Origin of the sequence: Cellvibrio polysaccharolyticus, from assembly GCF_015182315.1 — a bacterium.
GTDB classification, from domain to species: Bacteria; Pseudomonadota; Gammaproteobacteria; order Pseudomonadales; family Cellvibrionaceae; genus Cellvibrio; species Cellvibrio polysaccharolyticus.
On record NZ_PRDL01000001.1, the window covers coordinates 747118 to 862460 of the forward strand.

At 52.4% G+C, this 115343-nt stretch carries 88 protein-coding genes (2 of these 88 only partly in view); 60 read left to right on the forward strand and 28 right to left on the reverse strand.

All coding sequences use genetic code 11. The annotated features are described in order from the left end of the window. The 10 genes from C4F51_RS03335 to hldE form a co-directional block, all read left to right on the forward strand. Window positions 1-1022, forward strand: partial view of a GspE/PulE family protein gene (locus C4F51_RS03335; protein WP_193907144.1) — the 3' portion only. It extends 754 nt beyond the left edge of the window; 1022 of the gene's 1776 nt are visible here — the last part of the coding sequence; its start codon lies off the left edge, out of view; its stop codon occupies window positions 1020-1022. A 114-nt stretch (window positions 1023-1136) separates the two neighbouring features. Continuing rightward, window positions 1137-4073 (forward strand): bifunctional [glutamate--ammonia ligase]-adenylyl-L-tyrosine phosphorylase/[glutamate--ammonia-ligase] adenylyltransferase, encoded by a 2937-nt coding sequence (gene glnE / locus C4F51_RS03340; RefSeq protein ID WP_193907146.1) that lies wholly within the window; start codon window positions 1137-1139, stop codon window positions 4071-4073. Between the two features lie 80 nt (window positions 4074-4153). Continuing rightward, window positions 4154-5599 carry a hypothetical protein gene (locus tag C4F51_RS03345; RefSeq protein ID WP_193907147.1) on the forward strand — a complete coding sequence of 482 codons (1446 nt, stop codon included), beginning with the start codon at window positions 4154-4156 and terminating at the stop codon, window positions 5597-5599. 438 nt (window positions 5600-6037) lie between these two features. Continuing rightward, window positions 6038-6964 carry a branched-chain amino acid transaminase gene (locus C4F51_RS03350; protein ID WP_193907148.1) on the forward strand — a complete coding sequence of 309 codons (927 nt, stop codon included), beginning with the start codon at window positions 6038-6040 and terminating at the stop codon, window positions 6962-6964. An 84-nt stretch (window positions 6965-7048) separates the two neighbouring features. Beyond that, a complete protein-coding gene (waaF, locus tag C4F51_RS03355; RefSeq protein ID WP_193907149.1) occupies window positions 7049-8110 on the forward strand; it encodes a lipopolysaccharide heptosyltransferase II in 1062 nt (353 codons plus the stop codon). Window positions 8111-8171: 61 nt separating this feature from the next. Then, window positions 8172-9011, forward strand: coding sequence for a lipopolysaccharide core heptose(I) kinase RfaP (rfaP, locus tag C4F51_RS03360; protein WP_193907150.1), 840 nt, complete (start codon window positions 8172-8174; stop codon window positions 9009-9011). Window positions 9012-9015: 4 nt separating this feature from the next. Next, window positions 9016-10176, forward strand: a complete 1161-nt coding sequence (locus C4F51_RS03365) for a glycosyltransferase family 4 protein (protein ID WP_193907151.1) — start codon at window positions 9016-9018, stop codon at window positions 10174-10176. A gap of 5 nt (window positions 10177-10181) precedes the next feature. Then, window positions 10182-11357 carry an O-antigen ligase family protein gene (locus C4F51_RS03370; RefSeq protein WP_193907152.1) on the forward strand — a complete coding sequence of 392 codons (1176 nt, stop codon included), beginning with the start codon at window positions 10182-10184 and terminating at the stop codon, window positions 11355-11357. 90 nt (window positions 11358-11447) lie between these two features. Further along, complete coding sequence (gene msbA, locus C4F51_RS03375) at window positions 11448-13229, forward strand: lipid A export permease/ATP-binding protein MsbA (RefSeq protein WP_193907154.1); 1782 nt, start codon at window positions 11448-11450, stop codon at window positions 13227-13229. A gap of 38 nt (window positions 13230-13267) precedes the next feature. Continuing rightward, window positions 13268-14692, forward strand: coding sequence for a bifunctional D-glycero-beta-D-manno-heptose-7-phosphate kinase/D-glycero-beta-D-manno-heptose 1-phosphate adenylyltransferase HldE (gene hldE, locus C4F51_RS03380; RefSeq protein WP_193907156.1), 1425 nt, complete (start codon window positions 13268-13270; stop codon window positions 14690-14692). Between the two features lie 89 nt (window positions 14693-14781). Here hldE and C4F51_RS03385 read toward each other — a convergent pair whose 3' ends face one another. Continuing rightward, window positions 14782-15330 carry a DUF4136 domain-containing protein gene (locus C4F51_RS03385; protein WP_193907158.1) on the reverse strand — a complete coding sequence of 183 codons (549 nt, stop codon included), beginning with the start codon at window positions 15328-15330 and terminating at the stop codon, window positions 14782-14784. A gap of 116 nt (window positions 15331-15446) precedes the next feature. On the opposite strand from C4F51_RS03385, the gene C4F51_RS03390 reads away from it, so the two are divergent. Continuing rightward, entirely contained in the window at window positions 15447-16244 is a 798-nt protein-coding gene (locus tag C4F51_RS03390; protein WP_193907160.1) for an undecaprenyl-diphosphate phosphatase, read from the forward strand. Window positions 16245-16247: 3 nt separating this feature from the next. Here the strand turns inward: C4F51_RS03390 and C4F51_RS03395 are convergent, their stop codons facing one another. The 5 genes from C4F51_RS03395 to C4F51_RS03415 form a co-directional block, all read right to left on the reverse strand. Then, complete coding sequence (locus tag C4F51_RS03395; protein WP_193907161.1) at window positions 16248-16631, reverse strand: gamma-butyrobetaine hydroxylase-like domain-containing protein; 384 nt, start codon at window positions 16629-16631, stop codon at window positions 16248-16250. Window positions 16632-16723: 92 nt separating this feature from the next. Next, entirely contained in the window at window positions 16724-18043 is a 1320-nt protein-coding gene (gene hslU, locus C4F51_RS03400; protein ID WP_193907163.1) for an ATP-dependent protease ATPase subunit HslU, read from the reverse strand. Between the two features lie 29 nt (window positions 18044-18072). After that, on the reverse strand, window positions 18073-18603 hold the full coding sequence (gene hslV / locus C4F51_RS03405) for an ATP-dependent protease subunit HslV (protein ID WP_328701301.1): 531 nt from the start codon (window positions 18601-18603) through the stop codon (window positions 18073-18075). 127 nt (window positions 18604-18730) lie between these two features. Further along, window positions 18731-19315: an SPOR domain-containing protein gene (locus C4F51_RS03410; RefSeq protein WP_193907167.1), complete on the reverse strand. Its 585-nt coding sequence runs from the start codon at window positions 19313-19315 to the stop codon at window positions 18731-18733. An 89-nt stretch (window positions 19316-19404) separates the two neighbouring features. Next, window positions 19405-21624, reverse strand: coding sequence for a primosomal protein N' (locus C4F51_RS03415; RefSeq protein ID WP_193907168.1), 2220 nt, complete (start codon window positions 21622-21624; stop codon window positions 19405-19407). Window positions 21625-21845: 221 nt separating this feature from the next. Between C4F51_RS03415 and rpmE the strand changes: the two genes are divergently transcribed. Continuing rightward, complete coding sequence (rpmE, locus tag C4F51_RS03420) at window positions 21846-22061, forward strand: 50S ribosomal protein L31 (protein WP_193907169.1); 216 nt, start codon at window positions 21846-21848, stop codon at window positions 22059-22061. 163 nt (window positions 22062-22224) lie between these two features. Then, complete coding sequence (locus tag C4F51_RS03425; protein WP_193907170.1) at window positions 22225-22896, forward strand: thermonuclease family protein; 672 nt, start codon at window positions 22225-22227, stop codon at window positions 22894-22896. Between the two features lie 4 nt (window positions 22897-22900). Here the strand turns inward: C4F51_RS03425 and C4F51_RS03430 are convergent, their stop codons facing one another. Continuing rightward, a complete protein-coding gene (locus C4F51_RS03430; protein WP_235992267.1) occupies window positions 22901-25366 on the reverse strand; it encodes a penicillin-binding protein 1A in 2466 nt (821 codons plus the stop codon). 175 nt (window positions 25367-25541) lie between these two features. Here C4F51_RS03430 and C4F51_RS03435 point away from each other — a divergent pair, with 175 nt between their 5' ends. The 8 genes from C4F51_RS03435 to C4F51_RS03470 all read left to right on the forward strand — a co-directional run bounded on the left by C4F51_RS03435 (window position 25542) and on the right by C4F51_RS03470 (window position 33781). Beyond that, window positions 25542-26609, forward strand: coding sequence for a pilus assembly protein PilM (locus tag C4F51_RS03435; protein ID WP_193907172.1), 1068 nt, complete (start codon window positions 25542-25544; stop codon window positions 26607-26609). Further along, window positions 26609-27181: a PilN domain-containing protein gene (locus C4F51_RS03440; protein WP_193907173.1), complete on the forward strand. Its 573-nt coding sequence runs from the start codon at window positions 26609-26611 to the stop codon at window positions 27179-27181. The genes C4F51_RS03435 and C4F51_RS03440 overlap by 1 nt, the downstream gene beginning before the upstream one ends. Before the next feature lies 1 nt (window position 27182). After that, window positions 27183-27794 carry a type IV pilus inner membrane component PilO gene (locus C4F51_RS03445; protein ID WP_193907175.1) on the forward strand — a complete coding sequence of 204 codons (612 nt, stop codon included), beginning with the start codon at window positions 27183-27185 and terminating at the stop codon, window positions 27792-27794. Between the two features lie 2 nt (window positions 27795-27796). Then, on the forward strand, window positions 27797-28327 hold the full coding sequence (locus tag C4F51_RS03450; RefSeq protein ID WP_193907177.1) for a pilus assembly protein PilP: 531 nt from the start codon (window positions 27797-27799) through the stop codon (window positions 28325-28327). Window positions 28328-28333: 6 nt separating this feature from the next. Beyond that, window positions 28334-30520, forward strand: a complete 2187-nt coding sequence (locus C4F51_RS03455; RefSeq protein ID WP_235992268.1) for a type IV pilus secretin PilQ — start codon at window positions 28334-28336, stop codon at window positions 30518-30520. A gap of 2 nt (window positions 30521-30522) precedes the next feature. Continuing rightward, entirely contained in the window at window positions 30523-31044 is a 522-nt protein-coding gene (aroK, locus tag C4F51_RS03460; protein WP_193907179.1) for a shikimate kinase AroK, read from the forward strand. A gap of 67 nt (window positions 31045-31111) precedes the next feature. Beyond that, a complete protein-coding gene (aroB, locus tag C4F51_RS03465) occupies window positions 31112-32188 on the forward strand; it encodes a 3-dehydroquinate synthase (protein WP_193907181.1) in 1077 nt (358 codons plus the stop codon). 57 nt (window positions 32189-32245) lie between these two features. Next, on the forward strand, window positions 32246-33781 hold the full coding sequence (locus tag C4F51_RS03470; protein WP_193907183.1) for an AAA family ATPase: 1536 nt from the start codon (window positions 32246-32248) through the stop codon (window positions 33779-33781). Window positions 33782-33855: 74 nt separating this feature from the next. Here the strand turns inward: C4F51_RS03470 and C4F51_RS03475 are convergent, their stop codons facing one another. Then, window positions 33856-35715 (reverse strand): hypothetical protein, encoded by a 1860-nt coding sequence (locus C4F51_RS03475; protein ID WP_193907185.1) that lies wholly within the window; start codon window positions 35713-35715, stop codon window positions 33856-33858. Window positions 35716-36245: 530 nt separating this feature from the next. Here C4F51_RS03475 and gltB point away from each other — a divergent pair. The 6 genes from gltB (at window position 36246) to C4F51_RS03505 (ending at window position 47430) form a co-directional block, all read left to right on the forward strand. Further along, window positions 36246-40694, forward strand: a complete 4449-nt coding sequence (gene gltB / locus C4F51_RS03480; protein ID WP_193907187.1) for a glutamate synthase large subunit — start codon at window positions 36246-36248, stop codon at window positions 40692-40694. Between the two features lie 27 nt (window positions 40695-40721). After that, the gene (locus C4F51_RS03485) at window positions 40722-42140 is read left to right on the forward strand and encodes an FAD-dependent oxidoreductase (protein WP_193907189.1); all 1419 of its coding nucleotides are present in this window, start codon (window positions 40722-40724) and stop codon (window positions 42138-42140) included. Between the two features lie 117 nt (window positions 42141-42257). Continuing rightward, entirely contained in the window at window positions 42258-43844 is a 1587-nt protein-coding gene (locus C4F51_RS03490; protein ID WP_193907191.1) for a Na/Pi cotransporter family protein, read from the forward strand. A gap of 58 nt (window positions 43845-43902) precedes the next feature. Further along, window positions 43903-44967, forward strand: coding sequence for a uroporphyrinogen decarboxylase (hemE, locus tag C4F51_RS03495; protein WP_193907193.1), 1065 nt, complete (start codon window positions 43903-43905; stop codon window positions 44965-44967). Window positions 44968-45079: 112 nt separating this feature from the next. Beyond that, the gene (locus tag C4F51_RS03500) at window positions 45080-46462 is read left to right on the forward strand and encodes an HD-GYP domain-containing protein (RefSeq protein WP_193907195.1); all 1383 of its coding nucleotides are present in this window, start codon (window positions 45080-45082) and stop codon (window positions 46460-46462) included. Window positions 46463-46674: 212 nt separating this feature from the next. Continuing rightward, window positions 46675-47430: a TerC family protein gene (locus C4F51_RS03505; protein WP_202987602.1), complete on the forward strand. Its 756-nt coding sequence runs from the start codon at window positions 46675-46677 to the stop codon at window positions 47428-47430. A gap of 60 nt (window positions 47431-47490) precedes the next feature. Here the strand turns inward: C4F51_RS03505 and asd are convergent, their stop codons facing one another. Beyond that, window positions 47491-48351 carry an archaetidylserine decarboxylase gene (gene asd / locus C4F51_RS03510; protein ID WP_193907198.1) on the reverse strand — a complete coding sequence of 287 codons (861 nt, stop codon included), beginning with the start codon at window positions 48349-48351 and terminating at the stop codon, window positions 47491-47493. Window positions 48352-48492: 141 nt separating this feature from the next. Here asd and C4F51_RS03515 point away from each other — a divergent pair, with 141 nt between their 5' ends. From C4F51_RS03515 to C4F51_RS03525, 3 genes are read left to right on the forward strand one after another with little or no spacing between them, the layout of a single operon-like run. Then, window positions 48493-49215 carry a M48 family metallopeptidase gene (locus tag C4F51_RS03515; RefSeq protein WP_235992269.1) on the forward strand — a complete coding sequence of 241 codons (723 nt, stop codon included), beginning with the start codon at window positions 48493-48495 and terminating at the stop codon, window positions 49213-49215. A 60-nt stretch (window positions 49216-49275) separates the two neighbouring features. After that, window positions 49276-49647 (forward strand): DUF2750 domain-containing protein, encoded by a 372-nt coding sequence (locus tag C4F51_RS03520; RefSeq protein WP_193907200.1) that lies wholly within the window; start codon window positions 49276-49278, stop codon window positions 49645-49647. Window positions 49648-49688: 41 nt separating this feature from the next. Then, the gene (locus C4F51_RS03525) at window positions 49689-50519 is read left to right on the forward strand and encodes a lipoprotein N-acyltransferase Lnb domain-containing protein (protein WP_193907202.1); all 831 of its coding nucleotides are present in this window, start codon (window positions 49689-49691) and stop codon (window positions 50517-50519) included. A gap of 33 nt (window positions 50520-50552) precedes the next feature. On the opposite strand, the gene C4F51_RS03530 is transcribed toward C4F51_RS03525, so the two are convergent. Then, entirely contained in the window at window positions 50553-50888 is a 336-nt protein-coding gene (locus tag C4F51_RS03530; RefSeq protein WP_193907204.1) for a hypothetical protein, read from the reverse strand. 257 nt (window positions 50889-51145) lie between these two features. Here C4F51_RS03530 and C4F51_RS03535 point away from each other — a divergent pair, with 257 nt between their 5' ends. The 5 genes from C4F51_RS03535 (at window position 51146) to C4F51_RS03555 (ending at window position 57228) form a co-directional block, all read left to right on the forward strand. After that, the gene (locus tag C4F51_RS03535) at window positions 51146-51622 is read left to right on the forward strand and encodes an LEA type 2 family protein (RefSeq protein WP_193907206.1); all 477 of its coding nucleotides are present in this window, start codon (window positions 51146-51148) and stop codon (window positions 51620-51622) included. A 71-nt stretch (window positions 51623-51693) separates the two neighbouring features. Continuing rightward, complete coding sequence (gene parC, locus C4F51_RS03540; protein ID WP_193907208.1) at window positions 51694-53952, forward strand: DNA topoisomerase IV subunit A; 2259 nt, start codon at window positions 51694-51696, stop codon at window positions 53950-53952. A gap of 26 nt (window positions 53953-53978) precedes the next feature. Then, window positions 53979-54248: a PilZ domain-containing protein gene (locus C4F51_RS03545; protein ID WP_193907210.1), complete on the forward strand. Its 270-nt coding sequence runs from the start codon at window positions 53979-53981 to the stop codon at window positions 54246-54248. Between the two features lie 284 nt (window positions 54249-54532). After that, window positions 54533-56104: an ATP-binding cassette domain-containing protein gene (locus C4F51_RS03550; protein ID WP_193907211.1), complete on the forward strand. Its 1572-nt coding sequence runs from the start codon at window positions 54533-54535 to the stop codon at window positions 56102-56104. A 56-nt stretch (window positions 56105-56160) separates the two neighbouring features. Beyond that, window positions 56161-57228, forward strand: a complete 1068-nt coding sequence (locus tag C4F51_RS03555; protein WP_193907213.1) for a polysaccharide deacetylase family protein — start codon at window positions 56161-56163, stop codon at window positions 57226-57228. Here the strand turns inward: C4F51_RS03555 and C4F51_RS03560 are convergent. From C4F51_RS03560 to rsgA, 10 genes are all read right to left on the reverse strand, one after another. Then, window positions 57191-58063 carry a glucosaminidase domain-containing protein gene (locus C4F51_RS03560; RefSeq protein WP_193907215.1) on the reverse strand — a complete coding sequence of 291 codons (873 nt, stop codon included), beginning with the start codon at window positions 58061-58063 and terminating at the stop codon, window positions 57191-57193. The two genes, C4F51_RS03555 and C4F51_RS03560, sit on opposite strands and share 38 nt — an antisense overlap. 163 nt (window positions 58064-58226) lie before the next feature. After that, the gene (locus C4F51_RS03565) at window positions 58227-59561 is read right to left on the reverse strand and encodes a hypothetical protein (protein ID WP_193907217.1); all 1335 of its coding nucleotides are present in this window, start codon (window positions 59559-59561) and stop codon (window positions 58227-58229) included. After that, window positions 59551-60099: an outer membrane beta-barrel protein gene (locus C4F51_RS03570; RefSeq protein WP_193907219.1), complete on the reverse strand. Its 549-nt coding sequence runs from the start codon at window positions 60097-60099 to the stop codon at window positions 59551-59553. Before C4F51_RS03570 ends, C4F51_RS03565 begins: the two co-directional genes overlap by 11 nt. Before the next feature lie 25 nt (window positions 60100-60124). Continuing rightward, window positions 60125-60814, reverse strand: coding sequence for a replication protein P (locus C4F51_RS03575; RefSeq protein ID WP_193907221.1), 690 nt, complete (start codon window positions 60812-60814; stop codon window positions 60125-60127). After that, window positions 60726-61886 (reverse strand): DnaT-like ssDNA-binding domain-containing protein, encoded by a 1161-nt coding sequence (locus C4F51_RS03580; RefSeq protein WP_193907223.1) that lies wholly within the window; start codon window positions 61884-61886, stop codon window positions 60726-60728. Before C4F51_RS03580 ends, C4F51_RS03575 begins: the two co-directional genes overlap by 89 nt. A gap of 94 nt (window positions 61887-61980) precedes the next feature. Then, complete coding sequence (locus tag C4F51_RS03585) at window positions 61981-64329, reverse strand: fatty acid cis/trans isomerase (RefSeq protein WP_193907225.1); 2349 nt, start codon at window positions 64327-64329, stop codon at window positions 61981-61983. Window positions 64330-64540: 211 nt separating this feature from the next. Then, window positions 64541-65914 carry a sensor histidine kinase gene (locus C4F51_RS03590; RefSeq protein ID WP_193907227.1) on the reverse strand — a complete coding sequence of 458 codons (1374 nt, stop codon included), beginning with the start codon at window positions 65912-65914 and terminating at the stop codon, window positions 64541-64543. Further along, complete coding sequence (locus C4F51_RS03595) at window positions 65911-67494, reverse strand: DUF3369 domain-containing protein (RefSeq protein WP_193907229.1); 1584 nt, start codon at window positions 67492-67494, stop codon at window positions 65911-65913. The genes C4F51_RS03590 and C4F51_RS03595 overlap by 4 nt, the downstream gene beginning before the upstream one ends. Window positions 67495-67689: 195 nt before the next feature. Beyond that, window positions 67690-68514: a sulfurtransferase gene (locus tag C4F51_RS03600; protein ID WP_193907231.1), complete on the reverse strand. Its 825-nt coding sequence runs from the start codon at window positions 68512-68514 to the stop codon at window positions 67690-67692. A gap of 82 nt (window positions 68515-68596) precedes the next feature. Beyond that, window positions 68597-69607, reverse strand: coding sequence for a small ribosomal subunit biogenesis GTPase RsgA (gene rsgA, locus C4F51_RS03605; RefSeq protein ID WP_193907232.1), 1011 nt, complete (start codon window positions 69605-69607; stop codon window positions 68597-68599). 229 nt (window positions 69608-69836) lie between these two features. Here rsgA and orn point away from each other — a divergent pair, with 229 nt between their 5' ends. Beyond that, a complete protein-coding gene (orn, locus tag C4F51_RS03610; RefSeq protein WP_193907234.1) occupies window positions 69837-70382 on the forward strand; it encodes an oligoribonuclease in 546 nt (181 codons plus the stop codon). Between the two features lie 152 nt (window positions 70383-70534). Here the strand turns inward: orn and C4F51_RS03615 are convergent, their stop codons facing one another. From C4F51_RS03615 to queG, 6 genes are all read right to left on the reverse strand, one after another. Then, window positions 70535-71386, reverse strand: a complete 852-nt coding sequence (locus tag C4F51_RS03615) for a sugar phosphate isomerase/epimerase family protein (RefSeq protein WP_193907236.1) — start codon at window positions 71384-71386, stop codon at window positions 70535-70537. Between the two features lie 167 nt (window positions 71387-71553). Next, the gene (locus C4F51_RS03620) at window positions 71554-73278 is read right to left on the reverse strand and encodes a GMC oxidoreductase (protein WP_193907238.1); all 1725 of its coding nucleotides are present in this window, start codon (window positions 73276-73278) and stop codon (window positions 71554-71556) included. Window positions 73279-73324: 46 nt separating this feature from the next. Beyond that, a complete protein-coding gene (locus C4F51_RS03625) occupies window positions 73325-73933 on the reverse strand; it encodes a gluconate 2-dehydrogenase subunit 3 family protein (RefSeq protein ID WP_193907240.1) in 609 nt (202 codons plus the stop codon). A 327-nt stretch (window positions 73934-74260) separates the two neighbouring features. Further along, window positions 74261-75106: a putative porin gene (locus C4F51_RS03630; RefSeq protein WP_193907242.1), complete on the reverse strand. Its 846-nt coding sequence runs from the start codon at window positions 75104-75106 to the stop codon at window positions 74261-74263. An 888-nt stretch (window positions 75107-75994) separates the two neighbouring features. Next, on the reverse strand, window positions 75995-77446 hold the full coding sequence (gene gnd / locus C4F51_RS03635; protein WP_193907244.1) for a decarboxylating NADP(+)-dependent phosphogluconate dehydrogenase: 1452 nt from the start codon (window positions 77444-77446) through the stop codon (window positions 75995-75997). A gap of 178 nt (window positions 77447-77624) precedes the next feature. Continuing rightward, window positions 77625-78743 carry a tRNA epoxyqueuosine(34) reductase QueG gene (gene queG, locus C4F51_RS03640; RefSeq protein ID WP_193907246.1) on the reverse strand — a complete coding sequence of 373 codons (1119 nt, stop codon included), beginning with the start codon at window positions 78741-78743 and terminating at the stop codon, window positions 77625-77627. Between the two features lie 220 nt (window positions 78744-78963). On the opposite strand from queG, the gene C4F51_RS03645 reads away from it, so the two are divergent. The 7 genes from C4F51_RS03645 to hflX all read left to right on the forward strand — a co-directional run bounded on the left by C4F51_RS03645 (window position 78964) and on the right by hflX (window position 87115). Then, window positions 78964-80484, forward strand: coding sequence for an NAD(P)H-hydrate dehydratase (locus C4F51_RS03645; protein ID WP_193907248.1), 1521 nt, complete (start codon window positions 78964-78966; stop codon window positions 80482-80484). A 37-nt stretch (window positions 80485-80521) separates the two neighbouring features. Then, a complete protein-coding gene (gene tsaE / locus C4F51_RS03650; protein ID WP_193907250.1) occupies window positions 80522-81013 on the forward strand; it encodes a tRNA (adenosine(37)-N6)-threonylcarbamoyltransferase complex ATPase subunit type 1 TsaE in 492 nt (163 codons plus the stop codon). A 29-nt stretch (window positions 81014-81042) separates the two neighbouring features. Beyond that, entirely contained in the window at window positions 81043-82515 is a 1473-nt protein-coding gene (locus C4F51_RS03655; RefSeq protein ID WP_193907251.1) for an N-acetylmuramoyl-L-alanine amidase, read from the forward strand. Between the two features lie 29 nt (window positions 82516-82544). Continuing rightward, window positions 82545-84419, forward strand: coding sequence for a DNA mismatch repair endonuclease MutL (gene mutL / locus C4F51_RS03660; RefSeq protein ID WP_193907253.1), 1875 nt, complete (start codon window positions 82545-82547; stop codon window positions 84417-84419). 48 nt (window positions 84420-84467) lie between these two features. After that, window positions 84468-85412: a tRNA (adenosine(37)-N6)-dimethylallyltransferase MiaA gene (miaA, locus tag C4F51_RS03665; RefSeq protein ID WP_202987748.1), complete on the forward strand. Its 945-nt coding sequence runs from the start codon at window positions 84468-84470 to the stop codon at window positions 85410-85412. 108 nt (window positions 85413-85520) lie between these two features. Then, a complete protein-coding gene (gene hfq, locus C4F51_RS03670) occupies window positions 85521-85790 on the forward strand; it encodes an RNA chaperone Hfq (protein WP_193907264.1) in 270 nt (89 codons plus the stop codon). 17 nt (window positions 85791-85807) lie between these two features. After that, window positions 85808-87115, forward strand: coding sequence for a ribosome rescue GTPase HflX (hflX, locus tag C4F51_RS03675; protein ID WP_193907266.1), 1308 nt, complete (start codon window positions 85808-85810; stop codon window positions 87113-87115). On the opposite strand, the gene C4F51_RS03680 is transcribed toward hflX, so the two are convergent. After that, the gene (locus tag C4F51_RS03680; RefSeq protein ID WP_193907268.1) at window positions 87112-87252 is read right to left on the reverse strand and encodes a hypothetical protein; all 141 of its coding nucleotides are present in this window, start codon (window positions 87250-87252) and stop codon (window positions 87112-87114) included. The two genes, hflX and C4F51_RS03680, sit on opposite strands and share 4 nt — an antisense overlap. A gap of 57 nt (window positions 87253-87309) precedes the next feature. Here C4F51_RS03680 and hflK point away from each other — a divergent pair, with 57 nt between their 5' ends. The 5 genes from hflK (at window position 87310) to C4F51_RS03705 (ending at window position 95858) form a co-directional block, all read left to right on the forward strand. After that, window positions 87310-88458 (forward strand): FtsH protease activity modulator HflK, encoded by a 1149-nt coding sequence (hflK, locus tag C4F51_RS03685; RefSeq protein WP_193907270.1) that lies wholly within the window; start codon window positions 87310-87312, stop codon window positions 88456-88458. Then, window positions 88458-89333 carry a protease modulator HflC gene (hflC, locus tag C4F51_RS03690; protein ID WP_193907273.1) on the forward strand — a complete coding sequence of 292 codons (876 nt, stop codon included), beginning with the start codon at window positions 88458-88460 and terminating at the stop codon, window positions 89331-89333. Before hflK ends, hflC begins: the two co-directional genes overlap by 1 nt. A gap of 185 nt (window positions 89334-89518) precedes the next feature. Beyond that, on the forward strand, window positions 89519-90694 hold the full coding sequence (locus tag C4F51_RS03695) for an ATP phosphoribosyltransferase regulatory subunit (protein ID WP_193907275.1): 1176 nt from the start codon (window positions 89519-89521) through the stop codon (window positions 90692-90694). Between the two features lie 81 nt (window positions 90695-90775). Next, window positions 90776-92071 (forward strand): adenylosuccinate synthase, encoded by a 1296-nt coding sequence (locus C4F51_RS03700; protein WP_193907277.1) that lies wholly within the window; start codon window positions 90776-90778, stop codon window positions 92069-92071. Window positions 92072-92489: 418 nt separating this feature from the next. Further along, the gene (locus tag C4F51_RS03705; protein WP_193907278.1) at window positions 92490-95858 is read left to right on the forward strand and encodes a TonB-dependent receptor; all 3369 of its coding nucleotides are present in this window, start codon (window positions 92490-92492) and stop codon (window positions 95856-95858) included. An 88-nt stretch (window positions 95859-95946) separates the two neighbouring features. Here the strand turns inward: C4F51_RS03705 and C4F51_RS03710 are convergent, their stop codons facing one another. Beyond that, window positions 95947-97578, reverse strand: a complete 1632-nt coding sequence (locus tag C4F51_RS03710; protein WP_193907280.1) for a methyl-accepting chemotaxis protein — start codon at window positions 97576-97578, stop codon at window positions 95947-95949. A gap of 533 nt (window positions 97579-98111) precedes the next feature. Here C4F51_RS03710 and C4F51_RS03715 point away from each other — a divergent pair. From C4F51_RS03715 to C4F51_RS03770, 12 genes are all read left to right on the forward strand, one after another. Beyond that, on the forward strand, window positions 98112-102269 hold the full coding sequence (locus tag C4F51_RS03715) for a DUF7933 domain-containing protein (RefSeq protein WP_193907283.1): 4158 nt from the start codon (window positions 98112-98114) through the stop codon (window positions 102267-102269). Between the two features lie 25 nt (window positions 102270-102294). Further along, window positions 102295-103320 carry an IS110 family RNA-guided transposase gene (locus C4F51_RS03720; RefSeq protein WP_193906647.1) on the forward strand — a complete coding sequence of 342 codons (1026 nt, stop codon included), beginning with the start codon at window positions 102295-102297 and terminating at the stop codon, window positions 103318-103320. A 241-nt stretch (window positions 103321-103561) separates the two neighbouring features. Beyond that, the gene (locus C4F51_RS03725) at window positions 103562-105091 is read left to right on the forward strand and encodes an SdrD B-like domain-containing protein (protein WP_193907285.1); all 1530 of its coding nucleotides are present in this window, start codon (window positions 103562-103564) and stop codon (window positions 105089-105091) included. Between the two features lie 18 nt (window positions 105092-105109). Then, window positions 105110-105676, forward strand: a complete 567-nt coding sequence (gene xrtH / locus C4F51_RS03730) for an exosortase H (RefSeq protein WP_202987603.1) — start codon at window positions 105110-105112, stop codon at window positions 105674-105676. After that, window positions 105655-106269 (forward strand): exosortase H-associated membrane protein, encoded by a 615-nt coding sequence (locus C4F51_RS03735; RefSeq protein ID WP_193907287.1) that lies wholly within the window; start codon window positions 105655-105657, stop codon window positions 106267-106269. Before xrtH ends, C4F51_RS03735 begins: the two co-directional genes overlap by 22 nt. A 407-nt stretch (window positions 106270-106676) precedes the next feature. Next, on the forward strand, window positions 106677-107702 hold the full coding sequence (locus tag C4F51_RS03740; protein WP_193907289.1) for a substrate-binding domain-containing protein: 1026 nt from the start codon (window positions 106677-106679) through the stop codon (window positions 107700-107702). A 135-nt stretch (window positions 107703-107837) separates the two neighbouring features. Continuing rightward, window positions 107838-109217 (forward strand): phosphate ABC transporter permease subunit PstC, encoded by a 1380-nt coding sequence (gene pstC, locus C4F51_RS03745; RefSeq protein WP_193907291.1) that lies wholly within the window; start codon window positions 107838-107840, stop codon window positions 109215-109217. 3 nt (window positions 109218-109220) lie between these two features. Next, on the forward strand, window positions 109221-110582 hold the full coding sequence (pstA, locus tag C4F51_RS03750; protein ID WP_193907293.1) for a phosphate ABC transporter permease PstA: 1362 nt from the start codon (window positions 109221-109223) through the stop codon (window positions 110580-110582). Between the two features lie 65 nt (window positions 110583-110647). Then, window positions 110648-111430 carry a phosphate ABC transporter ATP-binding protein PstB gene (gene pstB, locus C4F51_RS03755; RefSeq protein ID WP_235992271.1) on the forward strand — a complete coding sequence of 261 codons (783 nt, stop codon included), beginning with the start codon at window positions 110648-110650 and terminating at the stop codon, window positions 111428-111430. Window positions 111431-111487: 57 nt separating this feature from the next. Continuing rightward, the gene (phoU, locus tag C4F51_RS03760) at window positions 111488-112207 is read left to right on the forward strand and encodes a phosphate signaling complex protein PhoU (RefSeq protein ID WP_193907295.1); all 720 of its coding nucleotides are present in this window, start codon (window positions 111488-111490) and stop codon (window positions 112205-112207) included. Between the two features lie 200 nt (window positions 112208-112407). After that, a complete protein-coding gene (locus C4F51_RS03765) occupies window positions 112408-113445 on the forward strand; it encodes a porin (RefSeq protein WP_193907296.1) in 1038 nt (345 codons plus the stop codon). A 359-nt stretch (window positions 113446-113804) separates the two neighbouring features. Further along, window positions 113805-115343, forward strand: the 5' portion of a protein-coding gene (locus C4F51_RS03770) for a bifunctional metallophosphatase/5'-nucleotidase (protein ID WP_193907297.1). It continues 468 nt past the right edge of the window; only the first 1539 of its 2007 coding nucleotides appear in the window; its start codon is at window positions 113805-113807; its stop codon lies beyond the right edge, outside the window.

The window sequence follows — 115343 nt, forward strand, 5'->3', positions numbered from 1 at the left end:
CCATGGCGGTAACCAACCGTTTCAAGGTGCTATCGCGCATGAATATCGCCGAAAAGCGCAAACCCCAGGATGGTCGCATCAAAACCCGCCGCGCTGACGACAGCGAAGTGGAGTTGCGTATCTCCACCTTGCCCACCGCCTTTGGTGAAAAGCTGGTCATGCGTATTTTCGACCCGGACGTGCTGCTGCGCAGCTTTGCTGACCTTGGTCTGATCGGTGAGGATTACCAGCGCTGGCGCAGTATGCTGGATCGCCCCAACGGCATCGTGCTGGTCACCGGCCCCACCGGTTCCGGTAAAACCACCACCCTTTATTCCTCGCTGCGGCAAATCTCCACGCCGGAGGTGAATGTCAGCACCATTGAAGATCCCATCGAAATGGTGGAAGAGTCCTTTAACCAGACCCAGGTGCATCACAAAATCGGCCTGGATTTCGCCGCCGGTATCCGCAGCCTGATGCGTCAGGACCCGGACATTATTATGGTGGGCGAGATTCGCGACCTGGAAACGGCGCAGATGGCGGTGCAGGCGGCGCTGACCGGTCACCTGGTGTTGTCCACGGTTCACACCAACGATGCGCCAGCCACCGTGGCGCGATTGCTGGACCTCGGTATTCCTTCCTATTTAATCAATGCCACGCTGCTGGGGGTGATGGCGCAGCGTCTGGTGCGCACCTTGTGCCCGCATTGCAAAACGGAAGATCAGATGCCGGTGGATGACTGGCAACAACTGGTGTCGCCGTGGAAAGTTAATCCTCCGGCAAAAATCTATCGCCCGGTCGGCTGCCTTGAATGCCGCAATACCGGCTATCTTGGGCGTCAGGGGTTGTATGAAATTCTGGTGTTGTCCGAGACCATCAAGGAAAACGTGACCGCACAATGCAACTTGCAAAATCTCCGGCGTCAGGCCATGAAAGAGGGCATGCGTACCTTGCGCCTGTCCGGCGCGCAAAAAATTGCCGCCGGTTTGACTACCCTGGAGGAGGTCTTGCGAGTGGCGCCGCCGCTGGAAAAAAACAGTTAATTGACATTGTCGCGGTGCCGCCCGGGTTCGAAAGCGGCATCATAAGCGTGTAGTTGAGCCTTCTCGTGGCTAAAGCCACCAGTGGTCGAATTTATATATAAAGGTGCGTTGTTGATGTTACTTCCCGAATCTGTGCCTGAGTTTTTACGTGAGCCGGTCAGCAGTGTGTTGCTGCGCTTGCAGTCCACCGCAGACGAAGCGCTGCTGCAATCCTTCAGAGAGCAGCCTGGGCTGGAAGAGCAGTTGGCTCGAGCGCTTATTGGTAGCGATTATCTTGCTCAATTGCTGATGCGCCAGCCGACATTGCTGCAAACCCTGGTGGTGCAGGGAGAAACCGCGCAGCGCCCCGGTGATGCCGTTTATGAAGCATTTATTCAAGCTGCACGGGACGCGGTTAGCGATGCCGAGCTGGATGTTTTGTTGCGCCGGTTTCGCCAGCGCATTATGGCCGGGGTCATCTGGCGGGATTTGAATCGCCTGTTGCCGATGACCGAAACCACCGCCGAACTGTCGCGTCTGGCAGATACCACCATTCAAGTGGGTGCCGATTGGCACTACCGTCAATTGGTAGCCAGTTACGGCACGCCGATTGGTAAATACAGTGGCACGCCGCAATCTTTTGTGGTGTTGGGGATGGGCAAGCTGGGTGCACATGAGCTCAATTTGTCATCCGATATTGATTTGATCTTTACCTTTCCGGAAACCGGTGAAACCCGCGATGGCCCGAAAAGTATCGACAACCAGGCCTTCTTTATTCGCCTCGGCCAGCGGGTTATTAAAAGCCTGGATGCCCGCACCGCCGATGATTTTGTTTTCCGGGTAGATATGCGCTTGCGCCCGCACGGGCAAAGCGGCGCGCTGGTGCTGAACTACGACGCCATGGAAGATTACTACCAGACGCAAGGGCGTGACTGGGAGCGCTACGCCATGATCAAGGCGCGGGTAGTCGCGGTGTCCGGTGGGCAGGAACCGCAGCAGGACGCCGAGCGTTTGATGGCGCTGCTCTTTCCATTCACCTACCGCCAATATATTGATTTCAGCGTCATTGAAGCGTTGCGCTCGATGAAAAGCCTTATCGCCCGCCAAGTGCAACGCAAAGGTATGAACCTCGATGTGAAGCTGGGCGAAGGCGGCATTCGTGAAATTGAATTTGTGGTACAGGCATTCCAGCTGATTCGTGGCGGGCGTGAGCCACGCTTGCGCGAGCGGCAGGTAGGCAAGATGCTGGCGATTCTGGCGGATGAAAATTATCTGCCGGCAGCGGCGACCAGTGCGTTGCAAGCCGCTTATACCTTTCTGCGTAACACCGAACACGCGTTGCAGGCCTGGCAGGATCAGCAAACCCAGGCGCTGCCGGAAGACGAGCTCGCCCAGGCGCGCCTCGCCTGGGTGATGGGCTTTAATGCCTGGCCGGATTTCCTGCACGCGCTGAATCAACACCGGGCCCGCGTCACCGTAGAGTTTCGCGCAGTCATTGCCGCACCGGCGGATGACAGCGCCGATGAGCGGGATGAAAGCGAGGCTTTCGTCGGCTTGTGGGACGGCAGCGTTCAGGAAGAAGAGGCGCGCGAGCTGATTGAAAAATTCGCCCCTGGCGACAGCGATGCCTTATTGCAGTGGTTACAGCAAACCCGCGACAGCCGTGCGGTCAGCAATATGCAAGCCAGCAGCCGCACTCGGCTGGATGCCTTTGTGCCGCGCTTGCTGGCGATGCTGGCCCGATTGGCGGGCACCGCGGAGCTGCCCTCCGGTGTGGCCGAGACCTTTCATCGGGTCATTCCATTAATGGAAGCGATTGCCCGACGCAGCGCCTACTTTGTTTTATTGATTGAAAACCCCACGGCCTTGCATCAACTGGTGAAGTTATGTTCTGCCAGCCCCTGGATTGCCGATCAGCTCAGTCATCACCCGGCGCTGCTGGACGAATTGTTAACGCCGGAAAGCCTCTACGCGCCGCCCGACAAAAACGCCTTGCGGGATGATCTGCGCCGCGAAACCCTGCGCTTGTCATGGGATGATCTTGAAGGCCACATGGAAACCTTGCGCTACTTCCGTTCCGCTCACGCCTTGCGCGTTGCCGCGACCGAAGTCACCGGTGCGCTGCCGCTGATGAAGGTCAGCGATTACCTCACCTACATTGCCGAAGTGATTCTGGAGCATGTGCTGCAATTGTCGTGGCAGCAAATGGTGTTGCGCCATGGCGCTCCCGGACAGGCAGGCGGCGGTGCAGAAACGTTGCCCAATATGGTTATTATCGGCTACGGCAAGCTGGGTGGTATCGAGCTGGGGCACGGCTCGGATCTGGATCTGGTGTTTTTACACAATGCCTCGCCCACCTTGTCCACCGATGGCGAAAAGCCGGTGGATAACCTCACCTTTTATACCCGACTAGGGCAGCGCATTATTCATGTGCTGAATACCTCTACGGTATCCGGCAAATTGTATGAAGTGGATATGCGGCTGCGCCCCTCGGGTAACTCCGGCATGCTGGTGGCCAGTCTGGTCGGTTTTGAAAAATACCAGCTGACCGAAGCCTGGACCTGGGAGCATCAGGCGCTGGTGCGCGCCAGGGTGGTTGCCGGTGATGAAAAATTGGCTGGCGCCTTTGAGCAGGTTCGTCATCAGGTGTTATCAAAAGCCCGCGACCTGACTGCATTGCAGCAGGACGTAAAAGATATGCGTGAAAAAATGCGCGGTCAGCTGGGGTCGTCGGAAACCGGTAGCGCGCTGCATCTTTTCAATATCAAGCAGGATGCCGGCGGCATCGTCGATATCGAATTTATGGTGCAGTTCGCGGTGCTCGCCTGGGCACATGAATTCCCGGCGCTGACCCGTTACACCGACAATATCCGCATTCTGGAAACCCTGGCCGACGTGGGCAAACTGACCCATGAGCAGGCGCAAGCCTTGATCGGCTTTTACAAAATCTACCGCTCGATCGGCCATCAGCGCGCCCTGCAACAAGAGTCCGGCGTACTCTCCGCAGAGCAGCCATTGTTCGCCAGCGAACGTCAGCATGTTCGCGCCCTCTGGGCTGCGTTGCTGGAATAGGCCGTTTAATTATCGTTAAATAGGCGCCGCAAAATAGGAAAGGGGCAGGTTTGCTGCCCGGGTTTGAATTGGGAGTGTTTATGAATAGCAGTTTGCGTGTGCCGGAGTGCGCACGGTTTCTTGGGGTTTTGTTTCTTTTCTGTGTTTTTACACATCTTATGGTAATCGCCAACCCCGGCTTTTTCAGTCATGACGAGTGGCAAAAATATGACCATGTGTCTACCGCTGGTCTTGGCGATTTCGTTGCAAGGTATGGAGAGTTTAAAGCCGGTCCCGATTTTGGTTATCCCGTGCGTCCGCTGGGATTTATCCAGCAAGGCTTTGCATCTATCTTTATGGTCGACGCGCCCTGGATAAGCCACTTCATTGAGGTCATGGTTCATTTTGCCAATGTAATGGTATTTATGTTGCTGCTGGGGCAAATGCAGGTGAGCCGGCGCACGATTAACATTGCGGCTCTGCTCTTCGTGATATCTCCGCTGTCTATCACCTCTACCGGTTGGTCAGCGGCATCATTTGACCGTATCTATCCCTTCTTCGCTATGTGGGCAATTCTGTTTGCATGGCGTATTCACCAGGCTCCAGGGGCTGGAGGTTGGGTCAACTATGTCGGTTTATTGATTGCAGGATTGTGTGCTTCCTTATCCAAAGAAACCGCCTTTATGTTGCCGGTGCTGATTGCTGTCGGTTTTCTTGCTATGGAACTGCACCGCACCTCTTTGAGAGACATCTTCTATTCTCCTCGTATTTACGGGGTTTGTTTGGCGATTGGTTTGCCTTTCCTTATGTATTTGCTGGTGCGGCTGCCGGCGCTATTGGTGTCATTTGGGGGCGATATTGATTCGGTCTATGAGCCGGAGTCTACCAATATTGTGCAGCATCTATTTTTTTACTGGGCCTATCCCTTTGTGAATAAAGCCTTGGAAATGTCTTCCATGCAATATATGTCCTCGCTTCGTATCAGCACGGGCGCCCTGATTCATTTGGCTCTGTTGGGGTTGGTGGCATTCCATTTTGGCTGGAAGCGGGCGGTTGCTTATGTGCTGCTCTATTTTGTGTTTTTGGTGCCGGTGATTTCTATTACCAATAACGGTGCTCATTACCTCTATGCCGCAACACCAGTGCTGTCGGCGGCTCTTGCCGGCTTGCTTGCTTTGTCTTTGCGCTCCGGTAAGCGGCTGCTGTTGGCTTTCATGGTTCTTCTGGTAGTTTTTTCCACGGTTCGTTTTGTGCAGATACAATCATCTCTCTATCAGCAGGGGTTGTGTCAAATGCGGTTAATACACTCGCTTGAAGCGCAGCTGCCTTCAGTTGGGGGTGGTGAAGCATCTTCTTTCCCGGTTCTTATTGATACCAGTGAGGCATCGCGAGGCTACGTGGCAGTTCGTACTTTCCTTGGTCGAAGTTATCCGGGCTCGCCTTTCGGGCATGTAAATTTCCTGTGGAATGCATCCGATTTTACAGAGGAAATGAGCGCGGGGTTGTCGTTAAAAATGACAAGTGCCTGTTATCTAAAACCGAATTGATGCTGGATTGTTTTGGATTGTTAACGTGACGGAGAGAACCCGGAAATATATATCGTCGTTATTGAATTTATGTTTCAATAGGCGGCTTTTACGGAGGCTTTTAAATAGCCTTCGCATGCCGGTACACGGATAACCTTCGCATACTCGGAGTAGGGGAGCAGGCAGATCATCAGCGCCGCATCCTTTGTCTGTCAGATTGGGCCTACAAGACTCAATCTCCCGTACGCCGCCTCACGTTACCACGTCTGCAGGCGGTTATTGCGCAACAAATCAAACCCCGGTTGGATTTGTCGCCGAGCGCCAGTTGGCGGGTCCCGGTTTGCCCGGATGACCAACGACCAATGAATCGCAAGGTTCTACAGAATATGAAAAGCGGCTGTCCTGTTGAGGCGCAGCGGCTTTTCTTCACTTGATCTGATTGATATTTAGGAGTTGGCTATGTCATTTGCCGATCGCGACGGCGTTATTTGGCTGGACGGCGAGCTGGTACCCTGGCGCGATGCCAAGGTTCACGTTTTGACGCATACCCTGCATTACGGCATGGGCGTATTTGAAGGCGTTCGTGCATACAACAGCCCTTCCCGTGGTACCAGTATTTTCCGCCTGCATGAACATACAGACCGGTTGTTCCGCTCTGCTCACATCATGCGCATGAAAATGACGATGAGCAAAGAGCAAATCAACGACGCACACAAGCTGGTGGTGCGTGAAAATGGTTTGGAAGAAGCCTATCTTCGCCCGATGGCCTTTTATGGTTCAGAAGGGATGGGATTGCGTGCTGACAACCTGAAGGTTCATGTCATCGTTGCTGCCTGGCATTGGCCTTCCTATATGTCACCGGAAGCGCGTGATGTAGGTATCAAGGTTCGCACCTCCAGCTACACCCGTCACCATGTCAACATTTCCATGTGTAAAGCCAAAGCCAACGGCCACTACATCAACTCCCTGCTGGCTCTGCAGGAAGCGTTGGACAGCGGTTCGGAAGAGGCATTGTTGCTGGACAACGAAGGCTATGTAGCAGAAGGCAGTGGTGAAAACTTCTTCCTGGTGCGCGATGGCATTATTTATACCCCGGAGCTGACTTCCTGTCTGGATGGTATTACCCGTAATACCATCTTCGCCCTGGCAGCTGATTGCGGTTATGAGATCCGTGAAAAACGCATCACCCGCGATGAAGTGTACATCGCCGACGAAGCTTTCTTCACCGGCACGGCGGCTGAAGTATTGCCGATTCGCGAGCTGGATGGCCGTCAAATTGGCGAAGGTCGTCGCGGTCCGGTAACAACCCGTTTGCAGGATTTGTACTTCAAAGCTGTGCGTGGCGAGTTGTCTACCCATGGTGAGTGGTTGTCGCCGGTCAAGTAATTGACCGCGCTTGAGGGAGATCCCCGGATCTCCCTTTTTATTGATTTATCCAATTGATGTACCTGTTTTTTTCCGAGTTCGGTTATGGCTTCATCTGACCCCGCCAGTATCCTTATTGTTGGGCCCGCATGGATTGGCGATATGGTGATGGCCCAGTCCCTTTTCAAAGTGCTCAAGCAGCGCAATCCGCACGTGCGGCTGGATGTGCTCGCCTCCCCATGGACGCTACCGCTGCTGTCGCGTATGCCGGAAGTGGATAACACCATCGAAATGCCGCTCGGCCACGGTGCGCTGGATTTTGGCACGCGCCGGAAACTCGGTGAATTTCTCTCCGGTATCGGTTACGAGCAAGCCATTGTGTTGCCCAACTCGTTCAAGTCTGCGCTGGTTCCCGCTTTTGCCGGGATTCCCGAGCGGACCGGTTGGCGCGGTGAAATGCGCTATTTCCTGATCAATGATATCCGGCTGTTAAGTAAGCGACGCTATCCGAAAATGGTGCAGCGCTACCTGGCGCTTGCCTACCCGCCGGATGCGGCCCTGCCGGAAAAATACCCTTGGCCTGCACTGCGGGTTGATCCGCTGGCGATACCACAATTACTCACAAAATTTGCATTGTCCGACGAGCGGCCGGTCCTGATACTGTGCCCCGGTGCAGAATTTGGCCCTGCCAAACGCTGGCCCGAAGCTTATTTTGCCCAGGTTGCGGCGCAGAAAATTGCCGAGGGCTGGCAAGTCTGGTTGCTGGGGTCTGCCAAAGATCAGCCGGTCGCGCAAAGTATTTGTGATCTGGTGCCCTCTGCTTCGCGCGCGCACTGCCTCAACCTTGCCGGTGTCACCCGTCTTGATGAAGCCATTGACCTGATGTCGATGGCTTCCGCCGTGGTCAGTAATGACTCCGGTTTGATGCATGTTGCCGCCGCCCTGGCGCGTCCAATGGTGGTGGTATACGGCTCAACATCGCCGGACTTCACACCGCCGTTGGCAGATGCCGTAAAAGTACTGTCCGTGCCGGTCGATTGCGGGCCCTGTTTTAAACGTGAATGTCCGAAAGGACATTTGCGATGTCTGAATGATTTATTACCGGAACGGGTTCTGCGCGCGCTGGATGAACTCGTGGTACAGTCGCCCGCAACCCTATTGGGCTGACAGCACACGTATTTCTTTAATTGGCCCTTACGGACTGAGTCGGCCCCACAGGAACCTGACCTTGACAGAAAAAGCTATCAGAGCGCTTGTTTTGCATGATGAGTTGCAGGCTTATTGGCAAGGAAAAGACGTTTTTGCACTGGTGCAACACCTCGAAGGCGATGTTGCTCGCAAGGTAGACGGGCGTGAAACGCGTCGGTTTCTGCTGGGAAATACCGCTTATTATCGCAAGTTGCACACCGGTGTGGGCTGGTTGGAAATTCTGAAAAATTTAATACGGTTTCGTTTGCCGGTGATCGGCGCTCGCAATGAATGGCAGGCTTTGAATCGGATGCCCGCTATCGGGATTGCCAGCCTGGAACCGGTGGGGTTTGGTGAAAAATATACCAATCCTGCCCGGCGATTATCCTTTTTGATAACCCGCGAACTGCAAGGAACGCTGCAGCTTGATCATTATCTTGCCGCTCGTACCGAGCCGCTCCGATTCGATCAGAAACTGCGGTTGATAGAGAAAATCGCCGAAATTTCCCGAAAACTGCACGGTGATGGTATTAATCATCGGGATTTCTATCTCTGTCATTTTATGTTGGAGATGGCCTCTGTTGAAGCCTGGTTACAGGGCAGCGAGCCGCTGTTATACCTCGTGGATTTGCACCGGGCTCAAGTGCGTCGATGTGTTCCCGAGCGCTGGTTGGTCAAGGATATTGCCAGTTTGCTGTTCTCTGCCAACGGCTTTTCGCTAACCCGCCGGGATTGCTACCGTTTTCTTCGTCATTATTTCAGCGCGCCCCTCAGCCAAATTATGCAGCAACATTCTTCTCTGTTAAAAAAAATCAGTCAGCGTTCAGCGCAGCTTGAGCGACGTGAACAACGTCTGATTGCTCGCGGGCTGAGAGGTTAATCGAATGAAGCTGGCCTTTGCATTATTTCAGTATTTTCCTTACGGCGGTCTTGAACGCGACATGTTGGCCATTGCCAGCTTATGTCATCAGCGAGGCCATGAGGTTACGATTTACACCCGCTCCTGGCAGGGCATAAAACCCGATGCCATTCCTGTGGTTGAGTTACCGGTGCGAGGCTGGAGTAATCACCAGCGAGCGGTGCAATTTGCTCGCCAGTTGCAGCAACGCGCTGAATACAAAACTTTCGACGCTGTCGTAGGTTTTAATAAAATGCCCGGGCTGGATGTGTACTACGCCGCTGATGTGTGCTTCGCGCAAAAAGCCTGGGAAGAGCGCAGTGGATGGTATCGTTTAAGCAGTCGTAGTCGCACCTATCTGAAATTGGAAGCCGCCGTTTTTGGTGCGCAGCAAGCGACCAGAGTCATGATGATATCGCAGGCGCAAATCGCTATTTTTCAAAAATATTATCAAACCCCGGCAGAACGGTTTCATCTCTTGCCGCCCGGCATACGAAGAGAGCGGATAATGCCGGAGAATTATCCGGCATTGCGTTTGCAAAAACGCCAGGACTACGGTCTGCGCGAGGACACTCTGCTTTTATTAATGGTGGGGTCTGACTTCAAACGCAAAGGGCTGGGGCGAGCGATAAAAAGCCTTGCTCTATTGCCCGATACGCTGCGTGAACGTGTTCAGTTATGGGTGGCGGGACAGGATGATGGTGAGGCTTTTGAGCGCCAGGCTGAAAAACTCGGTGTCAGTCATCTTCTTAAAATACTTGGTGCGCGCGATGATGTTTCCGAGCTGATGTGGTCGGCAGACATGCTATTGCATCCTGCGCATAGCGAAAATACCGGAACCGTACTGTTGGAAGCGATGGTTGCCGGGCTGCCGGTTATCGCAACAGAAGTTTGCGGTTACGCCAATTACATCAGTGATCATCATCTGGGGCAGGTGCTGCCAGGTAATAATGATGCGGTTTCCCGACAATTGGCTCAGGCAATTGCCGATATCGCTTCTACAGAAAGACAGCAGTGGATTGATCAGGCTCGTCTTTTTGCGCAACAGCAAGACATTTTTTCTTTAACAGAACATGCCGCTGACTATATTGAGTCGGTTGCATTATCCAAACAATCAGGCGACAGCAAGTCGAATCAGGCAGGTTAGGTGTCATGGTGCTAATGAGTCGGGCTCGTCGGGAGCAAATAGCTTTATCCTGGGCGGGGTGGGGAGTTTTACTGTTTGTAACCAGCTTTATCTGGTCACCATCACGCGATGGTCTGGATGTTGTTTTTGTACTCTTCCTTTTTTTACCTTTATTGTTGGTGTTGCCCTGGCAGAAACCGTCGTTTAATGAATATGGTGGCTGGATCAATCTGGCCGCGCTGGGTTACGCCGGGTTTGCGACCCTCGCCGTTTCCTGGGGATCACAATCCGGCGAATGGGGATACTTCGTTCTGCACTGGTTTGTGCTGTTTTTCTGGTTATGCGGCGTTTGCTGGGTATTTTCACGGCAACAGCCGGATATGCCGCGATTTTTTAATATCACCGTCATCATCGGTGTAGTAGTCGCGATTTCTGCGCTGATTTATTGTTATTCTGAAAATCCTCTTGATTACCGCATGATAGGTTGGAGTGTTGCTCGTTACCCGATTGTGGTTGCGCAAATTTTTGGCAGCGTGGCGGTTATTGCTTACGTGCTCTCTCTACAGCAGGATCAGATCAAACGCTCGCTGGTGTATTTTTTAGCAACACTGATCTTATTGCTCCCCTTATTTTTCTCGCAAAGCCGTGGGCCGGCTCTCGCGTTTATTGTGGTTATATTGGCTGCATTAGTCTTCATTCGCCCCTCATTGAAAATATTACTCATCCATGCATTGATAGGGGTGGTACTGCTGTTGCCGGTGTTGCTGTTTACCGATCTCGCTCAGGTGCTGACGCAGCGTGGCTTTTCGTGGTCGGAGCGGGACAATATTTGGCATGATGTCTGGCATCTCGCCTGGCAAACACCCTGGGTGGGAAGTGGTTCCCTGGCGGATGACCACATGACGATTCCCTCAGGATTTTTTCATCATCCTCACAATGCCTGGCTTGATATTTTTTACCGTAATGGTTTGGTTGGGCTGGCTCTGGCGGTTACCCATCTTGCTCTGTTGTTGCGGTGGTTTTCCCGTGACAAGATTCTGCTGCCCTTGTACCTCTGGTTGTGCTTCGGGTGTCTGTGTCTCTTTACCGATTCACGGGTGCTGTTCTGGGAACTGAATGCAAAATGGTTTCTGTACTGGATTCCAGCGGGTCTGATCACCGCTATGCTGGTATCCCGCAACCGGCAAACGCAACGCTCTTAAGCAGGTTTTACATACCGGTTATGAATACAATCTTTAACAACCAACACTCACGCTATCGATTAGCATTTTATCCTGCAGGTAAGTAATGTAATGACTTCCGCGCCTAAAAAAGAGCTTGCCCCAGAGTCATCAGCATTGTCGGTTTATATGCGACTGCTGGCATATCTCAAGCCCTATCGTTTGTTGTTCTTTTTCTGTGTATTGGGTTTTGCGTTGTATGCGGCATCTACAACCATGTTTATCAAAATTCTTGAAAACCTGATTCACATTATTGAGGAGAATAACCCGCAGGATCGTTTTCTGGTGCCGTTACAGGTTATCGGGGTGACAATTTTGCGTGGCATTGGCGCGTTCGTCGGGGTGTATTTGTTATCCCGAATTGCCTACAACATTATCCATACATTGCGTGTAGAAGTATTTGACCATATGACCCGGTTGCCTGGCATTACCTATGACGAGCAAAACTCCAGTCATCTGGTTTCCATCATCACCTACAACATCAATGGTGTGACCGGCGCAGCAACCGATGCGTTAAGAATTGGTTTGCGGGAAGGTTTTACGGTGATCAGTCTGTTTGCTTTTCTGCTGTATATGGACTGGAAGCTGACGATGATTTTTATTGTGATTGCGCCAGTGATTGGTTACCTGGTAACCACGGTAGGCAAGCGTCTGCGCCGGCTGAGCAATAAAGTGCAAAACACAGTGGGTGATATCACTCAGGTATCCAGTGAAATGATCAACGGCTATCGGGTCATGCGTGGTTTTGGTGGTGAGGCTTATGAGCGGCAACGCTTTTTTGACGCAAGCCGTCGTAACTACCAGCAGAACATGAAAATTGTCGTGACGGCTGCGGCTAACAGCCCGCTGATTTTATTAATTGTTGCATTTGCCATGGCAAGTTTGATTTTTCTTGCGTTGAATGTGATGACTATTGATAATCCTGCCTCTTTCGTGGCTTACATGACCGCCGTCGGTGCCATTTTGCATCCCATGCGCCGTCTGGGCGAAATTACGCCAATTATTCTTAAAGGTGTTGCTGCTGCAGACAGTGTATTCGAGCTGCTGGACCGCCCGATTGAAGAAGATAAAGGCACATTGCGCGTTGAGCGCGCGAAGGGTGCGGTCAGCTTTAATGGACTGGGGTTTCATTATCCCGGTGCTGCCAAACCCGCCTTGAAAAATATTACTCTGGATGTAGCTCCTGGTGAGGTCGTTGCGCTGGTGGGGCCGTCCGGTAGCGGCAAGTCCACGCTGGTGAACTTGATTGCCCGTTTTTACGATTATCAGGAAGGTGAGATTACCCTGGATGGTGTCCCTCTGAAAGATTACCAATTGGACTGCTTGCGACAACAAATCGCTCTGGTGACCCAGCAAGTAACACTGTTTGATAACACAGTGGCTGGCAATATTGCCTATGGCAGCCTCAAAGATACGCCTCGCGAAGCCGTGGTACACGCTGCCGAGCTGGCTTATGCCCGCAGTTTTATCGATGCCTTGCCGGATGGTTTTGACACCATGATTGGTGAAGGTGGCGCTCGCCTGTCCGGTGGCCAGCGTCAGCGTCTGGCAATTGCACGCGCTATTTTAAAAGACGCTCCTATCCTCATTCTCGATGAAGCCACCTCGGCGCTGGATAATGAGTCGGAGCGTTATATTCAGGCTGCTTTGGAAAAGGTGATAGAGGGGCGCACCACGTTTGTGGTCGCACACCGCCTATCAACGATCGAGCGCGCCGACAGAATCGTAGTACTGGTCGACGGTGAAATTGTCGAACAGGGCAAACATCAGGAATTATTGGCGCGTAACTCACATTATGCGCGATTGCACGCGCTACAATTTCGTAGTGATTCAAACGCCGCCGGACAACCCTAATTGATTGACCGGTAATTTGAAGTAACCAGGGACCTTCTATGCAGTTAACCATGCCTTCTTTTGATCGTGCGCATATTCTCGTCATTGGCGATGTAATGCTGGATCGCTATTGGCATGGTGGCACTACGCGAATCTCCCCGGAAGCGCCGGTACCTGTTGTAAAAGTAGGGCAGGTTGAAGACCGTCCCGGTGGTGCCGCCAACGTAGCATTGAACATTGCTGCCCTGGGTGCCGGCGCCTCATTGATTGGTGTCGTCGGCGAAGACGAAGCCGGTATGGTATTGCAAAGCCGCCTTAAAGCAGCCGGTATTCGCACCGATTTTCAGATTTCCGCACTCCGGCCAACCATCACCAAATTGCGCGTCGTCAGCCGGCACCAGCAGTTACTGCGAATGGATTTTGAGGAGCAATTCCAGGCCGATGATTGCGATCAGTTCCTGCAAAAAGCGCGGGTTCTGATGCCTTATATGGATGCAATGGTGTTGTCTGATTATGCCAAAGGCAGCTTGCAAATTGCGCCGGAATTAATCGCTCTGGCGAAGCAGTTTTCCGTGCCGGTGCTGGTGGATCCCAAAGGACATGATTTTTCCCGCTATCGCGGTGCCACGCTACTGACTCCCAATTTTGTTGAGTTTGAGTCGATCGTCGGGCGTTGTCGTACCGAGCAGGATATTGTGGAACGTGGTGCTGCTCTGGTTCGCGATCTGGATCTGCAAGGTATTCTGGTAACGCGTGGCGAACAGGGTATGACCCTTTTGCGTGCCGGGCAGCCAGAACTGCATTTGCCGGCGCGAGCGCGCGAAGTATTTGATGTCACGGGTGCTGGCGATACGGTTATCTCTGTATTGGCTGCCGCTATTGCATCCGGACAAAGCATTCCGGAAGCGATGGCGCTGGCCAATCTTGCGGCAGGCATTGTCGTTGCCAAGCAGGGTACTGCAACGGTCAATTCACCGGAGTTGCGTCGGGCGGTACAAAGCGAGCAAGGTTCCGAGCGTGGGGTCGTTACCGAAGAGCAGCTGTTGATTGCCATTGAAGACGCGCGCGCGAGTGGTGAGCGTATTGTATTTACCAACGGTTGTTTCGATATTATTCACGCCGGACATGTGGGCTACCTTGAAGAAGCCAGAATGCAAGGTGATCGGCTGATCGTTGCGGTCAATGGCGATGCCTCTATTCGACGTCTTAAAGGTGAAGGGCGTCCGATTAATCCGGTTGACCGGCGGATGGCGGTACTGGCAGCACTGGAGTCGGTGGATTGGGTATTATTTTTTGATGACGATACGCCAGAGCGTTTGCTCGAAACCATTAAACCGGATGTACTGGTAAAAGGTGGTGATTACCGTGAAGATCAGGTGGTGGGTGGCGAGATCGTTAAAAGTAACGGTGGCCACGTCAAGGTGCTCGGTTTTGTTGAAAGTTGTTCAACGACTGCCATCGTTAACAAAATACGCGAACAATAATTTCGGCATTTCCATTTTGTAAAAAAAACCGACAAAGTCTGTCGGTTTTTTTGTTTATAGCGGTTGAGTATTATTGAGCATGAAAAATATTATTGCGGCGGATACTGTTGCAGCAATTTTTCAATAACAACTGCCAGTTGCTGCTGGTTTTCTACGGCCAGATTTTTTACCGCCACATTGTTGGCCGAGCCGCGCCATAACAAGGCATTACTTTTTTGATCGGTAAAGTCCACCACGATGGTGCCTGCCAGTTTACTGCGGTTCAACAGTTGGCCACTGCCGAGGCCAATGCTGCCATGTCGCCCCACTGGCAAGCCTATGCCAATACCAATGCCGGTTGAAGGGGCAGATGAAGTCTGTAAAAAGAGATGAAGATCGACAAGAATATCAGCGTCTTCACCGACTTTGCGCAGCCCCTGACGCGACAGTTGATTATCCACCAGGGATTGCACCCGCTCCTGATTTACACCGGTAACTTCGGATGATACCTGTCGCCATTGGTAGGTTCGGTATTCCTGAAAAGTGGCGTCGGGTTTGAAGTCGCGGGTGTATTGCGGCCCGCTGCTACAGCCTGCCAGAAGCACCAGTAATCCGGTAAAAAAAGCAGAGATAGATCCACGTAATACAGCACTATTCATGATATTTTCTCCGGGTTATGTCTTACTATCCTGGCACGAGTTGACCAATTGTAAATGGTTCGATTTTAACTCAAACTGTCGACCCTTCATCATCCCATCCCTTACGGATAAACAGTATGGATTTATTGCAGATTATCGTTCTGGCTTTGGTGCAGGGAATCACTGAATTTATACCCGTATCCAGCTCTGCACACCTTCTACTGGTTCCCGTATTTGCCAATTGGCCCGATCAGGGGCTGGCTTATGACGTGGCTCTGCATGTAGGCAGTCTGGTCGCGGTGTTGATTTATTTCCGTAAGGAAATCGGGCGCATGATTATCGCCTGGTATCGTTCCATTCTTTACCGCGAATTCAACGAAGACAGCAAGTTGGCCTGGGCGGTTATTCTTGGCACCATTCCGGTCGGGCTGGCCGGGCTGTTATTCAAAGACTGGGCGCATACCGCCATGCGCTCACCGCTGGTTACCGCTTTTGGTTTGATTGTTTTTGGCTTTGCATTGGCATGGGCCGGTTGGCGCAGCCGTGGTGAGCGCACCGAATACCAGATGTCCTGGAAAGATATTTTGTACATTGGTGGTGCCCAGGCGCTGGCATTGATTCCCGGTACGTCCCGCTCCGGTATTACGCTGACCGCAGCCTTGCTGTTGGGGTTGAGTCGTGAAGCCGCTGCCCGTTTTTCTTTCCTGCTATCCATTCCTGTGATCGTTCTTGCCGGAATGGTTGAAACCCGTGAGCTGGTGTTAGCGGGCGAAAGTGTTGACTGGAGTGCAGTTGCGCTGGGCACCCTTATTTCCGGTGTCAGTGCTTTGTTTTGTATTCACTATTTCCTGGTGTTTATCAGAAAAATCGGTGTTCAACCTTTTGTGGTTTACCGTATTGCGCTGGGTATTTTGTTGCTGGTGTTGTTCTGGTAATAACTAGTCCGGCTGGATAAATCGAATGGCGCTGGTGTGAGCTTCGCGGCTTGAACCGGCGTTATCCAGTTTTAGCAAATATGCATCCCATAAGGTTTGTTGATGGGTGCAAAGTCCTTCCAGGTAATCCCAGGTATAAATGCCTGAATCGTGTCCATCATCAAATATCAGCCTGATTGCATAATTGCCGGAGGCTTCAATGCCGGTGATCAGCACATTTTTTTTCCCGTATTGAAGCACTTCCTGACCTTTGCCGTGGCCTTTTACTTCAGCGCTGGGTGAATGCACGCGGAGAAACTCAGCGGTTAGCTGCGAGGTTTTTTCGCCAAACTGAAGTTCCAGCAAGCCGGATTGTTTGTGCAGTTGAATGCGGGTTGGGGTGGCCATCGTTTTATGCTGCCTGTATCCGGGTAAACGCTGAAAAATGACAGGCAAACAATATCGGCAAGCACAGCGCGTGCTTGCCGATGGTATTGCCGTTACAAAATAAACCGACTCAGATCTTCGTTTTTCGCCAGCTCGCCCAAATGGGCTTCTACATAGGCGGCATTGATTTCCAGTGACTTCTGTTCATTGCCTGAATCAAAAGAAATATCTTCCAGCAGGCGTTCCAGAATGGTGTGCAACCGACGAGCGCCAATATTTTCAGTGCGCTCGTTTACTTCCCAGGCGGTTTCCGCAATGCGACGAATGCCGTCTTTGGTGAAATGCAGCTCTACCCCTTCCGTAGCCAGCAGCGCCTGCTGTTGTTCGGTCAGGGAGGCGCGCGGCTCGGTAAGAATACGCTCGAAGTCATCCGGTGTCAGTGCCGTCAATTCTACGCGTATTGGCAAACGACCTTGCAATTCCGGAATCAAATCAGACGGTTTGCTCAGATGGAATGCGCCGGAGGTGATAAACAAAATATGGTCGGTTTTAATCAGCCCGTGTTTGGTCGTCACCGTGCAGCCCTCAATAAGCGGCAGCAGATCACGCTGCACACCTTCGCGGGATACATCAGCGCCTGTGGTTTGACCCCGGCGCGTTACCTTGTCGATTTCGTCAATAAACACAATGCCGTTTTGCTCTGCTGCTTCAATAGCACGGGTTTTAACATCTTCTTCGTTAACCAGCTTGGCCGCTTCTTCGTCTTGCAGTTGTTTGAATGCCTGCTTGACGGTCAGCTTGGTATTACGGGTTTTGCCATTGGATAACGATGAAAACATATTTTGCAGCTGGCTGGTCATGTCTTCCATGCCCGGCGGTGCCATTATTTCTACACCGACCGGCGTTGCCGCCAGATCAATTTCAATTTCTTTGTCATCAAGATCGCCTTCGCGCAGTTTCTTGCGGAAAATCTGGCGGGTTCCGTTTTCGGTGGCGCTAGAGGTTTCAGCGCCGCGTGCGGGTGGTAAAAGTGCATCCAGAATACGCTCTTCAGCCGCTTCCATCGCCCGGTGCTTGACGCCCTTCATGGCTTGCTCGCGATGCAGTTTGATAGAGACATCGACCAGGTCGCGAATAATGGATTCTACGTCGCGCCCCACGTAACCCACTTCGGTGAACTTGGTGGCTTCCACTTTAATAAACGGCGCGTTGGCCAGTTTGGCCAGGCGGCGGGCAATTTCGGTTTTACCCACGCCGGTTGGACCAATCATCAGAATATTTTTTGGCGTAATTTCGCCGCGCATATCCGCGGCGACTTGCATACGGCGCCAGCGGTTACGCAGCGCAATAGCCACCGCGCGCTTGGCGTTTTGTTGTCCGACAATGTGCTTATCCAGTTCGTGAACAATTTCACGGGGAGTCATAATCGACATGATGTATTTATCCGGTAGTAGCGAGGGAATTACTTGCGGTAATCCAGTAACTCGATGGTTTGATTCTGGTTGGTGTAGACGCAAATGTCGCCTGCAATGGTGAGGCCTTTTTCAACAATCGTGCGTGCATCCAGCTCGGTGTTTTCCAGCAACGCTCGCGCCGATGCCTGTGCATAAGGGCCGCCGGAACCGATCGCAATAAGATCATTCTCCGGTTGGATTACATCGCCGTTGCCGGTAATGATCAAAGACGCTTCGTGGTCGGCCACCGCCAGCAGGGCTTCGAGGCGTCGTAAGGCGCGATCGGTGCGCCACTCTTTGGCAAGCTCTACGGCGGCGCGAGTCAGTTGACCGTTATGCGCCTCCAGTTTGGCTTCAAAGCGTTCAAACAACGTAAAGGCATCAGCGGTGCCTCCGGCAAAGCCGGCCAATACCTGATTTTTGTAGAGGCGGCGCACTTTACGGGCGTTGCCTTTCATCACGGTATTGCCCAGCGAAACCTGGCCGTCGCCACCTATAACAACCTGGCCATCACGGCGAACAGAAAGAATTGTAGTCACGAAAAAATCCTTACGATCAACAGGCTCCGACGGTTTCGGAGCCATGCATTGAAAAAGAATTTGGGGGCGGGCGGCAGGAATTCAACCCGGAAACTGGCAATTGTTTGTTTCCGGGAGGTGTGGCGGATTATTGCTTGTTTCGTTTCAGCATCAGCGCGTTGTACTGGTTATTAACCAGCGTGGAGCGTGCACTGTTCAGCCGTGCCTGGTCGGTAAACGGACCGACCACCACGCGGTGCCAGATCTCGCCGTTGCGGATGGTAACTTTCTCCAGCCGCGCTTCCAGATTCAGCATCAGCAGTTGTGCGCGCAGCCGGTCTGCATCAGCCTCACTGGCAAATGAGCCTACCTGCAAAATAAATTCATCAGCCGGCGTTTGTGTCTCTACTTTTGCCGGTGGTGTTTCGGCGGTTGGCTGCACCGGTTCGGTAGCCGGAACAATCACTTCACTTTCCTGCAGAAGTTTGTAGAAATCAAAACGCGGCTTTGGTGTTTTGTTATCGACATCCGCAGTGGGCGGTGCTTCTGTCGCAGCCGGTGGTTTTACCACCTGTGATGGCGGCGGGGCGATATCCCATAAATACACCAGAAAGGTAATAAAGCCTCCCAGTATGCCGCCAATAAACAACCACAGCCAGCCGGGCAACTGGCGCTTGGGTGGCGCTTTGCGACGGGGAGCGGGGCGAGTTTTCCGGGCGTAATCTCGAGGCATTGTTCTTCCTGACTATCAAACAGGGCGCAATTGTACTCAGCTGTTCTGCTTACGTCACTAAGGCAAAAAAACCGCTGTGATGCGGGGCGTCAATTCATCTCGCAAGGATCGACATCCAGCGACCAGCGGACGCGTTTACCCAGCGCGTGTTGTTCAAGCTGCAGCGCCAGTGTGGCGAGCAGATGCTGCAAAGGTTTGCGCTGTTGGCTACTGAATTGCAACAGGTAACGATAACGGTCACCGCGTTTTTCCATCAGTGCTGGCAAGGGGCCGAGAAACTCAATCGCTGGCGACATGCCGGTGTGGTTTTCTGCCATCTCCCGCGCCAGTTGCAGGAAGGCGCTCGCCAGCTCGGGGCGTTTGCTTTCTGCACGCAGCAGCGCAAGGTGGCGAAAGGGCGGCATCTGCGTTATCTGCCGCTCCTGTAAAATCAGTGTCGCCAACGCATGATAGCCCTCATACATCAAGGTTTGTACCAACGGATGGTCGGTGTGATGGCTTTGCATGATGACCTGACCGGGCTTTTCTGCCCGACCGGCGCGCCCTGCTACCTGTAATAGCAGTTGTCCCATGCGCTCCGGGCCGCGAAAGTCGGTACTGAAAAGCCCGGCATCGGCATCCAGAATGACCACCAGCGTGACATTTGGGAAATGATGGCCTTTGGCCAGCATCTGGGTACCGATCAGGATACAGGGGTCGCCGCGCTGAATTTCATCCAGCAAATTCTCCATGGCGCCTTTGCGGCGGGTGGAGTCGCGGTCGATACGGATTACCCGCGTATCGGGAAAACAGCTTTGCAGGGCAATTTCGCTGCGTTCCGTGCCCTGGCCGAGCGGTTGCAGTTGTTGGCCCTGGCATTGCGGGCAGCGCCGGAGCACGGCGCGTTGATGGCCACAGTGATGACAATGTAAATGTTTGGGATGGTGATGCAGGGTCATGCGGGCATCGCAGTGGTTGCAATTGGCCAGCCAGCCGCAATCGTGGCATTGCAATGCCGGCGCGAAGCCGCGGCGATTGAGAAAAACCAGTACCTGATTTCCGCTGTGGATTTGCTCCTGAATAGCATCCAGCGTTTCCCGGGCAAAACCTTCGTGCAGAGTTTTTCCACACAAATCCACCAGATGAATGGTCGGCGCCTGTGCATTGCCCGCCCGCTGTGTCAGGCGAAGATGCTGGTAGCGTCCGTTCATGGCATTGCCGAGTGTTTCCAGCGACGGGGTAGCGGAGCCCAGCAACAAAGGTATTTGCAATTTGCTGGCGCGCATCACAGCGATATCCCGTGCCGAGTAACGAAAGCCGTCCTGTTGTTTAAAGGAGGCGTCGTGTTCTTCATCGATAATAATGATGCCCGGCGTGGCGAGAGGCGTGAATACTGCGGAACGGGTGCCAATAACAATGCGGGCTTTACCTGACCTTGCGTCAAGCCAGGCATCCAGCCGTTCCCGATCAGACAGGCCGGAATGTAGCGCCACCACAGGCACCGCAAAACGGCGGGTGAAGCGCGAAATGGTTTGCGGCGTCAGGCCTATTTCGGGTACCAGCACCAGCGCTTGCAGGCCTTTTTCCAGTACTTTTTCGATGGTTTGCAGATAAATTTCGGTCTTGCCGCTGCCGGTCGTGCCGTCCAGCAGGCTGACCTGAAAGCCTTCGGTCGCTATTTGATCGAGTGCCTGCTGTTGCTCAGCGGTGGCGACCATTGGCTGTTCGCGCAGTATCGGGCGGGCTTTATCTTCCGGTTGCGGAGCGGGCGTGCCTTGCCGGATCAGGCCTTTTTCCTGCAAGCTTTTTAAAATTGCCGGCGTAACAGCGTTCAGGCGCATCTCACTTTGAGAAAGGCTCGAGCACTGTTGCAGCAGGGTGATAACGGCGGCCTGTTTCGGCGCGCGACGCAGCGCACCTTCCGGCAGGCCCTTTCCTTCATGGGTTAACTGGTAGTGCGGTTCGGCGGGTTGCACGAGTGGCGCCCCCTGGCGTAACAGTGCTGGCAGGGCGGTAGAGAGCGCTTCACCCATCGCACATTGGTAGTAATTGGCTGCCCAGACTACCAGCTCCTGCACTTCAGCCGAAAAAGCCGGTGAGGGGTCAACCAGCCGTGTGGCGGCCTTCAATTTGGTGCTGACGATTTCACTGTCACTGACGACGGCCAGCAGTACGCCGATCAATTGACGATTGCCAAAAGGAATTTCCACCAGTGTGCCGGGTTGCAGGCAAGTAATCTCTGCAGGCGGCAAATCCACCGGAGGCAGATAGTCAAAGCTGCGTCGTAAAGGCACAGGAACGGCAATACGCAGAAGAAGTGGAGCACTCATTACCACTGACCGATTGAAAACAGGGGGCATTATGATGGCATATTCGCGCTTGCCGATGCAGGGATGGTTTGGTCAGCGTCACCAGGCAGTCCCTGGAGTGTTAAATAGCTTGTGCCTGCCGGCAAATCTGGTAGTATCCCCGCTCCATTTTACCCAACCGTTGTGCGGTGCCTGACAATAAACGCTCGGGTGGCGGCACATAAAACGCAAAGGCCTTTACCATGCAAGCAGAAATTCATCCGGAATATACCGCCATCGCTGTTAACTGCAGCTGTGGTAACAAATTTACTACTCGCTCTACCCTGGCGAAAGACTTCCACGTAGACGTGTGCAGCGAATGTCACCCGTTCTACACTGGCAAGCAAAAAATGGTAGACACCGGTGGCCGTATCGATCGCTTCACCAAGCGTTTCGGCAGCCGTATCGCCAAGAAATAAGGACTGTCTTGCGGTGTTACTACCGAAGCATCCTCAAAAAACGCCGGCAGGTTTATCCTCCGGCGTTTTTTTTCGTCTGTTATTTTGTTTTGCGTTGCCGGTTTTTCTTGCGCCCCCGGTCGCGGCTGACTGTCAGGTAGATGGGCGGCGCGAAGTCGTCGCTGTGGCGACAGTGCACGATGGCGATACGCTCAGGTTAAAAGATGGTCGACGGGTGCGCGTTATTGGTATCAACGCGCCCGAGACGGCTGCGCGAGGGCGACCGGCAGAGGCGTTGGCGGCTCCGGCGACACAATTCGCCCGTCGCTTCGTAGGCCGCGAAATAACCTTGGTGTATGACCGTGAAAGCCAGGACCGCTATGGCCGTACGCTTGCACATGTTTTTAGCAAGGAGGGGCGCAGTCTGGCCGCCGCTGTATTGCAGGAGGGATTGGCCTTCCCGGTGGCAGTGCCGCCCAATCTGGCCGCAGCCGATTGCTTTGCTGGCCGTGCTGACAAGGCGCGAAAGTCGGGTAAAGGCGTTTGGAGTCACCGCAGCTGGCTGGCTAGCGAGGTTAAAAGCCTCAGCGCTGATGTGGCAGGTTTTCAAAGAGTTCGCGGCAAAGTTACCAAAATTTCCGGGAGTCGGGATATCTGGCTGGAAATGGACGGCGCGGTAGTATTAAAAATTGCCGCGGCGGATCGTCGCTATTTTGCGGATAAGCAATGGCTGGCCTGGAAAGGTCGCACTATTGAGGTGCAGGGATGGCTTGTTAGTCGGCCGGACGCTGCACGTAAAGGATTCAAGCCTCTGCAGTTGCAGGTTCGAACCCCTTACGCGGTGACGGTATTGTAGTTCGTCAGAACAATTCTTCGGGTAAAACTTCTTCGCGGTTGGACGCATCAAAACCGGACGCCGGTGCTGACGAAGGGGCGTCTTCTGCCAAAAACAATTCAAAAATCGCATCCGGATCGCCAGGTGCTGCACGGTGCCCGGTTTCAGGATCAATGCGTACGGTCACTACGCCATCCGGCTGGGGTGGCAGGTTCATCGGCTTGCCTGCCAGCGCCTTGCGCATAAATTCAACCCAGATTGGCAAGGCCGCCGAGCCGCCGAATTCGCGTTTGCCGAGCAGGGTGTTCTGGTCAAAGCCAACCCAGGTGACGGTTACCATATCCGGGCTGTACCCGGCAAACCAGGTATCTCTGGGGCCGTTGGTTGTTCCTGTTTTGCCCGCAATATCGCTACGTTCAAGCTGCCGGGCGTTGCGGCCGGTACCGCGATTGATCACGTCCTTCAGCATCGAGTCAAGAATGTAAACCACCCGTTCATCCACAATGCGCGGCGCGTAATCCTGCTCGGCTGATGTTGCTGGTGATACGGGTTGTTCTTCCGTCAGTGCCAGTGAGTCTTCAAAAGAGGTATAGGCGGGCAACGAAGGTTCTGCCGCTGCGGGTGTATAGGCTTTTCGTGCTACATCTGCCCGTTCACACTCGCGGCAAACCCGTTTGGTCTTGTGTTGATAAACCACATCGCCCTGATCATTTTCAATACGGGTGATCAGGTGGGCATCGACCTTGTAACCTCCATTGGCAAAGGTTGAATAACCGGTGGCCATTTGCAATGGTGTCAGGGCGTGTGTGCCCAGCGCTAAGGTAAGGTCGCGGGGGAATTTGGCCGGATCAAAGCCGAAGCGACCCATGCCGTCCAGTGCGGTTTGAATGCCCAGCGTACGCAACAAACGGATGGAAACCAGATTGCGCGAGCGGTAGAGCGCCTGGCGCAACCGCATCGGGCCGGAAAAGGTGCCGCCGTCATTCTCCGGGCGCCAGGCTACGCCGGTGGCAGTATTTTCAATAACGATAGGCGCGTCGTTGATAATCGACGCTGGCGTGAATCCGTTTTCCAGTGCAATGGCGTATAGAAAGGGTTTAAAACTGGAGCCTGGCTGGCGAGTGCCCTGAACCGCACGGTTAAAGTGGCTTTGTCGGAAATCAAAGCCGCCAATCAAGGCTCTGATGCCGCCATCTTGCGGATCCATTGCCACCAGTGTCGCCTGAACCGCCGGCGTTTGGGTCAGCTGCCAGCGGTCTTCCTGATCCTTGCGCACCCGAATCAGGTCGCCAGCGTGCAGAAAGTCAGCCGCTTTGGTCGGCGCGGGACCGCGACTGTCTTCGTTGATGTAGGGGCGGGCACTGGAAAGGCCCTGTTCCCAGCCCAGCTCCAGGAGGGTGCCGTTTGCCAGAATGGCTTTGACAGACTTCTCCTGAACCTCGGTGACAACCGCCGCTTGCATGCCACCCAGCGCGGGGTAATGGCGAAGCTTGTCTTGCCAGTCGCGAAAGCCGGGTTCTTTGGAGGGCTCCAGCCGTTGTTCCGGGCCGCGGTAACCGTGGCGGCGATCATAATCCATCAGACCATTGATGACGGCTGTTTGGGCGCCGGATTGCAGCTTGCTGTCAACCGTGGTGAAGATTTTGTAGCCATCGTTATAAGCCGCCTGACCAAAGCGATTCACCGCTTCCTGTCTGGCTACTTCGGCTACGTAGGGCGCATATAAATCCAGTGCCAGCCCGTGGTAGCTGGTCTCAATCGGTTCTTTCACTGCTTCATCGTGGGTTGCCCGGTCAATAAAGCCCAGCTCCAGCATACGAGCCAGAATCCAGTCCCGGCGAATCAGGGCGCGGCTCGGATTGGCGATAGGGTTATAGGCAGAAGGCGCTTTCAGTGATCCTACAATCGCCGCGTGCTGTGCCACATTCAAGTCTTTGGCATCTTTGCCGTAATAGATCTGAGCGGCAGCTTGCAATCCGTAGGCGTGGTTGCCAAAAAACATCTTGTTGGTAAAGAGCGCCAGAATCTCTTCTTTTGTGAGTTCGCGCTCAATTTGAAAAGAAAGCAGAATTTCGTTGAACTTTCGGGTAAAAACCTGTCGCCTTGTCAAAAAGAAGTCACGAGCGAGCTGCATCGTAATGGTACTTCCGCCCGATTGTATCTGTCCGGTTTTTAAAATTTGTGAACCGGCTCGCAACAGTCCTTTGATAGACACGCCATGATGGTCGTAGAATTCCGCGTCTTCTGCGGCAAGTAACGCTTTGATAAATAAGGGTGGGATTTCCTCATAGGCAAGTGGATTGCGGCGTTGCTCGCCAAACTCGCCAATAAGTTGATTGTCGCTTGAATAAACTCGCAAAGGAGATTGTAATCGGATCTGTTTGAGGCTTTCGACGTCGGGTAAATTGGGGCTTAGATAGAGGTACATACCCCCCGACGCTACCAGTGCAGCACTCAGGCCGGACAGTAGTAACCAAAAAACGGTACGCAAAAAGGTATTTTTAGGCGGCATTTTTTCTATGAGAATTAACAGGTTAGCAATTGTGCTGCGTTTTGCCAGCATTATACGGTCTTTTTAACTGTTTACATATGGATCGGTTTGTTGCACGCTTGAGTTAAAGTGCTATAACATGAACAGCGTCTAAGTTACGGAAATAGATAGAAAAATGGGTATTTTAGACTTCCTGGAAAAGAAAGCGAAACCGGTGCTTGGACTCGACATCAGTTCGTCTTCGGTAAAGTTACTTGAACTCAGTCGTCACGGTGATCGTTATCGGGTGGAAACCTACGCGGTCCGACCTCTGCCACCGAACGCCGTCGTAGAAAAAAACATAAACGACCAGGAAGAAGTGGCCACTGTCGTCAAGGCAATGGTCAAACAATCCAAAACCCGTCTCAAACATGCCGCGGTTGCCGTCGCCGGCTCCTCTGTTATTACCAAAATTATTGATATGCCTGCAGGTCTCAGTGACGATTCGATGGAGATGCAAATTTCCCTTGAGGCAGATCAGTACATTCCTTTCCCGCTGGAAGAGGTGGCGCTGGACTTTGAAGTTCAGGGAGCTTCTCCGCGCAATCCCGAGCAGGTCGAAGTACTTTTGGCCGCTTGCCGACGTGAAAATGTCGATGCCCGGGTCAACGTCTTGCAGCAAGCCGGGCTTGCCACAGAAAAAGTGGATGTTGAAGCCTATAGTATGGAGCGTGCTTTCGAGCTGGTTTCCGAGCAGCTGGAAGACCGTGAAGGTCAGGTTGTCGCCATCATTGATATCGGCGCTACCATGACCACGCTCAGCGTGCTGGTCGATGGCAAAACGGTATATTCCCGCGAACAATTATTCGGTGGCAAGCAACTCACCGAAGAAATCCAGAGGCGTTATGGCCTTTCCATGGAGGAGGCCGGTCTTGCCAAAAAGCAGGGCGGGCTGCCGGACGACTATGAAGCAGAAGTGCTCACCCCTTTCAAAGAAGCGGTCGTACAGCAGGTGACACGCTCGCTGCAGTTCTTTTTTTCTGCCAGTCAATACAACGATGTTGATTATATTGTGCTCGCCGGTGGTGTGGCCTCAATGGATGACCTGAGCGCGTTGATCGAGGAAAAGTTGGGCACCCAAACGCTGGTTGCCAATCCTTTTGCCGGCATGTCGGTGTCCTCGCGGGTTAACGCTGTAGCGCTGGCAAATGATGCTCCTTCTCTGATGATTGTGACAGGACTCGCGATGAGGAGTTTTGACTGATGGCAAGAATTAACCTGCTGCCCTGGCGGGAAACCTACCGTAAAGAAAAGAAAGACCAATTTATTGCCATCCTGATCGGCGTAGCTATGTTGTGCGCGGTGATTTGCTGGTTGTGGATTTCGAGTGTGCAATCGGCCACTGAAAATCAACAAGCGCGGAATCAGCTGCTTGAAAAACATATTGCCGAATTGCAAAAGCAGGTTGATGAGATCAAAGAGTTGAAAAAGATCCGCGAAGATTTGCTGACGCGCATCAAAATTATTCAGGATCTTGAAGGTACCCGGCCAGTCATCGTGCGTTTTTTCGATGAGTTTGTGCGTGCCGTGCCTGATGGTGTTTATCTGAGCCTTTTATCCCGCACCGGTGAAGTGATTTCTATTGAAGGCGTTGCCGAGTCCACCAATCGCGTGTCCAGCTTTATGCGTAACCTTGAGCAATCCGATTGGTTTACATCGCCCAATCTGACGTCTGTGGTGGCTGAGCCCAAAGCCGGTGAGCAAGCCAGCGCATTCAAAATGACGGTCAGAACTTCAGCACCGGTCGATACAACAGCGGAAGGAGCGGCGAAATAAAATGGCCCTGGCAGATACCATGGAACAACTGCGAGAATTCGATATTAACAATATCGACTGGCAAAAAATGGGCATATGGCCCTGGCCGGCAAAGGTATTTTTGTGTGCCTTGCTGGGCGGATTGATCTTTGGCGGTGTTTACTATTTCAAAGTCAGTGATATGAATTTGAATTTGCAAACGATAACCGCTAAAGAAAACACCCTGCGCGAATCTTATAAAGCCAAAAGTTTTGAAGCTGCCAATCTTGATGCCTACCGCGCACAAATGGTGGAGATGAATAATACCTTTGAATCTTTATTATCCCGTTTGCCTACCGATACCGAAGTGCCAGGTCTGTTGGAAGATATTGACCGGCAAGGCGCGGAAAGTGGTCTGGCGATCAACGAAATCAAGTTGGAAACAGAAAAGGCTGCAGAGTATTACATTGAGCTGCCCATCAGCATCAATGTTGAAGGTGGCTACCATGATCTTGGCAGTTTCGTGAGCGGTGTGGCAGGTATGCCGCGTATCGTTACTTTGCACGATTACACGATTTCGCTGAAAAAAGATTCTCCTATCCTGACGATGAAAATTGCAGCAAAAACCTATCGCTATAAAGCGCAGGAGCAATAGTCATGATAAAAAAATACATTGCACTGCCAGTAGTTATTTTTACGGGTTTGCTCGCCGGTTGCGACAGCGCGCGTCATCACCAGGATCTGGTTGATTTCATGGAAGAAACAAAACGGCGGCCACAAGGGCAGATAGAACCGCTGCCGTCATTCAAGCCCTACCGTCCCTTTGCGTATGGTGCAATGACTTTGCGCAGCCCCTTTGATAAACCGGTGACAGAGGAAACTGCTTCGGTAAAAGGCGGGCGTACCGTTGAGCCGGATATGAACCGTGAGCGTGAATATCTGGAAAGTTTCAATATTGCCAGTCTTACCATGGTTGGATCGTTGACCAAAGCGGGGCAGCTGCAAATCCTGATTAATGATGGACAGGGTGGTGTGCATCTGGTGTCAAAAGGCAATTACCTGGGAAGAAATCACGGGAAAATTATTGTTGCCGATACCAGTTTGATAGAAGTATTGGAAATTGTCTCTGACGGCGCGAGTGGTTGGGTTGAGCGCCCCAGAATCATTAAATTAGAAGAAAAGGAATAAGCGGCCATGCAAGCTTTGTTCTTATTGGGGTTAAAAATGCGAAATATCTGCCTGTTAATTGCTTGCCTGCTGTGCTCAACGGTCTCGGCTGCCACACTGAATGATATTCGTTTTGCCGAATTGCCGGGAGAGCGCTTTGAAGTAAGAATGATATTCTCGGAAGCCCCGCCAGAACCCGCCGGATACACCTTGGAAAAGCCCGCCAGAATCGTGCTGGATTTTCCTCAGGTAGTCAGTGAATTAAAAGCGCGTCGTTTTCCGCTCTCCTTTGAAAATGGCCAAAGTGCCATGGTGTTAACTACCGAAGGTCGCACCCGCCTGATTCTCAACTTGCGCGACCTTGCTACTCATACCACGCGTGCTGAAGGCAATATGTATATTGTTGAAGTTGGCGCGAGTGATGGAGGTTATGCTTTAGCCAGAACAGAAAGTGTTGTGGATATTCAGCAGCCGGCGTCCCGTCAGTCTGCTGCAGTAAGCGGCCCTTCGATCACCAGTATTGATTTTCGTCGTGGCACTGAAGGTGAGGGGCGAGTGATTATTGGTCTTTCCGATAGCACCATCAGTGCAGATATGGCAGAAACATCTGCTGGTGTCCGGTTGACGTTTAACAATGTGCATTTGCCAGCCGAGCTTCGCCGCCGCCTTGATGTTATAGATTTTGCTACGCCGGTTTCTGTTGTGCATGCCACAGAGGACGGCGGTGGCTCAGTGCTGAATATCTCAGCGTTGGGTGAATATGATTATCTGGCGTATCAGGCAGATAAAGAATATGTGTTGAGTGTCAAACCCCTTACCGCCCGCGAAAAAGCCGAACGTGCCCGCGAGTTCCAATTTACCGGTGAAAAATTATCCCTCAATTTCCAGGATATTGAGGTGCGAGCGGTACTGCAAATTATTGCCGATGTTACCGATTTGAACCTGGTGGCCAGTGATACTGTGCAGGGGCGCATCACTCTGCGTTTGTCCGGCGTGCCATGGGATCAGGCGCTGGATCTGGTGTTGAAAACCAAAGGTTTGGATAAGCGCCAGGAAGGTAATGTATTGATGGTTGCGCCTGCGGCGGAAATTGCCGAGCGTGAGCGTCAGGAGCTGGCCACCCGTCGTCAACTGGAAGAGCTTGCACCGCTGCGTACCGAGTACGTACGTGTTCGTTATGCCAACGCCAAGGATTTGTTCGAGTTATTCCGCGGTGATCGTGGCGAGAATGGCAGTAATCGTGGGCGTCAGGAAGGCGGTGCGGCTGGCCGTGGCAGCAATCAGACTACCGGCAGCGTGTTGTCCGAACGGGGGCATGCCATTGTAGATGAGCGCACCAACTCCATTATTGTTACCGATACATCCGATCGCCTTGAGGCATTCCGCCGTCTGGTCGAGCAAATTGATATTCCTATCCGTCAGGTAATGATTGAGGCGCGGATCGTGGTGGCCAACACCGATTTCCGTCGTGAGCTCGGTGTGCGCTGGGGCGGTGCCGGATATGGCATGGTCAATGGCAACCGTGGTGTAGTGAGTGTTTCCGGTTCTACCGAAGGGCTGGATGATGTTGACGGCACCAACCCTGCGTCATGGTTTACCGGCTCAAGTGGCAGTTTGAACCTGCAAGAGGGCAAGATGGTTGACCTGGGTGTTGATAATGCGGCTGGCAGTTTTGCTTTCAGTATTCTGACCGATAACGCCTTTCTGGATATGGAGCTGTCAGCGCTGGAAAACACCGGCTATGCCGAGATTGTCTCCCAGCCAAAAGTTATCACTGGCGACAAGCAGCGCGCTACTATTGAAAACGGTACTGAAATTCCTTACCAGGAAGCCTCTGCCAGTGGTGCCACCACGACCCAGTTTAAAGAAGCGGTATTGAAGCTGGACGTAACGCCACAAATTACCCCGGATAACCGTATTATTATGGATCTGGTCATCAATCAGGACTCGGTCGGTGCTATTAACCAGGCAACCGGTATCCCAACCATTGATGTTACCCAGTTGAACACCAAGGTGCTGGTAGCCAATGGCCAAACCGTGGTGCTGGGTGGTGTTTTCCAGGTTGAGCAGGTGCGTGGTGAAGACAAGGTGCCGTTGCTCGGTGACATTCCGGTAGTAGGACGTCTGTTCAAACGTACCGTGAACGAGCAAAATAAGCGTGAGTTGCTGATTTTTATCACCCCCCGCATTATGTCGGACAGTTTGACGCATTGATTATGTTGGAAAAAAATATCTACCTTGTCGGCCCCATGGGGGTCGGCAAATCTACCATCGGTCGCCTTTTGGCGACCGAGTTGTCTCTGTCTTTCCATGATAGTGATCGCGTTATCGAGGAGCGAACCGGTGCCGACATTCCATGGATTTTTGACATGGAAGGTGAGTCCGGCTTTCGCGATCGTGAAACCGCGGTATTGATTGAGTTGGCTGCCGGGAAAAATCTGGTCGTAGCCACCGGCGGAGGGATTATCACGCGTCCGGAAAACAGCGGCATTATGCAATCGTCGGGATACGTCTGTTATCTCACTGCCTCCATTGATCAATTGGTGGAGCGTACCGCACGCGATAAGAAGCGCCCGCTGCTACAAGTTGAGAATCCGCGTCAGAAAATCATTGATCTTCTGGAGCATCGGCACCCTTTGTACAGCCAGGCCGCCGATTTTGTTATCAACACCGATCGCCGCTCGCCCAAATCTGTCGCGATGGAAATTGCCTCTCTGGTTCTCTCTGCCAACCGCTAACAGGCTGTGCCTATGGTAAAGTGCGGGAGAATTTCATTTTTTATTGTTCAAGTCCCGGGTGGTTGTCATGCATGAATTAACCGTCGATCTTGGTGATCGCAGTTACCCTATTTATATCGGTGAGCATTTGCTGGGCGAGTCCCGTTGGCTGCAGCCCCATATTCCTGGCAAACAGGTTTGCATTGTTACCAATGAGACTATCGCCCCGCTGTACCTTTCCCGGCTAAAAGCCTCTTTGGATGGTTATCAGATCCACACGGTCATTCTGCCCGATGGGGAAAGCTTCAAAACGCTGGAAGTGGTAAACCGTATTTTTGATGGTCTGCTTGAATCACGGCACAACCGCACCACCACGCTGATAGCGCTGGGTGGTGGGGTTGTTGGTGATATGACCGGTTTTGCTGCTGCCTGTTATCAGCGTGGCGTTGGTTTTATTCAGGTGCCGACTACTCTGCTGGCGATGGTCGACTCATCGGTCGGCGGTAAAACCGGCGTAAATCATCCGCTGGGTAAAAACATGATCGGGGCTTTTTATCAGCCTTATTGTGTATTGGCCGATATGACCTTGCTCGGCAGTTTGCCACCGCGCGAGCTGTCGGCGGGTATTGCAGAAATTATCAAATATGGGCTGATTTCCGATTATCCATTTTTTGAATGGCTGGAACAGAATGTTGACCGCTTGCTGGTTGGCGATCAGGAAGCCCTTGCTTATGCCGTGGAACGATCATGCCGGAATAAGGCCGAAGTGGTTGCGGCGGACGAGCATGAAGGCGGTATTCGGGCCATTCTTAACTTTGGCCACACCTTTGGCCACGCGATTGAAACGGCGCAGGGCTATGGCAATTGGTTGCATGGTGAAGCAGTCGCTGCCGGCATGGTAATGGCTGCAGATCTTTCCTGGCGGCGCGGCGATATCAGTGCTGACGAGTTGGCGAGAGTCAGGGATTTGCTGGTTCGTGCACGATTGCCGGTTACCGCACCTGACGATATGACGCCAGCGCGTTTTGTCGAACTGATGGGCGTCGATAAAAAAGTGCTGGATGGCCGCTTGCGGCTGGTGCTGCTGGAAGCCATGGGCAACGCCGTCGTCACCAGCGATATTGACACCGATCTGCTTGCAGAAACGTTTGCTGCCTGCCGTTAATGGTGAAGGCCGGCCGTCAATAAAAATGAATAGGGTTTTGAATGCAGGAGGGCGCCAATGAGTGCTGAACCACCCCGGGAGCCAAAGGAAGAATCTTTTTCAGCAAGGGATCCATCCGGCCATTCCGATATATTATCCAGTGATGAACCGATTCAGGATTATCGTCAGCGTTATGGCTTATCCATGGATCCCTTTTCCGAAGAACCCTACTATCCGTTTTTTACCGGCGGACAGCGTGGTGAGTTGCTCGAGCAGGTCATCCATCTGTGCCAGTTTGGTCAGGGCGTAACGGTTGTTGCGGGTGATCGAGGCGTTGGTAAAACCCGTTTTGCGCTGGCGCTTTATGAATCGCTGGATCAATCACAGGTTTGTTTCATCAGCGCGCTGCCAACTTTACAGGCCGATGTGCTATTGCAGCATATTGCTGCGCACGCCGGGTTTGAAACCGCGGGCGCTACCACAGGCCAGTTGATCAGCGCTCTCACCGACCCTGATAATTTTTCGGAAGAGCACGGTTTTTCGTTAATCGTCATTGACGATGCGCATCATCTTGATGACGAAACTATTGCAGCCTTGTTGAGAATTACCCGCTCTGCTGATGCTGCGCATCAAAAATTCCAGGCGGTGTTAATTGGTGATGCACTGCTGGTGGATCGCCTGAAAAACTTGCCGGTTATCCCGACGCAAGTCAATGATTACGCGCTGCCTGCTCTGACCTTATCCGAAACCGTGGATTATATTGGCTTTCGTATGGAGATGGCTGATTATCTCGGGCCGGATATTTTCAGCGAAAATCTGGTTAGCCCATGGTGGCGCTCTGCCCAGGGGCGCTTGTCGGTTATTCACAGCAAGGCGCGCGAGCACCTGCTAAGCACTACTTTGCCGGAAGCAAAAACCACCGAAACTAAAAACTTTCCGCTGGTGCATATTGTGGCAGCTGCGGCCCTGGGTTGCGCCATTCTCATGGCGTTGTTTTATCGTGGTGGGGATGACTCGACAGACATTCCGAAAACCCAGCGAATCCCGCTGAACCTGCAGGCGGTTTCTTCGTCCAGCGAGGCATCCCTTGCATCCTCTTCTGCTGCCATGTCGGTCGCGGCTCCCGCTATTAGCGATTCGGAGGTCAGCCTTACCGAGGAGCCTGCGCCAGTGTTGAGTGGAGAGCGCGATGTCGTTTCTCTGCCGCCGCCGGTGCTTGCCTCATCGGCCTTTTCTGTTGCCGTATCCTCTGCCGTCAGTAGTGCAGCTCGCAGTTCTGCGGCCGCGACGACTACTTCCCCTGCATCGGGTCTGAGCGCGGATGAGCAGGTGTTGATGTCCTGGGGCTCCGGCGAATATACCTTGCAGTTGCTTGGCGTTAGTAATCGCAAGGCTGCTGCCGATTTTGTTGCCGCTCAGCCAAATCGTGATGACCTGTTGCTGTTTCGCAGTACCCGCCAAGGCAAGGATTGGTTCGTGGTTGTTGTCGGGCGCTATCAAAATTCCGGAGAAGCCAGAGCGGCTGTTGCAGGATTACCGGACGTGCAATCCAAAGGCGGGCCATGGCCGAGAGTATTAAGAGATATTCAGCAGGAATTGCGACAAAGGAATTGATTGTATTGCAGGCAATAAAAAAGCAGCCAGTGGGCTGCTTTTTTATTGAGTTATATTTTTACGATACCAACCATTTATTCCGGATTAGGGGTTGGGGTTGGGTTTGGGGTTGGAATAGTTGGCGGTGGGCTGCTGATTCTTGTCATCATTGAGGTGACAAGTCCATCCGGTGTGGTGATGACAACTTCCAGATAGCCGCTTGGCACGTCATTTCCCGTCATGGTTGCGCCTGCGATCAATATTTGTGTGTCGTAGGTTGATGGGATGGTGATTTCATCGCGTGGAGTAACTGCCATCCCTCTTGCATTTGCAGCACTGAAAAGAACTTTGGTGCCTGCAGGGAGCGGGTTTCCGTGCTGATCGGCAAGCCATGCTTCAAAGTTACCGCCTGTGTAAGGAAGTACAGCTGGTTGGCCTTGCAGTCTGCCATTCTCGGTATAAGGAATGTTGCTGGACATAATGATCAAATAATCACGGCGGATGGTGACACCGCTGCGGGTACATTTACCATCGGTGGCATCCTGTTCCCGGCACAATACGCCGTTGTATAGTCCGTCAGCGACATCTCGGGCACCATTCTGGTTAAAGTCCATGAACCATTCGCCATTGTCGAATTTGCCGCTGTGATTGGAATCAAGGAAGGCTTCTCCGAGGTCATCGCACGCAAGCCTGCCCATTTCTGCCGATGCTGGTGGTACATTGAACTCACAGGCGGCGTTGTTGCTGGCAAAAACATCTACATCAAAGTCATACCAGCCATTACCGTTAACATCCATAAAGGATTCATTACCGGTGGTATGTGCCAACACGCGAACATGGCCTACTCGTGAGGGGGTCGCAGGGCGTGGATCAGGGCGGGGATTCTGACTGGTCCATGTGACGCTACATACGCCATTTGCTGTGGTGCAGCTCGGGGTTATAGAGCCGCCACTGGTGGTGAACGAAACGCTGGTTCCATCGGCAGGGGGGTTATTAAATGCATCAGCAAGGCGAATAGTGAAGCTAACGTTTTCGCCATCGACGTTCCAGGCGTTCGGGTTTCTTACCGATGCAGACAAAGACATACTCTTCTGGTCAGGTACGCCGGTTGATACGTATAAGTTGCGTGACTGTGTGGAAAGTCCGGTATCCAGATGTCTGGCATTCACGGTTATCGGGGTCGCCACGGAGCCAGCTTGTACAACAATGGTTGCATGGCCTTCTTCGTTGGTTTTTGCACGCTTGGCATCGGGAGCATCGCTGGAGTCGCATTTGCTATTAACGAGGTCTACTCCGCCAGCGCGGGTATTCAGATCAAACTCAACACAGGTTCCTTTGATCGGAGCACCGGTACTGCCTCTTACCAGAAAGCGCACACTGGCGGTTTCGTTGCCCCCGGTTCCTTTAAGGCTGATTTGTTGTGGTGTGGCATCCACGAACTGGATTGAACTGATGGTATCCAGCTCAACATTGATACTGCCTTTGGCGGTTAGCAGCGTGCCGTTAAGGTTGGCAGTGGCGGTGATGTCATCTCGTCCGGCGCAGCCATTAGCTGTGTAGCTGACAGAGGCCTGGCCGTTGGTGATGGTTACCGGGTTGGCTGACAAGGTTGCTTCATTAGCCGCGATACAACGAGACGTAAATGCAATCGATGTGGTATCTGTTGAGAGGGAGCGATCTGCATTAACGAGGTTAATCGTCAGGGATGTTGTTCCGCCTGCTGATAGCGTGTCACTTCCTACGCCTACGCCTATTTCGCCTGCTTTAAAGTCACCGCCTGATCCAACACCGATAATCCTTACCGTGGACACCGAGCTGGAGCTTCCCGATCCTGGCTGGTTGGTAATGCCGTCGACCCGGTTACCGCCTCCGCCGCCACATGCCAGCAGTGTTAACCCCAGCGAACCGATGGAGACGAGTTTAAGCAGAGAAAGCCTGGGAATATTTGAGTGCATGATATCTTCCTGAGTCATCAGTGTGTGCCATATATTGGTGCGATGGCTTGGTGCTCGTGTGCATTTGTGGTGCAAAAACCATGCGGCACGACCACTTTTGGCCTTATTGTTAAAACCGTGTCCAAAATGGTGCCTGGAGGCCTTTAAAACCTGTGTTTTATGCTGAAAAGCCCCGCAGGCCGGTAACTTAGCCTATTCCGAATGATTGATAAAGTGCCACCAGGGCAAAAAGCCTTTCTGCTATATGATTCTCAGTGTTTTTGTGCGTTCTTTGGCGTTTTTCCCTATTTTTCAGTGAGTAATAGCGTTTAGTTCAGGTTGCACCGAAAGTGCGCGATTTTGGTTGGTACATATATTGCTTTACTCCTCTATGCACCGTGGCATCGATCTGCCATAGCCCGCAGCCGTGAATTGCAGTTCGACGATTGCGTGAAGCCCCGAAGAGGGGCTTTTTTGTCTGCGATACAAATTATTGAATTACGACAATACTTATCGCAGTTGCCTATGAATGATTTAAGCGAGAAACGCCTATGAACACTGGCCTCTACCGGTTGGATGAGTTCAAAGACAATTGTGGCTTCGGCCTGATTGCCCACCTGAAAGGTAAAACCAGCCACCGTCTCCTTAAAACCGCTATTGAAGCCCTGGCTTGCATGACACACCGTGGCGGTATTGCTGCCGACGGCAAGACTGGCGATGGCTGTGGTTTGCTATTGCAAAAGCCGGATAGCTTTTTACGTGAAGTCGCCCGGGAAGCCGGCGTGGCCGAACTGACGGACATCTATGGTGTGGGTTGCATCATGATGAGCCGCGATGATGATCGCGCCGCCGTTGTGCGTCAGATCGTGGAAGAGGAAATCCACGCGCAAGGTCTGGAAGTTGCCGGATGGCGAACCTTGCCGGTCAACAGTGATTGCCTTGGGCCTATCGCGCTTAAATCGTTGCCGCGCTTTACCCATCTCTTTATTAACAGCCGTGATCTGGGCAAGCAGCAGCTTGATGCTGCCTTGTTTATGGCTCGCCGCAAGGCCGAATTGCGCCTCGCGGACGACAAAACCTTTTATGTGTCCAGCCTGAGCGCCACAGTGGTGTCCTACAAAGGCCTGATGATGCCGGTAGACCTGCCCAGCTTCTTCCTGGATCTGGCGGACCCGCGTCTGGAAACGGCGATCTGTGTATTCCACCAGCGCTTTTCGACCAACACCATGCCGCAGTGGCCGTTGGCCCAGCCGTTCCGCATGCTGGCTCATAACGGTGAGATCAACACCGTGGTGGGCAACCGTAACTGGTCTGTCGCGCGTACCCCCAAATTCATGACGCCGTTGCTGCCTGAGTTGCAGAGCGTAACGCCGTTGGTAAACCGCACCGGTTCAGACTCATCCAGCCTCGATAACATGCTGGAAATCCTGCTGCTGGGTGGTATGGAATTGCACCGTGCCATTCGTATGCTGGTGCCGCCGGCCTGGCAAAACGTCGAGCGCATGGACCCGAACCTGCGTGCTTTCTACGAATACAATTCCATGCACATTGAGCCGTGGGACGGCCCCGCCGGCCTGGTAATCACCGATGGTCGCTACGCCGTGTGTACGCTTGACCGTAACGGTTTGCGCCCGTCCCGCTGGGTAATCACCAAAGACGATGTTATTACGGTAGCATCGGAAGTGGGTGTTTATAACTACGATCCGGCTGACGTGGTGGCCAAAGGTCGTCTGGGGCCAGGACAAATTATGTCCATCGACACCCTGACCGGCGAGCTGCATCAAACGGCTGATATCGACAATCAGCTGAAATCTACCCAGCCATACAAGCAATGGCTGAAAAGCCGTGCGCTGCGTATTGAGTCCACACTCAATTCCGACGTCCGTGAAAACGGCATCGACAGTGCTGCGCTCAAGGCCTACATGAAAATGTACCAGGTCTCGTTTGAAGAGCGTGATCAGTTGCTGCGTCCGATTGCCGAAGGCGGTCAGGAAGCGGTGGGTTCCATGGGGGACGATACGCCGATGGCCGTGCTGTCACGCCAGCAGCGCTCGGTGTTTGATTATTTCCGTCAGCAATTTGCCCAGGTAACCAACCCGCCCATCGATCCGCTGCGCGAAGCGATTGTGATGTCGCTGGAAACCTGTCTTGGTCGTGAGCTTTCTGTTTACGAAGAAACCGAAGCTCATGCTGATCGCGTTATCTTGTCGTCGCCGGTGTTGTCGCCGGAAAAATTCCGGGCGATTAAAACCCTTGATCGCGAAGGTTATGCACACAAAGTATTCCCGCTGCACTACGATGCTGCTCGCACCAATTTGAAGCAGGCGCTCGAAGCACTCTGTGCTGACGTTGCCGACGCCGTGCGCTCCGGCACCGTTTTGGTGATTTTGAGTGATAACAAACTTTCCAAAGAATTGTTACCGATTCAGTCCTTGCTCGCTGTTGGTGCAGTGCACCAATATTTAACCGAAGTTGGCCTGCGTTGTGATGCCAATATTCTGGTTGAAACCGCAGCTGCGCGTGACCCGCACCAAATTGCAGCACTGATCTCCTATGGTGCAACAGCGGTTTATCCGTACCTCAGCTACTACGTACTGAACGATTTGATCGAAACCGGCGAGTTGCTCACCGACGTAGATACCGCTTACAAAAACTACCGTAAAGGTATTGATAAGGGCTTGCTGAAAATCCTGTCGAAGATGGGTATTTCTACCGTGACCTCTTATCGCGGTGCGCAGTTGTTTGAAGCCATCGGTTTGTCTGACGAAGTGGTTTCCATGTGCTTTGCCAGCACGCCGTCCCGTATTCAGGGTGCGCGTTTTGAAGATCTGGAAGCCGACCAGAAAATCCTCGCCAAAAGTGCCTGGGTTGAGCGCAAATCTATCGTGCAAGGTGGTTTGCTGAAGTATGTGCATGGCTCCGAATATCACGCCTACAACCCGGATGTTGTGCAAACCTTGCAGCGTGCGGTGCAGTCCGGCAACTATTCGCTGTGGCGCAGCTATTCCGACATCGTCAATCATCGCCCGGTCGCCATGCTGCGCGACTTGTTGAAGGTGCGTGAAGATATCAAACCGATTCCGCTGAACGAAGTGGAACCCATTGAAACTATCATCCGTCGCTTTGACTCGGCCGGTATGTCGCTGGGTGCCTTGTCACCGGAAGCGCACGAGGCCCTGGCAGAAGCCATGAACCGTTTGGGTGGTCGTTCCAACAGTGGTGAAGGCGGTGAAGACCCGGCGCGTTACGGCACTATCAAGTCGTCCAAAATCAAGCAGGTTGCTTCCGGCCGCTTCGGTGTTACGCCGGCTTACCTGGTAAACGCTGAAGTGCTGCAGATCAAAGTCGCCCAGGGTGCAAAACCGGGCGAAGGTGGTCAGTTGCCTGGCGGTAAAGTGAATCCGTTGATCGCCCGTCTGCGTCACTCGGTGCCAGGCGTTACTTTGATTTCACCACCGCCGCACCATGACATTTATTCGATCGAAGATCTGGCGCAGCTCATTTATGACCTGAAGCAGGTTAACCCGGGCGCACTTATTTCGGTCAAGCTGGTATCTCGCCCTGGCGTGGGCACCATTGCTGCCGGTGTGGCCAAGGCGTATGCCGACCTGATTACCATTTCCGGTTATGACGGCGGTACCGCGGCAAGCCCGCTGTCTTCTATCCGTTATGCCGGCTCGCCGTGGGAATTGGGGCTTTCTGAAACCCATCAAACCCTGCGTGCCAATGACTTGCGTGACAAAGTGCGCGTGCAGGCTGACGGCGGTTTGAAAACCGGCCTCGATGTAGTCAAAGCAGCCATGCTGGGCGCGGAGAGTTTCGGTTTTGGTACCGGCCCGATGGTATCGCTGGGTTGTAAATACCTGCGTATCTGTCACCTGAACAACTGTGCGACCGGTGTTGCTACCCAGGAAGACAAACTGCGTAAGGACCACTACATCGGCACCGTGGAAATGGCGATGAATTACTTCCGTTTTATGGCGGAAGAAACCCGCGAATGGATGGCACGCCTGGGTGTGCGTACGCTGGGTGATCTGGTGGGGCGCGTGGATTTGTTAACGGTGCTGGAAGGTCAGACCGAGAAACAAAAACAGCTGGATCTGAGTCCTATTATCTATACCGACGATTACCTGGAAACCAAGCCGCAACTCTGTGCTGTGGATAAAAACCATCCGTTTGATAAAGGCGAATTGGCCGAAGCCATGGTGCGTGAATTGCTGCCGGCTATCGAAGCGAAAAAAGGCGGTGAGTTCAGTTTCCACATCACCAACTGCGATCGCTCTGTTGGCGCCCGTATCAGTGGTGAAATTGCCAAGCGTTACGGTGATGCCGGAATGAATGACGCGCCCATCACGCTGCGCTTGCACGGCATTGCCGGTCAAAGCTTTGGCGTATGGAACGCCGGTGGTTTGAACCTCTATCTGGAAGGCGATGCCAACGACTACGTGGGCAAGGGCATGGCTGGCGGCAAGCTGGTGATTCGTCCGCCGAAGGGTTCTACTTTTGCATCCAACCACACCAGCATTATGGGTAACACCTGTTTGTACGGTGCCACCGGTGGCAAGCTGTTCGCAGCCGGTACCGCGGGTGAACGTTTCGCGGTGCGCAACTCCGGTGTTGAAGCCGTTGTCGAAGGTGCTGGCGATCACTGTTGTGAATACATGACTGGCGGGGTGGTCACCATCCTGGGTCAAACCGGCGTTAACTTCGGTGCCGGTATGACGGGCGGCTTTGCTTACGTGCTGGATGAAGCCAACGATTTCGTGGATCGCTACAACCACGAACTGGTTGATATTCACCGCATCGAGGCTGAAACATTGGAAGCGCATCGCAATCATTTGCGCAGCATCATTGCCGGATTTGTGCAGGAGACGGGAAGTCAATGGGGCGAGGAGCTGTTGTCAAACTACGACGACTACCTCGGTAAGTTCTGGCTGGTAAAACCCAAAGCTGCCAGTTTGGCAGGTTTGTTAAACAGTTTTAAACAGCGCGGCGAATAACCTGGCGAACGTTAAGAGGCAACTATCATGACTGCACGTTTGAACAACATTTTTCAATTCATTGATGTTGGTCGTCAGGACCCGGCGAAAAAAGACATTACTGTTCGTCGCCACCAATTTGTTGAAATTTATCAGCCCTTCAGCCAAAACGCGGTAGAGGGGCAGGCGCATCGCTGCCTGGAATGCGGTAATCCTTACTGTGAATGGAAATGCCCGGTTCACAACTTTATTCCCAACTGGTTAAAGTTGATTTCCGAAGGCAATATTTTTGAAGCCGCCGAGCTCAGCCACCAAACCAACTCGCTGCCGGAAGTGTGCGGCCGTGTTTGTCCGCAGGACCGTTTGTGTGAAGGTGCCTGTACGCTTAACGATGGCTTTGGTGCGGTAACCATTGGTAATGCCGAGAAATACATTACCGATACCGCCTTCGCCATGGGCTGGCGTCCGGACATGTCCAAAGTGGTGTGGACCGATAAAAAAGTCGCCATCATCGGTGCAGGCCCTGCCGGTATCGGTTGTGCCGATGTGCTGGTGCGCAGCGGTGTTCGTCCGGTAGTGTTTGATCGCTATCCGGAAATCGGCGGCCTGCTGACCTTTGGTATTCCGGAATTCAAACTGGAAAAAAGTGTGCTGTCCCGTCGCCGTGAAATCTTCACCGAAATGGGTGTGGAATTCCGTTTGAACACCGAAGTGGGCAAAGACATCACCATGGAAGAATTGCTGCGCGATTACGATGCAGTTTTCATGGGCATGGGCACTTACAATTACATGAAGGGCGGCTTCCCGGGTGAAGACCTGCCAGGCGTTCACGATGCGCTGCCGTTTTTGATTTCCAACGTCAATCGTAATCTGGGTTTTGAAAAAAATCCGGCCGATTTTGTTGGCGTGAATGGCAAGCGTGTGGTGGTGCTGGGCGGTGGTGACACCGCGATGGACTGTAACCGCACGTCCATTCGTCAAGGCGCAGCCAGCGTTAGCTGTGCTTACCGTCGTGATGAAGAAAACATGCCAGGCTCCCGCCGTGAAGTGGCCAATGCGAAAGAAGAGGGCGTGAACTTCCTTTTCAATCGTCAGCCTATTGCGATTGTGGGCGATGGCAAGGTTGAAGGCGTGAAAGTGGTAACGACACGTCTGGGAGCGCCGGATGAAAAAGGCCGTCGTCGCCCGGAAGAAGTGGAAGGCAGTGAGGAAATTCTGCCAGCCGATGTGGTGCTGATTGCCTTCGGCTTCCGTCCAAGCCCGCCGGACTGGTTGAAGGATCACCATATTGCCCTGAACGATTGGCAAGGTGTTATTGCCCCGGAGCACCAGTTGTACAAGTTCCAGACCAGCAACCCGAAAGTGTTTGCCGGCGGTGACATGGTGCGCGGTTCTGACCTGGTGGTTACGGCGATCTGGGAAGGTCGTGAAGCGGCTTCCGGCATCCTTGACTATCTCGGCGTGTAATACTGATATATAGGCGTTCAACCGGCCGACCGGTTAAACTTCTGCGGTAATGTCTCTGACTGCCGCCCACCTCCAACGGGGTGGGCGGCAGTTGTGTTTTCGCGGGAGTGAAAAGTCATGGTCAGTTTGTCTGGCGTCGCCGTGGAAGTTGCCGGCGGTATAGGTTTATTTTTACTCGGCATGAGTTTGATGACCGAGGGATTGAAAAATATGGCCGGCGAATCGGTGCGCAAGGCGCTGATGCGCTTTACCCGCAGCCCGCGTACCGGCGTATTAACCGGCCTGTTGGCCACGGTGGTTACCCAGTCTTCCAGTGCCACTATCATCATCACCGTGGGTTTTGTCGGCGCCGGTATGCTGGCTTACTCGCAAGCGTTGGGAGTGGTGCTGGGGGCCAGTGTTGGTACTACCTTTACCGGCTGGCTGGTGGCGATTGTCGGTTTCAAATTGCAGCTGGGGGCTATCGCCTCGGTGCTGATTCTGGTGGGCGCCTTGTTGCGATTATTCGGCGGCGCACGGCGCTCCGGGCTGGCTTATACGCTGGCCGGTTTTGGTCTGGTGTTTGTCGGCATCGTCAATTTGCAACAAGGCATGGCCGGTTTACAGGAGCATGTTGACCTCGGTTTTATCGCTGCCGATAACCTGGGCGGCAAGTTGATATTGATGCTGGTCGGCGTGGCCTTTACGCTGCTGACCCAATCCTCCACCGCCGGTGTGATTTCAACGCTGGCGGCGTTGCACACCGGCATTGTGAATTTCGAACAGGCGGCGGCGCTGGTGGTCGGTATGAACGTAGGCACCACCTTCACCTCGGCCATCGCCACTATCGGCGGCAATGTGCATGTTCGCCGCACCGGTTTCTCGCACGTCGTCTTCAACACGATTGTCAGCGGCTGCGCGATCTTTCTGATTACCCCTTATATTTTTCTCTGGCAAAGCTTGCTGCCGGATGTACCGCTTGCGGAAATCGCGCTGGTCAGTTTTCACACCTTGTTTAACCTGGTGGGGGTGATTTTGATTTTGCCTTTCATTGGCCAATACGCGCGTTTTATTGAGCGCTTGTTTCCCGAAAAGCCTGAGCAGCAGCAAACCTTGCTGGACAACAGCTTGCTCAAATACCCGGAGCTGGCGCTGGCCGAGGTGCAAAAATTGCTCGCCGGGCAAGCGCGTTTGCTGGCACAGCAACTGGTTTATATTCTCGGTGAGTCACCACGGGCTATATCGTTGGCCAATACCGGTGTGGCCCTGGCAGAAACCCGCCAATATCTTGATATGTTGCACCTCGACAGCAGTGCCGGAAAAGAGTGGGAGCGCTTGCTGGCGTGCATCCATTTGCTCGATCACCTGCAACGCCTCTATGACCGCTGCCAGAATCAAAACGTGGTTCTGGTGTTGCATCATGGTGAAGAATTGCACTCCGCCCGCCTGATGCTTTTGCAGCTAACCCAGGATTTGTTGCAGAAAGACAAACTTGACCCGCACCAGGCATCCTTGCTGGTGGAGCAACTTGAAAGCCAGGAAGACCACTTGCGAGAACTTACCATGCAGCAAATTGCCCGCGGCAGTATTGAGTTGAAGCAGGGCATCAGTTTGATGGAAACCGGGCGCTGGATGCACCGCGTTGGCTGGCACCTTACCCGCATCGAACATAATCTGGTGTTGCTCGACCCTATGCAAACCGCGGAATCAGCGGTTGCCAGGTAATGTCGGGTGACACCGGGTATAATGCCGAATCTTATTGAACTGTGTGCGGATGGGCCTGATGACTGAATTGAAAAATGATCGCTTTCTGAGAGCTTTGTTGAAAGAGCCGGTTGATGTAACGCCGGTGTGGATGATGCGTCAGGCCGGTCGCTACCTGCCGGAATACCGGGCCAGCCGCGCCAAAGCCGGTGACTTTATGGGCTTGTGCACCAACCCCGAGCGGGCTTGCGAGGTTACCTTACAGCCACTGGAACGCTATCCGCTGGACGCCGCCATTCTTTTCTCCGACATCCTCACCATTCCCGATGCCATGGGTTTGGGTTTGTATTTCGAAACAGGCGAAGGCCCCAAATTCAGAAAGCCGGTGCGCACCGCGGCCGATATCAACGCCTTGAAAGTGATTAATCCCGAGCAGGACCTGCCTTACGTCACCGGCGCGGTTCGCACCATTCGTCGCGAATTGAATGGCCGTGTACCGCTGATCGGTTTTTCCGGCAGCCCCTGGACGCTGGCGACTTATATGATCGAAGGCGGCTCCAGCCGCGATTTCCGCCAGGCCAAACAAATGCTCTACAACCAGCCTGAGCAAATGCATCAGCTGCTGGATATTCTCGCTGACTCGGTAATTGCCTACCTGAATGCCCAGATCCTCGCCGGTGCTCAGGCAGTGCAAATTTTTGATACCTGGGGCGGTGCCTTGTCGCATCAGGCGTATCAGGAGTTCTCTCTGCGCTACATGAAAAAAATTGTACAAGGCTTGTTACGCGAGAATGAAGGGCGTAGAGTGCCTGTTATTCTGTTTACCAAGGGCGGTGGTCAGTGGCTGGAGTTGATGGCCGACACCGGTGCCGAGGCGTTAGGTTTGGACTGGACCACGGATATTGGTCTGGCCCGTCAGCGAGTCGGTCAGCGCGTTGCGCTGCAAGGTAATATGGACCCCACTATTTTGTATGCCAGCCCATCCCGCATCCGCGAAGAAGTTGGTAATATCCTCAAGTCCTACGGGCAGGGTAGTGGCCACGTATTTAATCTTGGTCACGGTATTACACCCGAAGTTGACCCCGAACATGCGGGTGCCTTTATTCGTGCAGTCCATGATTTGTCGGCGGAATTTCATCGTTAATGTTGTGCTAATCGGTTACGCGGGAAAACTGGTGTCCTGGTCAACATTTGACTAAAATGGCGCATTACTCAATGGAACAATCCCCAACCCTGGTTGGAGATGGAGAGCAACGGTGGGAATCAAACAGGTAAAGCTCAATGTAAACGAGTTGACCATCGGCATGTATGTGTCGGGGCTGGATCGCCCATGGTCGCAAACTCCGTTTCCATTGCAAGGGTTTTACCTGCGTGATCTCGACGAGATCAATCGCATCAAGACCATCTGCAACCATGTCTACATTGATGTGGAAAAAGGCCGTGGCCCGGTCGCCGTCAATCTCAAAACTATCAATAATGCCGCACGTACCGCCGCGCGCAAGCCTCGCCTGTCGCCGGCCCATGTGGTGGAGTCGGTAGCGCCGCTGAAAATTCAGCGAGAGCTTTACCGCGAAATTCAGCCGCTCGGCAAAGAAGTAAAGCGCGCTCGCCAGTTGCATCAAAAAGTGTACGGTGCCGTGGTTGAAGTGCTCGACTTGCTCGAAAAAAATCAGCTGCACAACACCTCTCTCGATGAAACCCGTCGTGTTGCCAGCGAAATGGTCGACAGCGTATTGCGCAATCCGGATGCCTTTACCTGGTTGTCCCGGGTGCAGGAAAAAGACGAATACACCTATAGCCATGCCTTGCGCTGCTCGGTGTGGGCGATTTTGTTTGGTCGTCATATCGGCTTGTCCAAGCGCGATCTCGATGTGCTGGCGCTGGCGGTGTTGCTGAAAGATGTTGGCAAGGTTTTGCTGGACAAGTCACTGCTGGAAAAAGCCGAACGCAACGCGCAGGAAGAAATTGATTATCGCGCGTTCGTTGAGCTGGGTGCGTCCATTCTCCGACAAACGCCCGGCGTAGAGCCGCGCGTTATCAGTGTGGTGAAAACCCATTGCGAACGCCTTAACGGGTCGGGTTTTCCGGCCGGTTTGCAAGGCGATAAAATTCCTTTGCTGGGCAAAATTGCCGGCATCGTTACCTTTTACGATTTCATCACCAATCCACGTGGTTCACGCTATCCGATCGCGCCCTCACGTGCAGTTGCCCGTTTGTATGAGTTGCGCAACATCGACTATCAGGAAGAGCTGGTGGTTGAATTTATTCGCGCCATCGGTTTGTATCCCACCGGTACGTTGGTCGAGTTAAGCACCGGCGAAGTGGCGGTGGTGGTTGAACAAAACTTTGAGCGTCGTTTGAAGCCCAAGGTCATGATCGTCGCCGATGCCATGAAAAATACCTTGCTGGAACCGGTACTGCTGGATTTGTCGGAAGACGACAAGCGCAAGCAGGCGCTGATTGACTCCGGCAAGAAAACCCGCCGGGAAGTTGAAAAGGTAGAAATTGCCCGCGACCTTGAGCCGGGCACGCTGGAGATAGACATCACCGCCATTCGTGACAGCTACCTGATGCAAAGCGAGCGCAAAGGCATCCTCGCGCTGTTTAGCAAAATCCAGCGCCGCGCTCGCGCTTCCTGATAGCTGTTGGCAACAGCGCCTTTTTTATCCTTCCGGCTGCGGCCTCATCGCACTTTATCTCTTCTGAATTTATTTCTTTCCCCATGCAGCAAAGCGCTTTGGCGGGCGCTAGAATAGAAGCGGCTCGCCGATTTGCGACGCAAAAAACGGTATTCAAAAATCCGGTTAGCGCTATGTCTTCTCTACTCCTTTCATTCTGATGGTATCAGTCTATGATTTTTGATTGGCTTGCAAGTCCGGAGGCCTGGGTTGCGTTGGCAACACTGACCGCGCTGGAAATCGTTCTGGGTATCGACAACATTATTTTTATTTCCATTCTGGTGGGGCGTTTGCCTGCCCACCAGCGCGCCTTTGCCCGGCGAGTGGGTTTGTCGTTGGCAATGATTACCCGGTTGGGGTTGTTGTTTTCACTGGCGTGGATTATGGGATTAACTGAACCCTGGTTCAGCGTACTCGGCGAGGAAATATCCGGGCGCGATATTATTTTGATTGGCGGCGGGTTATTCCTGTTGATGAAGGCAACCCATGAAATTCACAACAGTGTTGAAGGTGAAGAGGAAAGCGTACAGCAGGTGGTAGCCGCGAATATGGGCATGGTGCTGGTGCAAATTGCCGTGCTGGATATTGTCTTCTCGCTGGACTCGGTGATTACTGCGGTAGGCCTTGCTGACCATGTTTCGATTATGGCCATTGCCATTATTCTTGCGGTGCTGGTGATGTTGCTTTCAGCCAAAGCCATCGGCGATTTTGTCGATGCGCATCCGTCGATCAAGATTCTCGCGCTGTCGTTCCTGGTGGTGGTTGGCGTTATGCTGATTGTTGAAGGCTTCGACGTTCACGTACCCAAAGGTTACGTCTATTTTGCCATGGCCTTCTCGCTGGGCGTTGAGATGCTCAATATCAAAATGCGGAAAAGACGCGATCCGGTGCGCTTGCGTAAAGCCTTGCATGATGAACCGGTAAAATAAAAAAACCAGGCGCCAGCCTTAAGGTGGCGCCTGGTTTTTCAAGTTTTTACTCGCTGAATTTCAGACCTGAACGGCGTTACCCATACCAACACCCATCACCGTGGGCGTGCCTGCTTCGTAGTGCGGGTCCCACTGCATGCGGTCTTTGGCGAACAGAACCACGGCGGTAGAGCCAAGTTTGAACAATCCCATCTCGTCGCCTTTGGCCAGGCTGATGTTGCGATCCAGACCGCGGTAGCGAGTGGTTTCGATGTGACGTTTGAACGGCGCTACTTCGCCTGCCCAGACGGTTTCAATACCGGCCACAATCATCGCGCCGACCAATACCACCGCCATGGGGCCAATGTCAGTATCGAAGATGGCGACTACACGCTCGTTACGTGAAAAAAGGCGAGGCACTTCCTGAGCGGTTGCGGTGTTAACGGAAAACAAATCACCGGGAATGGCCACCATGGTGCGTAATACGCCGCTGTAAGGCATGTGCACGCGGTGGTAATCCCGCGGGGACAAATAAACGGTGGCAAAGCTGCCCTGATCAAACTCGGCCGCCAGTTCGGCGTCGCCACCCAGTAATTCGGTGGTGGTGTAGCTTTGGCCTTTGGCCTGGAAAATACGGCCGTTGACGATATCGCCCAGCTGGCTGATGGCGCCGTCGGCAGGTGAAACAATGCTGCTCGGGTTGCTGTCAATCGGGCGCGCGCCGTCTTTCAGGCGCCGGGTGAAGAAGTCGTTAAAGCTGGCATACGCGAGTGGATTTTCTTCCTGCGCCAGTGACATATCCACGTTGTAGCGTTTCACAAACCAGTTGATAAAGGTGTTTTTGACCCAGGTGTTTTGTGTGCGTCCAAACCAGCCGGTCGCGCGGGACAGTGCATGCTGTGGTGTCAGGTGCTGTAACAGGCAGAAAAGCTTATCATTCATAATGTTCAGTCATTCCGGGTCAAAGTAAACGGGATTTATCCAGTAAGGCCGCATGGTAACAAAAACCGTCTGCATTCGGACCGGGATGATGTTTTTTCGCAAGTGCCGGCGACATATTGTGGCCGGGCGGGAGTCAGTTAATTGCACCTTGATAAAGAGATGGCGGATCGCCCCTTTCCGTTCGAATTCAGCATCGTTCGTTCGGCGAGGCGTCGCACCAGCAGTATTGAAATTCGTAATGCCGAGGTCATCCTCAGAGCGCCGCCGGGGATCAGCGAAAAACAGTTGCTGATCTTCGTCGCCAAAAAGCAGCGCTGGATTCTGGAAAAAATCGCCGAGCAAACCCGGCGTATCAATACCGTACCGGTGCGCGACTACCAGCAAGGCGGATGCTTTCCCTATCTGGATGGTGTTCTTACCTTGCAGATTGAGCAGGCCGCAGGGGCAGGTGTATTGCGGCAAGATAATTTTCTGCGCGTGCAGTTATCCCGCCGCAGCCGCCTGACCGACGAAGAGCAAACCCGACGGCTGGTGGCCGGTTGGTACCAGCAGCAGGCATTAACGCTGTTGACTGAACGAACCCACGCGCTGGCTGCCCGTATGGGACTGGTGGCGCGTAACGTTTCCGTTAAAGTCACGCGGTCGCGTTGGGGACAGTGCACCACCCGCGGGGATATCCAGTACAACTGGTATATTGTTCTGGCACCCGATGCGATAGTCGATTATCTTGTGGCGCACGAGGTGTGCCATTTGCGACATCACAATCACAGTGCGGCCTTCTGGTCACTGGTTGAGCAGGTTTGCCCCGAATGGCGACAGTCCCGCCAGTGGCTGCGTAATCAGGGCGCGCATCTGGTGTTGTAGTGTGTAGCGGGTGTTGTAAATAACAGCAGTATTTTTCTCTTTTCCGGTGAAGTAAATATCATGACAGACGAAGCGCTTGGCGAAGATCTCAGCGAAAACTTTGATCGCTTTATTGTCGAGGCCATTGAACATGGTTGCGTGTGGGCCTTGCAGGGCACCGATGGCTGGGCAGTATGCGAGTCGGAAACCCGCCCCAATGCCGACGTAATTCCCTTTTGGTCACGGGAGGATTTCGCCCGCCTGCACGCGCAGGATGACTGGGCTGAATACGTTCCGCTCGCTATTGATCTTGAAGAGTTTCTTGAAGATTGGCTGCCCGGCATGCATGAAGACGTAATCCTGGTGGGCATCAATTGGAACAGCCAACTGGAAGGCGAGGAGTTGGAGCCGCTGGATTTGCTGGAAGAGTTTGAACAGGAACTCGCGCCCTGAGTGGGTGAGCTATGCCTTCCCGGCGCTTCCGGCTTCGCTTGGTGTTAATTTTTTTTGCCCTGGTGCTGTTGGTTGTGGTGGCGCTGGTGTTCCGGCTCACGCCCACCCATGAAGGCGAGTGGGGCGCGCTGCAAGGGCGAATCCCCACTATTACCAGCAGTGCGGAAGGGCAATACCACATTACCGGGATACGCGACTTTCGCTATCACCCGGATGCTTCGGTGGCCGAATCCCGTTATTTTGATGAGCAAATTGACCTCGCCGGGTTGCAACGCATCTGGCTGGGCATCTCCCATTTTGCGCCCATGGGGTTGGCGCACACGTTTCTGAGCTTTGAATTCTCCGATCAGCGTTTCCTGGTGGCCTCGGTTGAGGCGCGTCTCAATGCCTCCCAATCCTACAGTCCGCTCAAAGGCCTGTTGCGGCGTTACCACAAGATGATTGTGCTGGGGACAGAGGCCGATATTATCGGGCTGCGCTCGCATATTCGGCAGGAGCGGGTTTTGCTCTACCCGCTGCAACTCACACCGGAAGAGCAGCGCTATGTCCTGCGTGGCATCCTCAATGACGCCCAGGCGATAGAGCAGCAGCCGGCCTTTTACAACACCTTGCTGGATAACTGCTTAACCAATCTGGTCAAGCATGACCCGGACTTTCGCCACTGGTGGGGCCTTACTGATTACCGTCTGGTGTTGCCGGGTTTCTTTGATGGCCTGGCGTGGCAGCGGGGCTGGATCAGTAATCAGTTGACCTTGGTCGAAGCGCGGCAACGTGCCGAAATCGACCCGGCCCACACACAACCTGCCGATAGCGCTTTTTCGGTGAAGATTCGTTCCGGTTGGAAGGTGGTGGGTGATGCTGGTTCACCCTGAACATCACGGCAGCAGCGGAGCGGGATGTCAGCCTTAAAACCCCTGGCGGGTCATTGGCGGTTCGGCGGAATCAAATAAATAATCGTGCAGAATATCAATCTGGTGTTGTTGAACATGTTGTTCGAGGCTCTTCAGCGAAGGCATCGCCGGGCAGTGCAGCTGAATGGTGGCAGAAGCGTAATCGCCATTGACCAGTGCAAATATCGGAAGGCTGGCAGTCTGGCCATCGTTGGGCATAATTTGTAAAACGCAGAGATCAAAATCCATACAAAAGCGCATCAGCGTGGGATAGTTGGACTCCTGGCGGTCGAGAAAGCGGATTTCCCGGCAGCCGGCGATGTCATCTCTCTCTAGCAATTCTGTTGGCATGATACTCCTGAATAATGTTCCCGCCGCGAGGCAAGTCGTGATGGTCCGTATTTCATCTGCCGAAGCAAAACAACATGTTGCGAATTACATCACGATTGTCGTCAAAATCTGTGTGAAACCGGTCACACCAATTCGATGCGACCGCTTTTCAACGGCAGGAAACCGACGAGCGGTATAAACTTCCTGCCATTGCGGCGATATCCCGTCCACGGGGCGGCCCGCTTCATCGGTAATCCAGACAGCGACAGGAGCTGAGTATGATCACCACAAAGCGCATCACCATCGGTTTACTGGTATTAATCGCTGCAATTTTGTCCGGTTGTGCGGCATTTCAGCCGCCGATGGAACAGCCGGTGGTCAAGGTCACCAGCCTGTCGCTGTTGCCGTCACAGGGGCTGCAACAGCGTATTGGCGTTGGGCTTAGCATCAGTAACCCGAACGGGAAAGATTTGTCGCTTAAAGGTATCTCCTATACCATCGGTATTGAAAAATTTCCGGTGCTGAGTGGCGTAACCAGCAAGGTTCCGGTATTAAAAGCCTATGAAGAAACGCCGGTATCTTTAGAGGTCACGGCCAATGTGCTGGAACTGGTGCGCCTCGCCGAATACTTTGGTCGGCGTGGCGTGGGCAATCAGGGCGTTAACTACAGTATTGATGCCAAGCTGGATTTCAGTAGCTGGCTGCCGGCCATGCGAGTGAAAGAAACCGGCGTCATTCCCTTGACCATGCCCTGACCAGAATGTGATTTCAGCCCGCCGCAGCCGTCAGCTCCGGCCGCGAAGTAATTGACCAAACAGGATTATTGATGACAGCTGTAATTGCACGTCCCGATGCGGATGAAAGCATCTCTCTGAAAGATTACACCGAAAAAGCCTATCTCGATTATTCGATGTACGTAATTCTCGACCGCGCGCTGCCACACATTGGCGACGGGTTGAAGCCGGTGCAGCGCCGCATCGTCTACGCCATGAGCGAGCTGGGGCTGAAGGCATCGGCCAAATACAAAAAGTCTGCCCGTACCGTGGGTGACGTGATTGGTAAATTCCACCCGCATGGCGACTCGGCTTCCTACGAAGCGATGGTGCTGATGGCGCAGCCATTTTCCTATCGCTATACGTTGATTGACGGCCAGGGTAACTGGGGTTCGCCGGATGATCCAAAATCCTTTGCGGCGATGCGTTACACCGAATCGCGGCTGACCCGCTACAGCGAAATTTTGCTGGAAGAGCTGGCACAGGGTACCGTTGACTGGGTGCCCAACTTTGATGGCACGCTGGACGAGCCCTCGGTGTTGCCCGCTCGTGTACCCAATGTTTTATTAAACGGCACCACCGGTATTGCTGTGGGTATGGCCACCGATATTCCGCCGCACAATTTGCGCGAAGTGGTGAGCGCCTGCTTGCATTTGCTGGATAACCCCGAGGCCAGCGTTAGCGATTTGTGCGAGTTTGTTCAGGGCCCGGACATGCCCACCGAGGCGGAAATTATTTCGCCGCGCGAAGAACTGATAAAAATGTACGAAACCGGCCGTGGCAGCGTGCGCATGCGCGCGGTCTGGCACAAGGATGAAGACAACGGCGATATCGTGGTGACGGCATTGCCGCATCAGGTCAGCGGCGCCAAAATACTGGAGCAAATCGCTGCCCAGATGCAGGCGAAAAAATTGCCGATGGTTGCCGACTTGCGCGATGAGTCGGATCACGAAAACCCCACGCGGTTGATTATTATCCCGCGCTCCAATCGTGTTGATCTGGAGCAGGTGATGCAGCATTTATTTGCTACCACCGAGCTGGAAAGAACCTACCGCGTCAACATGAATATGATTGGCATTGATGGCCGGCCGGCCGTCAAGTCACTGCAAACCATTCTCAGCGAATGGTTACGCTTTCGCACCGATACCACCCGTCGCCGTCTGGAGCACCGTCTGGAGCGCGTGGAAGAGCGCTTGCTGCGTCTTGCCGCGTTAATGATTGTGTTCCTCAATGTCGATGAAGTCATTCGTATCATCCGCGAAGAAGAACACCCCAAAGCGGTGTTGATGGAACGCTTTAACCTGGTTGAAATGCAAGCCGAATATATTCTTGAAACCAAACTGCGTCAGTTGGCGCGTTTGGAAGAGATAAAAATTCGCGAAGAGCAGGCCAACCTTGAGAAAGAGCGCGACCAGCTGCAAAAAATTCTCGACTCGGCTGCCCGTTTGAAAACGCTGGTGCGCAAAGAACTGGTACAAGTAGCGGAAGCTTTTGGCGATGATCGTCGTTCGCCGATTGTGCAACGTAACGAAGCCCAGGCGTTCAGCGAAACCGAATTACTGAGCGTTGATCCGGTAACGGTAGTGGTTTCCGATAAAGGCTGGATTCGCGCTGCCAAGGGCCATGACATTGACCCGGTATCGCTCAGTTACAAAGCGGGCGACAGTTTCAAATTTGCGGTGCACGGCAAGAGCAACCAGAATGTTATTTTGCTGGACTCTACCGGCCGCAGTTATTCATTGCCGGCGCACAACCTGCCGTCGGCTCGCGGCCAGGGTGAACCCTTGAGTGGACGTATTAATCCGCCCAGTGGTGCAACCTTTGAAGGCATGTTGATGGGGCAGGACGAACAACGTGTACTGCTGGCTTCCGATGCCGGTTACGGCTTTGTGGCCAAACTGGGCGATTTGCTCAGTAAAAACAAAGCCGGTAAAGCCCTGCTGACGCTGCCGGAAAACGCACGCGTATTACCGCCGCAATTATTGCAAGACCCAACGCAGGTATTACTGGCGGCGGTGAGCAACGATGGCCGCTTGCTGGTATTCCCGGTAACAGAGCTGCCGGAGCTGGCGCGCGGTAAAGGCAACAAGATTATGAATATTCCCTCGGCGAGGGCGTTAACCCGCGAGGAGTATGTTATTGCCGTGAGCGTGATTCATCCGGGTCAGCAGTTGACGCTGTATTCCGGTAAGCGTCACATCACCTTAAAAGCAGCTGATCTTGAGCATTATCGTGGTGAGCGTGGCAGACGTGGTAACAAACTGCCGCGTGGGTTCCAGAAAGTGGATCAGGTAGAAGTCTCCGAAAAGTAAGCAAAAAAATAACGAAGGAATCACTCATGGCAGGTCAGGAACAGCGGGGTTCGGTAAGAACGCCTTTTACATGTAACATCCGCATTACTGATGCGGTGTTGGGTGAGTTCACCGTCAAAAGCCGTGATATTTCTGATACCGGTGTATTTGTTATCGCCGCCCCGGAGGATTTTCCTCCGGTCGGTTCGGTGGTGACGGCACAGGTGCAAGGGATGATGGAAGACGCACCGGTACTCCAAATGGAAGTGGTGCGCGTTGCCAGTGAAGGTGTCGGTTTACGCTTTATGGATGTATGATCTGCCTGCCAGTGGCTATTCGGTATGGTATCGGCGAGCAGGCACCTGGAATTTTTTCTCCCGGTGCTTGTCTTACCTTCGCATCGTTTGTTACTGTTCGCGGCAAGCAAACATTTTCTTCTGATTTTATCCCCGGCGGAGTTATCGCTATCATGAACAAACACTCCTGAGATCATCGAAATCTGACTCGACGTTTTAACGTCGATTTATTTTCGCATGACAGGTGGTGTTCTTCCTGTTTCTGTTAAAGGTTTGATCGTCATCTGTTCTGTTCTGGAGCTTGTATGACGACGATTGCCTGTCAATTTTCCGATCTTTCTATTCAATTTGGTCATCGCACTTTATTCCGTGGCTTATCGGCCTCTTTGCCAGTTGCCCGTCACGGTCTGGTTGCGCCGAATGGCCAGGGTAAAACCTTACTGTTAAGCATTTTATCGCACACCCTGCAACCAACCACGGGTGCGGTTAATTGGCAGCGGCCTTTTTTTCCGCTTCGCACGGCATCAACCGCTGGTAACCGGGTGGTAGATATTTTGGGGGTGGCTGAACGCTATGATGCCTTGATGCGTTTGGAAAAAGGCGAGGCGACCGACAGCGATTTTTCGTTGTTGGAGGGCGCCTGGCACTTACCGGATCAATGGCGTGCCGCCATAAAGGATGCCGGTGTTTCTATTGATCTGGCGGATGATGCCAGTCAGTTGAGTGGTGGCCAGCTGTCGCGGTTGCGGTTATGCAGTGCCTTTATGGATGCGCAGCAATTTATCTTGCTGGATGAGCCTACCAACCATCTGGATCATAACGGACGGCGTTGGCTGCGGAAAAAATTACAGCAGCATGGCGGGGGTTGTGTTATTGCCAGCCATGACCGCGCCTTGCTGAGAGACATGGACTGCATTCTCGAATTGACTGCTGACCGGTTGCATATCTATGGTGAAAACTATGACGGCTACTACACCATAAAAAATCGCCTGCTGGCTGCTGCCACTCACGCAGTGGCGCACGCCGAACGTGAAGTTCGTAAACACAAGCATCTGCAACAGGTGGCGTTACAGCGTGCGGCGAGCAGGCGCAAGCAGGGCGAAAAATTACGCACCTCGGGATCGCAATGCCGCTTGCTGCTCGACCGACAAAAAAACCGTGCCGAGCAAAGCCTCTCCCGTTTAAAGCAACAAAACGCGCAACAACAAACGCAGTTAACGCAGCAGCTTCAGGACAGTCGCGACAAAGTATTTGAGTTGGACTCGCAAGCCATGGTGTTGCCGAATCGGCCGGGGCATGCCGGTCATGCGGTACTTTTTTCCGCATTGCAGTTGCCGTTTGTGTGCCATCAAACTTTCAGTTTGGTCGTCTCTCGCGGTGAGCGGTGGCACATCAACGGAGATAACGGCAGCGGTAAATCCACGCTGTTAAAAGTAGTGGCCGGCTTGCTGCCACCGCGAGCAGGTGACTGCCAGCTGAAAACGGCGGTGGTTTATCTGGATCAGCATTTTTCATTATTGGATAAATCGCTGTCAGCATTGCAATTTTTACAGCGCTGGAATGATACCGTGTCGGAAACTTTATGGCGCACGCGGTTGGCCAATCTCCGCCTGGATGCCGATAAAGTTCACTTGCCATTGGCGGCATTAAGTTATGGCGAGCAAATGAAAGTGGCATTGCTGGCGGTGGGCGATGCGCCGCAACAGCCGGAATTATTACTGCTGGACGAGCCGGAAAACTTTCTCGATCTCGACTCACGCATGCTGCTGGAAAAAACCTTGCAAAGCTGGCAGGGCACCTTGATGATAGTGTCGCACGATGAAGAGTTTGTCAGCCGACTTGCGGTTACCCATCAGCTGGATATGAATTTTTTATAACGTTACATAACCGGTGCCGGTTAAGAAAAGCCGGCCACCTTCAGGTTGAGAAAAACATGCGTATTTTTTATGTTCTTTTATTGATGCTGTGCATGAATGCCGGCGCCTCAGCGGCGGTGGTTTTGCAATACCACCATGTCAGCGATAAAACACCGGCATCCACCAGTATTGACCCGGCATTGTTTCTCGAACACCTGCAATACCTGGAAGATCAGAAATTTACTGTGGTGGCGCTGCCTGAACTGGTTGCCTTGTTAAAAGATAACAAGCCGCTGCCAGATCGTACGGTTGCTATTACCTTTGATGATGCCTACACCTCGGTTTATGACAATGCGTTTCCGGCTTTAAAAAAACGCGGTTGGCCGTTTACCATTTTTATAAACACCGAGCCGCACCAAAAAAAACGTCAGGGGTTTGCCTCCTGGGATCAGCTGCGGGAAATGGCAAAACACGGCGTGACCATTGCCAACCATACGGTATCCCATCCGCATCTGGTGCGCTTGCAAGCGGGCGAGACGGAAAAGGATTGGCAGCAGCGTATCGAGCGTGAAATTACCGAGGCACAAACGACTATCGAAAAAGAAATTGGCCAGCGGCACAAGCTGCTGGCCTATCCGTTTGGTGAATACGATGCGCGGGTGATCGCTCTGGTGCGCCGCCTGGGTTTCGTTGCCTTTGGCCAACAGTCCGGCCCTTTGCAAGCCAGTGAAGGGCTGTGGTCGCTGCCACGCTTCCCGTTTGGTGGCAGCTACGGTGACCTCAAGGATTTCGCCATGAAAGTAAATACCTTGCCGTTCCCCACCGTCAAATACCGCAGTTGGGCAAATCCGGATGCAAAAACTGCCTTGAAGGACGATAGGGTCGTTGCCGGTAACCGGCCGTTGCTGGAACTGGAATTTGAGAACGAAAAACTCGCCACCGCTGTACGTTGTTTTGTATCCGGGCAGGGCGCTGCTGCATTGGCGGTATCTGGCACGCGTGTGCGTGCTCATGCGAGCAATGATTTAAAGGCCGGGCGCACGCGTTATAACTGTACCGCTCCGGCCGGAGAAGGACGCTTTTACTGGTACACCCGTCAGTGGCTGGTTACTGACCGGAATGGGCAGTGGCAACACGAGGGTTAGCCGCCGCGTTGGCAGGCTGGTGAGCGTGTGTTTGTGTCAGCGCTTCCAGCCGGTTGGCTCGAATTACGGTACGCAATTCCTCAATATACGCCTGGCCTCTGGATGAATATTTGCCCAGGGTTGTTACCAGTTGCGAGCCGGACAGCGCTTTGCCTTCTTCACGCAATTGCGCCCGCAGTTTGCGGAAGGATTGATAAGCGCGGTGGGTATTCAAATTACGAAAATACGCACTGATCGCGCCTTCCACATTTTCAAATAACTGCACTTCGTGTTTGGCATTGCTGGCGCGTCGTGCCGGTACCAGACCGCAGCCGGGCGTATAACACCACTGGCCAAAAAGGTTGTGTGCTTCACCGGCAAAACGCGAGGTTCCCCAGCCGGACTCCACCGCGGCCTGTGCCAACACCATCGACTCGGGAATCACATCGGCGCGCAATAAAAGTTGCGCCACCGCTTTTTGTTGATCGGGCTCATCTTCTTCCGTTACGTGGTAGCGATCGCGCAACTTTTGCAGTAAAGATAATTGCTTCGTAGTAAGCGGCTGTTCGCTCTCAAGGGCCGTTTGCATCTTCAGCAGGGAATTTCTGCTTTTAACGATGGCGATATTTTTCGCCTCTACCAGCGGTAACATCATCTCCAGAAACGCCTGTTTGCGCTCCGGTGTTTGTTCTATGGCGGCGAAGTCGGGTAGTAGCGTTGAGGTTGTCAGGTGCTCACCAAAATGGTCGTCACCAGGCAAACGGTAGTTGGAGAGTGCGATCACTATCACCAGACAAAAGGCGGCATAGCCGGTGAAGATACCCGCTGACAAGTATTTGAATAACGATGTTTTCATGGATGCGTGATGATCAGTAATGTCGCTGCTGCGCGGCGGTGTGGAATGGCGGGCGATTATGATATGGGGTTGGCGGGGTAGATATCAAGATGATTCAGACGATAGGCATCGCCTGATAAGCGGCAGGGCAGCAAGCTTGTGAAAGCGCTGCCCCGCCGTTCTGCTAGATGCGCGGAACCACCACTACGGTTTCGGTATCTTCCAGAGCAACACCGGCGCGGTTGCGCAGTGTATTGCCAAGGTCATCCACAACGCGGGCACGAATAACCAGATTCAAGCGGCCATTCAGGTTGAGGTTACTGCTGGTTTCCACCACGCCCGCATCGGTGATGCGAATGAGGTTGGGATTGAAAGCACCGGATTGGCTGGTATCAATACTCCATTCCACATTGTGGTTGAAGTTCTGATCTGACCCGCCATTGTCTTCAAAGGTGGCCGTCAATCTCAGCGTCAGGTTGCTGCCTTCGTTGACGGTCAGGTTACCGGTGCCATTGTCTGAACCGCCGATCTCCACTTTGTTGATATCGGCTTTGTTGATTTCAATCGGCAGGGTTGCGGTCTGATCATCACACAGCGCGGTGACGTTAACCACATTGCCCTGGTAGCTGCCGGTGTTCGCGGTGAGCACGTTGGTCTGGGCATTGATGGTTGCCCATTCGGTGTTATCGACGCTCAGACGTGCATTACGGGTGATATTGCCGCTGCTGCCATCTGTCCAGTTGGCGGTGGCCGACAGCTCGGTGGTTTGACCCTCCGGCAGTACTACGCCATTGCTGGTATTGCCCCTGCTGGAGGCGAGGCTCAGCGATACCAGCGAGTCGCTGATGTTCATGGTGAAGGGCGAGGACGCGATCAGCTGGCCGGCGTTGTTACGGCCTTCAGCAATGACATTTACCGCACCGCTTTGATAGGTATGTAACACCGGTTGGTTGACGTCGGAAAACGCGGCTTTGGTGCTGTCCGCGCTATTGGCGAGGCGCCATTGCAACGGATAATCCAACGTCAGCCCGTTCGCCAGCAGTGCTTTGCCAGTAAAGCGGGTGTCCTGGCATACATTGACGGCGGTGCTGGCGTTTTCAATGGCGATGCTCACCAGGTCAGCATCGGAAATACTCACCGGCTGGGTGGCGGTAAGCCCGGCAAAGCTGGCGGTAAGGGTAAGATCACCGTTGTCGACTTTGGGCGTCAATAAGCCGCCTTTTGTAATTGTCGCCAGGTTCTGGTCGCTGAGGGTCCAGGTAGTTTTGTCGGTGATATCAAACTCGGTGCCATCGGCGTTAAAGCCCAGCAACTGGAATTGATGAGTACCTTTGGCATGCACCACGCCTTCGTTGTCGGCCAGTGCAATACGGATAATATTGTTTTTGTTGGCGGTGACCAGCTGTGAGAACTGACGGCTATCGCCTTTATCGCCGCCGCAAGCGGTCAGCGTCGTGACGGCAAAGACGGATAAACCGGCGGCCAGCAGCAGGCCGGACGTTGAGGGCTTAGAACGCATAGGTCGCTCCCAGGCCGCAGCCGTCAATTTTCATATCGGATTTTTTGTAGTAGCGGGCGCAGTCCAGCGTCAAATACACCGGTTTGTTGGCAAACATGCGCTGCTGCAGGGAAAAGCCGTAGCTGGTGCCGGCGTATTTATCTTTTACTTTGAGATCCAGCGTGCTGAGGTGGCTTTCAAGCTCGGTGGAGGCGTAACCGACAAACAGCACAAATTTCAAATCGTCCGGCTCGCTATTGGGGCTGGTAAACGTCACGTAGGCGGCGCTCTGCTGTTTGATATCGACGGTCAGGTTGTTTTCCTTGTCATCGCTGATAGGCACCCCGATTACGCCTTGCAAACCCACCCCATCAAAAAAACCTTCGGTTAATTGTGCATCGGCTTTGAACTGGAACAGCGTTGGCGAAAAGTGCTCACCGGCGGCTTTGATGCGGGTCATAACCGCCTGGCCGGACGCATGAAACTCAACCGGGCTTTGCTGTGCCAGGGCGCCTTCTGCAACCAGAAGTGCTGTTAAAAAAGCGATGTATTTTTTCATATGCTGTCCTTGATGGGGCTGGGTTTTACATATCCAGAGTTTTAAGCAGTTCGCTGAGACGCTGCTGATTTTCTTCTTTTGAAAGCGGTGTTTCGATGGTGGCTGGCAATGATGGCGCATTCGGGTGGGGCAGCTCCATGCCATTCATCACTTTTTCACAAATTCGCACATAGTGACGCTCAAAAATCGGGAAGGCGACTCTCTCGGTGTTATTGGCGAGAAAGTACCAGTCACTGGCCAGCCCGGCATGATAAACCGCCGGATGACTCCAGGATTGTGCCGCTTTGGGGCTGCGGGCGGTACAGGCTTCAATATAGGCGGTACGGGCATCCGGCAGGCCAACACTTTCCGGGTCGCCCTGGCACGCGCGAATCATGCGGTTTAGTGTAGGCAGGTATTCGGATTCTTCAATAACCTTGCGCGCGCCGCGTAACAGGGTTGCCGGTTCAAACTGTTGCAGGCTTTCAAACCAGAGTTTTTTGATTTGTGCGAGCACCTGGCTATCGCTGTAAGCCTTGTAAAACTGGTTGTGGTAATTGATACGAAACAGCGCAAACACTTCATTCAAGGCATCCACCAGCGCGGCTTTTTCAGTGCTGCTGCGGGCACGTTGTGGCCCGGCCTGATCACTGCGCCCAGCTTCGGTCGGTGAGGTCTTCGAGGAGGCTGCGATCTCTTGTGCTAGTTGCTGGATGAGTGGATTGATTTCCTGCATGGCTATCGACCTGTTGCGAGTTGAGTGTGGCCAGCGCGTGCTGTTTGGCCCAATGGTATTTTACGTGCTGCAGAAACTTGGTGTTCCAGGAGGCATACACCTGATTGCTTTCCCGCCAATAGAGTAAAAACTCGGGGATCTGGCGTTTGGCAAACTCCAGATCAATATTGGCCAGCCGTAATACATCAAAAACTTCCGCGCCTGGCGACCAGCTTTCCGGAATGCGGCGCGGCTCGGTGTCGTGCTCCAGCGCCGAGGTGTAGCGCGCCCACTGCCGCTTGACGTGCTGGATAAACTTGCTGTTCCAGGTTTTACCCACATCGCCGCGTTCTTTCCAGAAAAGAATAAATTCCGGAATGGCGTCTTCCACGAAGGCGAGGCTGATGGACGCGTGCTTCACCAGTACTTCGAGGGCATCACGGCTGGGGCGCCACTGGCTGTGCATGGCGGTTTCCTGGTCGCGGTTAAGGAAAGCGTTTTCCTGTTGGTCACGCAGTTCCCGTTGTTCACGGGCGGTCTGGCTCTGGTGATGGCGCCATTTGTAGATCACATCTTTTAAAAAGCGCGACCCCCAGGCGTGGCTGATATCGCCTTTCTCCCGCCAGTAGGTAATAAATTCCGGCAATTGCTGCATGGCAAACGCCTCGGGAATATTCAGCTCGGCAAGGCGGCGCAGTAATTCCTGATCCGGCTGCCAGCTGGGGGCAATGCGGTTGGCGCTGGCAATGGCCGGTTGTGCCGGTGCTGCCGCGCGCGGTGCGGTTGCCTGTTCATTGAACGCCAGCTGCAACTCGCCACTGCTGGTAAAGGGCGCAGAGTGCAGCAGAATGATGCCTTTGTCTTTCAGGTTACGGCTGACGCGATCAATGTCATAAGCATTCCAGAAAGGCATCAGACGGGTGATCAGCGTATTGTCGAGCGTAAACCACTGGTGGCCCTGCCAGGCGCGAGTGGGCAAATAGTGGGCAGCCTCGTTTAACACCGCCAGCATACAGGCCTCTTCAAGGCCAATGGTGACAGCCAGCGACGGGGAAATCAGCAGCGGTTTTTCAGGAATCAGGGATGAGTTCATAGGTGTGCCACTTTAGCACCGAATTATAGTGACGCAACCACCGCCGGGGCGGCGCCGGAAGGAATTGTCCCGGCGGTCACAATTTGTGCAACCGCTAGCGATTCTCCAGCCGGTTGTAATCGAGTAATCCGGCCTCGGCGGGCTGGTCGGCTTTAAAGCTGGCATGCAGGCCATCGCTGAAAGACCAGAAATCCGGATCGGAGCGGCGAATGCCGTATCTGGCGCGCAGCGCCTGATAATCGGCTTCGCTTTCCATATTGCCAATGCGCGCTACAAAGTCGGGCAATTGCTTTTCGCTCAGGTACATAAACGCATTGGGGTAGGAACCGATGATACCTTTGGCCAGCGTCACCGAGTCCTGGGCCGGCATACGTCGGCTCTCTTCATTAAATAGCGATGACAAATTGCTGAAGGCATTGTTGTGCAGCAAGGTAAATGTGCCCAACTCTTCAATGCGAATTACCGTGGTTTGCGGCAGATGGCGCAGGCTGGTGCCGCGGGTAAGGTGCAATTTTTTCAGCTCTGCCAGCGTATTGCTGTTTGCCTTGATTGCAGTGATATCGTATTGCGGGTTGAGCACCGGCTGCAAATGATTGCGCAGCATGCCGAACAGCTCCTGCTTGGGTTTGTCGGTGTGGTAAGCAATATCGTTGTTCACGTTGAGATTCTTCTGATAAATACCCAGATATTCGTGTACTTTTTTCTCGGCGTTGTGATACCAGAGCATCAACTCTGCTTCGCGTGCTTCCGGTGGCAGAAAATCGAGGAAGGTCATCTCGCCTTCCATGCGCAGAAAATCCATATACAAACGGCTCAGCAGCTGATGGGACAAATTGCCATACACATCGAAGCCGGCCACCAGTAAATAGTGGATGCGCTCCAGCAGCGGATAACCGATAACCCAGGCGGTTTTCGGATCATTACCCACCAGCCCTTTAATGACACTGGCGCTATCGCTGTGGCGGAAAATGGTCAGCGCGGCATTGTCATTATTGCCGTAGCCGTTCCAGATCATATCCAGCGTGACCGCACCCTGACGTTCCATTTTTTGCGAAATATATTGTGCTTTCGCCTCCAGATATTCTTTTTGCAGTTTTGAATAATGGTTCCAGTTGTTCAGCGGCAAGAGTGTGTTCCCCACCGATGCGGGCAGTTGCAGGTGGTTACTGTTTTCGCGAAAGAAAATGGCATCCTCTTCACTCGACATTAATTCCGGCGCGACGAACACCACCCAGAAATGATCCTGAATAACATTCAGTGCCACCTGGCCACGACAGACTGGCCCTTTAATAAAGTTCATGATGGTGAATTGGGCTTCTTCCAGCATAAAACGGTAGCGGCTGCCTACGGGTAATTCGGCAAAGGTTTTGAACGGATTCGCGGCGCTTGCCGGGTCATAGCCAGGCAGCTCAGTAACATCGTAACTGGTTTCGTAAAACAGCTGCTGCCAACGCTGGTGACGGTCAGCATCCAAACGGTAGGGCATGTAAGACTTGGCAACGATGGTGGACGGGTCGTGCCACAACCGGTAATACACCCGCTCTACGCCCGGGTCGTCAAACGGTCGTGAAGTGCTGATGCGCTGCAAGGGTTGGCCCGGAGGTGTGTTTGAGCGCACCAACCGGAAGTACACGCCTTCTGCTTCGGGGAAATATAAATTCGCTAAAAACAAATGCTCGTAAATGTAACGATTGGCTAACTGCTGCTTGATGGAATCGCCATTAAAAAATGTTTCCCAGCGGGCAATTTCCGGTTCGATGTTGGCCGGAATTTTTACCGATGGCCCCGGTGGTGCGCCTTTTTCCAGCCAGGACATCAAGGTGCTGTGTTCCTGTTCCGTCAGGCCGGGCAAGCCGTAAGGCATTCCCCATAACGGGAAGTTCTTTTCATAGCTGTCGAGGGTTTCAAGACGCGGACACTGCTGGTTGCGGTTGAGTGCAAAATCAAAGCTGGCTGGCAGAATCGCTTCTTTGGGCAGCGGGTGATTTTGTTTGAGGGTTAGCAGGCGAGCCAATACACCGGCTTCGATATTGTTTTCAGCGGTGTTGTCCCGCTCGTTCAATACCGGAAAGAATTTTTTATCCCGCCATTCACGGGTGGTGTGCGCATCTTCAAACAGGCGGGTCATGCTGGCGCCCAGCAGACGGGTGCCGTCGTAGACTTTGTCCGTATTGGCGCCGCGCAACAGCCCTTGAAAAGAATCCAGTTTTAACTGACAGGGGGCATCGTAACAGCCATGGCAAACCGTGCAGCGCATTTCAATAATGGGGCGCACGTGGCGGTCGTACTCAATGGTGCTTTGTTGCAGTACCTGGCTGTATTCCATCGCCTCGGCTTTGCCGTAGCGTTCGTTCCAGAAAGATTGAAAAAAGGTGGCGCAGCTGGTGAGTAATAACACAGCAACGAGCAGCAGGCAGCGACGAGTCCACGGGTGGGTTGGCATAAACATTCAAACCTGACTTTTTATTCAGTGGATGCAACAATCGGCAAGCGGCTTACTGCAGGAAATTTTCAAGCGGCGCACAGGTTAGCGGTTATTCGCGGTGCGTGGCTTTAAACCGGATAATACCAGCGATCTCCAGTGAAAATGGCTGATTAATGTCTCGGGATTAAACAAGTGTGGCAGATTTTTTAAAAACTGCCCGCTGACAATGTCAGGCGGGCGTTGATACGCTAAGAGGAAAGCGGATTAAAAAACCGGCACCCTGATTGGGCATCTGCTCAATACTGATAGAGCCTTTCAGTTTTTGCGTAACCAGATTATGCACGATGGATAAACCCAGCCCCGAGCCGCCGGTTTTACGAGCGGTGGTAAAGAAGGGTTCGAAAATTTTATCGTGAATCTCTTCGTTGATGCCGCTGCCGTTATCCCGATAATGCAAATGCACCTGGCCATTTTGGATGGCGATGTTTACCGTAATATCGCCCGGTGCTTTGGAGACAAAGCCGTGGTTAATACTGTTGGTAACCAGGTTGGTTAAAATTTGCGCGATTGCGCCCGGGTAGCTATTCAACCGAATCGGTTCCGGGGTAGAGAAGTGGCAAATCAGATGATGATCTTTTAACAGCGGTTGCAAACTTTTAAGAATAATTTCAATACAGTTGTGCAGCTCAAACACTTCTTCTTCTGACGAGGTTTGAATCGCTCCGCTGAGTCGGAAGTTCTGTACCAGATTGGTGGCCCGATTGAGATTATGGGAAACCAGATGCATCCCCTCGGTTAGCGATAATAAAAAATCGCGGAACTGGCTTTCGTCCAGTTCCCGCTGATTGTACAAACGATGGGTTTTTTTCAGCTCGGATTCGCAGTGGCTGGCAGAGGTTACCGCGATGCCCAGCGGGGTATTAATTTCGTGTGCCAGCCCTGCCACCATACGGCCAATGGAGGCCAGCTTTTCGCTTTCGATCAATTTGGCTTGAGTATGAGTCAGGTTGCGCAGGGCGTTTTCCAGCCACTGGGTACGCTCCAGCACTTTGCTTTCCAGTTGCTCGTTAATCAGCTCCAGTTGCCGTTCGTAATTGAGGCGTTGCTCGGAGGTGACCGCACGGCCATACAAATCGGCCAGGGTGCTTAAAAAAGCAATTTCTTCATCGCGCCACTCGCGCGTGGAGTGTTGATGCTCGCAGCAGATAACGCCAATCATCTGGCCGTAATGGCGAATGGGAGCGTCCAGCAAAGCCTGGATATCCAGCGGTCTGAGGTAAGTTTCCAGGCTGTCCCGGGTGCTTGCATCATTGGCGGTCTGGTTAACAATGATGGCCCGTTCCTTATCCAGTGCCGCGAAATAATCGGGGTAATGTTCGCGGCTGAGCGCCGGCAGCTGTTGCTGCTCGCTGGTTTCGTCCAGTAGCAGGGTGCAACGAATGTGCTGATGATCATGGTCCAGCAGCCAGATACTGCTGCGCTGAACCTTCAAACCCTCGCGGGCTGCATTGAGAATCAAGCGTGCGGCGGCCTGCAAATCGCCGGTATCAATAACCGGTGATCGGGAGACGTTGTGCAGAATATCGGAGAAGCGTGTACTCATGATGAGGATTCACTGATGTTCTGGGTATGTGGAGTGAGAATGTCGGGCAACTGCCGACGAATCTCCCGAAATTGATCAAACAGTACAATCGCTGCATCTACCAGCGCCGGATCGAACTGCAAGCCACGTCTATCAATAATGTATTGCTTGATATCTTCTTCAGCCCAGGCCTTTTTATAAGTGCGCTGTGAACCCAGGGCGTCAATCACGTCGATAATACCGACAATACGCCCTTCGAGGGGAATGCTTTCACCGGACAAACCTTGCGGGTAACCACGGCCATCCCAATGCTCGTGGTGACTGTGTGCAATGCGCGCACCCATCTTGGCGATGATGCGGTTGGAATTTTTCAGCATCTCATAGCCGATGGTGGCATGGGATTTCATGATCTCCCATTCCTCCGGGTCCAGCTTGCCGGGCTTGTGCAGAATATATTCAGGGATGCCGATTTTACCCAGGTCATGCAGCGGCGCGGCGTGGCGCAGGGTTTGTGCAAACTCGTTGGACTGGCCTATTTGCAGCGCCAGCAGCTCGCTCATCAGCGATACCCGGCGCACGTGGCTGCCGGTTTCCTTGGAGCGCAGTTCAATCGCATCACCAATAACCAGCAGCAGTTCTTTCTGCGTCTCCAGAATGATTTCCCGCGCCGACAGGTTTTGGAAAATCAGGGTAATGTTGGCCGCGAACATGCGCAGGATATCTTCCTGCAGTTCAGAGTGAGGCTGCCGGAAATTGGTGTAAAGCACGCTTTCGGTGCGCGGGTCGGTATTGTAATAACCAATAAAAATGCCGTCTTTATTACTGGAGCGTTTGCGCACCAGGGTTTCCATGATGCTGGTTTTAACATCCGGCGGCAGGATGGAGGTGTTCCAGCCGGAGCGCAGTTCTACCGCGGCGCCGGTAGCGGCCAGCAAGGTCAGCTCGGTATCCCCGTATAAATCCTCGTGCCGGGTCACCAGATACATCTCGGTGGTGTTGATACCCAGCAATTGAATGGTGTGTTCAAAAATGGCGTTACCGAACTGGTAGAGGCTGCGGCTGAGCAGCACCGAGTCTGAGGCATCAATAACGCGTCGCATGCCGCGCTGGCTGTTTTCAATGGTGAGGATGTCGCGGTAGGAGCGGATGCAGGAGAAGGTGCAGGTTTTCAGTTTGGTGTCGGTGAGTTCGATTTTGCTTTTATAGTCGTTGATGTCGTAGTCGCGGATGATGGTTTCTTCGGGAGAGGTCCCGGGCTGTCCGGTTCGTAGCACGATGCGGGTAGTGTGGTTGCCCAGTTCGTGGCGGATGCGGTGAATCAGATCAAGCCCGGCATCATCAGACTCCATAATCACGTCGATAAATGCCAGCGCGATATCAGGGTGATCCTGAAACAGGCGTAGCCCCTCGCTGCCGCTGAAGGCATCAAGAAACTCGATAGGAATATCATCAATGCGGGTGTTGGCCAATACCAGACGGGTAACGGCATGCACCTGACGGTCATCGTCAATAATGGCAACTTTCCAGGCTGGCACATTGCGCTGCAAGCGGGCAGCGGTGTCCAGCGCAGAGGTTTTGGGCGACTTCTTCAGAAATTCCATTTTGTTATTCTCATGGATAAGCGCCATCAACACCAACACAGAATCGGCGCGAAAATTTGCATTAGAGTATAGAAGAATTTGACGCCGTTGCGGCAAGGCGAAAGCAATAATTTACCGAATTTTTCAGGCGCTGGGCAGTAGTGCGAGGAAATTAATGCAGCACACCGGCAGATGCCGGTGTGAGAGGGGGAAAAATCAGGCGGAAGCTTCCGATGGCAGCTCAACCGGGGTATCCGGATGGTTGCCCCATTCGGCCCAGGAACCGTGGTAAGCGCGAATATCGAAGCCCAGCGCCTTGCCCACCAGATAGGTGAAACCGGAGCGATGGTGCCCCTGGCAGTGGGTGACTATTTTCTGTTTGTTATTCAGTCCCAGCGCCGCCAGGTACTCGCGGGCATCTTCACGGATGCGCAAACCCTGGTTGCGGTCCATCAGATTGGTCCACTCGCAGTTGATAGCGCCCGGAATATGGCCACCTTTTTGCGCCAGCACCCGCTCACCGCGGTATTCGGCCGGGCTGCGCGCATCCCAAACCACAAAGTTGACCTTGTCGAGATCGCGCAGAATATCCACCACCTCAACCACTACGGCCGGGTTAATCGTCACGTTCACTTTGGTGGGTTTAACGGTGGGAACCCGTTGCGACAGCGGCAGGCCGGAGTTGATCCAGGCATGCAAGCCGCCGTTGAGATAGGAGTAGCGGGTGTGCCCGATAGCGTCCAGGGTCCAGATAAAGCGCCCCGCCCAGCCGCCACCTTCGTCGTCATAGACAACAACATGGGTATCGGGCGTCAGGCCGAGAAAAGAAAATAACCGGTTGAGTTGATCTTCACTGGCAATTTTGCCGGGAACCGGTGGGTGGCCGCTCAATAGCCAGCGCGGCGGCACATGGATGGCACCGTCGATATGTCCCTGCTGATAATTTTCGTCACTCGATAAATCTACCAGCAGCAGATTGGTGGTCTGTACCTGCAGCGCCGCCAGTTGGGCGGGTTCAATAATGTAAGGTAGTGAGGACATAGTGGGCTCCGTTATTAAAATAATTGCAGCGGTACATTATTTGTCCATGTAACCGCCGCAAAAGTTCGATGGCTTCCTGACTTTATTGTGCCAACGTTGACAGAATATAGCGGTAGCTGTCCATACGGGTCTGGCTGATGTCGCCTTTTTCCAATGCCGCGAGAATAGCGCAGCCCGGTTCGTGACGATGGCTGCAGTCACGGAATTTACAATAACCGATAAACGGACGGAATTCAGCAAAGCCTTCCAATACCTGATCGGCATCCATGTGCCACAAGCCGAATTCGCGAATACCCGGCGAGTCAATCAACTGGCCGCCGCCCGGAAAGTGGAACAACCGCGCGTTGGTGGTGGTGTGGTTGCCCTGTTGGCGCTCGGACAGTTCACCGACGCGCAAATTGGCATCCGGCAACAAGGCGTTGATCAGCGATGACTTGCCGACGCCGGATTGGCCGACAAAGACACTGGTAAATTGCGAGAGATAACCGGTCAACACATCCAGGCCTTCGCCGGTTTGGGTAGAAATTTTCAATACCGTGTAGCCAAGCTTGCGGTAAGTGTTTTCCAGTGTGGTCATCTTGTCACGGGTGGCGTCATCAATCCGATCCACTTTATTGATCAACAGCACCGGCTCGATGCCGATTGTCCAGGCGGCAATCAGGTAGCGATCGACCAGGTTGGCATGGGCTTCCGGGTAGGGCGCAATAACAATGATCAGCCGGTCGATATTGGCGGCGATAGTTTTCATATCGCCGTGCGGATCAGGACGGGACAACTCGGTTTCGCGCGGCAGTACCGCGACGACTACGCCGTAAGGGTTGCCATCGCGCCAGACCACCCGGTCACCGGTGACCAGCGAACCCAGGTTACTACGGAAGTGGCAGCGTTTATGAGCACCAGGCGCGTCGATGGATTCCACCACCACCTGGGTGCCAAAGTGAGTGATGATAAGACCGTGCTGTTCGGGGCCAAGATCGCCCTCCTGCAGGTGCTCATCGGCAATATTATCGCGGCGCGTAGCGCGAGCGCTGCGTTCACTTTGAATTTTTTCAATACGCCAGGCCTGGCGACGGCTTAATTTTCTTTTGCTCATTTTCCGTTACAGATTGGCGGTTGTGGAAGTGGGTTTGAGGCGTTACTCTGCCGGCAATTGTGCCTGATCGTGGTTGAAAACACTCGAAAAAGTTATAAACGGTTTTTTTGCGACGGGTAGTGTTCGCAACCATTGCCCTTGAGGGCGAGTCAGGTTTTGGCGATTGGCTCTTTAACGGTAATTTGCAGGTAAACTGTATTTACCTATTTCTGTTGGTATCGAGGTTGATATGTTGAATGAAGATAACCTGATCTGGATTGATCTGGAAATGACCGGCCTGGAACCGGACAGCGATGTCATTATTGAGATTGCGACCCTGGTGACTGATGCCAATTTGAATATTCTGGCGGAAGGGCCGGTATTTGCTATTCATCAGCCGGACAGCATTCTGGATGCGATGGACGAGTGGAATACCAACCAGCACGGCAAGTCCGGTTTAACACAGCGGGTCAGGGAAAGTAACGTCAGCCTCGCGCAGGCCGAAGCGGAAACTATCGCCTTTCTGCGGCCGTGGGTGCCGGAGCGCAAGTCGCCCATTTGCGGTAATTCTATCTGCCAGGATCGCCGCTTTCTGGTGCGTGGTATGCCACAGCTGGAAGCCTATTTTCACTACCGCAATCTGGATGTGAGCACGGTAAAAGAATTGGCGCGCCGCTGGCGGCCGGATGTATTGGCTGGCGTGAAAAAATCCGGTGCGCATCTGGCGATGGATGATATTCGCGATTCCATTGCCGAGTTGCAGCATTACCGTGCCACTTTTTTCAAAGCCGATTGATACCAGGTTTGATCAACCGCCGGGGTAAAGTGATGTGATCATTTTGCGATGGCTGAACGGGTTTTCCGGTAGTTGAGTAACCATAAAAAAGTTGCAAAAAAAATCGCATCCAGGTTTTCCTGCGATGCGATTTTTTTACGTGGCGAAATTAATTACTTCATTTCGGCCAGAATTTTTTGCAGGCCTTTCATGGAGGCTTCAACCGCTTGCAGCGGAGTCAGGTTGTTTGGATACACTTCCTGCTCTACAACAAACCACTCGGTGCCGCCCACTTCACGTGCTGCTTTGATAACGGATTTCCAGTCAACAATGTCCTGACCAATAATAGACACTTTGTCTTTGGTGCCTTCCGGCAGGCCAGCTTTGAAATGGGTAGTTTTGGTACGGTTCGGGTACTTGCGAATGTACTCGGCACCGTCTTTACCCGCTACTGCAGCCCAACCTACATCCAGTTGCAGCACCACATTTTTCGGCGTGTTGGTGGCGATGTAGTCCCAGAAGGTGGAATCTTTAAAGTCAGCAAATTCCGGTGCGTGGTTGTGATAACCGGTTTGCAAACCATGCTTCTCGAGTTTCTTGGCAATTACCGCCAGCTCGGCATTCATGGCATCAACCGCTTCCGGATCGTAAGAGCGCTTGTCGTAAGGAACGATCAAAAATTTCGCGCCCAGCTTGCTGAAGAAATCGACGGTGTGGTCGAAGTTTTCTTCATTGAATTTGTCAAAACCAACGTGAGCGCCTGACGCTTGCAGACCCAGCTCGGCGAGGAATTTTTTCAAGCCTTCCGGATCATTTTCAAACTTGCCGTAGTTGCCGGCAAACTCAACACCCTGGAAACCCAGCCCGGCCAGTTTCTTCAGCGTGCCTTCAAAATCTTCTTTCAGGTCATCTTTAACCGACCAGAGTTGAACGCTGATTTTCGGATCAGTTGCCGCCTGAGTCGTCATGCCGATAAAGGCAAAACTGGCAAGAACAACCATTGTTAGTTTCTTAATTATATTCATAGTGTGGCCCTGTGTTGGTATTGAACAAGGTGAAACGGTGGTAACGCGGTTATTATCAGTCGGCAGTTGCACGGCAACAGACATGGTCCGCAAGCGTGTTTATACCGATTTTCCTGAGAAGCACGAGAGACTTAACTATCCTTTACCTTCTCCCGGCTTCCCTCAAGTCAGAGCTTGCCTTGCCGCAATTGTTCTACCGCGTAGCGGCAGGCTCTGGCTGTTAGTGCCATGTAAGTCAGTGACGGGTTCTGCCAGGCACTGGAGGTCATGCAGGCACCGTCGGTAACAAACAGGTTGGGTACATCGTGTGCCTGATTATAGCCATTCAAAATAGAAGTTTTTGGATCTTTGCCCATTCTGGCGGTGCCCATCTCATGAATGGACAAGCCTGGCGGCCATTTGCGGTCATGGGTTTTAACGTTTTTCAAGCCGATGGCTTCGAGCATTTCGCCGGCGGTTTCGGCAATGTCTTTTTGCATTTTCAAGTCGTTATCGGAGAAAGTGCAGTCGATCAGTAACTGTGGCATACCCCACTTATCTTTCAGTGTCGGGTGCAGCGTTACCTTGTTATCAAAATCAGGCAGCATCTCACCGGAGCCGTTCAGGCCAAAACTCCAATTGCCGGCATTGCGAATCGCGTGTTTGAAATCGGCACCGAAACCATCTTTGTTGGCAAAGCTTGACCAGTGTTCACGCTGGGCGCTGGCCTGGTAAGCATAGCCTCTTACAAACGGCGCATCCTGTTTGCTGACATTGCGAAAACGCGGCACGTACAGGCCGGTCGGGCGACGGCCGGAATAATATTCTTCAAGATGACCGGGTACGATACCGCTGGCACCGGCGCCGTAAAGGTGATCCATCAAATAATGGCCCAATACGCCGGACGAGTTGGCGATACCGGTAGGGAATTGTTCGCTGACCGAGTTCAACATGATCTGGGTGGTGCCCAGCGTTGAGGCGCACAGGAAAATAATTTTGGCGAAGTATTCGCGTACTTCCATCGTTTCGCTATCAATCACGCGCACGCCGCTGGCGCGACGGGTTTTCGGATCGTAGATAACGCTGTGCACAATACTGTTGGTAGCGATGGATAAATTACCGGTTTTTGCCGCCGCCGGCAGGGTAGAACTTTGCGTGGAAAAGTAAGCGCCAAAGGAACAACCTTTTTGGCATTCGTTGCGCGCCATGCACTGCACGCGGCCCTGCTCAACATGGTGCGGCGCCGGTTGCGATAGATGCGCACAGCGACCCATGATCAACTTTCTGTCGGAATATTTGGCCTCAAGCTGTTGCTTGATAACTTTTTCAACATTGTTGAATTCAAACGGGGGCAAAAATTTACTGTCCGGCAGTACCGGCATATTTTCTACCGAGCCACTGATGCCCGCATGGGTTTCTACGTGGTCGTACCAGTCGGTCAAATCGCCGTAGCGAATGGGCCAATCAACGCCATGACCATCTTTGGCATTGGCTGCAAAATCGAGATCACTCCAGCGGTAGGATTGACGGTGCCATAACAGTGACTTTCCGCCCAGTTGATTGCCGCGAATCCAGCTGAAGGGTTTTCCTTCCGGTGTGCTGTAGGGATAGTCGCGGTCGTTGCCATAAAAATGTTTGGTGGCATCGCTGAAGGCGTAGTTTTGTTTTTGCACCGCATATTGTTCATCGGCGACATTTTTTTCGATCGCGCCGCGAAATGGCATTTCCCAGGATTTTACACCTTCGCCAATATAATCCTTGCGGTGTTCAACCGGGCGGCCGCGCTCAACCATCAGCGTTTTCAGGCCTTGCTCGGTCAGCTCTTTCGCGGCCCAGCCGCCGGTAATGCCGGAGCCGACGACGATTGCATCGAAAATTTCCTGGCTTTTAATAATGTAAACAGAGTCACTCATAAGCTGCTCATCACGATGTGAATAGGTGTGGAAGAGGGCGAATTAATTAAAAATTCAATGCCCAGGCTTTGCCAACTTCGGAAAATTTGAAGTCGCCCCGGTAGCCGCCGGGAATGGCGAGATAAGCCAGCTCCTGCGTTGCACCAATTTCCGAGGTGTAATAACCGAACATCACCAGCGATTTGAACTGCTTGAAAAACTGCCGGTGGGTTTCGGTAAAGCCTTTACGTGCAGCTTCCATATCCTGTAGCAGCTGGATTTGTGCATCCGCGTCGAGAGCGACAAATACTTTTTTATGGCGTTGTTGCGCCTGCTCATCAAGCGTGGCAAGGCCATTTAAAATGGTCTGCTGCTCGCTTTGGTTAAAGCAGTAAGCCAGCTGATAATGAATAAATGTGTGCACATCGGCCGCGATAGCGCCGGGTGTATCGGTAGTGGGGATAATCAATTCTCCCAGCACTTTCACAAGCTCCAGTTGGGCTGCTTTGAGCAAACCTTGCTTCTTGCGTGATTGATCTATCGGTGAGGAAAAGCTCTGTGCCATCAAAGACAGGGATTGGCTGGATAAAGCCAGCCCGCATAGCACGGCCAGTTGTTTGATCGCCGTGCGGCGTTCAAACAGTTGCGCCGGGGTGTCGAGAATATCGTTATGCATGTAAATGCCCGATTTTTAGTAGAAGGTGTGTCGCTGAATAACTAACCAGGGTTTTGTGGGGCAAAATGTAATCGTTTACATGCGAAATTCAAGTTGATTTACAAAACCATACAGAAACCTGCGCCATTAAGGGCTGTGCTGTGGCTGGTGGGTAAAAAGGTAATAGTGGGCGCTGGCGAGGGGGCATAGTGGGAATATGAGGCATGAGCGAGCAGTCAGGCTGGCGCACCGCCATTCACCTGGTTGTTGTTATGAGGCGGGTCTGACGGATACTTCTTCCATAAAAAAACCGGAGCACAATGGCTCCGGTTTTTAACAAGCTGCCGCTTAGAAACGCAGTGCAACACCTGCGCTGTAAACGTCGTTGTCATCCCATTTGCTGTAGCCAACATCGAGGGAGAAGTGGTTGCTGAAGAACTGACGTGCTCTTACGCCCCATACGTCATCCCAGTTGGAATCTTCGTAATATTCGTAGGTGGCACCCAGGCTGAAGCTGCGGCTCAGGTAAAAGTCCACAGCCGCATTTACAACATCTTCGCCGTAAAAATATTCGTAACCGGCTTCAAAGTTAACGGCTTTACCACCGAGATCAGCAACGTATTTGGTACGCAGCGTCCAACGGTCTTTAATGTCGTCATCTTCGTAGAAATCGGTGGCGATCAACAGGCCGTCAATCGGTGTAATACCCAGGCTGGCATGCCAGTAGCTGCTTGGGTTAATGTTTTCACGGATGCGGGTTTCTTCGTTGCCCTGACGCTCCCAGCCGCGAATTCTGCTTTTGAAGTCACTCACACCACCGGCAATGTAGATCGGGGTGTTAGGAACATAAAACTCAACGTTCGCAGACGTCACACGATCTGTTGTTTTAGTGCGCAAATGAGCATCCAGTGCAGGGAAGTGCTGATCTTCTTTAAATTCATCCTGACCATAGCTCACAGAAATATTACTGGCTCTGTTCAAAAAGGCAGCTTCACCATAAACAAAGTTTTTCAGCTCTACTTCCTGAAAATACAATTTACCCGTAACAGAACCGCTATCGGAATCGTAACCACTGGTGTCGTAGTCTACGTGTCCGTAATCAACTTTCAGTTCCGTTTGATAGGTGTCTGCCATTGCAAAATTGGCGGCCATACCCAGAGCAACTGCAGTCGCGAGATGTTTTTGAATTCGCATAAAAAACTCCTAAATATGAAAATGTTGTCGACCGTTCTTTTTTTATGGTGATTTGAGTATAGCAACCGAAAAAAAAATGAAAGGAAGATTTAAAAAATATGTCATGAAAATAGTGTTTTGGCGCTAAATAGGCCGCAGGTGTTTTAAATCGCTTATTTTTGCTGGCTCGGCGTTATTTTCTTTTTAGTATTTGTGCTGTGTTTAAAAGAAATCGGCGCGATGTTTATAACCGAAAATTTATTTTGCTGGTTTTTTGTGCAAATTTTTCGCATTAAGGCGTTTTATCGCAGTGTGGCGTATGAATTAATATTCGGAGTTGTGATTATCGTCGTAAGCCGGGGTGTGTTTGTATCTCATTAAATAGGTGACGGTGTAGAGAGTTTTTTTGGCATTAGAGGCAGTTGAGCATGACGACATTTTTTAAATGTCGGCTTTTGCTGATTTGCAGTGAATAAAATGTGTTCGGCAAACGGCGGGTATCGGGTGGGGTTGGTGATGGCCTGGTGCAGAAAATATTCATCTGAATATTTATTTAAGCGCGCAAAGGGTTGAATAAATCAAGCGGTGTTTTTTTGCTTGTTTGCCGTTGGCTTGATGAAATACAGGTGCATGGCGACGCAGCGGCCGCGTTGCTTTGTGAGAGCCAATACTTGAGTGTGTCAGCTTTCTTTGCTGCTCAGGTTGAGGTTGTTATGAATTCTCACCGGCGCTTCGCTGTGTCGTGCGCGGGCTGTACGGAAAGACGTTTGTGGTGCTGATTATAAATTAGCCATCTGTTGATATTAAGCGGGGCGGCAGAGCGCCAGGTGATGCAGCCAGGCATAAATCGCAGACATAAAAAAACCGGAGCGAAAGCTCCGGTTTTTCAAGAGGCAAACTTCCGGTTACTTACACGTTGTAAGTAGAAGAAGCTGTGTTGCCGCCGCGACCGGTCCAGTTGGTGTGGAAGAACTCACCGCGTGGTTTGTCAGTGCGCTCATAAGTGTGCGCACCGAAGTAATCGCGCTGTGCTTGCAGCAGGTTGGCTGGCAAGCGGGCAGTGCGGTAGCCGTCGAAGTAGGTCAGGGCTGAGGTGATGGTCGGAGCAGGAATGCCGTTGGCAATGGCTGCTGCCGCTACACGACGCCAGCCAGCCTGGGCTGCATCAACGGTTTTCAGGAAGTACTCGTCCAGCAACAGGTTGTTGAGGTCCGGGTTCTTGTCAAACGCTTCCTTGATGTTGCCGAGGAAAGAAGAGCGAATGATACAGCCGCCGCGCCACATCAGGGCGATGCCACCGTAGTTCAGGTTCCAGCCGTATTCTTTGGCCGCCTCACGCATCAGCAGGTAGCCCTGAGCGTAAGAAACGATTTTTGAAGCGTAAAGTGCGTTGCGCAGGTCGTTGATAAAGGCTTTTTTGTCGCCTTCGAACTTCACTGCCGGGCCGCTGATCACTTTGGATGCAGCAACACGCTCGTCTTTTTGTGAAGACAGGCAGCGAGCGAATACGGCTTCGGAAATCAGGGTGAGCGGTACGCCCAGGTCCAGTGCGATAACACCGGTCCACTTGCCGGTACCTTTCTGGCCGGCGGTATCCAGAATCTTCTCAACCAGCGCTTCACCGTCTTCTTTGTAGCCGAGGATGTCGCGGGTGATTTCAACCAGGTAGCTGTCCAGTTCGCCAGTGTTCCACTCGGCGAAAACTTCGTGCATTTCGTCAGTGGTCAAACCCAGCAATTCCTTCATGATCTGGTAGGCTTCACAGATCAGCTGCATATCACCGTATTCGATACCGTTGTGCACCATTTTCACGAAATGGCCAGCACCGTTCTCGCCTACCCAATCACAGCAAGGGCTGCCATCGTCCACTTTGGCAGAAATGCCCTGGAAGATGTCTTTGACAAACGGCCAGGCTTCCGGAGAACCGCCAGGCATAATGGATGGGCCAGTCAGGGCGCCTTCTTCACCACCGGAAACACCGGTGCCGATGAAGCGCAGACCTTTGCTCGCCAGGTAAGCGGTACGACGGTCAGTATCCGGGTAATGTGTGTTACCACCGTCGATAATGATGTCGCCTGCTTCCAGGTGAGGAATCAATTGTTCGATAAAGTCATCAACTGCCTGGCCTGCTTTAACCATCAGCATAATTTTGCGTGGCTTGGCCAGTGACTGCACCAGTTCTTCAATGGAACGGGCACCGCGAATGCTCTTGCCCTGGGCGCGACCGGCCAGGAAGTTGTCGACTTTGTCGACGGAGCGGTTGTAAGCAGTAACGGTGTAGCCTTTGCTGGCCATATTAAGAATCAGGTTTTCGCCCATCACGGCGAGGCCGACCAGCCCTATATCCGAAAGTGGTTTCATAATGCAATTAGCCTATCGTCTGTGGTTGATACTTTGTCACGGAATGGCACCGCTCCCTTCTCCGGCAGCGCTCTCTTTTTAGGGCGGCTATTATTCATGTTTATATAAAAAAATAACAGCGGCAATCAGCCATATATATCGCTATATAAGCGATTGAGTGGCTCAATCGGGGCGATCTTTACACTTCTCTGCGTATTTTTCGTTTGCGGCGGTGCTGCGGATTAGCCTGTTGTGCCAGTGCCCAATCAATATGTTCCTGCACCATGGGTAAGCAATCCGGTCGTTTTTTGTGCAGTGCGGCGATGATGTCATCGGAGGAGGGGGCGTTGCCCAACCCCACGGCCAGATTGCGCAACCACTGCTGGTAGCCGATGCGACGAATCGCCGAGCCTTCGGTATGGGCCAGAAACTCGGCTTCCGTCCATTGGAAAAGTGTTAGCAGATCGCTGTTGGCGAGGCCGTGGCGAGGTTGAAATGCGCCTTCGCCGGTAAATTGGGCGTATTTATTCCAGGGACATATCGCCTGACAGTCATCGCAACCGAATATCCGGTTGCCGATCGGCTCGCGAAACTCCAGCGGGATGGCATCCTTGTTTTCGATGGTCAGGTAAGAGATGCAGCGCCTCGCATCCAGCTGGTAAGGCTCGGGAAAGGCGTCGGTGGGGCACACTTTCAGGCAGGCGGTGCAGTCGCCGCATCGGTTTACTTCTTCAGATACATCCACAGGCAAAGGCAGAAAGGTAAATATTTCGCCCAGGAAAAACCAGCTGCCCGCTTTGCTGTTAATGATCAGGGTGTGTTTGCCGGCCCAACCCAGCCCGGCTTTTTCTGCCAGAGGCCGCTCCATCACCGGTGCGCTGTCGACAAAGGCGCGGTTTTGCAAAATGCCTTTGCCGGGGTAACCGTCGGGCAGGGCATCGTCAATATTTTTGGCCAGTTGGGCAAGGCGTTTGCGAATCAGCTTGTGGTAATCGCGGCCCAGCGTATAGCGCGAGATATAGGCCTTATTGCTGTCTTTGAGGATGCGGATTTGTTCGGTGTCCGCCGGTAAATAATCCAGCCGTACCGAAATAACCCGTAAGGTTCCCGGTAGCAAATCGGCCGGGCGCGAGCGTTTGTTATCGTGGGCCGCGAGCCATTCCATGGAGCCGTGATAACCCTTTTCCAGCCAGGCTTGCAGCTTTTGCTCCTGCACCGACAGGTCAATATCGGTAATGCCAACCTGCTGAAAGCCCAGCTCACGCCCCCAGCGTTTGATGTCAGCGGTGAGCTGATTAAGGTCGGGTTGGTCAGGCATGACGGGAAGTAAACATGGCAGGGTGAAATGGGTTCAGGATTGAGGCCGCTATTGTGCCAGAAACCGCCTGTGCCAACCAGGCGATGAGCTTGCGTTCAAAGCGAGGGCATTTTGTTACCGGCTGGCGCATTTCTTCTGTGCGGGAGTTTTAACGCCTGGCGGGCATCTTGCGTATAATCGTCGCCAATTCTGTCTTTTTCCTTTTGTTCGGGTTTTCTGCATGGCGACCATTCGCTCGATTGACAACAAAACGCCGTCGGCGGAGCTGTACACCGCTGCGCAAGTACGCGCTCTGGATCAGGCCATCATCGCTGGCGGTGTGCCGGGCATTCAATTAATGAAACGTGCCGCAAAGGCCGCCTTCGATGTTTTGCTGGCGCGTTTCGGTCAGCCGGATTTTATTCATGTATATACCGGCGGTGGCAATAATGGCGGTGATGGTTATGTGCTGGCCGGATTGGCCGCCGAGCGCCGTTTGCCGGTCGAGGTTGTTGCGGTGGTTGCCCCGGAAAAACTCACCGGCGATGCACGCCTGGCCTGGCAATTTGCCCTGCAAGCCGGCGTGAAAATTCGCTCTTTTGCCGCTGATGCTCCGCCTGCCTCCGGGATCGTGGTGGATGCCCTGCTGGGAATCGGTTTTAGCGGCGAGCTCCGCGCTGATACAGCGGCGGCCATTGAGCAGATCAACGCCAGCCATTTGCCGGTGCTGGCGCTGGACATTCCGTCCGGCCTCAACGCGGATACCGGAGCGGCGGTTGCCGCCGCAGTGAGAGCGACAACAACCGTTACCTTCATCGGCCTCAAATGCGGTCTGGTCAGCGGTCGTGGCCCGGCCTTGTGTGGCGAGCTGGTGCTGGCGGATCTCCAGGTGTCAGAAGCGCACCGTCATGGCGTTACCCCTTCTGCGACCCTGTTGAATACCACCCGGTGTCTGGATTTGTTACAACGCCGTGCAGCCGATGCGCACAAAGGCGATTTTGGTCATGTGATGGTGATCGGCGGTGATGCCGGCTACGGTGGCGCGGCCTTGATGGCTGCGGAAGCGTCAGCCCGTGCCGGTGCCGGTTTGGTCAGCGTGGCAACCCGGCCTGAGCATGTCGCGGCGATTCTGGCGCGCCGTCCGGAAGTGATGGCTTGCGGTGTGGTGTCCGGCCAGGAGCTGGAGCCTTTGCTGGCGCGCCCGAGTGTGCTGGTTATTGGTCCGGGGTTGGGGCGTTCGCCCTGGTCTGAACAAATGTTGCAGCAAGCCATGAAAAGCGGCCTGCCGATGGTAGTTGATGCCGATGCGCTGAATATTATGGCGGCGGGTCGGGTGGTACCGACGGGCACCCGCCGCAATAACTGGATTCTTACTCCGCACCCGGGCGAAGCTGCGCGCTTGCTGAATACCGGCACCGCCGATGTGCAACAACAACGCTACCAACAGGTAACCGCGCTGCAGCAACAATACGGTGGCGCGGTGATTCTTAAAGGTGCTGGCAGCCTGGTGGCTGATCAAAACGGCGAGGTTGGTGTAGTGACTGCGGGTAACCCGGGTATGGCCAGTGGCGGTATGGGCGATATTCTCAGTGGTTTGCTCGGTGGTTTGCTGGCACAAGGGTTATCGGTAGGCGATGCCGCCCGTCTGGGAGCTTGCTTGCATGCAGAAGCTGCAGATCGCGCTGCGGTATTGCTCGGTGAGCGCAGCTTGCTGGCAACCGATTTGCTGCCCCAGGTGTGCGAATTGTTGCGTGGTCACTGAGTGAGTGAAATGATGCTTGAGCTTGTGGGATGAATATATGGCCAATTCAGTGATTCAGGCCGATGAATGGCTCATTCACGGCGAAGAGAATATGGTAGCGTTGGGGCGGCGTTTGGGGGATGTTTTATGCCGCCAGCCGGCCAGCGCGGTTATTTTTTTGCTGGGCGATCTCGGTGCCGGCAAAACGACGTTATCGCGCGGCATTCTCTATGCCTTTGGTCATTCCGGCGCGGTAAAAAGCCCTACCTATACGTTGGTTGAACCCTACCAGTTTGCCGATCGCCAGGTATTTCATTTTGATTTGTATCGACTTGGCGACCCCGAAGAACTGGAATATATGGGAATTCGGGATTATTTTGTGCATAACAATGTCTGTTTATTGGAATGGCCGGTGCGTGGCGAAGGTTATTTGCCGCAACCGGATTTAATAATTGCCACGCATGTCAGTGGTCAAGGGCGTCTGGTAAAAGTGCAGGCTAACAGCGCATATGGTGTGCAAGTGCTTCGAGCGTTGCAGCAAACCGTCTGAATTAATATAAAGAGTATTTTTGGGTGCACATGGGTTTTTCTTCGATCAGTTCAATCAAAGCAGGAATTTACGGGCGGCTGGCATTTGTGCTGACGCTGGCGGCGTGCTTTTTTCCTCCGCTATTACACGCTGCGCAAATTGACAGTGTGCGTGTCTGGCGCGCTCCCGACCATACCCGCATTGTGTTTGACCTCAGCGCTCCGGTGGAGCACTCGGTGGCAACGCTGGCCGACCCTGAGCGTTTATTGGTGGTGGTTCCTTCTACCGCATTAAAAGCATCGCTGGATAATTTGACGCTGGCGGATACGCCTATCTCTGCAATTCGCTTTTCTCACGATGGCCAGGACTTGCGGCTGGTTTTCGATTTGAAAAATAAAATTCAGCCGCGCAGTTTTATTCTGAAAAAACACGCCGATAAAGGCGATCGTCTGGTGGTGGATTTGCTGGATGATGTCAATGCTGCGCCGGTTGCAGCAACAGCCAATGCCCCGGCTCCGGCGGCCTCTTCTGCTCCGGCAACTGCTGCTACGCCGCCGCCAGCGAATCCGGTTTTACCGGCGGCAACGGTTAAACCCGCAGCCCCTTCTGCACCGCCACCGGCAGCAACCGCCAACCAGCGCAATATTGTGGTGGCGGTCGATGCGGGACACGGCGGTGAAGATCCTGGTGCGATTGGCCCCGGCCGCCTGCGCGAAAAAGATGTCACCCTGGCGATCAGTAAAGAACTGGTTGCAGCCATTAATGCCGAACGCGGTTTTGAAGCCAGGTTGGTGCGCACTGGTGATTATTTTATTCCGCTGAAAAAGCGCCGCGATCTGGCGCGCAACATGAAAGCCGATTTGTTTGTTTCCATCCATGCCGATGCTTTTACCAAGCCATCGGCGCGCGGCGCTTCGGTGTTTGCCTTGTCCCGCCATGGCGCTACCAGTGAAACGGCACGCTTTCTGGCGCAGCGTGAAAACGAGTCGGATCTTATCGGCGGCGTGGGCGGCATCAGTTTGGAAGATAAAGATCAGGTACTGGCCGGTGTGCTGGTGGACCTTTCCATGACCTCCACGCTGAACGACAGTTTGCGTGTCGGGCAGCAGGTTTTAAATTCCATGGGCAACATCGCCACCTTGCACAAGCGCCAGGTAGAGCAAGCGGGTTTTATGGTGCTGAAATCACCGGATGTGCCTTCTATTCTGGTTGAGACCGGTTTTATCTCCAACCCGGAAGAAGCGCGCAAGCTGGGCACACCGGCCTATCGCAAACAAATGGCGCAATCGGTTTTCCGTGGCGTGCGGCAATATTTTTTCCAGAATCCACCGCCCGGTACTTTTATTGCCGCGCAGCGCGCCAGTGGTGCGCAAATGGTCAGTGAACATGTCATCGCGCCGGGTGACACCTTGTCAGCCATTGCTCGCCGCTACAATGTGTCGGTGAACCAATTGGCGGCGCACAACGGTATGAAAAATCACTCCATCAAGGTTGGCCAAACGCTTAAAATTCCTGCCTCCTGATCCTTGCCTGCCCAACATCGGTTTTGCCCATGAACAGAATCAAATTGCTTACGCCTCGCCTCGCCAACCAGATCGCGGCGGGTGAGGTGGTCGAGCGACCGTCGTCGGTTATTAAAGAGCTGTTGGAAAACAGCCTGGATGCCGGCGCAACGCGTCTGGATATTGATATCGAAGAAGGTGGTATCAAACTCATGCGGGTGCGCGACAACGGCTCGGGCATTGAGCGCGACGATCTGCCGCTGGCGCTCAGCCGCCACGCCACCAGCAAAATTTACGAATTGGATGATCTGGAAGCGGTGGCAACACTCGGCTTTCGCGGTGAAGCACTTGCCAGTATCAGCTCGGTTGCGCGCCTCGCGTTAATTACCAGCACCAACGATGATGCCAGTGGCTGGCAGGCAGTGGCCGAAGGCCGTGACATGGAAACCGATGTATCGCCTGCACCGCATCCTCGCGGTACTACCGTTGAAGTGCGCGATTTGTTTTTTAATACACCGGCGCGGCGCAAATTTATGCGCACCGAAAAAACCGAGTACAACCATCTTGAAGAGGTCGTAAAACGTCTCGCGCTGTCCCGGTTTGATGTGGCTTTCAATTTGCGCCATAACGGGCGCATGGTGTACGCATGGCGCGCCGGTGATTCGCAGCTGGAGCAGGAGCGCCGTGTCGCTCAGGTGTGCGGTCCGGCATTTATGGAAAATGCTGTGCACATTGATATCGAACGCAACGGTATGCGTTTGTGGGGGTGGGTTGCGCTGCCCACGTTTTCTCGCAGCCAGGCAGATTTGCAACACTTTTATGTGAATGGCCGGTCGATCCGCGACAAGCTGGTGGGGCACGCGGTGCGTCAGGCGTTTCAGGATGTGTTGTTTAACGGTCGCCATCCTGCTTTTGTTTTGTATTTTGAGTTGGATCCGTCAACCGTGGATGTGAATGTGCATCCCACCAAACATGAAGTGCGCTTTCGCGATAACCGCAACGTGCACGATTTTATCTACAGCAGTTTGCACCATGCGCTGGCTCGCGTTACGCCGGAAGATACACTGGCAAAATCAGCAGATGCCGGTAGTGAGTCGCCGCTGCTTCCCGCCACCGGTGTTGCTATTGGCGAGTTTCAGGGACAAGAAAAACTGGGGCTGGCCAGCGCGGCGGTAAACACCGGTGAGCCTGCGGCGGCGCCATCTTCCGGCATGCAATATTCATCGCCCGCGTCGCCCGCCTATCGCTCCGGTGGTTTTTCCAGCGTGGCGGCGGGCGAGCAAATGCGTCGTTATCAGGAATTGCATCAGCCTGCCGGGTTGCCGGAAAACCAGGATGATATTCCGCCGCTGGGTTATGCGATTGCGCAATTGAAAGGCATTTTTATTCTGGCAGAAAATGCCCAGGGTTTGATTATTGTGGACATGCACGCGGCCCACGAGCGGATTGTGTATGAGCGGATGAAAAAATCCTTCGCGACGGGTGGTTTGCAAACGCAGCCTTTGCTGGTGCCGGAAAGTATTGCGGTCAGCCAGAAAGAAGCGGATTACGCAGAGCAACACGCCGATATTTTTCGCAACCTGGGTTTTGAATTGCAGCGCGCCGGGCCGGAGAGTTTGTTAATTCGGCAAATTCCGGTGATTCTCAACAAAGCCAAAGTGGAGCAATTGGTGCGCGATGTACTGGCCGATCTTATCGAGCACGGCAGCAGTGAGCGCATCACGCATCACATTAATGAAATTCTCGGCACCATGGCCTGTCATGGTTCGGTGCGTGCCAATCGTCGTCTCACCATTCCGGAAATGAACGCACTGTTGCGCGATATGGAAATGACCGAGCGCAGCGGTCAGTGCAACCACGGCCGCCCCACCTGGGCGATGCAATCACTCGATGAACTCGACAAACTGTTTATGCGTGGGCAATAACCTGTGACTGATTCTGCTACACACACACGTCCTGTGGTTATTTTTTTGATGGGGCCAACCGCGTCCGGTAAAACCGATCTGGCGATGGCGCTGCGTGATCACCTGCCGGTTGAATTAATCAGTGTTGATTCGGCGTTGGTGTATCGCGGCATGGACATTGGTTCGGCAAAGCCTTCGCTGGCCGAGCAGGCGCGTGCGCCGCATCGGCTGATTGATATCCGCGACCCCTCGCAACCTTATTCGGCGGCCGATTTTTGTGCTGACGCCGAACGGGAAATTGCCGACATTATTGCCGCCGGAAAAATACCGCTACTGGTTGGCGGCACCATGCTGTATTTCAAAGCGTTACTGGATGGGCTGGCAGCCATGCCAGAGGCCGACCCGGTGGTGCGTGCTGCCATTGAGCAGGACGCCGCGCTGCACGGGTGGCCTTATGTGCACGAGCAGTTGGCGCAGGTGGATCCGGAAATAGCGGCAGAAATTCATCCCAATCATTCGCAGCGATTAAGTCGGGCGTTGGAGGTTTATCGCGTCAGTGGCATCACCATGACCGAGCTGCGAAAAAAACAGCAACAACAATCGGTAGCGCCCTTTACCGAGCGCTTTAATGTGTTGCAAATGGCTATCGCGCCGCGCAACAGAAGCGTCTTGCATCAGCGCATTGAAGCGCGCTTTCTGAAAATGATGACGCACGGGCTGGTTGAAGAAGTGCAGCAATTGCACGCTCGCGCTGATCTTCATGCAGATTTGCCGGCAATACGAGCGGTGGGTTATCGCCAGGTGTGGGATTATCTCGATGGAAAAATATCGCAGGACGAAATGGTCGAGCGGGGTATAATCGCCACCCGCCAATTGGCTAAACGACAGTTAACCTGGTTGCGCGGCTGGCCTGATCTATACTGGTTGTACACTGACCGCGAGGATGGTATTTCACACTCTCATGAAGAAATTGTGGCTTATGCCTTGAATTTTGTTCGTGGCGGAGCCATATAATAGAGCTGTGAGAATCCTAGTCAGAGTTTCATACTTGCTCCACCCCCTTCCAACAGCATTCGGAAGACTTAGGTGGGTTACTTTTGTTATCTACATTGGAGAATAAACATGTCAAAAGGGCATAGTTTACAAGACCCTTACCTGAACGTCCTGAGAAAGGAACGTGTACCGGTATCCATTTACCTCGTAAATGGCATCAAGTTACAAGGTCAGGTTGAGTCATTTGATCAGTTTGTCGTGCTGTTGAAAAATACCGTCAGCCAGATGGTATACAAGCACGCTATCTCCACCGTTGTTCCTTCTCGTGCTGTACGCGTTCCTCTGCTCAATGCTGCAGGCGAACTCGAAGGTGAAGAAGACGAGCAAGCCGAGCAGTAATCCCTCGAGGTAACTACTTGTTTTTTGATCGCCCTGATTCAGGTGAACTGGCTGTGCTGGTTCACCTGAACGTCTCTTATGGCCAGGAATCCGAAGATCCTCGTGAATTCGAGGAGCTTGTGCTTTCCGCCGGCGGTGACCCCGTTGCATTTGTGACAGGTAAAAGTACCTCTCCCAATGCCCGTTTTTTCATTGGAAGTGGCAAGCTGCAGGAGCTGCAACAACTGGTTGCAGAGCTTAAAGCCGAGCTGGTCATTTTCAACCACACACTTTCTCCCAGCCAGGAGCGCAATCTCGAAAAAGAATTGCAATGCCGGGTGCTGGATCGAACCGGTCTCATTCTCGACATCTTTGCCCAGCGCGCCCGTACTTTTGAAGGCAAGTTGCAGGTAGAGCTGGCCCAGTTGCGCCATATGGCAACCCGGCTGGTGCGTGGCTGGACTCACCTTGAGCGTCAAAAAGGTGGTATCGGTTTGCGTGGCCCGGGTGAAACCCAGCTGGAAACCGACCGCCGTCTGTTGCGTAACCGCATCAGTATGATTGAGTCGCGCCTGAAAAAAGTACGCTCCCAGCGTGAACAGGGGCGCCGCTCGCGGCAACGCGCCTCTATTCCTACTGTTTCGCTGGTGGGTTATACCAACGCCGGCAAGTCCACCTTGTTCAACCGGGTGACCGGTGCGGATGTCTACGCGCAGAACCAATTATTTGCGACCCTCGACCCGACGATGCGGCGGCTGGATTTGCAGGATGTGGGCGCGGTAATTTTTGCCGACACCGTGGGCTTTATCAGTCACTTGCCGCACAAACTGGTTGAAGCATTTCGCGCCACACTGGAAGAGGCCGCCAACTCCACCCTGCTGCTGCACATTGTTGACGCCGCCGCTGAGGAGCGTCTGCATAACATTGAGCAGGTCGATATTGTATTGGGCGAAATTGGTGCTGAAGAGCTGCCGCAGTTGCGCGTCTACAACAAAATTGATTTGCTGGAGATGGCTCCGCGTATTGATCGTGATGATCGTGGCAAGCCGTTAGCCGTTTGGCTGTCGGCGCAAACCGGCGAAGGCAGCGAGCTTCTGCTGGAAGCTATTTCCGAATTGCTGGGAACAGAAATGGTGATTGGCACTCTGATGCTGACATCGGATCAGGCGCGATTGCGGGCGCGTCTCTATCAGCAACAGGCGGTTTCTGCTGAATCCTACCGTGATGATGGCGGTTGCAGTTTGACGGTGCGCATTCCCAAAAGTGATTTGTTGCGGGTACTGAGCAGTGAATCTATGGCGTTTGATGCGCTCGTTTGGGCCGAAGAAGGCGAATCGCAACATTAATTCCCACAATAATTGGTGGTTTGCGTCCGTGCTTTGTTAGAATCCGGCATTATCGTTTCAATGAACTGTGTTTTATAGAGCAGGGCGGTCAGGTTGCGAACCTGGCCGCCCTGCTGAACCTTGCGAAAAATTTGCATGGTCATCTGCCTCGCGGATGGCTTGCTCTACCATTTTTTGACTAGTGGAGATGTTGTATGGCCTGGAATGAACCGGGAGGTAATGATAAGGACCCGTGGGGTGGCGGTCGTGGTAAGAATGACGGCCCACCGGATCTTGACGAAGCGTTTAAAAAGCTCCAGGACAAGTTGAATGGTCTGTTCGGCGGCCGTTCAGGTGGTAAAGGCGGCGGCTCAGGCAGCGCTCCCCGTGGCAATCCCTGGCCGTTGTTTTCGATCATCGCTGTGGTCGCTGTGGTTATTTACCTGGCCGCCGGTTTCTATACCGTTGATGCCAAAGAGCGTGCCGTTGTATTGCAATTCGGTGCCTTCAAGGAAATCAAGGAAGAAGGTCTGAGCTGGAATGCGCCTCTGGTTACGCAAGTTTTCAAGGTTAACGTAACGGAAGAAAGTCAGTATCCGTCGCGCGCTTTGATGTTGACGCTGGATGAAAGCATTGTAGAGCTTCCGATCACCGTGCAATACAACGTACAGGATGTAAGAGATTACGTATTGAATGTACGCGATCCTGAAATCAGCCTGCGTCACGCGGCAGACAGTGCGCTGCGTCATGTGGTGGGTTCAACCGCGTTGAATCAGGTGCTGTCTGAAGGTCGTCAAAAAATTGCTGAAGAAGTCAAACTGCGTATTCAGGCCTATCTGGATGACTACGGCACCGGCATCCTGGTGCGTGACGTGAACATTCAGGAAGGTCGTCCACCGGAAGAAGTTCGCGCTGCGTTTGATGATGTTATCAAGGCAAAAGAAGACGAAGAAAGATTAAAGAATCAGGCGCAGGCCTATTCCAACGAAGTGATCCCGCAAGCCCGTGGTCGCGCCCAGCGTATGCTGGAAGAGTCTGAAGCCTATCGTGCCGAGGTGATTGCCCGTGCAGAGGGTGAGTCGGATCGTTTTGAGCGCTTAATGGCGGAATACCATCTTCAGCCGGCGGTAACCCGCGAGCGTTTATATATTGAAACGATGGAACGTGTGATGGGTAATGCGTCCAAAGTGATGGTTGATGTGCAGGGCGGCAACAACATGTTGTATCTGCCTCTGGATCGTCTGGTGCAGTCGGAGAACCGTCCGGCCCAGCAATCCTACCAGCAGTCGCAATCGGTCGTGCGTGAAGCACCGCGTGCGCTGGAGCAGACGCCAACCACCAGTATTCGTCGGGAGATTCGCTAATGAGTAACAGAGGTTTCTTCGGCGTTATTGTTGCCGCAATTATTTTGATGGTTATTTCCAGCAGCATTTACGTGGTTACCGAGTACGAGCGCGCGGTCGTATTGCGCTTCGGACGTCTGGTGCAAATGGATGTAGAGCCTGGCCTGCATTTCAAGCTGCCGGTTGCCGACAAGGTGCGTAAATTCGATGGTCGTTTGCTGACCGCTGATATGCGCCCGGAAAGCTTCTTTACGGTCGAGAACAAGCGTTTGATTGTGGATTCCTTCATCAAATGGCGTATCAAGAACGTAGAAAACTACTATAAGGCTACCGGTGGTGATGAGCGTGTTGCCGCAGAGCGTCTGGCATCGCGTGTTGCCGATGGTCTGCGTAACCATTTCGGTCGTCGCACCATGCATGAAGTGGTTTCCGGTCGTCGCGATGAGTTGATGGAAGAATTGACTCATAGTCTGAATCTGGTGACCGAAGATTTGCTGGGTCTTGAAGTTGTTGATATTCGCGTCAAGCGTATTGACCTGCCTACAGACGTAAGCGATTCGGTATATGCCCGTATGGCGGCTGACCGTGAAAAGGAAGCGCGTGAATATCGCTCCAAAGGTCAGGAGCAGGCTGAAGTTATTCGCGCCGATGCTGACCGTCAGCGTGCCGTGCTGGAAGCCAACGCTTACCGTGATGCCGAGCGTATTCGCGGTGACGGCGATGCAAAAGCTGCTGCTATCTTCGCTGCTGCTTATAGTCAGGATCCCGAGTTTTACGCATTCGTGCGTAGTCTCACTGCCTATAGCAATACCTTTAAAGGGCGTGAAGATTTGCTGGTGGTTGATCCGGACAGCGATTTCTTCCGCTACCTGAAAGACGCCAGCGGGAAAAAATAGCGCACGGTGGCTCATTGCCTGCAAAGTGTGTAAAATCCCGGAACCGAGCCAACTGGCTCGGTTTTTTATGAGCAAATGATGGCTCTAATGCCATTTGTCATCACCCGCCGGAATAGTTAATTGCTTTTGCTCACTGTTCATTGGTGTCGGGTTACTTTTGTTGAAATAAACCGTATCGAGTCGCTATGACTTATGCTGATCGCTGGTTATTGCCTGATGGTGTGGAGGAAATCCTTCCTGCCGATGCAAAACCGATAGAATTCCTGCGCCGACAGTTATTGGACTTGTATGGTGCCTGGGGATACGACCTGGTGATTCCGCCATTACTGGAATACACCGATTCCCTGCTTATTGGGCTCAGCAAGGATGTAGACCTGCTGACCTTCAAAGTGACTGACCTGTTAACCGGGAGAACGCTGGGTATCCGTGCGGATATCACCCCGCAAACTGCCCGGATGGACGCCCACAGTTTTACTCGTACCGGTGCCAACCGTCTGTGTTATGCCGGCCATGTCGTTTATACCAAGCCGAAAAATCCGTTAGCCACCCGTACGCCGATTCAGGCGGGCGTTGAGTTTTATGGTGAGCCGGGTATTGCTGCCGATATTGAAGTGGTGTCCCTGCTGCTTGAATCGCTGCGGGTCGCCGGTTTACCCAAGTTGCATATCGACCTGGGGCATGTGGGTATTTACCGTGCGCTGGTATCGGCTGCCGGGCTAAGTGCTGCACAGGAAGAGAGCTTCTTTGAACTGTTGCAACGCAAAGCAATGACCGAGATTCGTGTCTGGGTTGCCGAAAATATTCAAATTCCTGCTATTGCCGCTTTGTTTGTCGACCTGCCATTACTGGCCGGTGATAAATCCATTCTTGCGGTCGCTCGTGAGCGCTTTGCGGTGCTGGCGCCCGATGCTGTTGAGGCGGTTGATCAGTTGATCGCCGTGGCCGACACGATTGAAAAACGCTATCCGCAAGCGGTGATGTACTTTGATCTCGGCGAGTTGCGCGGTTACCACTACTTAACCGGTCTGGTGTTTGCTGCATTTGCACCAGGCTATGGCAACCCGGTTGCCAGTGGTGGTCGTTATGACCACATTGGTGAAGTGTTTGGTCGTGCGCGGCCTGCCACCGGTTTTGCGGTTGATATTACTGCGCTTGGCAAGCTGGGTATTTTGCCAGCCGCCAACTGTGGTGGTATTGCGGTAATCGCCAGTGATGACCCGGCCCAGTGGGCGGTCATTCAGCAGTTGCGAGCCAACGGCGAGCGTGTTGTATCGGTATTTGATAGCCAGTCATTGGCCGAGTCAGGTTGTGACCGCCAGCTGGTATCAACCGGAGAAACTTACAAGGTCGAGGCGCTTTAGCGTCCAAACAATTGGTCCGGTATTTTTGGTCTGTCCGGTGCCGTATTTTTTAACCAGGTTCACAGAGAGTTAATCCAAGTCATGGGCAAGAACGTCGTTGTATTGGGCACCCAGTGGGGTGATGAAGGTAAGGGCAAGATTGTCGATTTATTGACCGATCAGGTGTCGCTTGTCACTCGCTTCCAGGGCGGCCACAACGCTGGTCATACACTGGTGATTGATGGTAAGAAAACCGTATTGCACCTGATTCCGTCCGGTGTTTTGCGTGATGATGTGACCTGCCTTATCGGCAATGGGGTTGTGTTGTCACCCGAGGCATTGTTCAAGGAAATCGGCGAGCTGGAAGCCAAGGGTGTTCCGGTGCGTGAGCGTCTGCGTTTGTCTCCGGCCTGTCCGCTGATTCTGCCTTATCACGTTGCGTTGGATCAGGCGCGTGAAGCAGCTCGCGGCGATGCCAAAATCGGTACTACCGGTCGTGGTATCGGCCCGGCCTATGAAGACAAGGTGGCGCGTCGTGGTTTGCGTTTGAGCGATATGCTTAACCTTGACCGTTTCGCGGTGAAGCTGAAAGACGTATTGGCTTATCACAATTTTATGTTGACCGAGTACTACAAAGTTGCTCCGGTTGATTACGAAAAAACCCTCGCCGACTGCAAAGCCTGGGCTGTTCAGTTGATCCCGATGATTGCCGATGTGACCGAGTTGTTGCACCAGGCTCGCGAGCGTGGCGAAGGCATTCTGTTTGAAGGTGCACAGGGTTCGCTGCTGGATATCGATCACGGTACCTACCCGTTTGTTACTTCTTCCAACACCACCGCTGGCGGCACTGCTACCGGTTCCGGTTTTGGTCCGATTTATCTCGATTATGTTCTGGGTATTACCAAAGCCTACACCACGCGTGTTGGTTCAGGCCCGTTCCCTACCGAACTGGATTGTGAAATTGGCGCCTACCTTGGCGAAAAAGGCCATGAATTCGGTGCGACGACTGGTCGTAAGCGTCGTTGTGGCTGGTTTGATATTGTGGCGGTGCGTCATGCCAACCGTATCAACAGCGTTACCGGTATCTGCCTGACCAAACTGGACGTTTTGGACGGCCTTGAAACCGTAAAAATCTGCGTCGGCTACCTGGATATCAAAGGTAACCCTACCGGTATTCCTTACGATGCAGAAGGTTGGGCTGAAATTCAGCCGGTTTACGAAGAGATGCCGGGTTGGAAAGAATCAACCGTTGGTGCGCGTACTCTGGAGCAATTGCCAGCCAATGCCCGTGCTTACATCCGTCGCCTGGAAGAATTGACCAGCACGCCGATTGATATTATTTCAACTGGCCCGGATCGCATTGAAACTATCGTATTGCGTCATCCGTTCAGTGCCTGATTCGGTTTGACGCATAAAAAAGCCCGGCTTTTGCCGGGTTTTTTTATGCCTGAATATTGCTCGCGCAGATTGCGCTCTGCATGTTGCAAATGGAAAACTGGTCTTTTTTCGGCAAAGATTTGATATGACAAAACATGATTGATTTTGACAGCTGTTTTATTTTTTCTTAATAACAAGTGTTTGTTACAAATCGGTTTTTAATGATAAAGATGTAGTGTAGAAAATGATGGCTACTAGTATGCAAGGCTAGTAAAAAACGTCATAATCGGGCTTCAGTCAGCTTATAGTCACGTTAACAGTATGCTGTCGACTGAAGGCATGATTGTTCGAATAATAATTTATATAAATCGTTCGACGACCCTCTGCCACACAACAAAGCTCTACTTTTCCTGATCAATACAATAAAAAGGGGTTGGCTATGGCTTTCCATAAAAGACAAGTGCGTGGAATTTCACAACAAGCAGGTGTGTTTAAAAAGTCACTGTTGGCTGTTTGCGTAATGGCTATCGGTGCTCCTGTTTTCGCTCAAACAGATGACGCCGTAGAAGAAATTTTAGTGAGCGGTATGCGCCAGAGTTTACAGGGTGCGCAAGATATCAAACGAAATGCCAACACATTTGTTGACTCCATTACGGCATCCGACATCGGTTCGCTGCCTGATCGCAGTGTTCTTGAAGCGATGCAGCGTGTGCCTGGTGTGTCTATTGAGCGCTTCCAGGCCGCGGATGACCCGGACCACTTTTCGGTAGAAGGTTCCGGGGCTGTTATTCGGGGTATGTCGGCAACCCGCTCTGAATTTAATGGTCGCGATTCCTTTACCGCCGATTCCGGTCGCGGTTTATCGTTTCAGGATGTGCCGCCAGAGTTAATGGCCGGTGTGGATATTTATAAAAACCAGTCTGCCGATATGGTCGAAGGCGGGATTGGCGGTACGGTCAGTTTGCGTACCCGTAAACCTTTTGATACCCAGGGCATGATGGCCGCTGTGAACGTTGAGGGAACCTGGGGTGATATTGCGGAGAAATGGAAACCTACCGTTTCCGGTATTTTCAGCAACCGCTGGGAATCCGATGCCGGTGAATTCGGCTTTCTGATTAACCTCGCTCACTCCGAACTGGTGGGAACGTCACACGGTATTCAGTCCGATGTGTACAAACGTTACAAGGCCTCTGATATTGCCGGTGCGGAGAGTTTTGTGGGCGCCGATGGTAACGGCACCGTATGGATGCCCCAGGGCGCCAACCTGCTAATGAAAGAAGATCAGCGCGAACGTCAGGGTGCAGCGGCTTCTTTTCAGTGGCGCGATACTGATGAAAGATTTTTGTTAACCACCGAATATATTCGCTCCAATGCGAAACTCGACTGGTGGGAAAATGCCCTGAAATATCAGGGCGGTTATACCGATAGCGATTTGAACACGCGTCCCTTTGACGGCACTTCATTTTCTTTCAGTGACAATGGCTTGTTCCAGTCGGGTTTGCTCTCTCAGGCGAATAGCGCATGGCGTGCTACCAGTGAGTTGGGGCCGGATGGTTCCGAGCCTAATACGCGTTATCCAAACCCCTACAGTAATATTCCAACGGAAGAAGGCGGTATTGGTGGCAGACCTTATTTCGGTCACAAGCAGCAGTTGGATACCCGTGGCCAATCATCGGAAACGCTGGTCGAAGATTTCTCTGTCAATCTCACTATCAAGCCAAACGATGCATGGACATTTGAAGTCGATTTGCAGCATGTGGATGCTGAAACGCGTGTAGATGATCTGGTTATGCACCTCGGTGTTGCAGCGCTGCAGCAATATGATCTTTCCGGCAGCCTGCCTCATCTGACCTTGATTAACCCTTGGAATAATGTGCGGGATGAAAATCCCGGTGCCTACAACAACGGCGTTAACCGTCCGGGTTGGACCAATGATCCAGCAGGAGATAGCAACTATTTCAGTGATATCACCAGCTACTGGTACCGCTCGGCGATGGATCACTTTGAACGATCTGACGGTAAATCCGATGCTATTCGCCTGGATGTAACCCGTGATTTTGAAAACGATGGCCTTATTAAAAGTTTCAAAGCCGGTGTTCGCTGGGCTGAGCGGGACCAAACGGTTCGAGCCACCAGTTATGGTTGGGGATCTGTTGCTCCGGAATGGAGTTCGGGCCAGCTTTATCTTGATCATGTGCCCGATCAGTCAAATTGGTACAGCGCGGTAGATTGGTCAGACTTCCATCGCGGCGATGCGTTGAATATCGAAGGCGGAAATCATCTGTATTTCCTGAATCGTGATGTCGTTGCCTGGCACCGCGATAGCGGCGCATGTCCGGGCGATGCAGGTTTTGTTCAGATGTCCGGAGGAGGCGATTGGTCACCTTACAAATGCCGTGAAGGTGTAGACGGTCGCTATGGCATGTTCCTGCCCAATGAAATATCCAATACGGTGGAAACCAATAAAGCTGCTTATGTTCGCCTTGATTTTGCATCCGATGAATCTCAAATGCGCTACAGCGGTAACGTAGGTTTGCGATACGTTGAGTTGAAGCGGGAAGCGAGCGGTTATCTTACTTCTCCCTCTACTGATGAAGATTACATTACACAGGATATTCCGCCGGAAGTGTTGCAAGGTCGTGCTCTGACCGGTGCATCGGTAAAAGCCTATGCTGACGCGCAGGTTGCCGCTGGTGCCTATGACAGTCTCAATGCATTTTATAACGACACAGCAAACCGTTGGGTCGGTAATAACTTCTGGTACCTGAGTGATGCCGAGCGTAATTTTGTCACTACCGCATCAGGCAGACAGGTTGCGGTTGATGATTACAATGCATTATTGCCGAGTTTGAATCTGAAGTTGGAATTGTCCGATGAGCTGATTGGTCGTGCGGCGATCAGTAAAGCAATCGCGTTACCAGATATGGGTCTGGTTCGTAATAAAAGAGATCTGAGCGTCGATATTGACACCGTACGTGGGCAACCGACTGATCCTGATAATGCAGAAGATTGGGAGTCTGCTATTCAGTCTGCCAAAGTCGTCAACTTCAAAGGAGAAAGTGGTACACCTCATCTCAAGCCGATGGAGTCTTTGCAGTATGACTTGTCTCTGGAATGGTACTTTAGTAACACCGGGTCATTAACAGGTACATTGTTCTATAAAGATCTGAAAAACTTCTTTGTGAACGGTGCAAGTCTTGAGTCCGTAACCAACCCGTTGACTGGCGCAACGCAAGTTGTTGATGTGGTTTCCACACGGAATGGTGGCGATGGCACCATGTACGGTTATGAAATTGCCTATCAGCAATTTTTCGACATGCTGCCATCTCCATGGGATGGATTAGGTATTCAAGCTAACTACACATGGATTGAAGCATCGGGTGTTCCCAACAACGAGGAAGATTACGAAAACACCGATTGGACCGGTGGCGTAAATGATACCGGTGCTCGCGTAAATCTCGACACGGTTCCATTACAAGGCCAGTCAGAACATACCGCCAACCTGATATTGATGTACGAAAAAAGTGATTGGGCCGCGCGCTTGGCGTACAACTGGCGCTCCAAGTATTTGTTAACCACCCGTGATGTGATATCCAAATATCCGCTATGGAATGATGATGCCGGGTTCCTCGACGGCTCTATTTTCTATACCGTGAATGATCATATCAAGGTCGGTTTGCAAGTGACCAATTTGCTGGATACCACATCCAAAACCATTATGATTCTGGATGATAAAGGGACGGAAGCCGGTCGTAGCTGGTTTGTTCAAGACCGTCGTGCCACGTTGGTTCTACGGGCCACTTTCTGATAGTGTGATAACTGGTGCTTGAAATGCCGTAGTGCATAAAACCGGATTTGATTTTTTCAAATCCGGTTTTTTTTCAATTTTCCAAACCTTATATATTAAAAACCTTCCAGTTCTCCGCCATTTTTCCGGAGAGTTTATGTAGCGCATCGCTCAATTCCGCAGAGCTTCTGGCGTTCTCTTTCAGGCTGTTAATATCTGTATTCAGTGCATTGATATTGGTCGAAACTTCTTTGGCGACCATTTTCTGTTGTTCTGTAGCGGTGGATATTTGCATATTGACGCGAGCAATATCTGCGGTGGACTCGGCAATTTTTTCAAACATTTCATGATTTTTAATAGAAGAGTTCACGCTCTCTGATGTTTCTTTGGAGGCCTGCTTCATTGCGCTTACTGCCATGTTGGCTTGTTCTTGCAGGCGAACAATCATGGCACCAATGGATTCGGTGGCTTTTTTGGTGTTGGCAGATAAGGTTCGAACTTCATCTGCGACAACCGCAAAACCTCTGCCTGCGCTACCCGCTCTCGCGGCTTCAATCGCGGCATTCAATGCAAGCAAATTGGTTTGTTCCGATATTTTTCCGATAACATCGAGCACACCGGAAATTTTTCCGGAGTCCGTTTGCAGCTGCAAAATGACGTCGGTAGTCTGGTTGATTTTATTGGCAAGTGAATCGATGGTGTCCCGGGTTTTAATGGACTGCGCTTTGCCATGAATGCTCAGGTGGTGAGAGTCTTCAGCAGAAACAGCAGCGGTACTGGCATTGTTGGCAACTTCTTCTATAGCGCTTCGCATTTGTGACATGGCGGTGGCGAGAAATTCTGACTGCGCTGATTGCCGGGTAGCGCCTTCACTGACATTCTCGCTGATTTCATGCAGGCGGCTGACTTGTGCGCCGGTAGCCTCGGTGTTTTTCCCGAGCTCTGTCACCAGGTTCTGAAAATGTTGAATCATGGTGTTCAGCGCATTGGCTGCCTGAGCGATTTCATTTTTTCCTTGCGGTATTGCGCGCAGTGTGAGGTCAGAGCGGTCTTCAATATTGATTAGCAAATTTCTCAGCGCCAACAGCGGGCGGGTAATGGACTGTTGTACGCGTCGAATAAACAGCAGGCAGATTAACAACAATGATAATCCGCCAATGCAATACCAACTTAACAGGGTGGCAGTTAGCGCCGCCGCATCATCGCGAACATTCGCGGCAGTGGCGATTTGATGATTAATAAATTGGTCGCTTAGCGTAGCGAAGTGTCCCACCACCGCAGCAGAGTCGTTGTTGATGGTTGATTCATTGAGAATTTTCACCAGCAGCGCATCGCTGCCCGCGTAGCTTCCCCACTCTCTGTAAAGCCGAAGGCTTTTCTCAAAGGCGGTATCGAGGGCGAGATACAGTTCCTGATCGCCACTTGTCGGGCGCTGCTCCTGAAATGCCAGCCAGTGCGTGCTGGCGATGTTGAGTTTTTCTTCAAGGCCGGTGTGAGTGGCCTCTACCGAGACCCAGCCGCTGCGGTATTTGCGAATATCTTCACTCACCTGGTGTTGGAGTATGCGTTGGGCCTGCATCAGATCGGAAAGGATGATCAGGTGGTCATCGTAGAGGCGGTAGAACAGCGCATCTTTTTCACGGGCGGCGAGAAACGAAGCGACCAGCACAATAATCAGAAAAACAAGCGGAACGGCGCCAAGCAACAGAATGCGCAAGGCAATGCTGAGGTTGTACAACATGATTCATTTTCCGGCGAAGAGTGGCGCGTAAAATTGTATAAAAAGAGTGTGACATTTATGTTTCAATCGAATTTGTCGGTGGCTAGCAGGGTTACAGTAAGGATGTTTTTTGTCGAAAATGTTTACATGATTTTTTATTTAGAACGTTTTTCATTCAAATTCGGTGAAATTTATAAATTTGTAATAATTGGTAATGCTTTATGCGATTGAAATCACATAGAATTCGCCAAATTTTTTGTCTCGCGTTGGTTTTAGCGACTGTTCCCAGTCGTTCTTCATAGATTTCTCCCGCGTTTTTGTTATCGATGTTCTGTGTCCGGCGGGTCAGGGCACATGGATTTTATTTTTTCTGGTGCTGCCGGGCTTTCCGGGGAGATCAGTCCTTACGGATTGGTAGAAAGCTTTGCGCAAATTTTGCCAGCAATGATCAAATGGGGTTGATTAAGGATGTTTACAGGATTAGTTCATGAGCAAGGACAGAAGGAGTTTCCGGCACGGGAGCATCGAGCCTTTCTTCCCCATGGAAAAGGTATATGTATGCGTTTGCGGTGCTGGGGATGTTTTCGGCAGCATCTTATGCCGCGCCCTACGGTGATTTTGCGATTACCGTAAATCCTGGGCCGGTCGCACCGAACAGCACCACTGTCTACCCCGGGGAGGCTACCAGTTTGCGGGTAACCTTCAGCAATAATGGTATTAGTGGTAAGCCGCTTACCAATGTCAACTTTAATAAAGCCCTGCCGGGTAATGCCAATGGTGGCTTAAGGGTTAATGGTCCCGTAGTCATTTCCGGTGTCGGATGTGCCGGTGGCAGCGTCTCTGCTGCGGTCGGCCATGCCGGGCTTTCATTGTCTGGATTGACTGTGCCGATTCCTGTCGCAGAGATCGATAAATCTGGCGAATGCTATCTCGACATTCCTGTGGTTGCCTGGTCTGCTAATGGGGCGAGTACATCTCATTCCTTTAGTATCAATGGTCCGCTCAATGGAAATCCTGGTGAAGCTGGCAGTGATCAGGGAGAAAACTCCAGTGGCGGTCCGCAAGCGATTACTGTTTCACAGGTGCCTCGTCCGACGTGGTCCAAAGGATTTCCAACCAATACCGGTACCCTGATATTGGGCGGGAATACGGGAACCTTGCGCATTGCCGTAAACAATCCCAGTCAGCATACTCCGCTCACCAATTTTTCATTCAGCGATGTTTTTCCGGTTAATAATGCCGGCGTTGGCGGTGCGATTATTGAGCCGACCGGTGCTGCGGCGTTGGTCAGCTGTTCGCCCGGTGCCGTTAATCCGGTGGTGACTCTACAGTCTGGCGCAGCCGCAGGTCTCAGTGTTTCTGGCGGTACATTGCCCGCGAATGGTACTTGTACTATTGATGTCCCGGTTCAGGCTCGCCACTCGGCAAATGCTTATGAGGTTACTGGTACCAACTCAATGGCAGCCAATGACTTTACCAGTGATGAAGGATTACGCCCGGCGACCAATGCCACGCGTAACATCACTGTTCGCTCACCCCTGGCCGTGGCAAAGGCATTTGCGCACTCGCCCATTGCTGCCGGTGTTCCCAGCACTTTCACAGTAACCCTGGAAAATAACGGCAGTACGGCTCTGGTTGTTGATGAATTTGAAGACAATCCCATCTCTGCATCGCCTTATGTTGGCAAGCTGAAAGTGCAAGCTGTTACCAATAGTTGTGCTGGTGGTACATCAACTATTCTCATGGGTAATGATGGCTTCCGGGTAGGTGGTTTTACCATTCCGGTGAAAGTTTCCGGAGATAATGCATCGGGGCGCTGTGTTTTAACCGTTACTTTTGAGGGTGAGACCACCGGTGATGACACGCCTTCTGCTTACAATAATGAGATTCCAGCGGGGGCAGTCAAAATTCAAGGGCAGCCTGATATCATCAGCCAGGCGCGTTCGGCATCCGTCACCATTGCAGACCGTTTGCGAGTGCTAAAAACCCAAATCCCCGCTACGGTGGCGCCAGGTAACCCGGTGAATTACACCATTAATGTGCAGAACTTCAGCAGCCAGCCTCTCGCGAATGTGGCGGTGGCAGATAGCCTGAATAATGGTGCAACCTTATTGTCCGGAGCCGGTTTCCCCGCCTCTGTTTCTGCCGGTTGTGGTGTGCTTGGTTTGAATGGCCGTGTGCAGGGCGATGCAGACTTGTTGTTTACTATTCCCACTGTTCCTGCTCGTGATGCTGTAAATGTGCCCGGCGTTTGTACGATCAGCTTCTGGGCCATGATTGATCCGGATTCTGAAGCTGCAACATTGAATCAGATCAGAGCATGTGATGTGTACCTGCCGAGAAATCCTTCTCTCGCGCCGGATGCCGCTGGCAATCGACCAGACGCCAATCCGGCTAACAGATTGCCTGGCGACGTTTGTAACGGGTCCCCGGTGCAGGTAAACAACCCCGCTCATGCCATTATCAATCTGAGCAAAAGTTTTGCTCAGGCCAGTGCTTTTGAAGGCACGCCTGTGCGCATGCGTCTGGTTGTATCCAGCTGGTCTGATAGCCCGCTCACCAGTATTGCTTTGAGTGATTCCTTGCCAAACGCGGGCAGTGCTATCCAGCAAATGCAAATTGCTTCGCCAGCCAATTTGATCAACGGCTGTGGCGGAGTGGTCAGCCTGGGTGCAACGTCTCTCTCGCTAAATAACGGTACTATGCCTGCGCGTACTGCCGGTACCAACACTCCGGCAACCTGTACCATCGAAGTGGATGTGGTTGGTCCGGCAGGCACATACAACAACAGAGCCGATGTGGCGGCGGTGCAAACCAATGCTGATGGCACTTTGTTGAATGTAAATGCATTTGCCAATGCACCGCTAACCTTTAGCGATGCGTTAACTGCCAGCAAAAGTTTCAGTCCGGCTCAGGTCGGTTCAGGTGGCCGGTCTACTCTGCGAATTTTACTGGGTAACCGAGGTGACTCATTGCCGATTACCGGCCTGGCGCTGACGGACAATTTACCTGACGGTATGAGTGTGGCTGCACCGGCTAATGCTTATACAACTTGTGTCAGTGGTTCGGTCAATGCTGCCTCCGGTGCGACCTCTGTCGGTTTGGCTGGGGCGGTTATTCCTCCCGGCGCAAATTGCGAGGTATTGGTTGATGTTGTTGCCATCGGTAATGCTGACTGGGTTAACTCTATAAAGGCCGGCCAAATTACTGCCAACAATGGTTTGTTAAACCGTACAGACGTAAGGGCTGATCTGGCTTTTGTAGCATCAGAAATTCCGGCAATTGCCAAGAGTATTAATCCCGGCACTATTGTGCCCGGGTATTCTTCTCTCTTAACAGTAACCATCACCAACAATACCAGCCAGTTATTGACGGGGGTTGGTGTTACTGACTGGTTCACCCTTGATGGAACGCCGAACGGCACACCCAACGGCATGTTGATCGCCGCATCACCGCAAGCTTCTACCACTTGTCCTGCCGGTGTAGTAACTGCTGTACCGGGCGAGCGTTCATTATCCCTGTCGATGGCGACTGTTGCACCGAACCAGGCATGTACCATCACAGTGCGGGTAACCTCCAAACGTGTGGGGACTATTGCCAACCTGATTCCGGAAAATTCGATCGTCAGTGATCAGGGTGCTACCAATACCACCACCTCTGCGAGAAGTACTTTAAGCACCACCTCCGAGGTGGGGATGAGCAAGGAATTTGCCCCGAAGGTTGTTCGTCCGGGGGATATTTCACGTTTACGCATCAGCTTCTTTAATCCGGAAAATCAAGCGGTACAAAATTTCGGCATTGTCGATAACTTCCCGAGCGGTTTGCTGGTTGCACCAGTACCCAATGCGTTTTCAACCTGTGGTGGTTCTGTATCGCTAACCTGGCCAGGTAATAACAGTGTGCGCCTCACCGGCGGTACGCTGGCTGCAGCGGCTGGCGATTCGCCCGCAAGTTGCTACCTGGAAATTGATGTGGTTGCGGCGGATGCGGGTAGCTATGTGAACAGTATTCCTGCCAATACCTTGACGGTGAATGATGTTCCTGTAAATCATCCTCCGGTAGAAGACACACTTGAAGCGCGTCACCCATTGCTGCTGAACAAAGCAATTGATAACAGAACGCTGGACCTGAACGATCCGGTTGGTTTTACTACCGGTGAAGCCATTCGTTTACCGGGCGCATCGGCTGTACTGACTATCCGTGTTGAAAACACCGATGACCAGCCACTGACGCAAATGACTTTTACCGACAATCTGCCAGACGGCCTGGTGTTATCGCAAACGCCTAATGAAACCTGGAGCTGTGCAACCGGTACTGTCAATGTAATTCCTTCCGGTCGCACAATAACCTTGGCGGGAGCAACCGTTCCGGCGAATAGTGTGTGTTTGATTACCGCTAACGTTATGAGCAATACGCCCGGTATTTACGACAATGTGATTCCACCTGAGAGTGTTATCACTTATGAAGGTGTGACCAATGAAGTACCGACTGAAGCGCGTTTGATTGTTACCGAGCCGGGCATTGTCACCAAGCAATTCGAGCCGCCAGTGGTGGCACCGGGCGCGGTATCAAGGCTGACGATTGCTATTGCCAACCCGAATGATGCCAACATGGTTCTATCTACTGCGTTGGTAGATACCTTGCCGACAGTCCCTGCACAAATAATGGTATGGACGCCCCTCTCTCAAGTGCCAAATAATAAAGGTACTTGATTCTGACATCAGAGAGGGCAAGGCTATGAGCGAACATGTTGCTGTGATCGGGGTTGATCTTGCAAAGAATGTATTTCAGGTTTGTGCTGCCAGTGGTTCAGGTAAAAGGTTAATTAATAAAAAAATAACCCGAGCAAAATTATTAGATTTTTTTGTTAACCTGCCGCCCTGTCTGGTGGGCATGGAAGCGTGCAGCAGCGCCCATCATTGGGCAAGGCAAATACAAAAGCTGGGTCACCATGTGAAGTTAATACCACCTCAATTTGTAAAGCCTTACGTAAAAAGCAATAAAAATGACGCAGCAGATGCGGACGCAATTTGTGAGGCTGTGACCCGGCCTACCATGCGTTTTGTTGCCATAAAGTCCGAGGAACAGCAAGCACTGCTATTGCTCCATCGGGATAGAAAGGGGTTGGTGGGGGAGAGATCTGCAATAGCCAATCGACTCAGGGCGTCTTTGGCTGAGTTTGGCTTGATTGTTCCCGTTGGTATACACAAGTTGAGAGCCTGGTTGCAACAGGATTATGGTGCCTACGAAGAGACCCTTCCCGTGATGATGAGGCTCCATGCGCAACGATTGGCTGGCAGGCTAAGGCAAATTGATCAGCACATTGATGAAATCGAACACGAGATAAAGCGCTACAACCCGGATATAGAGCTTACGAAACGGTTACAAGAAGTTCCAGGTATAGGTCCTTTAACTGCGTCGGCATTGGTGGCGACTATCAAAGACGGCAGCAGTTTCAAGAGTGGAAGGGAGTTTTCAGCGTGGCTTGGTCTTGTTCCCCGCCAGCATTCCAGTGGAGGAAAAGATCGCCTGCTGGGCATCAGTAAACGAGGCGATACCTATTTGAGAACGCTTTTTATTCATGGTGCAAGAGCAGTTATCAAACATATGAATCCCAGGCGATCTATGACTCCCTGGATCGCAGAGTTAATGAGGCGTCGTCACCGGAATGTAGTTATTGTTGCTTTGGCAAACAAGCTGGCTCGTATTGCCTGGGCACTGATGAGCAAAGGCAAAAGTTACGATGAAGCGTTTGGATTTTAATCGATAAATAAACTTACGCACAGTGTTGCGCAGGCAAGAAAACTGAAGGCAATGTAGATGACATCGTAATTGGGTAAGTCTGGTCCTAACATGGCTCATAACAAGAGCGAACAAATGATAAGACCCCGATTAGCGAATACCATCAGGGACCGTAGATAAATTCTACATCGGGAGTCCGGATAGATGGCTGCAACACACATTGACTACAAAAAATTGCTTGCAAAACCCGGGGCGTCCATAGATGGCAACTGCTCCCAATATTGCTACAAGTTGTCCAGGTGGTAACGGCATCGTGACGGCTGCGGCGAATGCGACCCGTGTGCAAATCAATAGTGGCGCTGTTATTCCATCCGGTGGTTGTTCTGTTGAGGTAGATGTTGTGGCTGCTGAGCCGGGCAATTACATCAACCATATCCCGGCTGGTGCACTGCAAACCAATTTTGGCCCGAACGAAGAGCCGGCAGAATCGCCTTTGCTGATCAGCACCTTGGGCTACATCTCCGGTAAGGTATTTATTGATCGCGAACCGGTACCGGATGGCATTTGGCATGCAGGGCGCTCTACGGCCATTGCCGGTAATACCATTGAGTTACGTTCGGGTGGAAGTTGTACTGCAGGAACCCTGCTGAGCACAACAACTACCGATGCGTCAGGTAACTATTTTTTCAGTGAGCTGCCTGCCGGTACCTACTCGGTATGTCAGGTTGAGCAGCTGTCCGGCACGCTGAACAGTATTACCACCGAAGGTGTGATTAATCCGTACAACGGCAGCACCGGTACTGTGGGCAGTGCATCCAATCCGGACAGCGGTACACCCACCAGTCAGATTGTTGGCATTGTGTTGAACAACAACGGTAATGCCGATGAAGTCAGTGGTTCACCGCAGAATAATTTCTCTGAAATTCTGCCTGCGCGTATCAGCGGCTGGGTCTATCACGACCGCAATGACGATGGTGTGCGCGATGGAGGCGAAGAGGGAATCCCCAATGTGGTGATCACCTTGACCGGCCCGAATGGTTTGACCAAAACCACCACAACCGCAGCGGACGGCAGCTGGTTCTTTGACGAGCTGCCGCCAGGTGAATACACCGTGACTGAAACTCACCCTGATGTGTGGGGTGATGGCAAGGACACAGCGGGCAGTAAAGGTGGCGATGCATCGACGGTTAATGATGTCATCAGCAATATCACGCTGGTGGCCGGTGATGATGCCATCAACTACAACTTCGGTGAGCTGCTCTCTCCGGATATGGTGCTGACAGCATCGGCAGTTTGTGATGCGGGCGTTCCTTACGTTAACTACAGTGTCAGTTCACCGAGTCCGTTTGGTCGCATGGCGTTCAATGCGGCCGCTACAGGCTCCAGTCCGGCGTTTACTATCAGTTGGGTAACCACCGGTGGCCGTCTGGCAGATCGTGCGTCCAATCAGCCAGCGTCCGGCACACTGGTTTGGCCTGGTTATCAGGAAGATGAAGATCACCACGCCATTGCCTTCCCGGGCTGGGTGCTTGAGGACGAGTGGGAGCAGGTATCCGATGACCGTCGTCCGGATATGACGCTGGTTGCCAGTGTGGGTGGTATGGAGCTCACTGCTCTGGTGACCTATCCGGAAGCAACCAGAGCCTGTGCGGCACAGCCATCAGGTACTTTCACGCCACCAACACCGATAGCGGCACCAACCACCACCGTCTGGGGTTTGATGTTGTTGTCAGCCTTGCTGATGCTCGGCACCTGGTATCAGCAGCGCTATCGCCTGCGGATTCGTAACTGAAACCGGTAAGCGACTCCGATGCAGGATTCCGCTAACAAAACGACCAGCAGCGAGGCAGAGGTTGTTCCTCTGCCCCGGCTGCTGGGGTTTTTTCTGCGTTTTATTGTGTTGCAGCTGGTGTTGTTTACGCTGGAAATGTTGCGCCCGGTACAGGAGCATCTGATCCAGCCTTTCACCGCCATGCTGGCGTGGCTCTCCTGGAAAATCATGTCGGTGTTTGATAGCGGCATCGGTGCTCAGGGGCTGGTTATCTACAACGAAACCACCAACTTCGCTATTGAAGTGGTAGCCGGCTGTAACGGTGTAGAAGCCACCATCATTCTTCTGGCCGGCATTCTCGCGTTCAGTGCGCCATGGCGATACAAGCTGTGGGGGATTCTGTGGGGCGTGCTGGCGATTCACGTTTTGAATCTGGTGCGAATTATCAGCCTGTTTTACATCGGGCAATGGAATATCCATGCCTATGAATGGGCGCATCTCTACATCTGGCAGGCGCTGATTTTGCTGGATGCCATTATCGTCTGGCTGATCTGGATTCGGCGTTTGCCGGTAAAGGCTGAAGTATGCAATCCCGTCGCTGGATAAAAGACCCGCTGTGGCGGTTTATACTGGCAACGCTGTTCTGGTTGCCAGTGTTTTTTGCTTTCTGGTATCTGCTCGCACCGGTATTGCTGGCGCCTCTGGTGTGGCTGGTAAAAGGTGTATTTGCGGTGGTTTATCCCGGGTTGATTGATCAGGCCGGTTTAAACGGAGTCACCCTGCACCTGATTACCTCGCTAACGGTAACCGCACCCGATGGACGGGAAGGGCACATATCGCTGGATATCAACGCACTTAAATATGCCTACAACCTGCCGTTGCTCATGGCGCTGCTGTTTGCTGCGCAAGATAAACACTTCTCCACTTCCCGCATTATTCTCTGTTATCTGATTTTGCTGCCGTTCCAGCTTTGGGGGGTGGTATTTGAAATTCTGATGAACCTGACTTTTCAGGTCGGGCCGGATATTCCGGTGCAATTGCACCTGGACTCCTCAATACGCCATTTTATTGCGCTCGCCTACCAATTGGGGGTGCTGATGCTGCCAGCCATTTCGGCCGCCACGCTCTGGGTAGGGATGAATCAGCGCTTTATTGCTTCACTGATGTTATGGCGTCGTCAAAAAGGCTTACCGGAATAGGTTTTAGAAAGCTTCAGACCGGAACGATGTGAGTTTGGCGTCAGGCTGTTTGTTCCAAAACCGTCGAGTCAGGGATGACTCGTCGGAGCTACATGGATCGTATTTATGCGTTTTTGGAACAAACAGCCTGATGACAAACGGACGTAGAAGCGGCGCATTTACTTTCGTCTTTGTTCCTGTGGTTTCCCTTTCCTTCCATCGCAGTAAATTTTCTTCCTATCTTGATGTCGCCAATCATGTCACCAAAAGCATAAAAAATAACTGTATTTCCGGTTATATGCCCGGTCGTTTAAATGCAGAAAACCCCTGTCGCATAAAATTTCACGATTGTCATTTTTCTGCAATATAAAGCCATCAAACTGCGCAACGTTAAAGAAACCAACACCCCATCCAATGAGGATATGGCAATGACGTTGAAACCTTTGGCCAAGCTGGCTGCTGTAAGTTTAATCGCTGTAAGTTGTGCTGCTGTAGCACAAAACCGTGACACCATTCAGGTTGCCGGCTCTTCTACCGTATTACCTTTCGCCTCTATCGTAGCGGAAGAATTTGGTAACAATTTCCCGCAATTCAAAACCCCGGTCGTCGGTTCCGGTGGTTCTTCTGGCGGCTTGCGCCAGTTCTGTCAGGGCGTTGGTGCCAACACCATTGATATCGCCAACTCTTCACGCGCTATTCGCCCGGCTGAAATTGATGCCTGTAAAGCGGCCGGTGTAAACCAGATTATCGAAGTTAAAATCGGTTATGACGGTATCGTATTCGCTTCACGTATCGACGCTGGCGATTTCAAACTGGAGCCAAAGCACGTATTCCTGGCGCAGGCTGACAAAGTACCGCAAGGCGGCAAACTGGTTGCCAACCCTTACACCCGCTGGTCACAAATCGACAAGTCTCTGCCAGACCAGGAAATTCTGCTGGCTATCCCGGGTTCCAACCACGGTACGCGTGAAGTGTACGAAGAAAAAGTGGTTCACCCTGGCTGTATGGAATTTGACGAAATCAAAAAACTCGACAAAGACGCAGCCGCTGCACAGTGTGTTGCCATGCGTACCGATGGTCGCGTTGTTGAAATCGCTGGTGACTACACTGAAACCCTGGCTCGTCTGCAAGCACAAAAAGATGCTGTTGGTGTATTCGGCCTGAGCTTCTACGAAGCCAACCGTGACCGCATCAAAGTCGCTTCTGTATCCGGTGTTGTACCAACCCTCGACGCTATTCTTGATGGCAAGTACCCGGTATCCCGTCCGCTGTTCTTCTACGTGAAAGGCGAGCACATTGGTGTGATTCCAGGTCTGCAGGAATTTGCCAACTACTTCGTTAGCGAACAGGTTTCCGGCACTGACAGCCCGCTCGAAGCGGCTGGTCTGATCCCGCTGTCTGATAAAGAACGTGCTGACGTTGCCAACGCAATCAAGCAACGCAAAGCCAAGTAATTCCGGTTTTATGCACGCTCCAAAAAGAGAACTGCCGGTCAGTTCTCTTTTTGCTTTCTGTCTGAAACAGGTAATAAGCCACGATAGAAAGAACAGCGTCTGAGTTAATCAGACTGTTTCGTCCTCGGAGAGAATATGGGAAACCTATCACTAATAATTGCTCTGCTGGTATTGATGGTTATTGGTTACCAGCTGGGTATGGTGCGCAGTCGCCGGGTTGCAGCGGCCAATCGCACATTAATAATGCATTCAAGACCACAACACTACGGCATGATGGTAGCGCTCTGGTCAATATTGCCGGCATTTTTTGTATTTTTATTATGGAACTGGGTATCGCCCGGGTTGATTAACAGCATGGTAGCGGCACAGTTACCAGTAGATATCGCGGCACAGACCGACGAAGCCACGCGCGTTGCCCTGCGCAGAATTGAAAACCTCGCTAATAACTTTGGCATTGTTGCCGACGCTGCTCCCTGGGAGTTGTCGTCAGCCGAATACATGAGTGCCCTCCAGAAAAAAAGCGCACTGCTATTAACCGCACTGATGTCGGCGGTGGTTGCTTTTGGTTTGGTGATGAGCATTAAAAAAATTGCCCCGCCATTACGCGCCCGTCACCAAATAGAATTTTTTATGAAAGTGATGCTGGTGATTTGCTCCACCATCGCCATCCTCACTACCATCGGTATCGTATTGTCGATGGTGGGCGAAACACTGAAATTTTTCAGTTTTGTATCGCCGGTCGATTTCTTTTTTGGTACCACCTGGAACCCGCGCTTTTCTACCGTTGGTGTCGGCGAGCAAGGCAGCTTTGGTTTAATCCCCTTGTTGTCCGGTACCTTACTGGTAGCGATCATTGCGCTGCTGGTAGCCATTCCCCTCGGTTTGATGGTTGCCATTTATCTTGCTGAATATGCGCCGGCACGTTTACGAAATACCGCCAAGCCGATTATCGAAGTACTGGCCGGTATTCCTACTATTGTTTACGGCTTTTTTGCGCTGGTCACTGTGGGGCCATTCCTGCGAGATCTGGGCGGATTCATCGGTCTGGATATTCGCGCAACCTCGGCACTTACCGCTGGTGTAGTGATGGGCATGATGATTATTCCTTTTATCTCGTCGCTCACTGACGACATTCTCACGCAGGTTCCAAAAACGCTTCGCGATGGTTCGCTGGGTCTGGGTGCTACCAAATCCGAAACCATTCGCCGTGTGGTATTGCCCGCTGCTTTGCCAGGTATTGTTGGCGCTGTGTTGCTGGCGGCGAGTCGTGCGATTGGTGAAACGATGATTGTCGTTATGGCCGCAGGCAATAGCCCTGCGCTTACTGCCAACCCTTTCGAAGCTGTGTCGACCGTTACCGTCACTATTGTTAACCAGCTCACCGGCGATAACGACTTCGCCAGCCCGCAATCGCTGGTTGCCTTTGCATTGGGCCTGACGCTGTTCGTAATTACCTTGCTGCTCAACGTTGTGGCTTTGGTCATCGTTCGTAAATACCGTGAACAATACGAGTAACTTATGACTACTTCTGAAAACACATCCGCGTCTTCCGGGCGTCAGGCTCGCCAGAAAGTTGCTGCATCACTGACTCGAAGACACCGCCAGGAAAAACTGTTTCGTGGTATGGGCTTTGCTGCCGTTGTGATCAGTCTCTTGCTGGTTGCTTTATTATTCATCAATATTTTTTCCAAAGGCTTACCGGCCTTTTGGCAATCAACCGTCACTCTGGATATTTATTTTGACCCGGAAATTATTAGCATCTCTGAAAAGCCGGTACAGCAAACCGGCGAGTCGGATAACAATTTCAGGCAGCGTTATATCGATTGGCAAACTGAAGTAGGCTTTATCAACTTCAACCGTTTGATTACCGATGCCTTGCAAAAAGTTATTCCGGATGTCGGCAACAATACCCGCGACTTGCAGCGTATCGTTACCTCGGCAGAGCGTTTTGCATTGCGGGATATGATAGTTAATGACCCGTCATTGATTGGCCAAACCCGCAAGCTGGGTTTGCTTACCGATGCCAATATCGACGTGTGGTTAAAAGGCAATATTGACCGCAGCCTGCCGGATGCCCAGCAGCAGTTGAGCCCCAAGGTGCGTGAGTGGTCTGATTATCTTTCAGCGCAGGGAATCATCCAGAATAAATTCAGCTTTTCGCTATTCATGAATACCGACTCCCGCAGCTCGCTGGCGTCTGCCGGTTTGGCCGGTGCATTTATGGGCTCGCTGTTTATGATGTTGATTGTGATTATATTATCGGTGCCGATGGGTGTGGCGGCAGCCATTTACCTGGAAGAATTTGCGCCAAAAAATAGAATTACCGATCTGGTTGAAGTGAATATCAATAACCTTGCGGCCGTGCCTTCTATCGTATTCGGTCTGTTAGGTGCATCGGTATTTATCGGCTGGTTTAACCTGCCGATGTCGGCACCGGTGGTGGGTGGTCTGGTGCTGTCGTTGATGACTTTGCCAACGGTTATTATCGCTACACGTTCAACGCTTAAAGCCATTCCTCCTTCGATTCGTCAGGCCGCGCTGGGTCTTGGTGCCTCGAAAATGCAATCGATTTTCCATCATGTGTTACCGCTGGCCATTCCCGGCATTCTTACCGGTGCTATTCTCGGTGTTGCACAGGCGCTGGGTGAAACGGCTCCGCTGCTGTTGATTGGCATGAAGTCTTTTGTGGCCTCGGTGCCGTCTACCCCTTTTGAGCAATCTACCGCCTTACCGGTGCAGATATTCCTGTGGCAAGGAAATGAACTGCGTAACTTCTTCGAGGCGCGCACTTCAGCTGCAATTATTGTGTTGTTGATTATGATGATCTCACTCAATGCGCTGGCTATCTGGCTGCGCAAAAAATATGAAACCCGGTGGTAATCATGAACATATCACTTGCAAAATCAACCTTGAAACAACCGACAGATACTATGGTGGATACACCTATGAGTGCACTGACTAGCCCGGAAAGCCAATTGAAATTGACCGCGTTAAACGTAAAAGTATTTTACGGTGCGAATGAAGCCTTGCATGGCATCAGCATGGATGTAAAAGAAAATGAAGTGGTGGCTTTTATCGGCCCGTCAGGCTGCGGAAAGTCAACTTTCCTGCGCTGCCTGAACCGTATGAACGACACCATTGATGGCTGCCGCGTTGAAGGGCAAATCAAACTGGATGGCGCCGACATCTATGATCACTCACTGGACGTGGTACAGCTGCGCGCCCAGGTGGGTATGGTGTTTCAAAAACCCAACCCCTTCCCCAAATCCATCTATGAAAATATTGCCTACGGTCCGCGCTTGCATGGCCTGGCAGAGAAAAAAGTGGAGCTGGATGAAATTGTCGAATCCAGCCTGCGCCGTGCCGGTTTGTGGAATGAAGTAAAAGACCGTCTGCATCAGCCTGGCACCGGCTTGTCCGGTGGTCAGCAACAGCGTTTGTGTATCGCCCGTACCATTGCAGTAAGCCCTGAAGTTATTCTGATGGACGAACCCTGTTCAGCGTTGGACCCGATTGCCACATCTATTATTGAAGAGCTGATTGATGAGCTGAAGCAGAACTTCACCATCGTCATGGTTACTCACAATATGCAGCAGGCCGCGCGGGTGTCTGACCGCACCGCCTTCTTTCATATGGGTGATTTGATCGAAATTGGTAACACCGCTGAATTGTTTACCAACCCGAAAAACAAACGCACAGAAGATTACATTACCGGCCGCTACGGTTAATACCCTTGCGATTCTGTTTCATAACAAGCCATTTTCAGTTTTTGACAGGAAATAATTATGTTGCAAAGTAAAATTGCCGGGCACTATTCGCAGGCCTACGATACCCAGTTACACGGTATTGTGATTCGTGTGTTGGAAATGTGCAGTTTGGTAAAAAAACAGTTGGACGATGCCTTGTCGGCATTTATCGACGGTGACAGGGAGTTGGCGCAACGTGTGGTTGATACCGATCGCCGCGTCAATACCTATGAAGTGGATATTGATGAGCACTGTATTGATATTCTGGTACGCCGCCAACCAGCCGCTTCCGATTTGCGTCTGGTACTGACAATTCTGAAAATTATCAATGATATCGAACGTATTGGTGACCTGGCAGAAAGTATCGCCCGGCATGTGCTGCAGGAATCCGGCGAGCGCCCCAATAGCGCGCAGATCAATGACATTGAAGAAATGGGTACACGTACCCGCATCATGTTGCGACAAGCACTGGAATCTTTTGAAAAGATGGATGCGGCTGATGCGCTGGATGTGTTGCAGCAAGACAAAGCGATTGATAATGACTACGCCCGTATTCTTCGCCACAGTTTGACTTATATGCTGGAAGACACTCGCCAGATCGGTCGCTCTATGGAAATTATCTGGGTGGCTCGTGCGCTGGAGCGCGTGGGTGATCATGCGCGCAATATTTGTCAATACAGTATTTTCCTCAGTAAAGGCTACAACGTTACGCATTCCAGTGATGATGAAATGAAAAATATTATCTCGGGTAACGACTGATTTATTCGCTATAGTTTCTTCCTCTCCAATCGGATGGTCTTGCGGTGCACTGTGAAAATAGTGCGCCGCTTTTTTTTATTAAAAATATTTCATTGTCATCATTTTGTAATCGCAGAGTCACTGCTTTGTCATCTTTGCCTTCGATACTAGCCCCCGTTGAGCACACACCCATTAGAAATGATTAATGTCGGAGAGTTAGTATGAAATCCAAGAAACTGAATTTTATCGCGGCTGCAGTAATTTCCACACTGTGCGTTCCTGTAATGGCTGCTGATGTAACTATTTATGGTCGTGCGCATTTGTCTCTGGATTCTCTGGACGATGGCGTAGACAGCGGTACCAATGTATCCAGCAACTCCAGCCGCATCGGTTTTAAAGCCAGCACCAAACTGGAAAACAATCTGGAAGCTTTCATGCAGATCGAACAAAACGTTCGCTTTGATGAAGGTTCAGGTAACTGGGCTTCGCGTGACAGCTTTGTAGGTTTGCGTGGCGATTTCGGTACCGTACGTATTGGTCAGTTCGACACTCCGTTGAAAGTGGTTCGCGGTAAAGTAGACATGTTCGGTGACCGTCTTGGTGATATCCGTAACCTGACTCGTACCAGCACCAGCGGTGCCACCAACGCCAACATCGGTAACGTTTTTGATGAGCGTTACAAAAACGGCGTAGCTTACACCTCACCAAAATTCAGCAACTTTACTGTTGATGTGCACTACACGCCGCACAACGGTACTGGCGCTACCAACGACAACGTTCTGGAATCCTGGAGCTTGTCCGGTGCTTATGAAGCCAACGGTTTCTACGCTGCCATTGCTTACGAAACCTTTGAAGGCGCTAACGGCCTTGACCCTAACGCCATCCGCGTTGGCTTGTACTACGATCTGACCAGCGAATTCCGTTTGGCAGGTATGTTCCAGACCGCTAGCGATGTTCCTGGTGGTGACCGTGATGTATTCGGTGTGGGCGCAAGCTACAAGCTGGGTGATATCACTCTGCGCAGCCAGGTTTACGTTGCTGACGAAAACGATCTGGATGAGAGTGGTGCAACCATGTTCGTTATCGGTGCAGATTATAAACTCGGTAAAGACGTAACTACCTACGTTGCTTACGGTGTTACTTCTAACGATGAAAATGCTGCATTCCGTGTAAGTGCCGGTGGTCGTGATACCGCACTGGCAGCTGTACCGGGTGAAGATACTACCGGTCTTTCTCTGGGTGTAATGTACAACTTCTAATTGCATGCGCTGTTAATCATGTGACTGGATTGGCAACGGACTGCCGCAATGGATTGCACACCTCCCCCAAACCCCGGTTGCTTTTGCAGTCGGGGTTTTCTTTTTCAACGTGAAAAATGGCAATGTTTGCGTGACGATTGGCTATGAGATTCGTAAAGTAAAACGAATCACTGTAGTGAGCGCGCACAAATTTTTTCATATTTTCGTGCCCGGCAGAGCGCAAAGCAATGCTGCTCTCAGTATAAGCTTCGTCATAAAACCATCACGCTTTAACTCTATATTCCTTGGCGTCCTCTCGTAGATAAAACATCTGCCAATTTGTAAATCACTCACCTTATGGAGTTCAAGGCGTGAAACTAATGAAAACTCTCCCGGTAAAAACATCAAAATACTTAATTCCTTTATCTCTGGCGCTGGTGTTGTCTGCCTGTGGTGGCGACAACGACCGTGATGTGCGCGACCTGCGTAAGAATCTCAACGAAGCGCAAGACGAAATTACCGATCTCGAAAAGCGTCTGAACGAATTGCAAAATCCGGGCGCTGGCGTGCGTGCACCGCTTAAGGTGACCATTCTTCATATGAATGACCATCACTCACATATCGCACCGGAAACCTTTTCCTACAGTGTGTCGGGTCTGGGCCTCGCTGCTCGTACCGGCACTAATGCAGAACTCAGCAGTGTTTCGGTAACCTACGGCGGCTTTCCGATGCTGGTGTCGTTGTTTGATCGTCTTGCTGCACAGTCAGTAAATCCGGTAAAAATTCACGCTGGCGATGCGGTTACCGGTACCTTGTATTACTCGTTGTTTAATGGCGCTGCCGATGCGGCGATGATGAATCAGGTTTGCTTTGATGCCTTTGCGCTGGGTAATCATGAATTTGATAACGGCGATGTCGGGCTCGCCAATTTTCTGGATGATCTGAAGTCCGGTGCTTGTAATACAGCGGTGCTGGCGGCCAACGTCAAACCGGGTGCCAACTCGGCCATTAGTGATGGTTATATTCAGCCTTACATGATCCGCGAAGTGCAGGGACAAAAAGTAGGCTTTATCGGTATTGATATTGCGGATAAAACCAAAAATTCTTCAAAGCCGGACGCGGATACACAATTTCTGGATGAAGCGACCACCGCACAACATTACATTGATGAACTGCGCGGGCAGGGCGTGAATAAAATTGTGCTGGTTACGCATTATCAATATGAAAACGATAAATTGCTGGCATCACAATTGAGCGGTGTTGATGTGATTGTTGGTGGCGACTCTCACTCGTTGCTGGGTGGTGAAAGTTTTAAAAGCCTCGGTTTCAATCCGGTAGGTGAATACCCCACGATCACCAAAAACCGCGATGGCGATACCGTATGTATTGTACAAGCCTGGGAATATGGCCACCTGCTTGGCAAGCTTGAAGTCAGCTTTGACGCAGATGGTAAAGTAGCTGCCTGTAACGGCATGCCTTATATGCCGGTAGCCGACAATTTTACTTACACCCATGGCGCCGGCGATATTCGTACCTTGAGCGCAAGCGATGCATTTAAAGTTCGTCAGCAAATTACCAAATTGCCTGAGGTCGTTGCAGTCGTGCCGGACGCCACCACTGAAAACCTGTTGAGTGTTTACAATGAAGAAGTCAGTGTGCTTGAGCAGCAGGTGATTGGTACTACCGCGGACAATCTTTGTCTGGTGCGTTTTCCGGGTGAAAGCCGTTCCACCATTTGTAACGCCAGCGAAACGAGCGAGTATGGCAGTGATATCTCCAACATCATCGCCAAAGCCTTTATGACGGTTACCCCGACAGCAGATATTGCCATTCAAAACGGCGGTGGTGTGCGTGTTGATGTAGCGGCTGGCGATATCACCTTTGCGGAAGCGGTAAACGTGTTGCCGTTTACCAATACA

Coding starts and splice junctions, on each gene's coding strand:
- glnE (WP_193907146.1), top strand. CDS start 1,137: ATGTTACTTCCCGAATCTGTGCCTGAGTTTTTACGTGAGCCGGTCAGC.
- C4F51_RS03345 (WP_193907147.1), top strand. CDS start 4,154: ATGAATAGCAGTTTGCGTGTGCCGGAGTGCGCACGGTTTCTTGGGGTT.
- C4F51_RS03350 (WP_193907148.1), top strand. CDS start 6,038: ATGTCATTTGCCGATCGCGACGGCGTTATTTGGCTGGACGGCGAGCTG.
- waaF (WP_193907149.1), top strand. CDS start 7,049: ATGGCTTCATCTGACCCCGCCAGTATCCTTATTGTTGGGCCCGCATGG.
- C4F51_RS03365 (WP_193907151.1), top strand. CDS start 9,016: ATGAAGCTGGCCTTTGCATTATTTCAGTATTTTCCTTACGGCGGTCTT.
- C4F51_RS03370 (WP_193907152.1), top strand. CDS start 10,182: ATGGTGCTAATGAGTCGGGCTCGTCGGGAGCAAATAGCTTTATCCTGG.
- msbA (WP_193907154.1), top strand. CDS start 11,448: ATGACTTCCGCGCCTAAAAAAGAGCTTGCCCCAGAGTCATCAGCATTG.
- hldE (WP_193907156.1), top strand. CDS start 13,268: ATGCAGTTAACCATGCCTTCTTTTGATCGTGCGCATATTCTCGTCATT.
- C4F51_RS03385 (WP_193907158.1), bottom strand. CDS start 15,330: ATGAATAGTGCTGTATTACGTGGATCTATCTCTGCTTTTTTTACCGGA.
- C4F51_RS03390 (WP_193907160.1), top strand. CDS start 15,447: ATGGATTTATTGCAGATTATCGTTCTGGCTTTGGTGCAGGGAATCACT.
- C4F51_RS03395 (WP_193907161.1), bottom strand. CDS start 16,631: ATGGCCACCCCAACCCGCATTCAACTGCACAAACAATCCGGCTTGCTG.
- hslU (WP_193907163.1), bottom strand. CDS start 18,043: ATGTCGATTATGACTCCCCGTGAAATTGTTCACGAACTGGATAAGCAC.
- C4F51_RS03410 (WP_193907167.1), bottom strand. CDS start 19,315: ATGCCTCGAGATTACGCCCGGAAAACTCGCCCCGCTCCCCGTCGCAAA.
- C4F51_RS03415 (WP_193907168.1), bottom strand. CDS start 21,624: ATGAGTGCTCCACTTCTTCTGCGTATTGCCGTTCCTGTGCCTTTACGA.
- rpmE (WP_193907169.1), top strand. CDS start 21,846: ATGCAAGCAGAAATTCATCCGGAATATACCGCCATCGCTGTTAACTGC.
- C4F51_RS03435 (WP_193907172.1), top strand. CDS start 25,542: ATGGGTATTTTAGACTTCCTGGAAAAGAAAGCGAAACCGGTGCTTGGA.
- C4F51_RS03440 (WP_193907173.1), top strand. CDS start 26,609: ATGGCAAGAATTAACCTGCTGCCCTGGCGGGAAACCTACCGTAAAGAA.
- C4F51_RS03445 (WP_193907175.1), top strand. CDS start 27,183: ATGGCCCTGGCAGATACCATGGAACAACTGCGAGAATTCGATATTAAC.
- C4F51_RS03450 (WP_193907177.1), top strand. CDS start 27,797: ATGATAAAAAAATACATTGCACTGCCAGTAGTTATTTTTACGGGTTTG.
- C4F51_RS03455 (WP_235992268.1), top strand. CDS start 28,334: ATGCAAGCTTTGTTCTTATTGGGGTTAAAAATGCGAAATATCTGCCTG.
- aroK (WP_193907179.1), top strand. CDS start 30,523: ATGTTGGAAAAAAATATCTACCTTGTCGGCCCCATGGGGGTCGGCAAA.
- aroB (WP_193907181.1), top strand. CDS start 31,112: ATGCATGAATTAACCGTCGATCTTGGTGATCGCAGTTACCCTATTTAT.
- C4F51_RS03470 (WP_193907183.1), top strand. CDS start 32,246: ATGAGTGCTGAACCACCCCGGGAGCCAAAGGAAGAATCTTTTTCAGCA.
- C4F51_RS03475 (WP_193907185.1), bottom strand. CDS start 35,715: ATGCACTCAAATATTCCCAGGCTTTCTCTGCTTAAACTCGTCTCCATC.
- gltB (WP_193907187.1), top strand. CDS start 36,246: ATGAACACTGGCCTCTACCGGTTGGATGAGTTCAAAGACAATTGTGGC.
- C4F51_RS03485 (WP_193907189.1), top strand. CDS start 40,722: ATGACTGCACGTTTGAACAACATTTTTCAATTCATTGATGTTGGTCGT.
- C4F51_RS03490 (WP_193907191.1), top strand. CDS start 42,258: ATGGTCAGTTTGTCTGGCGTCGCCGTGGAAGTTGCCGGCGGTATAGGT.
- hemE (WP_193907193.1), top strand. CDS start 43,903: ATGACTGAATTGAAAAATGATCGCTTTCTGAGAGCTTTGTTGAAAGAG.
- C4F51_RS03505 (WP_202987602.1), top strand. CDS start 46,675: ATGATTTTTGATTGGCTTGCAAGTCCGGAGGCCTGGGTTGCGTTGGCA.
- asd (WP_193907198.1), bottom strand. CDS start 48,351: ATGAATGATAAGCTTTTCTGCCTGTTACAGCACCTGACACCACAGCAT.
- C4F51_RS03520 (WP_193907200.1), top strand. CDS start 49,276: ATGACAGACGAAGCGCTTGGCGAAGATCTCAGCGAAAACTTTGATCGC.
- C4F51_RS03530 (WP_193907204.1), bottom strand. CDS start 50,888: ATGCCAACAGAATTGCTAGAGAGAGATGACATCGCCGGCTGCCGGGAA.
- C4F51_RS03535 (WP_193907206.1), top strand. CDS start 51,146: ATGATCACCACAAAGCGCATCACCATCGGTTTACTGGTATTAATCGCT.
- parC (WP_193907208.1), top strand. CDS start 51,694: ATGACAGCTGTAATTGCACGTCCCGATGCGGATGAAAGCATCTCTCTG.
- C4F51_RS03545 (WP_193907210.1), top strand. CDS start 53,979: ATGGCAGGTCAGGAACAGCGGGGTTCGGTAAGAACGCCTTTTACATGT.
- C4F51_RS03550 (WP_193907211.1), top strand. CDS start 54,533: ATGACGACGATTGCCTGTCAATTTTCCGATCTTTCTATTCAATTTGGT.
- C4F51_RS03555 (WP_193907213.1), top strand. CDS start 56,161: ATGCGTATTTTTTATGTTCTTTTATTGATGCTGTGCATGAATGCCGGC.
- C4F51_RS03560 (WP_193907215.1), bottom strand. CDS start 58,063: ATGAAAACATCGTTATTCAAATACTTGTCAGCGGGTATCTTCACCGGC.
- C4F51_RS03565 (WP_193907217.1), bottom strand. CDS start 59,561: ATGCGTTCTAAGCCCTCAACGTCCGGCCTGCTGCTGGCCGCCGGTTTA.
- C4F51_RS03570 (WP_193907219.1), bottom strand. CDS start 60,099: ATGAAAAAATACATCGCTTTTTTAACAGCACTTCTGGTTGCAGAAGGC.
- C4F51_RS03575 (WP_193907221.1), bottom strand. CDS start 60,814: ATGCAGGAAATCAATCCACTCATCCAGCAACTAGCACAAGAGATCGCA.
- C4F51_RS03580 (WP_193907223.1), bottom strand. CDS start 61,886: ATGAACTCATCCCTGATTCCTGAAAAACCGCTGCTGATTTCCCCGTCG.
- C4F51_RS03585 (WP_193907225.1), bottom strand. CDS start 64,329: ATGCCAACCCACCCGTGGACTCGTCGCTGCCTGCTGCTCGTTGCTGTG.
- C4F51_RS03590 (WP_193907227.1), bottom strand. CDS start 65,914: ATGAGTACACGCTTCTCCGATATTCTGCACAACGTCTCCCGATCACCG.
- C4F51_RS03595 (WP_193907229.1), bottom strand. CDS start 67,494: ATGGAATTTCTGAAGAAGTCGCCCAAAACCTCTGCGCTGGACACCGCT.
- C4F51_RS03600 (WP_193907231.1), bottom strand. CDS start 68,514: ATGTCCTCACTACCTTACATTATTGAACCCGCCCAACTGGCGGCGCTG.
- rsgA (WP_193907232.1), bottom strand. CDS start 69,607: ATGAGCAAAAGAAAATTAAGCCGTCGCCAGGCCTGGCGTATTGAAAAA.
- orn (WP_193907234.1), top strand. CDS start 69,837: ATGTTGAATGAAGATAACCTGATCTGGATTGATCTGGAAATGACCGGC.
- C4F51_RS03615 (WP_193907236.1), bottom strand. CDS start 71,386: ATGAATATAATTAAGAAACTAACAATGGTTGTTCTTGCCAGTTTTGCC.
- C4F51_RS03620 (WP_193907238.1), bottom strand. CDS start 73,278: ATGAGTGACTCTGTTTACATTATTAAAAGCCAGGAAATTTTCGATGCA.
- C4F51_RS03625 (WP_193907240.1), bottom strand. CDS start 73,933: ATGCATAACGATATTCTCGACACCCCGGCGCAACTGTTTGAACGCCGC.
- C4F51_RS03630 (WP_193907242.1), bottom strand. CDS start 75,106: ATGCGAATTCAAAAACATCTCGCGACTGCAGTTGCTCTGGGTATGGCC.
- gnd (WP_193907244.1), bottom strand. CDS start 77,446: ATGAAACCACTTTCGGATATAGGGCTGGTCGGCCTCGCCGTGATGGGC.
- queG (WP_193907246.1), bottom strand. CDS start 78,743: ATGCCTGACCAACCCGACCTTAATCAGCTCACCGCTGACATCAAACGC.
- C4F51_RS03645 (WP_193907248.1), top strand. CDS start 78,964: ATGGCGACCATTCGCTCGATTGACAACAAAACGCCGTCGGCGGAGCTG.
- tsaE (WP_193907250.1), top strand. CDS start 80,522: ATGGCCAATTCAGTGATTCAGGCCGATGAATGGCTCATTCACGGCGAA.
- C4F51_RS03655 (WP_193907251.1), top strand. CDS start 81,043: ATGGGTTTTTCTTCGATCAGTTCAATCAAAGCAGGAATTTACGGGCGG.
- mutL (WP_193907253.1), top strand. CDS start 82,545: ATGAACAGAATCAAATTGCTTACGCCTCGCCTCGCCAACCAGATCGCG.
- miaA (WP_202987748.1), top strand. CDS start 84,468: ATGGGGCCAACCGCGTCCGGTAAAACCGATCTGGCGATGGCGCTGCGT.
- hfq (WP_193907264.1), top strand. CDS start 85,521: ATGTCAAAAGGGCATAGTTTACAAGACCCTTACCTGAACGTCCTGAGA.
- C4F51_RS03680 (WP_193907268.1), bottom strand. CDS start 87,252: ATGCAAATTTTTCGCAAGGTTCAGCAGGGCGGCCAGGTTCGCAACCTG.
- hflK (WP_193907270.1), top strand. CDS start 87,310: ATGGCCTGGAATGAACCGGGAGGTAATGATAAGGACCCGTGGGGTGGC.
- hflC (WP_193907273.1), top strand. CDS start 88,458: ATGAGTAACAGAGGTTTCTTCGGCGTTATTGTTGCCGCAATTATTTTG.
- C4F51_RS03695 (WP_193907275.1), top strand. CDS start 89,519: ATGACTTATGCTGATCGCTGGTTATTGCCTGATGGTGTGGAGGAAATC.
- C4F51_RS03700 (WP_193907277.1), top strand. CDS start 90,776: ATGGGCAAGAACGTCGTTGTATTGGGCACCCAGTGGGGTGATGAAGGT.
- C4F51_RS03705 (WP_193907278.1), top strand. CDS start 92,490: ATGGCTTTCCATAAAAGACAAGTGCGTGGAATTTCACAACAAGCAGGT.
- C4F51_RS03710 (WP_193907280.1), bottom strand. CDS start 97,578: ATGTTGTACAACCTCAGCATTGCCTTGCGCATTCTGTTGCTTGGCGCC.
- C4F51_RS03715 (WP_193907283.1), top strand. CDS start 98,112: ATGTATGCGTTTGCGGTGCTGGGGATGTTTTCGGCAGCATCTTATGCC.
- C4F51_RS03720 (WP_193906647.1), top strand. CDS start 102,295: ATGAGCGAACATGTTGCTGTGATCGGGGTTGATCTTGCAAAGAATGTA.
- C4F51_RS03725 (WP_193907285.1), top strand. CDS start 103,562: ATGGCAACTGCTCCCAATATTGCTACAAGTTGTCCAGGTGGTAACGGC.
- xrtH (WP_202987603.1), top strand. CDS start 105,110: ATGCAGGATTCCGCTAACAAAACGACCAGCAGCGAGGCAGAGGTTGTT.
- C4F51_RS03735 (WP_193907287.1), top strand. CDS start 105,655: ATGCAATCCCGTCGCTGGATAAAAGACCCGCTGTGGCGGTTTATACTG.
- C4F51_RS03740 (WP_193907289.1), top strand. CDS start 106,677: ATGACGTTGAAACCTTTGGCCAAGCTGGCTGCTGTAAGTTTAATCGCT.
- pstC (WP_193907291.1), top strand. CDS start 107,838: ATGGGAAACCTATCACTAATAATTGCTCTGCTGGTATTGATGGTTATT.
- pstA (WP_193907293.1), top strand. CDS start 109,221: ATGACTACTTCTGAAAACACATCCGCGTCTTCCGGGCGTCAGGCTCGC.
- pstB (WP_235992271.1), top strand. CDS start 110,648: ATGAGTGCACTGACTAGCCCGGAAAGCCAATTGAAATTGACCGCGTTA.
- phoU (WP_193907295.1), top strand. CDS start 111,488: ATGTTGCAAAGTAAAATTGCCGGGCACTATTCGCAGGCCTACGATACC.
- C4F51_RS03765 (WP_193907296.1), top strand. CDS start 112,408: ATGAAATCCAAGAAACTGAATTTTATCGCGGCTGCAGTAATTTCCACA.